77 protein-coding genes (1 of these 77 cut by a window edge) are annotated in these 115,343 nt (G+C 40.0%); 37 read left to right on the plus strand and 40 right to left on the minus strand.

Annotated elements, in window-relative coordinates; all coding sequences use genetic code 11:
* From KO529_RS21160 to KO529_RS21185, 5 genes are all read left to right on the plus strand, one after another.
* On the plus strand, positions 1 to 1,006 hold a 1,006-nt coding region (locus KO529_RS21160), incomplete at its 5' end, for a gliding motility-associated C-terminal domain-containing protein (protein WP_215949855.1).
* Between the two features lie 27 nt (positions 1,007 to 1,033).
* The gene (locus tag KO529_RS21165; protein WP_215949856.1) at positions 1,034 to 1,927 is read left to right on the plus strand and encodes a PorP/SprF family type IX secretion system membrane protein; all 894 of its coding nucleotides are present in this window, start codon (positions 1,034 to 1,036) and stop codon (positions 1,925 to 1,927) included.
* A gap of 737 nt (positions 1,928 to 2,664) precedes the next feature.
* Positions 2,665 to 5,094 carry a phosphoenolpyruvate synthase gene (ppsA, locus tag KO529_RS21170; protein ID WP_215949857.1) on the plus strand — a complete coding sequence of 810 codons (2,430 nt, stop codon included), beginning with the start codon at positions 2,665 to 2,667 and terminating at the stop codon, positions 5,092 to 5,094.
* A gap of 3 nt (positions 5,095 to 5,097) precedes the next feature.
* Positions 5,098 to 5,253, plus strand: coding sequence for a hypothetical protein (locus KO529_RS21175; RefSeq protein WP_215949858.1), 156 nt, complete (start codon positions 5,098 to 5,100; stop codon positions 5,251 to 5,253).
* A 718-nt stretch (positions 5,254 to 5,971) separates the two neighbouring features.
* Positions 5,972 to 18,325, plus strand: coding sequence for a T9SS type B sorting domain-containing protein (locus KO529_RS21185; protein WP_252734503.1), 12,354 nt, complete (start codon positions 5,972 to 5,974; stop codon positions 18,323 to 18,325).
* A gap of 152 nt (positions 18,326 to 18,477) precedes the next feature.
* On the opposite strand, the gene KO529_RS21190 is transcribed toward KO529_RS21185, so the two are convergent.
* A complete protein-coding gene (locus tag KO529_RS21190; RefSeq protein WP_215949951.1) occupies positions 18,478 to 19,437 on the minus strand; it encodes a helix-turn-helix transcriptional regulator in 960 nt (319 codons plus the stop codon).
* 311 nt (positions 19,438 to 19,748) lie between these two features.
* On the opposite strand from KO529_RS21190, the gene KO529_RS21195 reads away from it, so the two are divergent.
* Positions 19,749 to 20,237, plus strand: coding sequence for a DinB family protein (locus tag KO529_RS21195; protein ID WP_215949859.1), 489 nt, complete (start codon positions 19,749 to 19,751; stop codon positions 20,235 to 20,237).
* Positions 20,238 to 20,249: 12 nt separating this feature from the next.
* Positions 20,250 to 20,468, plus strand: a complete 219-nt coding sequence (locus KO529_RS21200; protein ID WP_215949860.1) for a hypothetical protein — start codon at positions 20,250 to 20,252, stop codon at positions 20,466 to 20,468.
* A 134-nt stretch (positions 20,469 to 20,602) separates the two neighbouring features.
* Here KO529_RS21200 and KO529_RS21205 read toward each other — a convergent pair whose 3' ends face one another.
* Entirely contained in the window at positions 20,603 to 22,171 is a 1,569-nt protein-coding gene (locus tag KO529_RS21205) for a sulfatase family protein (RefSeq protein WP_252734511.1), read from the minus strand.
* A 522-nt stretch (positions 22,172 to 22,693) separates the two neighbouring features.
* Between KO529_RS21205 and KO529_RS21210 the strand changes: the two genes are divergently transcribed.
* The 3 genes from KO529_RS21210 (at position 22,694) to KO529_RS21220 (ending at position 26,221) form a co-directional block, all read left to right on the plus strand.
* Entirely contained in the window at positions 22,694 to 24,769 is a 2,076-nt protein-coding gene (locus tag KO529_RS21210) for a PVC-type heme-binding CxxCH protein (RefSeq protein WP_436835206.1), read from the plus strand.
* A 50-nt stretch (positions 24,770 to 24,819) separates the two neighbouring features.
* Positions 24,820 to 25,191: a high-potential iron-sulfur protein gene (locus tag KO529_RS21215; protein WP_215949863.1), complete on the plus strand. Its 372-nt coding sequence runs from the start codon at positions 24,820 to 24,822 to the stop codon at positions 25,189 to 25,191.
* A gap of 64 nt (positions 25,192 to 25,255) precedes the next feature.
* A complete protein-coding gene (locus tag KO529_RS21220; protein WP_215949864.1) occupies positions 25,256 to 26,221 on the plus strand; it encodes an amidohydrolase family protein in 966 nt (321 codons plus the stop codon).
* A 46-nt stretch (positions 26,222 to 26,267) separates the two neighbouring features.
* Here KO529_RS21220 and KO529_RS21225 read toward each other — a convergent pair whose 3' ends face one another.
* Positions 26,268 to 27,266, minus strand: coding sequence for a PorP/SprF family type IX secretion system membrane protein (locus tag KO529_RS21225; RefSeq protein WP_215949865.1), 999 nt, complete (start codon positions 27,264 to 27,266; stop codon positions 26,268 to 26,270).
* A 2-nt stretch (positions 27,267 to 27,268) separates the two neighbouring features.
* A complete protein-coding gene (locus KO529_RS21230) occupies positions 27,269 to 34,801 on the minus strand; it encodes a gliding motility-associated C-terminal domain-containing protein (protein ID WP_215949866.1) in 7,533 nt (2,510 codons plus the stop codon).
* 479 nt (positions 34,802 to 35,280) lie between these two features.
* Between KO529_RS21230 and KO529_RS21235 the strand changes: the two genes are divergently transcribed.
* Positions 35,281 to 36,942 (plus strand): ArnT family glycosyltransferase, encoded by a 1,662-nt coding sequence (locus KO529_RS21235; RefSeq protein WP_252734505.1) that lies wholly within the window; start codon positions 35,281 to 35,283, stop codon positions 36,940 to 36,942.
* A gap of 134 nt (positions 36,943 to 37,076) precedes the next feature.
* Here KO529_RS21235 and KO529_RS21240 read toward each other — a convergent pair whose 3' ends face one another.
* From KO529_RS21240 to cobA, 6 genes are all read right to left on the minus strand, one after another.
* Entirely contained in the window at positions 37,077 to 38,513 is a 1,437-nt protein-coding gene (locus tag KO529_RS21240) for a rubredoxin (RefSeq protein ID WP_215949867.1), read from the minus strand.
* An 11-nt stretch (positions 38,514 to 38,524) separates the two neighbouring features.
* Entirely contained in the window at positions 38,525 to 42,058 is a 3,534-nt protein-coding gene (locus KO529_RS21245) for a nitrate reductase (protein ID WP_215949868.1), read from the minus strand.
* Between the two features lie 210 nt (positions 42,059 to 42,268).
* Positions 42,269 to 42,940 carry a response regulator gene (locus tag KO529_RS21250; RefSeq protein WP_215949869.1) on the minus strand — a complete coding sequence of 224 codons (672 nt, stop codon included), beginning with the start codon at positions 42,938 to 42,940 and terminating at the stop codon, positions 42,269 to 42,271.
* A gap of 225 nt (positions 42,941 to 43,165) precedes the next feature.
* The gene (locus KO529_RS21255) at positions 43,166 to 44,449 is read right to left on the minus strand and encodes an alginate export family protein (protein WP_215949870.1); all 1,284 of its coding nucleotides are present in this window, start codon (positions 44,447 to 44,449) and stop codon (positions 43,166 to 43,168) included.
* A 232-nt stretch (positions 44,450 to 44,681) separates the two neighbouring features.
* Positions 44,682 to 46,100, minus strand: coding sequence for an MFS transporter (locus KO529_RS21260; protein ID WP_215949871.1), 1,419 nt, complete (start codon positions 46,098 to 46,100; stop codon positions 44,682 to 44,684).
* A gap of 206 nt (positions 46,101 to 46,306) precedes the next feature.
* The gene (gene cobA / locus KO529_RS21265) at positions 46,307 to 47,074 is read right to left on the minus strand and encodes a uroporphyrinogen-III C-methyltransferase (RefSeq protein WP_215949872.1); all 768 of its coding nucleotides are present in this window, start codon (positions 47,072 to 47,074) and stop codon (positions 46,307 to 46,309) included.
* A gap of 126 nt (positions 47,075 to 47,200) precedes the next feature.
* Between cobA and nirB the strand changes: the two genes are divergently transcribed.
* The 5 genes from nirB (at position 47,201) to KO529_RS21290 (ending at position 53,156) form a co-directional block, all read left to right on the plus strand.
* Positions 47,201 to 49,717: a nitrite reductase large subunit NirB gene (nirB, locus tag KO529_RS21270; RefSeq protein WP_215949873.1), complete on the plus strand. Its 2,517-nt coding sequence runs from the start codon at positions 47,201 to 47,203 to the stop codon at positions 49,715 to 49,717.
* A gap of 91 nt (positions 49,718 to 49,808) precedes the next feature.
* Positions 49,809 to 50,186: a nitrite reductase small subunit NirD gene (gene nirD / locus KO529_RS21275; protein WP_215949874.1), complete on the plus strand. Its 378-nt coding sequence runs from the start codon at positions 49,809 to 49,811 to the stop codon at positions 50,184 to 50,186.
* 24 nt (positions 50,187 to 50,210) lie between these two features.
* Positions 50,211 to 50,798: a DUF4202 domain-containing protein gene (locus KO529_RS21280; protein WP_215949875.1), complete on the plus strand. Its 588-nt coding sequence runs from the start codon at positions 50,211 to 50,213 to the stop codon at positions 50,796 to 50,798.
* Between the two features lie 30 nt (positions 50,799 to 50,828).
* Positions 50,829 to 52,673: a sensor histidine kinase gene (locus KO529_RS21285; protein WP_215949876.1), complete on the plus strand. Its 1,845-nt coding sequence runs from the start codon at positions 50,829 to 50,831 to the stop codon at positions 52,671 to 52,673.
* A gap of 105 nt (positions 52,674 to 52,778) precedes the next feature.
* The gene (locus KO529_RS21290) at positions 52,779 to 53,156 is read left to right on the plus strand and encodes a DUF7009 family protein (protein ID WP_215949877.1); all 378 of its coding nucleotides are present in this window, start codon (positions 52,779 to 52,781) and stop codon (positions 53,154 to 53,156) included.
* A 135-nt stretch (positions 53,157 to 53,291) separates the two neighbouring features.
* Here the strand turns inward: KO529_RS21290 and KO529_RS21295 are convergent, their stop codons facing one another.
* The 8 genes from KO529_RS21295 to KO529_RS21330 all read right to left on the minus strand — a co-directional run bounded on the left by KO529_RS21295 (position 53,292) and on the right by KO529_RS21330 (position 64,545).
* A complete protein-coding gene (locus tag KO529_RS21295; protein WP_215949878.1) occupies positions 53,292 to 54,410 on the minus strand; it encodes an adenylate/guanylate cyclase domain-containing protein in 1,119 nt (372 codons plus the stop codon).
* A gap of 372 nt (positions 54,411 to 54,782) precedes the next feature.
* On the minus strand, positions 54,783 to 56,246 hold the full coding sequence (locus KO529_RS21300) for a potassium/proton antiporter (protein ID WP_215949879.1): 1,464 nt from the start codon (positions 56,244 to 56,246) through the stop codon (positions 54,783 to 54,785).
* A 174-nt stretch (positions 56,247 to 56,420) separates the two neighbouring features.
* The gene (locus KO529_RS21305; protein WP_215949880.1) at positions 56,421 to 59,762 is read right to left on the minus strand and encodes a PVC-type heme-binding CxxCH protein; all 3,342 of its coding nucleotides are present in this window, start codon (positions 59,760 to 59,762) and stop codon (positions 56,421 to 56,423) included.
* Positions 59,763 to 59,838: 76 nt separating this feature from the next.
* On the minus strand, positions 59,839 to 60,252 hold the full coding sequence (locus KO529_RS21310; RefSeq protein WP_215949881.1) for a cupin domain-containing protein: 414 nt from the start codon (positions 60,250 to 60,252) through the stop codon (positions 59,839 to 59,841).
* A 7-nt stretch (positions 60,253 to 60,259) separates the two neighbouring features.
* Positions 60,260 to 61,120: a phosphoenolpyruvate hydrolase family protein gene (locus tag KO529_RS21315; RefSeq protein ID WP_215949882.1), complete on the minus strand. Its 861-nt coding sequence runs from the start codon at positions 61,118 to 61,120 to the stop codon at positions 60,260 to 60,262.
* An 86-nt stretch (positions 61,121 to 61,206) separates the two neighbouring features.
* The gene (locus KO529_RS21320; RefSeq protein ID WP_252734506.1) at positions 61,207 to 62,445 is read right to left on the minus strand and encodes a Tm-1-like ATP-binding domain-containing protein; all 1,239 of its coding nucleotides are present in this window, start codon (positions 62,443 to 62,445) and stop codon (positions 61,207 to 61,209) included.
* A 30-nt stretch (positions 62,446 to 62,475) separates the two neighbouring features.
* Positions 62,476 to 63,615 carry a glycerate kinase gene (locus KO529_RS21325; protein ID WP_215949883.1) on the minus strand — a complete coding sequence of 380 codons (1,140 nt, stop codon included), beginning with the start codon at positions 63,613 to 63,615 and terminating at the stop codon, positions 62,476 to 62,478.
* A gap of 111 nt (positions 63,616 to 63,726) precedes the next feature.
* A complete protein-coding gene (locus tag KO529_RS21330) occupies positions 63,727 to 64,545 on the minus strand; it encodes an alpha/beta hydrolase (RefSeq protein WP_215949884.1) in 819 nt (272 codons plus the stop codon).
* 673 nt (positions 64,546 to 65,218) lie between these two features.
* On the opposite strand from KO529_RS21330, the gene KO529_RS21335 reads away from it, so the two are divergent.
* The 5 genes from KO529_RS21335 to KO529_RS21355 are packed head-to-tail and all read left to right on the plus strand — an operon-like array spanning position 65,219 to position 71,064.
* Positions 65,219 to 66,184, plus strand: a complete 966-nt coding sequence (locus KO529_RS21335; protein WP_215949885.1) for a D-2-hydroxyacid dehydrogenase — start codon at positions 65,219 to 65,221, stop codon at positions 66,182 to 66,184.
* A 38-nt stretch (positions 66,185 to 66,222) separates the two neighbouring features.
* Positions 66,223 to 67,035: an HpcH/HpaI aldolase family protein gene (locus KO529_RS21340; RefSeq protein WP_215949886.1), complete on the plus strand. Its 813-nt coding sequence runs from the start codon at positions 66,223 to 66,225 to the stop codon at positions 67,033 to 67,035.
* Positions 67,036 to 67,090: 55 nt separating this feature from the next.
* Positions 67,091 to 69,535, plus strand: a complete 2,445-nt coding sequence (locus tag KO529_RS21345) for a hypothetical protein (RefSeq protein ID WP_215949887.1) — start codon at positions 67,091 to 67,093, stop codon at positions 69,533 to 69,535.
* Between the two features lie 3 nt (positions 69,536 to 69,538).
* The gene (locus tag KO529_RS21350; protein ID WP_215949888.1) at positions 69,539 to 70,501 is read left to right on the plus strand and encodes a metallophosphoesterase family protein; all 963 of its coding nucleotides are present in this window, start codon (positions 69,539 to 69,541) and stop codon (positions 70,499 to 70,501) included.
* 50 nt (positions 70,502 to 70,551) lie between these two features.
* Positions 70,552 to 71,064: a MepB family protein gene (locus KO529_RS21355; RefSeq protein WP_215949889.1), complete on the plus strand. Its 513-nt coding sequence runs from the start codon at positions 70,552 to 70,554 to the stop codon at positions 71,062 to 71,064.
* A 95-nt stretch (positions 71,065 to 71,159) separates the two neighbouring features.
* Here KO529_RS21355 and KO529_RS21360 read toward each other — a convergent pair whose 3' ends face one another.
* Positions 71,160 to 73,658, minus strand: a complete 2,499-nt coding sequence (locus KO529_RS21360) for an ABC transporter permease (protein ID WP_215949954.1) — start codon at positions 73,656 to 73,658, stop codon at positions 71,160 to 71,162.
* 47 nt (positions 73,659 to 73,705) lie between these two features.
* Complete coding sequence (locus KO529_RS21365) at positions 73,706 to 74,395, minus strand: ABC transporter ATP-binding protein (RefSeq protein ID WP_215949890.1); 690 nt, start codon at positions 74,393 to 74,395, stop codon at positions 73,706 to 73,708.
* Between the two features lie 131 nt (positions 74,396 to 74,526).
* Between KO529_RS21365 and KO529_RS21370 the strand changes: the two genes are divergently transcribed.
* Both KO529_RS21370 and KO529_RS21375 read left to right on the plus strand, forming a co-directional pair.
* Positions 74,527 to 75,156: an arylesterase gene (locus tag KO529_RS21370; protein ID WP_252734507.1), complete on the plus strand. Its 630-nt coding sequence runs from the start codon at positions 74,527 to 74,529 to the stop codon at positions 75,154 to 75,156.
* A gap of 394 nt (positions 75,157 to 75,550) precedes the next feature.
* On the plus strand, positions 75,551 to 77,401 hold the full coding sequence (locus KO529_RS21375) for a Xaa-Pro dipeptidyl-peptidase (protein WP_215949892.1): 1,851 nt from the start codon (positions 75,551 to 75,553) through the stop codon (positions 77,399 to 77,401).
* 190 nt (positions 77,402 to 77,591) lie between these two features.
* Here the strand turns inward: KO529_RS21375 and carB are convergent, their stop codons facing one another.
* Positions 77,592 to 80,444, minus strand: a complete 2,853-nt coding sequence (gene carB / locus KO529_RS21380; protein WP_215949893.1) for a carbamoyl-phosphate synthase large subunit — start codon at positions 80,442 to 80,444, stop codon at positions 77,592 to 77,594.
* A 101-nt stretch (positions 80,445 to 80,545) separates the two neighbouring features.
* The gene (rpmH, locus tag KO529_RS21385; protein ID WP_026809253.1) at positions 80,546 to 80,707 is read right to left on the minus strand and encodes a 50S ribosomal protein L34; all 162 of its coding nucleotides are present in this window, start codon (positions 80,705 to 80,707) and stop codon (positions 80,546 to 80,548) included.
* Positions 80,708 to 80,914: 207 nt separating this feature from the next.
* Between rpmH and KO529_RS21390 the strand changes: the two genes are divergently transcribed.
* Positions 80,915 to 81,799, plus strand: coding sequence for a DUF6263 family protein (locus KO529_RS21390; protein ID WP_215949894.1), 885 nt, complete (start codon positions 80,915 to 80,917; stop codon positions 81,797 to 81,799).
* A 1-nt stretch (position 81,800) separates the two neighbouring features.
* On the plus strand, positions 81,801 to 82,316 hold the full coding sequence (locus KO529_RS21395) for a DUF2892 domain-containing protein (RefSeq protein ID WP_215949895.1): 516 nt from the start codon (positions 81,801 to 81,803) through the stop codon (positions 82,314 to 82,316).
* A gap of 48 nt (positions 82,317 to 82,364) precedes the next feature.
* Here KO529_RS21395 and cls read toward each other — a convergent pair whose 3' ends face one another.
* The 3 genes from cls to KO529_RS21410 form a co-directional block, all read right to left on the minus strand.
* A complete protein-coding gene (cls, locus tag KO529_RS21400; protein ID WP_215949896.1) occupies positions 82,365 to 83,828 on the minus strand; it encodes a cardiolipin synthase in 1,464 nt (487 codons plus the stop codon).
* The gene (locus KO529_RS21405) at positions 83,828 to 84,784 is read right to left on the minus strand and encodes a lytic transglycosylase domain-containing protein (protein WP_215949897.1); all 957 of its coding nucleotides are present in this window, start codon (positions 84,782 to 84,784) and stop codon (positions 83,828 to 83,830) included. The genes cls and KO529_RS21405 overlap by 1 nt, the downstream gene beginning before the upstream one ends.
* Before the next feature lie 126 nt (positions 84,785 to 84,910).
* Positions 84,911 to 85,588, minus strand: a complete 678-nt coding sequence (locus KO529_RS21410) for an alpha/beta fold hydrolase (protein ID WP_252734508.1) — start codon at positions 85,586 to 85,588, stop codon at positions 84,911 to 84,913.
* 156 nt (positions 85,589 to 85,744) lie between these two features.
* On the opposite strand from KO529_RS21410, the gene KO529_RS21415 reads away from it, so the two are divergent.
* Positions 85,745 to 86,038 (plus strand): GNAT family N-acetyltransferase, encoded by a 294-nt coding sequence (locus tag KO529_RS21415; RefSeq protein ID WP_072861005.1) that lies wholly within the window; start codon positions 85,745 to 85,747, stop codon positions 86,036 to 86,038.
* Positions 86,039 to 86,128: 90 nt separating this feature from the next.
* Here the strand turns inward: KO529_RS21415 and mtaB are convergent, their stop codons facing one another.
* The 3 genes from mtaB to KO529_RS21430 form a co-directional block, all read right to left on the minus strand.
* The gene (gene mtaB, locus KO529_RS21420; protein ID WP_215949956.1) at positions 86,129 to 87,469 is read right to left on the minus strand and encodes a tRNA (N(6)-L-threonylcarbamoyladenosine(37)-C(2))-methylthiotransferase MtaB; all 1,341 of its coding nucleotides are present in this window, start codon (positions 87,467 to 87,469) and stop codon (positions 86,129 to 86,131) included.
* A gap of 126 nt (positions 87,470 to 87,595) precedes the next feature.
* A complete protein-coding gene (locus tag KO529_RS21425) occupies positions 87,596 to 88,771 on the minus strand; it encodes a GlmU family protein (protein ID WP_215949898.1) in 1,176 nt (391 codons plus the stop codon).
* Positions 88,772 to 88,838: 67 nt separating this feature from the next.
* Positions 88,839 to 89,090, minus strand: coding sequence for a type B 50S ribosomal protein L31 (locus KO529_RS21430; RefSeq protein WP_031443897.1), 252 nt, complete (start codon positions 89,088 to 89,090; stop codon positions 88,839 to 88,841).
* A gap of 167 nt (positions 89,091 to 89,257) precedes the next feature.
* Here KO529_RS21430 and KO529_RS21435 point away from each other — a divergent pair, with 167 nt between their 5' ends.
* The 4 genes from KO529_RS21435 to KO529_RS21450 are packed head-to-tail and all read left to right on the plus strand — an operon-like array spanning position 89,258 to position 94,349.
* On the plus strand, positions 89,258 to 89,782 hold the full coding sequence (locus tag KO529_RS21435; RefSeq protein WP_215949899.1) for a DUF4199 domain-containing protein: 525 nt from the start codon (positions 89,258 to 89,260) through the stop codon (positions 89,780 to 89,782).
* A 35-nt stretch (positions 89,783 to 89,817) separates the two neighbouring features.
* A complete protein-coding gene (locus tag KO529_RS21440; protein ID WP_215949900.1) occupies positions 89,818 to 90,774 on the plus strand; it encodes a glycosyltransferase family 2 protein in 957 nt (318 codons plus the stop codon).
* Positions 90,775 to 90,819: 45 nt separating this feature from the next.
* Positions 90,820 to 92,529 (plus strand): phospho-sugar mutase, encoded by a 1,710-nt coding sequence (locus KO529_RS21445; RefSeq protein WP_215949901.1) that lies wholly within the window; start codon positions 90,820 to 90,822, stop codon positions 92,527 to 92,529.
* The gene (locus tag KO529_RS21450) at positions 92,529 to 94,349 is read left to right on the plus strand and encodes an ABC transporter ATP-binding protein (RefSeq protein ID WP_215949902.1); all 1,821 of its coding nucleotides are present in this window, start codon (positions 92,529 to 92,531) and stop codon (positions 94,347 to 94,349) included. The genes KO529_RS21445 and KO529_RS21450 overlap by 1 nt, the downstream gene beginning before the upstream one ends.
* A 71-nt stretch (positions 94,350 to 94,420) precedes the next feature.
* On the opposite strand, the gene KO529_RS21455 is transcribed toward KO529_RS21450, so the two are convergent.
* Together KO529_RS21455 and KO529_RS21460 are read right to left on the minus strand one after the other, a co-directional pair.
* A complete protein-coding gene (locus tag KO529_RS21455; protein WP_215949903.1) occupies positions 94,421 to 95,470 on the minus strand; it encodes a DUF6340 family protein in 1,050 nt (349 codons plus the stop codon).
* Positions 95,471 to 95,779: 309 nt separating this feature from the next.
* Positions 95,780 to 96,829: a DUF6340 family protein gene (locus KO529_RS21460; RefSeq protein WP_215949904.1), complete on the minus strand. Its 1,050-nt coding sequence runs from the start codon at positions 96,827 to 96,829 to the stop codon at positions 95,780 to 95,782.
* A 241-nt stretch (positions 96,830 to 97,070) separates the two neighbouring features.
* On the opposite strand from KO529_RS21460, the gene KO529_RS21465 reads away from it, so the two are divergent.
* The 3 genes from KO529_RS21465 to fumC all read left to right on the plus strand — a co-directional run bounded on the left by KO529_RS21465 (position 97,071) and on the right by fumC (position 101,159).
* Positions 97,071 to 99,242, plus strand: a complete 2,172-nt coding sequence (locus KO529_RS21465; protein WP_215949905.1) for an endonuclease MutS2 — start codon at positions 97,071 to 97,073, stop codon at positions 99,240 to 99,242.
* A 17-nt stretch (positions 99,243 to 99,259) separates the two neighbouring features.
* Entirely contained in the window at positions 99,260 to 99,670 is a 411-nt protein-coding gene (locus tag KO529_RS21470) for a thiol-disulfide oxidoreductase DCC family protein (protein ID WP_215949906.1), read from the plus strand.
* Positions 99,671 to 99,761: 91 nt separating this feature from the next.
* Positions 99,762 to 101,159 carry a class II fumarate hydratase gene (gene fumC / locus KO529_RS21475; RefSeq protein ID WP_215949907.1) on the plus strand — a complete coding sequence of 466 codons (1,398 nt, stop codon included), beginning with the start codon at positions 99,762 to 99,764 and terminating at the stop codon, positions 101,157 to 101,159.
* A gap of 71 nt (positions 101,160 to 101,230) precedes the next feature.
* Here the strand turns inward: fumC and KO529_RS21480 are convergent, their stop codons facing one another.
* Complete coding sequence (locus KO529_RS21480) at positions 101,231 to 102,118, minus strand: hypothetical protein (RefSeq protein ID WP_215949908.1); 888 nt, start codon at positions 102,116 to 102,118, stop codon at positions 101,231 to 101,233.
* Between the two features lie 173 nt (positions 102,119 to 102,291).
* On the opposite strand from KO529_RS21480, the gene KO529_RS21485 reads away from it, so the two are divergent.
* Complete coding sequence (locus KO529_RS21485) at positions 102,292 to 102,756, plus strand: GNAT family N-acetyltransferase (RefSeq protein WP_215949909.1); 465 nt, start codon at positions 102,292 to 102,294, stop codon at positions 102,754 to 102,756.
* 12 nt (positions 102,757 to 102,768) lie between these two features.
* On the plus strand, positions 102,769 to 103,569 hold the full coding sequence (locus KO529_RS21490; protein WP_215949910.1) for an MBL fold metallo-hydrolase: 801 nt from the start codon (positions 102,769 to 102,771) through the stop codon (positions 103,567 to 103,569).
* A 97-nt stretch (positions 103,570 to 103,666) separates the two neighbouring features.
* Here the strand turns inward: KO529_RS21490 and ettA are convergent, their stop codons facing one another.
* The 3 genes from ettA to KO529_RS21505 form a co-directional block, all read right to left on the minus strand.
* The gene (ettA, locus tag KO529_RS21495; protein ID WP_215949911.1) at positions 103,667 to 105,358 is read right to left on the minus strand and encodes an energy-dependent translational throttle protein EttA; all 1,692 of its coding nucleotides are present in this window, start codon (positions 105,356 to 105,358) and stop codon (positions 103,667 to 103,669) included.
* Between the two features lie 137 nt (positions 105,359 to 105,495).
* Positions 105,496 to 105,678: a CAL67264 family membrane protein gene (locus KO529_RS21500; RefSeq protein ID WP_031443882.1), complete on the minus strand. Its 183-nt coding sequence runs from the start codon at positions 105,676 to 105,678 to the stop codon at positions 105,496 to 105,498.
* A gap of 229 nt (positions 105,679 to 105,907) precedes the next feature.
* A complete protein-coding gene (locus KO529_RS21505) occupies positions 105,908 to 106,891 on the minus strand; it encodes a Gfo/Idh/MocA family protein (RefSeq protein ID WP_215949912.1) in 984 nt (327 codons plus the stop codon).
* A 73-nt stretch (positions 106,892 to 106,964) separates the two neighbouring features.
* Here KO529_RS21505 and KO529_RS21510 point away from each other — a divergent pair, with 73 nt between their 5' ends.
* Complete coding sequence (locus tag KO529_RS21510; RefSeq protein ID WP_215949913.1) at positions 106,965 to 108,593, plus strand: acyl-CoA carboxylase subunit beta; 1,629 nt, start codon at positions 106,965 to 106,967, stop codon at positions 108,591 to 108,593.
* 156 nt (positions 108,594 to 108,749) lie between these two features.
* Here KO529_RS21510 and KO529_RS21515 read toward each other — a convergent pair whose 3' ends face one another.
* The 4 genes from KO529_RS21515 to KO529_RS21530 form a co-directional block, all read right to left on the minus strand.
* Positions 108,750 to 110,495 carry a carboxypeptidase-like regulatory domain-containing protein gene (locus KO529_RS21515; protein ID WP_215949914.1) on the minus strand — a complete coding sequence of 582 codons (1,746 nt, stop codon included), beginning with the start codon at positions 110,493 to 110,495 and terminating at the stop codon, positions 108,750 to 108,752.
* A gap of 77 nt (positions 110,496 to 110,572) precedes the next feature.
* A complete protein-coding gene (locus KO529_RS21520; protein WP_215949915.1) occupies positions 110,573 to 111,646 on the minus strand; it encodes an AMP-binding protein in 1,074 nt (357 codons plus the stop codon).
* Positions 111,630 to 112,589, minus strand: coding sequence for a CPBP family intramembrane glutamic endopeptidase (locus tag KO529_RS21525; RefSeq protein WP_215949916.1), 960 nt, complete (start codon positions 112,587 to 112,589; stop codon positions 111,630 to 111,632). Before KO529_RS21525 ends, KO529_RS21520 begins: the two co-directional genes overlap by 17 nt.
* Positions 112,580 to 113,632: an o-succinylbenzoate synthase gene (locus KO529_RS21530; protein WP_215949917.1), complete on the minus strand. Its 1,053-nt coding sequence runs from the start codon at positions 113,630 to 113,632 to the stop codon at positions 112,580 to 112,582. The genes KO529_RS21525 and KO529_RS21530 overlap by 10 nt, the downstream gene beginning before the upstream one ends.
* 48 nt (positions 113,633 to 113,680) lie before the next feature.
* On the opposite strand from KO529_RS21530, the gene KO529_RS21535 reads away from it, so the two are divergent.
* Positions 113,681 to 114,475 carry an SDR family oxidoreductase gene (locus KO529_RS21535; protein WP_215949918.1) on the plus strand — a complete coding sequence of 265 codons (795 nt, stop codon included), beginning with the start codon at positions 113,681 to 113,683 and terminating at the stop codon, positions 114,473 to 114,475.
* Here KO529_RS21535 and KO529_RS21540 read toward each other — a convergent pair whose 3' ends face one another.
* Complete coding sequence (locus KO529_RS21540) at positions 114,476 to 115,156, minus strand: metal-dependent hydrolase (protein WP_215949919.1); 681 nt, start codon at positions 115,154 to 115,156, stop codon at positions 114,476 to 114,478. It lies immediately after the preceding gene.
* Between the two features lie 24 nt (positions 115,157 to 115,180).
* Positions 115,181 to 115,343, minus strand: the 3' end of a protein-coding gene (locus KO529_RS21545; protein WP_252734509.1) for a sensor histidine kinase. The gene runs 1,763 nt beyond the window's last position; the window shows 163 of its 1,926 coding nt (coding positions 1,764-1,926); its start codon lies off the right edge, out of view; its stop codon occupies positions 115,181 to 115,183.

Below are 115,343 nucleotides of genomic sequence, written 5' to 3' on the forward strand. Positions count from 1 at the left end.
GGAAGATGCCTTTCCATTGGATGAGGCTGAGGATACCGATACCGATGGTGATGGTACAGGTAATAATGCGGACACCGATGATGACAATGACGGAACTCCTGATGTGGAAGATGCCTTTCCATTGGATGAAAGCGAGGATACCGATACCGATGGTGACGGAACTGGTAATAATGAGGATACCGATGATGACAATGACGGAACTCCTGATACGGAAGATGCCTTCCCATTGGATGAAAACGAGGATACCGATACCGATGGTGACGGAACAGGCGATAATGCCGATACGGATGACGATGGGGATGGTATTCCGGATACCGAAGAAACTAACAGTGACCAATTGGATACAGATGGCGATGGCACTCCTGATGTGGACGACTTGGACGATGATAATGACGGAACGCCGGATGTAAACGACGCTTTCCCATTGGATGAGGCTGAGGATACCGATACCGATGGTGATGGTACGGGAGATAATGCTGACAGTGATGATGATGGTGATGGACTAATGGACGATGAGGATGTTGATGTAAATGGGGATGGAATTCCGGATAACGGAATAGATACCGATGGCGATGGTATCAACGATGCCAATGATAATGACAGCGATAATGATGGAGTTCCTAATGATGAGGACGCATTCCCTACCGATCCTACCGAAAGCATTGATGCGGATGGAGACGGAATAGGCGCCAATGAAGATTTAAACGATAGGGATTCCAATATTGGAAGGGAGCGGCCAATTGAGGCTGCCCAGGCCTTCACGCCAAATGGAGACAATATTAATGATACTTGGATCGTAAAAGATATTAACAACTATCCAAATTCAATAGTTACTGTTTATAACCGCTATGGGCATGAAGTGTTCAAGGCAATAGGATATAAAAACGATTGGGATGGAAGGTCAAAATCCCGTTCAGAAAAATTACCTCCAGGGTCCTATTACTTTACCATAGACCTTAAAAACGGAAAGGCTCCAAAAGATGGATGGTTATTCATTAACTATTAATTAAATATGAATTTTTTAAAAAACAAAATGAAACTGAGATTTAACAAAATATATATCTTTCTGGCCCTCTTTTTTGTTCTAGGAAATATGACTGCACAACAGGATCCAAATTATACCTTTTATAGGTATACTATGAACATAGTGAATCCGGCCTTTGCCGGTGCCGAGCACAGAACGGAATTTATGGCAAATGTGAGAAGCCAATGGGCAGGAGTCGAAGGTGCACCAGAGACACAAAGTTTTATAGCTAGTACCCATTTGGGGAAGAAAGTAGGATTAGGGGCCAGTGTTGTCAACGACAAGACCTTTATTGAGACCCAGACTTCTATTGCCGTGGATTTCTCGTATTTGGTAAGATGGAACGATTACACCAATATTTACTTAGGAATAAAGGCATCCGGGAATTCTTATAATGCCAATACAGATGGACTTACGACCTTCGGTATTGGTTCGGACCCTTCATTGATGGATATAGACGGAGGAATTACCCCCAATGTGGGTGCGGGTATTTATGTAAAGAGTAGAAAATTTTCGCTAGCCTTTTCCGCCCCCAAAATCCTAAAACCAAAACGATTGGAGGAAGATGAAGGTACGGCCAAATTGGGAAGGAACAAAATGCATATGTACCTTATGGGGGCCTATGATTTTGAAATTGCTAGAAATCTGCTTTTTAAGCCTTCCACGATGATCCGCCATATAGAAAGTGCTCCACTATCTGTTGATTTAACCTTGGCGCTTAAATATAACAATATCTTTGAGTTCGGTCCGTCCTATAGGTTGGATGAGGGTTTTGCCGGCTTTGTTCTTTTTAGCCCAACAGATAGTCTCCATATCGGGTATGCCTATGAAGCCGCATTAAATTCATCCTTGAACAATACCAATAATGGTACACATGAAATTCTATTAAAAGTGAGTCTTTAGTGTGTGAAATAGTTGAAAAGATCAGACTTTAATTAAAAACAAAGGCCGTCCCAAGTTATTTTAGGACGGCCTTTGTTTTTAATGTCCTCATTCTTTATTTGGAGTACAGAATTGAGTGGCTTTTAATGTCCATATTTTCTCCCTTTGGCAAAACACAACTTCTTTGCCTCTACACCACATATGCTTCTCTAAGTTGTATTACTGAGATATTCAGCGAATAATGTACTTTGTCTTTTTCTGTCTAATCGAAATTGTTTGTGGCCTTCGCTGCTATAATTTGAGGATCTGGCAGATTGAAATTCCCCAAACGCGGTTCCTTGGCTTAGGCATTCTTAATCTCTTTCAAATTAAAAAGGTCATATAGTGACGATTATATTTAGTGCTTAAAGATACTTTCCAAAAAATGTTGTTTTAGCCAGAAAGAACTCAAAACCACTTTTGATATAATCATTGATTTTTTAGGTGCATTTCATGACTAATTCAACAAGTTCTGAATCCTGATTATTCTGTTGGAGTATCCATAAGTGCTAAAGTCAAAAAACGCTTACATTAACAACATGTATTAGTACTAAAATTTCAATAATACACTAGAATAGTGCATGTAAGCACAAAAAGTATTATAAATTGAATTAATATTGGTTGTGCACATGCAATAATTGATGAAATTTTGTAGTGTAATAATTTTTTTTTGCAATCTACGAAAACGATTGCGTAAAATCACTAACCAGCCTAGTGCTATGAAAAACAAAAAAGAGTACATCCAAAAATTAAGTGAAGTTGGAATGGACGATTTACCAAGAGTTGGGGGCAAGAACGCTTCCCTAGGTGAAATGATCCAAAACCTTACTGCCCAAAACATTAAAGTTCCTAATGGTTTTGCCGTTACGGTAGATGCGTATGATGCATTTATTGACGAGAACAATCTAAAGGAAAAGATTAGTGCTGCCTTGGAGGGATTGGACACGACCGACATTATTCAACTGCGTAAAACAGGTTCCAATATTCGGAAATTGATTTCCAACGGAAAATTTCCCGTATCCGTGGAAAAAGCGATACTGGAATACTATTATGTCCTATCCGAAGAATACAGTCAGGACGCCACAGATGTTGCGGTACGTTCTTCCGCAACGGCCGAGGATCTGCCGGACGCTTCCTTTGCAGGACAACAATCCACTTATTTGAATATTCGCGGAGGGGAAATGTTGTTGACGGCCATTAGAAGCTGTTTTGCCTCTTTATACACGGACAGGGCCATTTCTTATCGCTCTTCCAGGAATTTTGATCATTTTACCATTAAACTATCGGTTTGTGTGCAAAAAATGGTTCGTTCCGATCTGGGTTCTTCCGGAGTTGCGTTTTCATTGGATACGGAAAGTGGATTTAAGGATGTGGTACTGATCAACGGCGCATATGGGTTGGGCGAACTCGTTGTGGGCGGGGAGATTTCTCCGGATGAGTTTATAGTGTTCAAACCTACATTGGAACAAGGGTTTAATGCCATTATCGATAAAAAATTAGGCAAGAAAACACATAAAATGGTGTATGGGAACAAACCGTTTGAAACGGTAAAACAGGTTCCCGTAGATCAAAAGATCCAAGATTCCTTTTGTTTAAAGGATCCACAAATAATACAACTTGCCCAATGGGTACAAAAAATTGAAAATTATTACAGTTCTGTAAGAGGCTCCTGGTGCCCAATGGATATAGAATGGGCCATTGATGGACTTTCCAATGAATTGTATATTGTTCAGGCCCGTCCAGAGACCATCCATTCCCAGGAACAGACAGAGAGTATAAAGGAATATGAAATTGAAGACGAGGATCAACTGGCGGAAAAACTTCTTCTGGAAGGGGTTGCCGTGGGAGATAAGATCGGAAATGGCAAGGTATACAGAATTTTTACCTTGGATGGAAGGGATGGCAGTGCCGATGAAATAGATTTTAAGGAGGGCGATGTGCTGGTTACCGAAATGACCGATCCGGATTGGGAACCATTAATGAAAAAAGCCTCGGCCATTATTACCGAAAAAGGAGGTAGAACCTGCCATGCCGCTATTGTGGCGCGCGAAATTGGTATCCCTGCCATAGTGGGTGCAGCCAATGCCACTACCCTACTTGAAAATGGACAGGACATTACCGTGTCCTGTGCAGAAGGTAATGTAGGAAAGGTGTACCAAGGAAAAATAAAATACAAGCTCCACGAAACGGCATATACAGAATTTCCAAAGACCAAGACCCCGGTCCTGATGAATATTGGTTCGCCGGAACTGGCCTTTCAGTATAGGAAAATTCCAAATGCCGGAGTTGGATTGGCCAGGGAAGAATTTATCATAAACAATTATATAAAGGTGCACCCCTTAGCTTTGTTGAAGCACAAGACCTTGAACGATCCGGCCCTTTCCGCGTCCATAGCTGAATTGATCAAAGGATATGAATCCGAGGAAGCCTTTTTCATCAATAAATTGGCACAGGGCATCGGCAAGATCGGGGCTGCGTTTTATCCTAATAGAGTGATTACCAGATTATCCGATTTCAAGACCAATGAGTATTTCAACCTATTGGGGGGTAGTTATTTTGAACCCCGGGAAGAAAACCCAATGATCGGTTGGAGGGGAGCTTCACGCTATTATTCCGAGACTTTTAGGGAGGCTTTTGTACTGGAATGTAAAGCCCTAAAAAAAGTAAGGGATGAATTTGGTCTGGAAAACATAACCATAATGATTCCATTTTGTAGGACCCCCCAAGAATTGGTCAAAGTATTGAAGATTATGGAGGAAAACGGACTTAAGAGAGGTGAAAGGGGTCTGGAAATTTATTTGATGGCAGAATTGCCTTCCAATGTAATTTTGGCCGATGAGTTTGCGCCAATGATAGATGGTTTTTCCATCGGATCCAATGATCTTACCCAATTGGTTCTTGGCTTGGATAGGGATTCCAGCTTGGTGGCCCATTTGTACGACGAGCGCAATTGCGCTGTAAAAAGTATGATCAAAACCTTAATATCCTCGGCCAAAAAACACAAAACCAAAGTGGGAATTTGTGGTCAGGGACCATCGGATTTTCCAGATTTCTCGAAATTCCTGATAGAGGAAGGTATAGATACCATTTCAGTTACCCCCGATTCCATGTTAAAAACATTAAAAGTAATTCAAGAAATAGAAAACTAGATTATGAGCAATACTATAGAGGATATCCTTTTTGATGCCCACAAACACAACAAAAGAGAAGAATTATTGGCCTTTTTGGAAAAGATTCGTCTGAAGAATCCGGATAAGGAATTAACAGATCTGTACCAGATGGCCTATGAGAAAATAATTAAGTCCTAACATTGATATATAGTAATTAGCGGATAGGTCTCCGGACCTTCCGCTAATACTATTTTATGAAAATTTGTTAGGTAGTAAACAGCCGATATCGATGCTATTCCAAGGCTTCTAAACCGAACAATATAATATGCTAAATTAGGATCATTGCTTTATAGGTACGAAATTAATTATCGTCGGTATCACAGAACGCAATGGTTATGACATGGCTCCCAAGCATATGGCCACACCATTGGAATCATCCATTTATTTTGGTTTTCAGTGTAAACCACAACATTCCATTTATTACAATACAAAGGAAGAGAAAGAATTTTCTTTAAGTTTTCCTATATCCTATCAAGTCTGGTTGGCAACAATAGGTATTTCCATACAAATTTTAAATGTTTATACGATTAAGCAATTGAAAATAAAATAGTCGAGAGGTAAAATCCGGTTAACTCCCACTATACTTGTATTTTTATTTAATTTCCAAAAAATAAAATGGCTGTACTAAATGTCAAAACAGCTCCATTTTAACTTTTCCAAGTATCTCAAAATCCATAAATATTTCAGAAAAAGCAAGCCATTTAAATCCTTTATTTAGGAGAATCCAAATGTACATAATAACCAATGTTTCCAACATATTCAAGCGGTTTCACAACATTTTGTTGGCTTATAAATAGTGTTGTTGTTGTTTTGATTTCAGGTATAAATTGTCAGAACCAAAATAATAGCACACCGAATGACCAGAAATTTACTTTTATTCATTTTTTTCTTTGGCTTTATAATATCCGTAAAAGGTCAGTTAAGTGATCTTCATTATCTACCTCCCTTAAAACAAGGCAAAAATAACCAGGCAGTTCAGCAACAGGCGGTTTACCTTTCTACACCGGAACCAACCGCATTTACAGTAAATGCCTATAGAGGTACCAATACAACACCTATTGCCACATTTTCTATTTCCAATACAAATTCGGCGGTTTATACTTTATCAAACGGGGACAACAATATTACATTGGTAGATAATTCAAACACTGGTGTGGTCCTGACCAATAGTGGACTCAGGTTTGAATCTCCCAGTGGGAACAAATTTTATGTGAATTACCGTGGTTATTCCACTTCACAGGCAACATCCCTGACTTCCAAAGGAAGGGTTGCAATGGGAACAAGATTTAAATGGGGCGGGGTTCCCAACCTAGGGTCCGAAGTGTCGAAATCAAATACCTTGGGAATCATGGCAACCGAGGACAATACTATCGTAAATCTTTTTGGATACGATCCAGGTTGCGAGTTTCGGGTTGGCAATAATAGGGCCGGGATTACTGCAGATACCTACCAAATTACCCTAGACAAAAATGAATCTTTTGTTTTTGAAACTTATATTGGTACCGCACCAACAGCAGCCCATCGTGATGGATGGATCGGAGCTTCAATAGTTTCCGATAAGGACATTGTAATCAGTAATGGTTCAATGAATTTTGGCAGGGAAGAAAATTCATCCAACCGTGATGCCGGTATTGATCAGCCCGTACCGGAAAACCGATTGGGCAAGGAATATGTATTTGTAAGGGGTAACGGAAATGCGAATGGCTCAACAGAATTTCCCATTATAATAGGTACAGCCGATAATACGCAAATTTTTGTCAATGGTTCTGCTACTCCTGTTGCCACTATAAATAATGGAGAATATTTTGAGATACCGAGCAGCTACTATTCCTCTAACACCGTTGGTGCCAACATGTTGGTGAAAACCTCCAAGGATGCCTATGCCTATCAATGTTTGGCTGGTGCCAGTGCGGTTTACACCCAAGGTCTTAACTTCGTGGCTCCTGTTAACTGTTTGTTACCGGACGTGATGGATAATATTCCGGATATCCGAAATATGGCAGGATCACTGGTCACCGGAGGGGTAACCATTGTTGCAGCTGTAAATACACCGGATTCAAATATAGTAGTCAGTGATAGCAATGGTACCGTTACTTTGCCTCCTTCGGTTCCGGTTGCGGGATCATCGGATTGGAAGACCTTTTTTATACCTAATCTAAATGGTGATGTAAGTGTTCAATCTACGGGGCCCATGGCGATCGGATTTTTTGGATATAATGGTGCTAGAGGTGTTGCCGGTTATTTTTCAGGTTTTGATACTGTTCCGGTTGTAACCTTGGAAATTGTTGGGGGTGATGGATGTTTGCCCAATGCGGATATTCTAGAAGCTACCGGGAATTTTGACGCTTATCAGTGGTTCGAGGATGGTGTTCTGGTAGTTGGTGCCAATGAGTCCACTTTTAGGCCGTCCAAAGCTGGAGATTATTATTGCAGGGGAACAAAAGGGCCCTGTACCTATGATTCCCAGCCCATTACAGCATTCTATTGTGAGGAAGATGTTGCTTTGTCCAAAACAGTGGACAAGGCCGAAATATTGGAGGGCGAGACTGCAACCTTTTCTATTAAAGTTAAGAATAATAGTTCCAATCCCTTAACCAATCTGAAAATCACGGACAATATACCTTCAGGGCTTACATTTGAATCAAGTTATACCACTACAGGAACATGGGCCGGAAATACCTGGGACATTGGTACTCTTAACGGGGGATCAACTGCTGTTCTTGAAATACAGGTTAGAGCGGATGAAATTGTTGGAATAGAACCCTTGATAAACCTGGTCAATACGGCAACAAATACTCAGGACCAAATAGATAATAATATTACAGAGGATATCCCCTCTGCACGTATAACAGTTCATAATGATTTTGACAAGGATGGGGTAAGGGATATTACCGATTTGGATGATGACAATGATGGAATTTACGATGAAGTTGAATGTGCTACCACGATTTGTTTTGAACCCATCCTGAACGAAAGTTTTGAAAATCCCGTAATTCCAAACTCTTCCTATAGACAACTTAATGAAAATAGTGTTGAAGGCTGGTCTACCACCTCAACTGATGGGCGGATAGAAATTTGGTCCAGTGGGTTCCTTGGTGTTCCTGCATTTGACGGCAAACAATTTGTAGAACTCAATGCTACCCAAAATTCTGCCTTGTACCAAAACCTATGTTTAACTCCAGGTACCGTAATGAATTGGTCCATAAGGCATAGGGGGCGTGCAGGGGTTGATGTTATGCAGGTAAGGATCGGAGCAGACCTTGCAACTGCCGCCGTACAACAAACTATGAGTGATGGTACTACTGCATGGGGCTACTATTCGGGCAGCTATACCGTACCCAATAATCAGACCAATACCGTGTTTGTATTTGAGGCGGTTTCTACGGCTAACGGCAATTTATCTGTTGGGAATTTTATAGATGACATACAAATTAATATAGTCTCCGTTCAATCATGTAGTGATAATGACAATGACGGATTCCCTGATAATTTAGATTTGGATAGTGATGGTGATGGTTGTAGTGATGCCAATGAATATTATAGGGACCAAAATGCCGATGGTGGTGATGGTGGAGAATATGGGACGGGAACCCCAGTTGTTGACCCAATAGATGGCACGGTTGACGCTGCTTCCTATATAAAAACTGTGGCCCCTGAAATTCTTTTGGGTAATACCACTGAGAATTTGGGCGGAACGGACATCAATGGACAAGAAATAGCTCTAGGGGAATCCCTGGAATATGTGCTTAGATTTCAAAATACAGGTGATGATAATGCGGTAAACTATACCATTAGGGATGTTTTGCCTAAAAATGTCACTTTCGACAATGTAGATATATCGGATGCTCCCGGAGTAACCTATACCCATGATGCCATAGGTAATATTCTAAACTTTAGCATACCTAATAATTTGGTTGAAGTTGGTGATCCCGAATATAGTATTAGAATTGGCTTCACTACCGATTCAAACTGTTCAGAGTATCTTGATGCTTGTTCTTCCTTACTGGAAAACAGTGCTTATTCAACCTATCAGGGAGCAACAAATACACAGGTTTTTACAGACGAGAACGGCTCCATTTCCATTTCCGGCTGTCCAAGTACCCAAGAAGTTGCCAGTAATTCTATATTTAATGCCCTGGCCAATTGTAGCGAGGCAAGGACTGTACAACTATGTGGAGAGAATGTAGTTTTACGGGCCGGTCAAGGATTTTCCGCCTATAACTGGGTATTGGACAATAACAAGAATGGGCAGGTTGATTCGGGCGACACCGTATTGAACGATAATGATCCTGACAATGATCCGAGCACTCTTCGGGTAACGCTTGTTGGAGAATATATAGTGGAGAAGTCTTCCGGAGGCAGCTGTCCCGATAGGGATGAAAGGATTATTGTAGAACGATTTGGCTCTACACAGACCAATCCTATCGTAAATTATTTTAATCAAGTAAATGCCGATAACAACCCCGATAATGATATGCAGGGGGAAATCGTTACCTGCTCTATTGATGGTAGTATACTACCTAAGATTTTTTTATGTGGGGCTAATGATGAGGCACTTATCCAATTGGGTATAACCGATGCCGAAAGTATTGTTTGGCAGAAATTGGACGAAACCAGCTGTGATGATACCGGTGACGATTGCGCCAACAAGAATGGTACATGTACCTGGAATACATTGGTGGAGCAAGATAATTTTACTCTTACGGAAAGCGGGGAATATAGAGTGGTCATCAATTACCAATACGGTTGTTTTAGCCGCTTCTATTTCAATGTCTTTAAAAACAATATAGATCTGAACTATAATGCTTCCGATATTCTTTGTACTACCCCTGGAAACATTAGAATGACCAATGTAGCTTCCGGTTATGGATTTCAATTGGTGGATAGCGCTACAGATAACATTATTATTCCTTTTTCGGATAACAATGGTCCCAACTTTAACATTGCAACAAGTGGTACCTATAAGGTGCAAATTACACAGTTGGACCCAAGTGACAATACCCCAATAGAAGGCAGTTGTATTTTTGAAACAGAAGATATTGGTATTCAGGAACGTGACTTCAGCGTTAACCTTAGTACCACCCCGGCAGACTGTAATGATTTGGGAACCATTGGGGTCCAAGTCCTAAATGCCTTGCCGAATTACTCTTATGAACTCCGTTTGGACGATGGCAGTAATGGTGGACTGGGCTCTTTAGTGAGTTCCATTCCTAGTGTTAATGATAACACCCATACCTTCTCAAACATAAATCCCGAGGATTATATAGTAGTTACCCGTACCCAGGATGGATGTTATGATTCACAACAAATAACGGTTGGCGAAACCCCTGAATTGAAATTAACCGGTGTTACTTCACAAAATATAAGTTGTACTTCAGGTATGGCTACATTAACACCAAGTGGAGGAAGTCCTAGTCCAGATTACAAAATGGCTATTTGGAGTAAAAATGGGGCAGACTATTATACAAATACGTCAGATGTACCTTCCTCAGCACTTCAATCTACTACAAGTTTTTTATTTCGTACCAGTAGTGAAGCAGGTGAATACGAGTTTATTGTTTTTGATGGTAATGGATGCTATGCTATTTCCAATGTAGTTAAAATTGAAGATTTAGGGACACCATCCTTGTCGGCTTCACATTCTGAAATTGTGTGTGCAGATTCTTCAACCTCAACGCTCAACGTTACCGTTACTGGAGGTACTGCTCCTTACCGCTATAGTTTGGATGGTGGTACCACTTACCAAACTGGAAATTCATTTTATAACCTTTCGGCCGGGTTATATACCATAACCGTTATGGATTCCAGTAACAATGGCGGTATAGGTTGTATTGAGACCTTGGATTATGAAATAGACCAACCCTTTAGGTTAACCGCATCTGCCACAATAGTGGAAGATGCTTCTTGTAATCCTGCAGGTGCTTTGGTTAAAATATTGAATCCAAATGGTGGACAGCTACCGTATACCTTTAGTTTTGATGGTGGTAGCAATTTTAGTGGTGTGGACAACATGAATCTTGCCCCTGGAGACTATCAATTGGTCGTAAAGGATGCGTTGGGCTGTTCATATAATATGAATTTATCCGTACCAGCAGCAACCGCTGATCCAAGTTTTACAAGCGCCGTGGATTATACTTGTGATGGGACTAGGACAATAACTATAAATACATCCAATACTACGGACTTTACATATACCTATAAATTAAACGGTACCGATAATACACCTGCGGACAATAATGTATTTACTGGTGTATCCAATGGTACACAAACAATTACAGTGGGCTATGCGGGCTCTTTGTTGCCGGGCCAAAGTACTCTTTTTGAAGAAAATTTCGGAGCTGGTACAAGTACGCAGATCGGTGAAATTGGACCAGGTTATTGTTATGAACCTCAAGATGGAAGTACAACAAGCTGTAACCTTGGTCCTGCCGGCATTCTTGTGAACGGGGAATATACGGTTACCAATTTCATTACCAATCCAATAATATCAAGAAACCCAAATGATCATAGTGGACTTGTCGATGGAAGATTTTTAGCTATAGATGTTAGTACCACCGCAGGAGACAAAGGCATTCTTTGGGCAAGACGAGGGGTTGAGGTTTTACCAAACCGTGATATAACCATATCGTTATGGGCATTCAATTTGTTGACACCAAGTGGTAGTGGAAATAATCCGGAAATACTAATAGAATTGGTAGATATTTCCGGAACGGTAATCAATAGTATTGCCACTGCAGAAATTCCTAAAAATACCAGTGCAGATGATTGGCACAATCGATTGGTTACTTTTAACCCGGGAGTGAATACTACTGTAGATATTGTTCTGCGCAGTAACCTAAACAGCGATTATGGTAACGATCTTGTAATAGATGATATACAAGCCTTCCAAACACCGGAGTTATGTGAAAAAACAACAGACATAATAGTAGTTTTAGAAGACAACAAGGAATTTAAAGCAAACCTATTGGGGACTGTAGATCCAAGTTGTAATGCCGGTAGTGATGGTGCAATCCGTTTTGAAGTGTCAAATTATGATAGCTTAACAGGTTTTGAATATTCTGTGGATAGTGGGGTAAATTGGACAACCTCCTTAATTTCTCCTGTTACGACTACTGCAACCCTGGCCGATGGTACCTATAACGTTTTGGTCAGAAAGGTTGGCGATACAAGTTGTACATCAAGTTTTGATGCAACATTAAATGAACCATCATCAATTGTTCCTTCTTTAAGCCAGACCGTAGATTATACTTGTATTAATACCGGAGCAACTTTAAAAGCTTCGGCCACAGGTGGCTCTCCAGGCTATACCTATCAGTTGGAAGAAGCAGGTAGTGTGATTGTCAGGGCATATCAGACCAATCCTAGTTTTACAAATGTTACGGAAGGTGATTATTTTGTTCGTGTGAAAGATGCAAAAGGTTGCGAGGTGGTTACTGCTACGGCTCTAACAGTAGATCGCTACCAAGATATAGATTTTGATCTTGACCCAACAGCTTGTTATGACGGTTTAAATAATGCAGCCATAACCGTTTCAGTTACCTCAGGAAATGGTGATTATAAGTTTAGATTGAATAGTGGTGCTTGGATATCCCCTACTCCAACTACATCTTCCACGTATACTTTTTCTGGGTTATCCAATGGAAGTTATGATGTAGAGGTAACAGATGTTTATGGCTGTGTGTCTACCGTAAAAACCATTGACATACAACCCAATTTAACTGCAACTGTAGATGTAGTAAATGTTAGTTCTTGTGCAGATGGCAGTATCACAGTTAATGCAACTGGCGGCGATGGCAATTTGGCATATGCCTTTGTACCTACCGGAACAGGTGTTACAGCAACAGATTTTAGTGGAAGCAATGCATTAACGGTAGCCACGGCTGATGCCGGTACCTACGATGTTTATGTTTGGGATAATGGTGCATTGGACCCTCATTGTGTTTATATGGAAACGGTTACCGTTAATCCTCCTACACCTTTAACGTATACGGCAACCCCGACAGATCCAAATTGTCATGATGGACCTGGGAACATAGCTATTTCGGTTACCTCCGGAATTGCCCCCTACACTTATGAAATTATAGATTTGGACAATGCAGGCGCTTCCAGTGAAACCACTGCCAAGGTTACAAATACTACCAAAACTTTCTATAATTTGGCGGCCGGCAACTATACCATTAATGTTACGGATGCTTCAGGATGTACGGTGGAAACTACACCAATCACTATAGCAAATCCTGATGAACTTACGGCCGATTTGGAATCTTTATTATCCGGTGATTGTAATCCGGCAACTGGATTTAGATTTGTTAATTACCCTTTAACGTTAAACGGAACCTTGGAATTTAGCCATGATGGTGGTGCATCTTGGCAAACCTCGGATACTTTTGATACACCTACTTATACCCTAACTTCCGGTAATGCGGTTGAACCATCAGTAAGAACGGTAGATGGTTCGGGCAATACCTTATGTAGGGTAGATTTACCGAAATATATTATAAGTTACCCTCTGGATGACCTGAACATCACCGTTTCTACGGTAATTAAAAACTGTAATGAACTGGAAGTTTCGGTTCAAGGTAATTTAGGTTCGGCCCCATATCAATATACCTATACCGATGACCCTGCAAACTTTAATGCTTTGGCGCCGGAAAACGGTTGGACAGCAGCTAAAGGATTGGCGGACCCGGAAGTGTTTACCGGATTAATACCGGGAAGAACTTATGTTTTCTACGTAAGGGATGATAACGGATGTATTAGGCAAAGTGATAAAAACGTAGCAACCTTAAAACCTAATCCAATTGATATAACAGTTTCTTACAAACCTTCATGTTCTTCAATGGACAATGGTAAATTAATTTATACGCTAACGGACAACCAGGCACCTACCGAGGATGACATGCGGTGGGAATTGTATAATTTAAGCGGCACTATTGTTCGTTCCAGTGATAATGGAATTAATTCTGGTCTTGCTGGAGAAATTATTGACTATGATTCGGAAATCATTATAGATAATTTACCGGCAGACGAATATTATATTGTTGTAACAGAAGTAAACGGTGTTACAGATACATGTATCTCTGCCTCGGAAAACCTTATTTTGGAAGAGTTGGATCCTATTACGGCAACCTTGAATAAGCTAGAGGATATGTCATGTGCCAACCCAGGCCTAATAGCTATAAACGGTATCAACGGTGGCGGTGGCACCTATACCTTTAGAGTTACAGATGATTCGGCAAATGAAATTGTTACAGGTACAACGGATAACCCAGTAGAAATACCTGCCAACTCACCTTCCGGTGATTATTATGTAGAGATTACTGATCAATATGGTTGTGCTTATCCATTGGGCTCCATAACAATGACCTTACCGGCAAACCCTACATTTTCTACAGTTGTGGATAATTGTAGTACAACTCCAACATTAACCATTAGCGCATCCAGTAGTTCTGCTACCATATTATATTCCATTGATGGCGGTACTACCTATTTGGATAATGCTGGTGTATTTAAAAATGTTACGGCAGGCAATTACTCGGTATTTATTAAAGATGGTAATGGTTGTATCGCTTCAGCTCTTGTGGATGTTTATCCATCGTTGCAAGCTACAGCTACTTTGGAAAAAAGTCTAGGGTGTGGTGTTGGTGAGGAAGCAGAAATATTAATTAAAGCAACCACCGGTTCCGGCAATTATGATTATCAAATAACCAATACATCGGGTACCGTTGTCGCTAGACAGGCATTAACTTCACCCGTAACAGAATTGGTAAATGTAGCAGATACCTATACCATTACTGTATTTGATAACGATACTTCTAGCCCCGAATGTTCTAGGGTATTTACTCTGGAGGTACCTCCTGCTGTTCAGCCCAGTTTTACTGCAACCCCAACGGATGTGAGTTGTAATAATGCGGCAGATGGTACTATAGTTATATCAGAAGTTAATAATGGGAACAATCCGTTAACATATAGTTTAGCGCCTAATAACGGTAGCTATAATCCATTGACCCGTACCTTTGAAAATCTTCCGGCCGATATTTATGAAATAACCGCTACAGCGCCTAACGGTTGTGTTACCACTAGGAGCACTATTGTAGTAGGTGAACCAAACAGTATTACCTTTGATCCACCATTGGTAAATCCATTTGGCTGTACCAGCAATAATACCACCAATAATGCAAGTATAGTAATCAATATGGCCAGCATTACTGGTGGCACCAACAATTTTGTGCGATTTGAGTTTGAGGATGTTGCTACTGGCAACATGCTTCAAAATGGTACGGGAGCTACTTATGCCTTTACGGATTATGCAGGTGGGGATGTTATTGTAAGGGTTTTTGATGATAAAGGCTGTAATGGGGAAGTAACGGTGAACGTTCCCCCTTACGATAAGCTGGTTTCAGCTGCGATAAATGTACTGGACCCTATAAGTTGCGCCAATGCAGGTGAAGACATTAGTATAGATGTTACTGGAAGTTTAACCAATTATGCAACCAACTCTGGTGATTATATGTTTACCCTATTGCCAGCGGGTACTCCACAAGCATCAAACCTATTTCCTGATCTACAGGCTGGGACACATACTATTTTAGTAGAAAATGTGGTGACAGGTTGTGAAATTACGGTTACCCATATCGTAAAAGAACCGAATACTTTTAGCGTTACCGTTGAAAAATTAACCGATGTGGTCTGCTTTGGTGGTGATGGCCAAATTAGACTTACCATGAGCGATGCCAATTATTCCGGCGGTTTCACTTACTATATATATGAGACTAAAGGTACGGTAGATATAGCAGATGATGGTGCGGCTGTTGTAAATGGTACTTCTCCAGACTTTGGACCTACCCCAGCTATCAATGTACCAGCAGGGAACTATAGAGTTGAGGTGGTACAGGATGATTTCCCTAATTGTAGTCAAAATAGAATATTTACTATAGCTACCCCACAGGCAGCCTTGGATCTGGACCCAATTGGTTTGGAAGATGTTGGTTGTAGTAATGATCAAGGCTCAGCAAGTATTAAGCCCACTGGTGGATTTGCACCCTACAACATTACTATTGTCAACAATGCAACAGGAGTGTCCACTACGGCATACAGTGTTAATTCCAATCTTTTCCAAGGATTGACAGCTGGTCAATATACCGTAACGGTGGAAGACGCCTTAGGTTGTTCAAATCCGTTTGTGAACGTATTTGAACTATTATTGCCGGACCCTATTTCAGGAACTACAACCATAACCGGCTTAGTGTGTTCTGGGGATAAGGATGCTTCATTGTCCTTTAGTTTAAACCCTAGAAACGTAACTTCCAACTACAGGTATAAATTAAATACCTATAAGGATGCCGCAGGTACTGCTTTGGTACAAAGTACCGCCACCCAAACGTCTCCTAGCTTTATAAATTTAGGAGCAGGTTATTATAGCATTACTGTATTGGACGCTATGGGCTGTACGTTTGAGTCATCCATTATAGAAATCGTAGAACCCGAGGAAACTAATGGTATGTTGTTGACTACTGCTACTTTAAGTTGTGGCAATGGAGCTGAATTGGAACTAACGGCAAGCGGAGGTACCGGCCCTTATACATGGAGCACGGATGGAATTGTCTTTAACGCCATGAATGAACTCAATGGTTCCAACACACAGGTATTCCAAAATGTTGTTGATGGGAAGTACCAATATTATGTACGGGATCGTTTTAATTGTACTTCTATTATTTCCAATGAGATAACTATTAATCCAATAGAAACCCTGTCGCTTACTGTGGATACATCCGCTGCTGTAATAAACTGTAGTGGAGAAAGTTCAGCCTTGATCGTTGCCAAGGCAGATGGTGGGCTGGGCAATTATCAATATGGTTTATTCTCGGATTCTGGATTGGTCAATGAAATACTACCATACCAGGCAACAGGACTGTTCGACAATCTTCCACAGGGAACTTATTATGTAAGTGTCCTTAGTGAGGACTGTCAGGAAACGTCGGAAGAAATAAGGATTTCGGAACCTGAAGCGCTAATGGTCATTCCAACTATTATGGACGTTCAGTGTGCCGGAGAGGATAATGGTAGCATTGTCCTTGATGTGGAGGGAGGAACGGGTATTTATCAATACGCCATTTCCCCCAATTTAAATCAGTTTGATGATAATAATACCTTTGATGAACTTGCCCCTGGCGATTATAGGGTAATTGTTCAGGATAGCAATGGTTGCTTTGAGTTGATAGAATTCAACATTGTAGAGCCTCCCGTTCTGGAAATGGAACTGACCACCACTCCCGAAGTTTGCGTTAGAGGTATGGACGGAACTATATCGGTGAATATTAATGGAGGAACCGCACCTTACAGCACCGCATTAAACTCTAACAATGACTCTGATTTTACGGATGGAAAAACGGTCTATGGGAATTTGTCTGGCGGCACCTACCTCCTATTTGTTAAGGATGCCAATGGATGTGTTAGTAGCGGGGCCATTACGGTTGAAGGCGGAGCCAATCTTAATGCCGAGGTACAAGTGATTTATGAATGTACAGGGGATACTCCCAACAATTACATAGAACTAAATTTAGAGGATGATGCTGTTGCAGCAGATGTTATGTATGCCTTGGATTCAACAGATCCCAACGATTTAGTGTTGGAGGCCAACTTCAATGATTTGGCACCTGGCAGTCATTATATTACCCTGGCCCATGTTAACGGATGTATCAATACCCTAAGCTTTGAGGTAGAAGGTTTTGAACCTTTGGAACTCGTTTTGGAACAAAGCAACCTAAATGAGATCAGTGCTTTGGCAACTGGTGGCAAGGAAGGCTATACGTACTATTTTGATGGTCAGAACAATGGTGAGGACAATGTCTTTAATATTCGTAGAACGGATACCTATACCGTACGTGTAGTGGATGCCAACGGTTGTGAGACAACGGCATCGATATATATGGAATTCATTGATATTGAAATTCCAAATTTCTTTACCCCTGATGGTGACGGAAAAAATGATTTTTGGATTCCGAGGAATATTGAGCAATTTCCAGACATTTTTATTAAAATCTATGATCGCTACGGTAGGCAGATTTATATCATTAAAGATAATGAACAAGGCTGGAACGGCCTTTACGATCAGGTAGATTTACCAAGCGGGGATTATTGGTACATTATTAAATTGAATGGAGAAGAAGATAAGAGAGAATTTGTAGGGCATTTTACCTTGTACAGATAATATATTTCAAATAGAATATGAGCCCTTCCTTAGCGAAGGGCTTTTTTATTGGACTGCCACACTTAATTAAAACCTGCGAAACCCCCAGTTAGCTTCAATGAAACTAATTAAATAGAGTTTATGTCTTATAGAGTTAGCCATACAATAAAAAACTACTCTAAATTGGAAACCGTTTTTTCCAAGATGGCCCTAACACGATGTTTTAGAACTTCGGGCTCTATGATCTCGGCATAATCCCCGAACATGAGATACCACCTAGGAAATCCATGTTCTACATCCGATGTCATAAATGTCATTTCTACTTTTTTTCCCTTCACCTTTTCAGATATAAAACCGTAATGTTTCCTATTGCTGTTAATAAACCTGGCAATGTTTTTATCCACCAATATTCTTACCCTGGTCTTTTGAACATTAACATCTTTACTCAAATGCTCATCCAAGCTCCCGTGTTCTCCGGTAAAGGAAAGAGAGGTTCTTGCAATGCCCAACATCCTGTCCGTTCTAAATTGTCTATAATCATTTCTATAGTGACAATACCCCAGAACATACCAAAAATTATTTTCATGAAATAGTCCCACAGGTTCTATATGACGATCGGAAGGGTGCTCGCTCTGCATGGAGTGATATTTTAAGAATACCTGCTTTTTTTCAGCTATACTTTCAAAAAGAATTTCAAGCGCGTTCGGCAAATCTTCATTGAACAACTGTTGTGATGGATCTACGGATATTTGGGACTCCAAGGCAGAAATCCAATCTTTTTCACTGCCCCTTAAAACAGACTTTAGCTTGAACATTGCAGATTGATGATAGCTGCCAAGCGACTTGTCCACAAACTTCTGCATTAGTTTTTCGGCAGCCACAAAGCTGCCTACTTCCTCACGCGTAAACATGACCGGGGGTAGCCGATAGCCTTCCATAATGGAATAGCCAACACCCGCTTCACTTATAATGGGGACACCAGAGGCTTCCAGGGTTCTAATATCCCTATAAATAGTACGCAAACTTACCTCAAATCGGTCCGCCAACTCCTGCGCCTTTACAATACGTTTGGACTGTAATTGCACCAAGATCGCTACTATACGATCAAAACGATTTACCGTATCTCTACCCATAATTGCCTGACATATATCCCAAAGATAGGACTTCAAATAAAAGTATAATTCAAAAATCGACTTTGTTTTGTCCATATGGTTACTGGATTAACTATGTTAAAATTTCGCGCACCGATATTTTCAAAATCAGTCTACAAATTAAAGCAGGCCAGGTGACAACCTTATGTCAACATAGTTATTCTTATTTATATCTTCACTTGTAACCAATTGATATTAGGGTTTTTAAATATTTTTTTTACTACTGACATAGGGCTGTCACCAGCCATATTTAATTTTGGTCATGAAATATTAATCACTTAAAAAATTAAACTATGCACACTACATTGAACAAGACCCCGCAAGTTATTTCATCACAAGAATTGCTGGATCATTGGCAAGGACATAGGGCGCTGACACGTAGGACTATTGAAGTTTTTCCTGAAGAGGCCTTTTTTAGCCATACTATTGGGGGTATGCGCACATTTGCCGAAATGGTTATGGAGTTATTGGCAATAGCCGGACCCGGGTTAAAGGAAATTGCTACTGGAAAGTCAGCTCCTTTTAATGAGCATTTGGAACACGGTAATAAAAAAGACCGACTACTGGAGCTTTGGGATAAGGCTACCGCGGAAATCAATACTTATTGGGCACAGATCAAGGAGGAGCAATTTCAACAGAACATTAAAATCTTTGGTCAATATGACGGTACGGTAAGGTCTTCTATCTTTTACTTTATAGACAATGAAATTCACCATAGAGGACAAGCTTACGTTTATCTAAGAACTTTGGGAATAGAACCACCTGCCTTTTACGAACGCTAATTGAATTGCAACATGAAAGAAGTATTGGTATTTAAGACGTCAATTAACAGTAAACGGAAAGTGAAAGTCTTGAAACCAGATTTGAACAGATTGGTTGCCAATAAGGGCTATTGGAATTTTGATCTGGAGGATTGTGATAATATCCTCCGGGTCGAAACCCATATGGTCACGGCAACTTCCATAACCAGTCTTTTGAACAATCATGGTTTTTTTTGTGAGGAATTGTATTAATAAATTATGGCTGCTATAGATGAAAATGTATTGGACTGATCCTAGACTAACTTCTTTAAATGGAAATATCTTTCAGGATAGTTCTTTTGAAACTTTCTGATACGCTGTGCATCTATTTTAGAATAGGTCATTTTTCAATCATTCCAATGCGCATCTATTACCTTTTGGATGTGCGGATATTTTGCATCGGTCTCGTTGAGGTCTTCCCTCAATTTGATTAGTTGTTCCTTCAAATTGGCAATTACCGCTTTATTGGCAGGGTCGTTATAGGCGTTATTCATTTCATTGGGGTCTTTCTTCAAATCATAAAACTCCCAGGCTGGAGGAGTGTGGTTGCTAAAGTCGTTGCCCCAGCTCTCTTTGTTCCAGGTGGCATTTGGGTCATCGGTATCTGCCCAATACTTTCCATATAAAAATATTAATTTATGGTCTTTCGTCCTAATACCAAAGTGCGCGGGGTTTTGGTGGCGGTGCGCCATATGCATCCAATAACGGTAGTATGTGGCCTGTTGCCAGCCATCAGGTTCCTGTCCTGTTTCCAATATGGTTTTAAAACTGTGGCCCTGCATATAATCAGGGGTCTTCCCCCCTGCCAATTCAATCAAGGTGGGGGCAAAATCTGTGTTGTTGATAATAGCATCGGTACGTGTTCCTGCTGCAATGGATTTAGGATATCTCACAAAAAATGGCATGCGCATGGATTCTTCGTACATCCATCTTTTGTCTATGTAATCGTGTTCGCCCAACATAAAACCTTGGTCCCCGGTATAGACAATAATGGTATTGTCCAAAAGATTTTCCGCTTCCAAATAGTCCAACAAACGCTTTACATTATCGTCCACACCCTTAACACATCTCAGGTATTTCTTTAAATAATCCTGGTAGACTTTGCTGGTATAGTCTTTTTCTTCCGCTGTCATTTCCCACTTTACATATTCCGATGGGGCAATATCTCTTGCATTCCTATATTTTTTATAAACAGTGGTATCGTTCCAATATATATTGTTGGCCTGATGGCGAATTAGGTTACGGTGTGAAACGGAGGATCCAATTATCCTGGTAAGGGAATCGTTTTTGCCCCTAGTAGCTATTGATCCATTATTGCCATTATTGTATAGACTTTCCGGTTCGGGAATAAAAGTATCGGCCAAATATTCCTCATATCGGGGTGCATATTCAAAATCGTCATGTGGAGCTTTAAAATGGTGCATCAGGAAAAATGGCTTGTTGGGATCCCTCTTGTTTTTTAAATAATCTAAGGTAATATCCATAATATTATCCGAGGAATGCCCTTTGGTCTTTACCACATTATCGGGCCAAGATTTTTCACCCCTCACTAGAAATTCGGGGTCAAAATAGTCTCCTTGCCCGGGCAAAACCTTATAGTAATCAAAAGCTGCGGGCTCGTCATGAAGGTGCCATTTACCCACAATGGCCGTTTGGTACCCCAATTTCTTCATCTCTTTTGGAAGATACTGCCTATCAACCCCTATAATACCTTCTAGGTCCAAAACTCCATTGGTCTGCGGGTATTGTCCAGAAATAATAGAAGCCCTACTCGGAGTACATATGGAATTGTTTACAAAACAATTGTCAAAAATTATTCCTTCGTTGGCAATCTTGTCCAAGTTTGGGGTCGGATTTAATCCGGCCAGCCTACTCCCATAAATACCAAAGCCCTGGGTAGTATGGTCATCGGACATGATGTATATTATATTGGGTTTTGTTATTTCCTGTTCTGCGGTCTTGTCCCCACACGAGAAAAGTGACAAGGCAACTAATACAAATAATAAGGCGGTTGGAGTATTTGGTTTTTTCAAAATAATAATTTTTGGTTCGGATTATAAAAATAATCCTTTTAAGCTTTAGTAAGTTTACAGATGTTTAAATAAATACCGATTAAGTTTTTTGGACCATTAGGGAGTCTTTTGTATTAATGGAGGCCCAAAACTATATAATAAGGCAATAACATGGCCTTTTTCACTACTTTAGATTTTCCTCGGACAACAATAATTCCGAATGCACTTTTTTTTAGTATTTTAGGATACTGATCACCTAATTTTATGCTATAAGGATAATATTAACCTTTCAAATAATTAATTCTGAAAAAAGTAACAACCATAAATTTCTCTCACAAGAAAATAAGGCAGAACAAAAATAAGTGTAGCAGGTTAATCGGGTACTTGGCTATTAATGTACAATTCTTAATATTAATATTGATCATCTTGGTTTCTTGTGAGGGAAAGCCTCTGTATGAAGGACCGCTTAGTCCGGAAGAGTCCATGAAAACTTTTCAGTTGGCAGAAAACTTTAAGGTAGAAATATTCGCATCGGAACCATTGGTCATAGACCCGGTGTCCATGCAGTATGATGGAGATGGAAATGCTTACGTTGTCGGCATGCTGGATGCCTACAAGGACGATTCTGTAAAAGGAAAAGGAAAAATCGTTATGTTAAAGGACACTAATGGAGATGGAAGGGCCGACACGTCTACCGTTTTTGTAGACAGCCTTAGGGAGGCAACAAGTGTATTGCCTTGGAAGGGTGGCCTTCTGGTATGTGCAGCGCCCAATATCACATATTATAAGGATACTGATGGAGATGGACGTTCAGATTTAAAAGAGATTCTTTTTAGCGGCTTTTTTAATAAGAATGAAGAAGTGCAAATCACCAATCTTCATTTTGGTATTGATAACTGGATCTATGCAAACAATGGTGGGCAGGCAGGTGAAATAAGTTTTAGCCGCCGACCCGATGCACCCCGGCTAAATGTGCAGGGTGCCGATTTTCGCTTCCGGCTAGACCGCAATGAATTTGAACGCAGTACAGGCCCAGGTCAGTTTGGCCTTGCCATTGACGATTGGGGCCATCGGTTTTTTACAGCGAATTCCTTACACATCCGTGAGGTGGTTGTTCCTTTGAGATACCTGGAAAGAAACCCTTATCTGCCAGCTTCAACTAAAAGCACGATTCAAAATATTTCGGACCATGATCCGCTTATGCACCAGTTAAGTGAAACGCCGTACTGGAGACAGGAACGTACCGACCGTCGTAATAAGAATTACCAGGAAAATAACCTTGACAGGGTAGAATATGCAAGGGGTCATTTTACAGGGGCTTCAGGTGGTACGTACTACGATGGCGATAAGTTTTCAAAAGAATATTATGGCAATATATTCACAGGCGATGTTGCAGGCAGCTTGGTGCACAGGGATATTCTTTCTGTTGTTGATAGTTTACCTTATATGGTAGCAAAGCGTGGAGAAAAGGAAAAAGATAAAGAATTTATGGCAACTACGGATTCATGGTTTCGTCCTGCAAATTTTTCAGTAGGCCCTGATGGTTATATGTATATTATGGACATGTACCGGCAGCATATTGAGACTCCAATGTCTATTCCTGAAGACTTACAAGAGACCATGGATTTCGATGCGGGGAATGAATATGGGCGTATTTACAGAATTGTACCTAAGGATGTTGGTCCTTATAAGCCAGTGTACCCCAATCTCACTAAAGTATCTTCTTCCGAGCTGGTTAAAGCGTTGCAGCATGAAAATCGTTGGTGGAATCTTACAGCTCAAAGGCTTCTTTTAGAGCGCCAGGATAAAAGTGTAATACCCGAAGTAAGAGCCTTGTTTGCCCAAAGCGAAAATCCAAGATTCAGATTACATGCCTTATATGTTTTAGAAGGGATGGATGCTCTGGATGCTGTTACTGTGATGACTGCAATGAAAGACCCTTCAGCAGGAGTGAGAGAAAATGCTGCGATACTTTCCGAACGCTTTCCCGATTGTTTATCCCAGTTGGCGGAAATGATCAATGACCCTTCGATCAGGGTCGCTTTCCAAGCTACTTTGAGTTTAGGCCAATTAAAAGATAAAGCGGTGATACCCGCACTGGCAAAAGCCTTGGAGCTACATGGTCAGAGTTCATGGTTCAGGACTGCAGTGTTGAGCTCAGAAGCTGGTTCGGGTATAGACCTTTTAAAAATATTGGAGAGGAATTCTTTTTTTAAGGACGCCTCATCGTGGAAACTGAATTTTATTGAGACTTGTTCCAATGTCATTGGTGCACGTAATAATAAAAACCAGATCTCAGGTTTATTAAGCTTGCTGGCCCAATCCTCACTTTCAAATACAGCAGGCTTGCAGTCGGCAAGTATTAAGGGATTGGTGGAAGGAATTGAAAAATCAGCCGGCTTGGAAAATTCATTAAAAGAAAAATTAAAATCTATTTCATTGGAAGCAGAGGGCAATGTCCCTAAAGCAATCCAGGATTTAATAGAATTGTATGCTAAATGAACAGTAGCTAATAACATCTAAATATATCTATTAAATAAACAGTTTTAAAAATGGGCATAAAGAACAATTCCAGAAGGAATTTTATAAATAAATGTTTTAGTAGCGGTGGTTTATTTATAGGGGGTATGCTACTTATTAACTGTCGCGGTAAAAATGAATCACCCGGCGATGAAAGTGAGACCAAGATACAAGGCAATTTAAAAGACCCGTGTAACGACCTAACAGATGTAAGTGACGGGGAAATTAAAAAGCGCGAAAGCTTGGGGTATGTAAAACAATCTGCCGTTCCTATTAGTTCTTGTGGTAATTGCGCGCTCTATATCCCTCCAAAGTCAAATGAAAAATGTGGGAGGTGCATCCTATTTAAAGGACCCGTTTATGTCGAGGGCCATTGTATTCAATGGGCGGCCATTACTACATAATTAATAAAAATCAAATGGAAAAAGTAAAAAATGTTTTAACCACTCCCCTATTAATTTAGTTCTTATGTCACAGTCAAAAAAAAGTTTTTCCCGTCGAGAATTTATTGCAGGTACTAGTTTGTTTGCACTAGGTACCTCTTTAAAACTAAACGCGTTTAATGGAATTTCAAGCATCAAAAAAGAACCAATAATTGACATTCATCAGCATACTCATTACGTGCAACGCACAGATGAACAGCTGCTGGCACATCAAAGGGCAATGGGCATTACTACTACTATTCTTTTACCATCAGGGCGTCCAGTAAATTCGCCATCAACTCACCAGGGCGTAGCCAATGGATTGCAGGCAGAAGCAGGAGGAAATGCAGAGTGTTACTTATTTGCAAGCCAACATAAGAAGGAATTCCGCTTTGGGGCATGTGCTGTTCCGGATATGAAAGATGGTCTTTATGAGATTGAAAAATATTTAAAATTGGGTGCGGTGGTTATTGGGGAATTGAAATTTGGTGTCACATGTGATTCGACCGAGATGCAAAAAATTTACCAATTGGCAGAAAACTACAATGTACCGGTACTCATGCATTGGCAGCATGAAATGTATAATTATGGCTTCGAACGCTTTTATAAAATGCTGGAGAAATATCCGAAAGTAAATTTCATCGGCCATGCGCAAACCTGGTGGGCCAATATTGACAAAAATCATATGGACCAATCAGTCCTGTATCCTAAAAACCCTGTTACACCAGGAGGAATTACAGACCGATATCTGAGTGATTATCCCAACATGTATGGCGATCTTTCTGCTGGCTCAGGTTTAAATGCGCTTACCCGAGATGAAGACCACGCCAGATTTTTCCTGGAAAGGCACAAAGACAAGTTATTGTACGGTAGTGATTGTGCGGATCCCACAGGATCGGATCCGGATAGTTGTTCCGGCACCCTAGATATTGCAGAAATCCGTAAACTGGTATCTAAGCCAACCGAACGTAAAATATTATATGAAAATGCTAAGAAATTATTCCGTCTTTAATTATACTATTTCATCTTCATTTGACCTACGTTCAAGTAAACCTTAGTTAATAAAACCTGCTGTAATCCGATCTTCTACGCTCCTTAAATCTAGAAATATCAAAAACCAAAAATAATTCCAGCGAATTGGGTATATATTGCTTGGCATCGCCACCAAAGGGCAATCTATAGTTTAACCCAAATTCAAATGTTTCCAAGGCAAGGCTGGTGGCAAAACCTATTTCGGAAAAGGAAGCATTTTCCAAATAACTGAGATGTTCGTTTATGCCAATACTAAAGTTGCCAAGGGTAACATCCTGATAAAAATCCAACCTAGTATTTGGGCCTTGTATAGACACTGCATTAAATAAATATAAATAGGAATGCTCTGGCAATTTGGCCTGTCCATATTTATTGATATCCATTTCATAACCAAACTGCCCGGAAATAAGCATGTTTAAATTCACGTTATTTTCGCTTTGTTTGGAAGATATTCGTGGCTGATTCAAATGCTTAAGGGAAAGCCCAAAAAGAGTATTTATATCGTTATGTATCAATACCGATGCCCCCATATCCAAATAGCCGATATTTTCGGAAGCCGTAATGGGATCAATGGTATTGGCACTAATTTGACCCGTAAATATGTTTATTTGATCCTGAAAGGTAAGATTGTTAAAATCATATCTGTAATTGCTATAGGCGGCAGTTATTCCTGGATATAGTATCCAATCGTTCTTTAAAACCAATTTGTACATATAGCTCAATGCTGCAGAAGTATAATTAAATCCTGAATTGTTCAGGTTATTGTTGAACAGATCTACGCCCAGTTGAAAATTGTATTCTTCAAAGGCCGTTGAGCCAAAGGCATATTTATGCTGGGATTGGTTTCCTTGGCTCTGACTGGCAAATTCGGCCAAGACCCCTATCCTAGTTTTATCCTTAAAAGCATGAAAACTGGGGTTTAAGGAAGCCGGCACCTTGCTTAAGTTGTTCACAAATTTTTCCTGAGCGTTGGCCCCCAACGTAATAAGAATAATTAGTAGGGTTATTAGATTAAGTTTCTTCATCTCTATCTTAATATTGAGGCTTCGCCGGTTTTGGTTATTTGGTTATTATCTCTTGTGGTTCCTACAAACAGATATCTGAAGGAAGTGTTTTTGTAAGGTTTTCCCGAACTGTAGTTTCCGTTCCAACCCCAATTGGCGGGCATGCTCTCATAGTCATAGGCAACGCTGAACACCAATGAGCCCCACATATCATAAATTTGAAAGGTAAACGAGGCTATTCCGGTAAATTCACCTTGGAAGTAATCGTTTATTCCATCCGCATTGGCAGAGAATACATTGGGGAACATTACGTCATAGCCATTACCGACCTGTACGTCCTGTTCAACAGTTTTACTGCAACCTTCTGCGTTAAATAAAGTTAGTGTGGTGGTAAAAATACCAGGGTAACTATATTTATGGGTGGTCATAATACCGTCCACCTCCGGATCCACATTAATTATGGGACTTCCATCTCCAAAATCCCATGAGGCATTGCCATATCCTGCTTCACTGGTTATGCTGAATCGAATATCTTCCTTGGCCATCAAAAGACCTGTAATTTCATATTCGTCCGAGCTATAGGTAAATGAAGGGTCTGTTACCCCAGAACTTATCGGCATGGTTAATCCACACCCTTGGTCATTTACAACATTAAGGGTGGCATTATCCAACGGATTCCCAATTTGAACAGAATAAGTATTGGTACCCGTTTTTACGGATGGCACTAGCGCGCCTTCATAGTAAAAACTTAGGTTGCCTGGTTGACTGTTGAAAACCGATACAGAAATGCTACCGGGATTGCCTAAACAAAGTGACTCATCCAGATATGGTCCGTCTATCAGCTGAAGCGATTCTGCCTTATTAATGGTAATGATTTCCTGGTAATAATAGGCTGGATCGGAATTGGTACAACCATTTATGTTACTTGTAATGGTAAGCCTTAACCTTCCTTCTTCCAATCCGCTCAATTGAGTTATGTTTTGACCGAAAGGAGTAAACACAGGGTCAGGATTATTTGCTGTACCGGCTGTTTCTTTTTCCCATCTAATACTGTACGGTCTTAGACCACCGCTTACTGTAATGGAAATGGCCCCGTCGTTGGTAGCACCACAGCTTACCGGAGTTATTGTCCTGTTTACAACAATTGGTGAATAGGTAGTATTAAAGGTAAACTCAATTTCTTCTGAAGAACAGTCATTACTATCGGTTATGGTCAACCAATATGAGCCTGGCACCGCATCAAAGCTAGTAATGTCCTGGGCAACAAAATTATTGGGACCTCTCCAATCATAAAAGTAGTATGGGTTGTTACTTCCGTCTACAAAAGGTTTTCCACCAGTAATTAAATTGGTATTCAGACTAAATGCATAATCAGCTTCACAAGGTGGAATAGTGTAAGATTTCGAGCCGGTATAATCCATGGCCTCATAACTATCCATGGTAAACGTTTGTACAACACATTGGTTGGCATCGGTTACCTCTATAACATGACTGTCATTGGAAAGTGCGCTAATTGTGGTTTGGGTATTACTGAAGATTACAGGAGTTCCACCGTCCAAAGTATATTGAAAAGGTGAAGTACCCCCCTGCACCCTAAAAGTAAAATCACGTCCGGTATTGGCATCCACACAACTGGTATTTCCATTGGTTACCTCAGTAGCACTAAATATGGTCGGAGCAGTAATAACAAAAGTCTGTCTAACCGTACATGGGGTATTGGCATCACTGTTGGTATCAATTATTACTACTTCGTAGCTGCCTCCACCCAAATTGGTAAGACTAGTATTGTTGGTAGAATAACTTGTTCCATTTTTGTACCAGTTTATTTGTAATTGGCTGCTGGGATCAGAACTTATCTGTATGCTTATTTCAGCATTGGCATCACCGGCACATTGTAATTGCTGGTTGATAACCTGAACACTACTGATTTCCAATTGGGCTTTTGAAGCCACGTTGGCTGTATAGGTTGCTGAACAACCAAGCTGGTCCGTTACAGATAGTACATATACCCCTGGCGCCAAGTTGCTAATATTTTCAGTGTTAAAGTTGGCATTATTGGGGCCTGTCCAACTAAAGTTATAAGGAGCTTTCCCCCCGGTTACTGTTGTAGCTCCAATATTTAAGCTAATGCTACCATCATTTTGACCATAACAAGTGGCGTTTTCTACCACCACGGAAGCTTGGTCAAATTGTAGCCCCATTGGCAAGCTCACGGGTTGCGATTCCTGTATTCCACAAGAGGCATCCTGTACACTTATGTTGTAAGTAGCGCCACCGGTTAAATTGGTATAGGTAATATTTGGATTGTTCGATGTCTGAACCAAGGTTGTACCGTTAGGCCTTGTAAGCGTAAAGGTAAAAGGTGCTATACCTCCTGTACTATAGGCAGTAATGGCCGTATTACAGGTATCCCCAATATTCAATGTCAATACCTCGGGTTCAGATACTATAAATGGAGTCGACGTGGTTCCGCAGAATTCATTGTAAACCGTTAATTGGTAGGCTCCGGCGGTAAGATTGCTTATACTTAAGGTAGAGGCTGTAAAGCTGTTATCCCCTATTTTGGACCATACATAGGTATTGGCAACCGAATTTGGTTGGGTGATTACATTGGAAGCACTTACATTGGAGTCGGTTCCCGTACTAACATATGCAGTAAATCCAATTCCTGCAACCTTGGCGGTCAAGGTAATTTCATTGAAATTGCTTGTTGCTACGGCCGGACTTAGGTTTGCGCCGGTTGCAGCAGTTATTTTCTGTACAAGTGCGGCAGCTACCTCATTGTTATCCTGCGGCTGATTAAGACCGTTCAGGGTAACTTGGTGATCATAGACCTTGCTATCGATAATTATACTATAGGTATTGCCAAAAGTTGGAGTGCCAAAAAGGGAAATGGTATTGATTTGCTTCTGGGCGGTATTACCTCCAGTGATTCTGGAGTTGGGGATTACAATACTACCATCATTTCCTCCATTACAGCTGACATTAGTAATGTCATTGGCAATAATGGCATCATTATTTATGATGGCGTATGGAATTACGGTTACAATTTTTGGCGAAGTTTCATCCGCACAGGCCACACCGTTCACCGTACTGGTAACCACTCTTTTAAAGTAGGTAGAGGTAGTAAGGGTACTTGGAGGGGTATAATTTGGCTGCGTGGCACCAGCTACGGCAGTGTAGGTTTGATTGTCAGGGGAAGACCACCACTGGTAGGTCAGTACACCTGCACCCGTTGCGGATTCCTGTTCCACAATAGCCAAAGGCTGACTTCCCTCACAAACCGATTGATTGTCCGTTATTTTACCGGCATAAACATCATTAAGGGTAACTTTTATAGGGTTGGTCTCCACAACACAGGTTTTGTCCACCAAACTGGTTCTGGTAATAGTCCTCTTGTAATACATGGTAGAGGTTGGGACTGGCGGTGTATAAGAAGCAGAATGCACGGCAAGATCTGTCCATACGCTACCATTGGTGGAAGCATACCAGTCATAGGTCTGATCTACATAGGTGCTGCCACCGGTTACCGTCAAGGCGCCAGGTACAACCCCTTCGCATATGGTTTGGTCGTTTGTCAATGTTCCTGGCAATAGTGGATCCGTAACCTGCACTACTATAGTATTGCTATCTTCCGTACAAACTACACCGTAAAGTGTGGAAGAAGCAGTCCTTTTAAAATAGGTTGTTGGGTAGCTACCGGCAATGGGGTCATAGGTACTGTTTACAGCCCCGTTTATTATTCCCCAATTTGTGTTATCCGTTGAGGAATACCATTGATACTTCAATACTCCTTCGGCAGTTCCGTCTACGGTATTCCCTAAAACGGAAGGATCATCCCCGTAACATATTTTTTGATCTCCGGAAATGGTACCACCGTCCACATCATTGACAAAAATCCTAATCACATTACTTGGAGTATAGGAAGGTTCACAGGCTATACTTTCCACTGTGGCCAAGTAATCCCTACGGTAATATCTATCAGCCGTCAATGGAGTTGCAGGAGTATAGGTTTCACTAGTTGCTCCATTAATTTTATTAAAGGTACTTCCATCAGTGGATTCATACCATTCAAAAGTTAAATAAGGAAGTCCTTCTATGGCGCTAGGGTTGCCCAAGGTTGGGGCCATGGTATTATAACAGATGGTGATATTGTTTCCAAGATTATCCGCTTGGGGTACCAAAACCGTTACAGGGTTACTGTCCACTACACATTCCACCCCGGAAATATCCGTACTGGTAGTGGTTCTTATATAAGTTTTTGTAAACGTTTGGTTGGCCGGTGGGTCATAACTTATTCCGGTTGCTCCTGGGATCAAGGCTCCATTGGCATACCATTGGTAGGTCAATGTTTGACCTGTAGACGGTGCTAATTCCTCTATTAGGCTAGGATCGTCCCCCTTACAAATTACTTCTTCATTGGTAGTGGGAGTTACGCCATTAGGATTGGTAGTGCCGATAGTACCGCCAGTGGCATTCCCTCCATTTATGATGGTCAGTACATTACTGGTTACACTGCAGGAGAGGCCATTTAAGGTAGAAGTGGTAATTCTTCTATAGTAATTGTCCTGTGTTACGGCAGGTGGATCGTAGCTAACCGTGGTAGCTCCTGCAATATCAGAATATGATATATTATCACTGGAAATCTGCCATTGGTAGGTTACGGTTCCAGAAGCAATCAACGGAAAATTAGTGCTAAAAGCCTGTGGATCTCCACCATTACATACCTCCGTAGTTCCGGTTGCCCCGGAAGAAAAAGTGATTCTATGGCTGGATGCATTGTCAAATTTGTTTACGTAAACTATAACCGGAGTGGTTATGGCCTCGCAAGTAATGCTTTGCAATGTTGAACTGGCCTTTCTTCTATAGTAAGTTTGTAAATCTCCATTGTTTACAGGAGTGTAGGTAGCTTGATTGGTGTTGGCAATATCGGACCAAGTGTTTCCGTCCGGAGAACTCTGCCAAGTATAGCTTATGGTTCCATTGGAAGTAGCATTGGCTGTACTTGTAATTGGAGCCACAAGACCAGAGCCACAAACGGTCTGGGTTTGTGAAATAGACCCTTCAGTTAAGGTTATTAGGGTAACCAAGGTAGGAAGGCTGGAAGCCTCACAAGTATTGCCATTGTTGGTGTTGGTAACATTTCGCCTAAAATAGGTCGATGTTGTCAATCCTGTAGAAAAATTTAATTCTTCACCAGTTTCCCCGCTCATTAAAGTGTAATTGACATTATCGGTGGACGAATACCACTGGAAATTAATCCCTACACCTGCAGGTGTACCGTTGGAAACTGTAATGGTTGTTGGGGTATCGCCTTCACAAATGGCTTGGTCCGCTGACCCTTCCCCTCCTGAAATAGCTCCAGCTACAATTATGGAGACTTCATTGGTGTAGCCCGTACACAGCTTTCCGTTTAAGGTGGTGGTATCCAATCTTCTATATTTGGTAGATGTTGCTAGTACGCCAGGGGTATAAGTAGAACCTGTGGCAGAAGCTATTGGGCTCCAGCTTGCTCCATTGTCGGTCGAGGCTTCCCATGCATATGTTAGGTTACCGGCCGCGGTAGTATTTCCTACGTTAATAATGGTGCTGGGTGCTTGTCCTGCACAAACATTTTGATCATTGCCAATTGTCCCCAAATTAAGACTGTTTACAAAAACAGTGCTTACAGTAGAGTTTTGGAAACATACTTTGGCGTTATTGGAAACTATGGTTTGTCTTCTATATCTTGTTGTAACAGCAGGTGCTCCAGAGAAATTATAAACTGCATTGGTCTCACCGCTAATATTTGTAAAACTACCAATGGTAGCCGATTGCCATTGGTAGCTAATGTTGGGACCTGCTGCTGTGGCATTGTTAATAGTTATTGCATTGGGTGTTTCCCCTGCACAGATAGTTTGGTCTGCGCTGGCAGTTCCTCCACTGATTTGACCGAGTACGGTAATCTCTATTTCATTGGTGTAGTCCGAGCAGTTATACCCGTTTAGGAGTATGTTATCCTGTCTTCTAAAGCTAGTTGTCTGGGTTAGGGCGCTTGGCTGGTAGTCTGCATTATTGGCTCCCGAAATTGCTGCCCATGAACTTCCGTCAAATCGCTCCCATTGGTATGAAATAGTACCTGTTCCCGAAGCATTCGTATCCGATGTTATGGCACTTGGAGCTTCATTATAACAAACAGTTTCAGCGCCTGTAATACTACCTACGGCAAGATTGGTATAGGTAATGGTGGCCATTGTACTAATACCTTGACAACTTGCCCCTGAAACCGTGGTAACCCTTCTAAATTGCTCTGTTCCAGGATTCAGGTTGGCACTGGCGTTATAGTTGCTTTGTGTGGCACCACTTATGTTTACCCAGTTACTGCCGTCGTATTTCTGCCATTGATAGGTACCATTGTTTTCGCCATTATTTATAGTTAACAATTGTAGTTCGCTTAAGGAACATATATTCTGATTGGTGGCTGTACCTCCCAATACCGCAGAATTTACAATTATGGAAACCGCGGGTGTTTCTTTATAACAACTAAATCCGTTTAAAACATTGGTGACCCTTCTTTTGAAAGAGGTGGTTTTGGATAAAGCGCTTGGTTGATAGAAATTGTCCGTTGCTCCAGAGATTAGTTCCCAAGGGCCGGAATCATTTTTGTACCATTGATAAGTTGTGGTCCCGGCAGGAGTCACCGCCACGTCGCCAGAGGTACTCAATTGTGCCGGTATCTGGGTGGCACATACATTTTGACCGGTTCCATCAGTAATAGTTCCTGCGTATATTTCGTTAACGGTAATGGTTGCAGTGGTACTGACCTGGGTACATGACTCCCCGTTGACCATAAAGGTGGTCAATCTGCGATATCTACTTATTCCATTTGGGAAAGAAGGCTTGTCCACTACCAGAATCTCCGTGTTGGAATTGGCAATGGCTGTCCAAGTTCCGCTAACATCCTTTTCCCATTCAAAGGTTCTGCTTTGGGTTATATTGGAGCCTGTAATACTAATATTCTGTACGTCGTTGATGGCACAGACCTGTTGGTTAACCCCTGTTCCTCCTGTGAGAGCGGTGAAAGAAACGTTGGCAAGGGTCTGATTGTCGGCAAGTGCGTTTATCTTATTGGCGTTACCGGCCAAAACATATCTTAGTGTACCGTTAGTGGTAGTTGAACCGGGTATAAGTTGAATCCTTACATTTTCTATGGTAAATACATCCAAGGAACCTTGGGCGTTGGTAGTTATGGTTACGGCCAATCTGGAGGCATTGCCTGGGTCTTGGGCAACGGAAGCGCTGGTAATATCGGTTCCCGTTTCAGAATAGGTAGTTGCCCTAATTTCGAAATTAGAGGGAGCCTGAATATAGAAGGTAAAGGTACCCGAGCCGAAATCCGTGGCCAGAGTTTCCGACAGCACCAAATTTCCAAGATTTAGTTCCGTTTGTGGAAGGTTACTACCACAGGAATTGAAATTGGTATATTGTACACTGGTAGCAACCTGAGCGTTGCCATACCAGGCATTAAAACTAAACAACAAAATTAGCAGCAGTAGTTTTTTGGTCGATTTTATCATGATTTTGCCCCTTAATATTATAATCCCAGTGAATTTATCCACTTTGTAGGAAAGACCCTATAACGAGAGAGAGGATGTATATATTGCGATTACTTATTACCATTAAAGTCCTGAATTATGGTTTTGTTGTGAAACTACATTTTATTGTGGTGTACGGCAGGTTTGGACAATGAATGGTGTAGAATTTCAGCAGGGAAAAAGGGACTTAAAAATAGGTTTTAAATACCGCTTTTAAGCGTGTAAAAAACCATGTCCAGGTAGGTGTTTTTTTGTGATAGATTGTGAATATTATTAGGGAGAAAAATAGATTGGATGTATTCCTAAACATTGGTTAAATGTTATTTTCAGAATAACTTGAAACCCTTTTGAGCACCTGGGTACATTACTCTATTAGGTATGTTTCATCGATTTAATTTATTATTATGATAACATAACAATTTGCCTTTTTAAAATTTGAGATCCGTATTTTTACTACTTAAATGGGAACAATGTTATCCGGAGTGGCCACGAATAGGTATTATCTGTTTTTCTTGACCGTTGTATTGGCTATATTGCTGGCGGGCTTGGGTTCCTATGGACTGGCGGAGACCAGTGAGGCCAGATATGCTGTGATCAGCAAGGAAATGCTTAACTCCAAGGACTATCTCAATCCAAAACTTCTGGGCATTTTTCACTTTCATAAACCTCCAATAACCTACTATATAACCACCGTGGGCTATCGTATTTTTGGGGTTAATGAGTTTGGTGCTAGGTTCTTTCTTCAAATTGCTATTGTGCTTCAAATGGCTTTGGTATATGGAATGGCCCAATTGCTTTATAATGACAGAAGAATAGCCATTACTTCCGGTCTTGTATATTTTGCTATGCCCCTAGTACTTATTTCTAGTCGTAACTTAACAACGGATGCCTATCTCACCACTTTTATTCTTGGGGCTCTCTATTGTTGGCAGTACTATACCAGCAAGGGCAAAATAGTTGCACTTTATTTGTTTTATGTATTGGTAGCATTGGCCTTGCTCACCAAGGGACCTGTAGCACTTTTGTTTATTCTGACCTATATTATCGTTTATAAGATAATATTCAAACGCAGTTCAAAAATTAGCATTCATCATATCTTGGGATTTGGCCTTTGTCTTCTTCTTGGTTCTAGCTGGTATATTATGGTGGTTATGAACAATCCAGGATTGTGGCATTATTTTGTGGAAAAGCAACTTTTGTCCCGGATTGCATCCCACTCCTTTAATCGATCCAAGCCATTTTGGTTTTACATTCCCTTAATAATTGGGCTAACGCTACCATGGTGGTGGATCATTCCTCAGAATTTTAAAAGGAGTACCAATAAAATCTTGAATATAGGAAGGGAAGATAGGTTATTGTTGATTTCAAGTGTTTGCCTGTTCTTGATTTTTTCGGTCTTCAAGACTAAATTAGTACTGTATATCCTTCCAATTTTTTGGATGTTGGCCATTTTAGTTGCAGTACAACTGTTCAAGGTTACAAATGCTACCCGAAATATCTTGAATCTGGCATATGCTTTCCTGATTGGTTGTTTGTTCTTGGGGATTCTAGGGCTTTGGCTTTTGAAGCCCGAATTTATTCAGATTTCTACAGCAACATTGGTCATCAGTATTATTTTGGTAATCGTCTTTGTTGCCCTATTTCTTTATGTAGATAAGGGTATCCCGGAAAAGCCGGCGATATTGGGGGCAAGTTTTGGGGTTGCCTTAATTTTATTATCAACCTCGATAATGTCTCACAACGGGTCAACCTTCAACTCCACCAAGGAAATGATTGGGTTCATTAATAAAATCACCCCAAAAGAAAATAAGACTATTGTTGTGTATGATTACCTGCTATCTTCCATACCTGTTTATTCAGGGGACAATCCAATCACTTTAAAATTAAGGAATAACACCACAAATCGGGAAGTTCAGTTTCAGAAGAACCAAGAATGGAAAGATGACCTTTGGGATATAAATGATGCTGTAATGGTCTCCCGCTTGGATTCGCTTACTCGAAGTCCAAATACATACTTAATTATTAATAAAAAAAGGGGTTTTAAGGATGAATTGAAATATTTGGAACCTCACTTCAAGAACCGACAGGAATTTGTAAAATGGCTGGTGTTATATAATAAATAATTGGCTGTAAATCTACTCCTAACTACCCTGCTTCAGCAGATAACCATAACAGGAGGGTCAGAACTCATAATATTTCCTATATCTACAAGCCAATCTTTAATTTTGCCGACCCAAATATTATGGCTTTGGAGGTATTACAATATTTGTAGTTTCATTTTTTCAAATCCCGATTTGGGGCCGGAACAAACCGGACAACAATAATCCGCAGTGAGGTCTGTAAATGGTGTTCCAGCAGCTACCTGCGCTTTTGCATCACCGTAAGTTTGGTCGTAAACGGTGAAACAAGAGCTGCATTGATAAACTTCTTTCAAAATATCCACATTGCTATTCTTAGGGGATTCTTTTTTAGATACCGCCCTTCCCAATTGATCAAAATAATGTTTGCTCAGTTCCATTAATAGACCTGGCAACTCTATCTTATCCACGTCTTGGGCGTAGACTTTATATTCTTGGGTATTGGGATCAAAATTTTTAAAATGTAAAACGTTGTAGGTAGGCCTTACTGCAAAATCCTTGACTATGGTAGGTTGGGTATTTTTTTCAATTACTACAGATGAAAAATGTGTCCTCTTCCCCGTTTCATTACTTATTCCAAAGGTAAGTCCGTAGGTGCTGATGTCGTTCTGGTCAAAACTCAGCACCAAGAATTTTTTCAATTCCAATGCCTCCATATCGTCTACCGGAAGGTGCCAGTTCATTTCCAATTGGGAGTGGCGAATATTGATTCCTTTCTGTCCTAGAAAGCGTTCCAGTTCGGGTCTACTGGAGCTTTTAATTCCCTTTATGATAAAGGACTTCCATGGTGTTATACATATTTTTCCAATGCTGTTGTCCAGACAAAAGCCACATAATTTTTTTAAAAAATCAAGATCGTATCTATTATTTCGCCAGTAAAGCCCCAGCCAATATTGATCCAGCCCCATCCTGTTCATTCCTTCGTAATACGGAAATTTAATGTAAGGAACCACCAGCTCCCGTTCTATAGTTCTGTTATTCGTATCCAATTTTTTATTGAGAATAAAAAAAAGTTCCTCTATATCCGCGATGTCCTGGTATATTTCCTCAATAGCCTTGGCTACGGTATGGATGTCCCAACTATAAATTAAGACAGGGTAATAAACGGATTTGGTCCAGTGTGGAAGTTTAATGTTAAGGTACCAATAATCCTCACTATCCGAAGCAATAAAATTAAGGTTGCCATTAAAAATAGGTACCAAGCGTTGCTTGGGGTCGGTAATGTTTATTTTTAATTTAGGTAGATAATCAAAACCCTCTAAAATGTACAGATAAGTGGACCCCTTCAGCCAGTTGGTCATATCAAAAATATCGGCCGACACATAGGAAGTTACAATATTTTGGTAACTTCTATCGCTAACGATATCGGTGTTGAATTTTGAAATTTGTTCCAATTGCTCCTCCTTGGCATTTTGTAAAGGGAACAACAAATCTTGCCGTGATCCAAAAAATACCTCTTTCAGCCCCCCTGCCTCCAACATGGCAATGATATCCTTTAATTCTCCGGGAGAGGTTACCCCTCCCTTGATCAATATTCGGTGTAAATCATCATTCATAGCGATATATTTTATGAGGTAACTGTTTGTAATTGCTTGCGCAAAATATCCTGTATTTCCGGTTTACAACTTCCACAACCAAGCCCAGCTCCAGTTTCAGAGCACAGTTTTGAGAAGTCTTCACATCCCCCATTAATTGTTTCAATTAGATTGCCCTCTCCCACCTGACTGCACGAGCATACCAATTTTCCTTTCAAAGGGACAGAATTTGATTGCCCTCTAAGTAACTCGTTCCGTTTTTCCGATAGTTCAATTTCTTCTTCAATTAATCTTTTAAATTCGGCAAACTCGTTTTTGTCACCCATGAGGATAGCACCTTTTAGGGTATCATCCTTTACGATACATTTTTTGTAGTATTTCTTGCTGACGTCCATTAGAATAATTTCCTCATAACTATTATCATCCAAGGGAGCATTCACCATCCCCAGACTACAGAGGTCCAGATTTTCGAACTTTAAAATGTTCATGAGGATAGAACCATTGTAGATACTGCTAAAATCGCCCAAAATATATTTTGCGGCGGTATCGGCCTGTTGCTCTGCGGCCGACGTTATGCCAAAAAGGGCATTTTTAAATTCGGCAATCTCCCCAAGTGCAAAAATATTGGGATCACTGGTTTGTAAATATTCATTGACTACCACTCCCCTCCCTGTCTTAAGATCGGAATGCTTTGCCAACTCAATATTGGGACGGGTGCCAATGGCATAAACGATGGCATTACATTTTATAGTCCTTCCTGTTTTTAAGGTAATGGAAAGAGTGTTTTTGTCATCTCTTTCCTCAAATACGGTACTTACCTCATTATCAAAATAGACTTTAATTCCACGATCACTGACATCCTCGGCCAACAGTCGGCTCGCAATTCTATCCAACTGTCTTTCCATTAATCTCGGGGCACGTTGAATGATACTGATATTGACATTTCTGTTCTTAAGCGCTGCCGCCAGCTCCAGTCCCAAAAGCCCACCTCCAACAATAACGACATGTTGTTCTTCTGAGGGAAGGCCGGTATCCTCTAAATATTTACGTAATTTATCTGCATCCCCACGTTCTCTCATAGTAAAACGGCCCGGCATATTTATTTGCACCTCACTTGGAACAAAGGCCCTACTACCTGTTGCCATTACAAGGATATTATAAGCATGTTCAAAACCATTGTCGTCCATGATGGTTTTATTTTTCCTATCTATTTTGGTTACCCCTAAACCTTGGTGAAGGGTAATATCCAATTTTTCAAGTTCTCCTTTTTTTAATTTTTCTAGAGCTTCCCATGAGAGCTCCTCGCTCACATATTCTGGGAGCAATACCCTATTGTAAAACGGATCCTTTTCCTTGGAGAAAACATGGAGCTCATCGGTTTCATTTTTTTCTCTATAGGTTTGAATAAATCTATAGGCTGCAGCTCCGGCCCCTATAATCACAATCTTCTGTTTGGGTTTAACATACTTTGCCACTTCTACGGCACAATACTTGAAATCTGGTTCCTTGGAAACGGGATCGACCAGATCATTGGTCAAATTATTGGCCCTCCCAAAATCATTATTGAGTACTTTTCCCCAATGCATAGGCAGGAATACCACTTTTTCGCGTATGTCAAAATTCACCTTAACTTTAACCTGGACCTCTCCCCTCCTACTTTTTACTACCGCAATATCCCCTTCCTTTAATTTTCTCAAATAGGCATCCACTTTGTTCATTTCCAAATATGGATCTGGAATATGGGTAAGCAGACGTTTTACCTTTCCGGTTTTGGTACGGGTATGCCATTGGTCCCTTACCCTGCCTGTGTTGAGTATTAAGGGATATTCTGGTGTTGTTAATTCGGACTTATTGTAAAGTGAAGCGGGCGCATTGAAGTGCGATTTCTTGTCATTAGTGAAGAATTGAAAGTCAGTAAACAATCTAGGGGTACCCATATGAGTGTCGTGGGGAACTGGCCATTGAAAACTACCTTCCTTCTTTAATCTTTCATGGGAAAGGCCCGTTATATCTATTTCGGTGCCTTTTGTTAAAAGACAATGTTCGTCATATACTTCACTGGCATTTTTATAATCAAAACCATGATACCCCATTTTTTGGGCGAACTTCCATAAAATTTCAGCATCCGGTAAAGCTTCCCCTGGGGCATCTATCACTTTGGGAAGATAACTTATGCGCCTTTCGGAATTGGTCATAGTCCCTTCCTTTTCCAACCAGCCGGCAGCAGGTAAAAGCAGATCTGCAAACTTGGTAGTCTCGGAATTATGGGAAATATCCTGAACCACTACAAAATTGGCATTTTTTAAAGCCTTCTCTGCCTTGTGTACATTGGGCATACTTACAATGGGATTGGTACAAATAATCCAAACTGCTTTCATTTTACCACTTTCCAGAGCATCGAACATTTCGGTTGCGGTATAACCAGGCTCGGATTTTATTTCTTTTCCTCCCCAGAAATCCGTCACCTCTTTACGGTGCTTTGGATTGCCCAATTCCCTGTGCGCAGCCAATAAACTTGCCATTCCACCTACTTCCCTACCCCCCATTGCGTTGGGTTGTCCCGTAAGTGAAAAAGGTCCGGCCCCTGGTTTTCCGATCTGCCCGGTAAGTAAGGACAGGTTCATTAAAGAAACATTTTTAGAGACTCCAATAACACTCTGGTTTAGACCCATGGTCCACATGCTTATAAAAGCCTTGGCATTGCCAATATACATTGCAGCCTTTTTAATATCCTCTACGGAAACACCACACAGTTCGGCTGCCTTTTTTAAAGAAAGCTGAAAGGCACTATCCCTTACGGCATCAAAATTTACGGTATGTTTTTTAATGAAGTTTCTGTCTATTTTTTTCTTTTCTATCAACCAACGGGCCATGGCGTTGAACAGAATAACATCCGTCCCAGGTAATATTTGTAAATGTAGGTCTGCTGCAGCGCAGGTTTGCGTCTTACGCGGATCTACGACTATAATTTTTACATCGGGATTTTTCTCTTTATGATTTTCTATCCTTCTAAAAAGAATGGGGTGACACCAGGCTGGATTTGCCCCGGCGATAAGAAAACAATCGGAAAGTTCTATATCCTCATATGAAATGGGCACTGAATCCTCTCCCAACATTTTTTTATAACCCACTACGGCTGAACTCATACAGAGCCTGGAATTGGTATCAATATTATTGGTGCCTATAAAACCTTTGGTGAGTTTATTTACCAAATAATATTCTTCAGTAAGACACTGACCCGAAACATAAAAGCCTACACTATCCGGACCATGTTTTTCAATAATGCTCTTAAATACGGCTGCGGCCCTGTCAAAAGCAGTATCCCAAGAAACTCTTTGCAAGGGGTGATTCCTGCTCCATCTCATTTCCGGATACAAAATACGATCACTGGTATCCTGTGCCACATAATTGAGGTTCTTTCCCTTGGAACAAAGCATGCCCTTGTTCACCGGGTAATCTGGATCTCCTTCAACGCTAATATTGCCCTTGGAGTCCTGTTCCACCACAATGCCGCACCCAACCCCACAATAGGAGCAAATAGTTTTATGTTCGTTCTTTTTCTGCATAAAATCCTAGTATTAAAAGAGGCCGATTAATAATGATCTAAAATTACCAAATTAAGTATAAATACGTAGTATTTTATTGATAATAGTTAAGCAGAATATTGATGAAAAGACAATAAAAACGGACTTTCATTGGCTATTACAGAATATAGCATGGATCAAAAACATGATAAACTGCTGTAAATCAACAAAAAAACCAGTTAATATAGATTTTTAAATCAGTTTATATTCCTGTGCCTTTCTGGCTAGGTCCATAAGATTATTAACGCCCATTTTTCGCATTAGATTAAAGCGATGTGTTTCAATGGTCCGTTTGCTTTTTTGAAGTTTTTCAGAAATTTGTTTGTTGGTAAGCCCTGAAAGGACGAGTTCCAGGATTTGTAATTCCTTACTTGTAATCCCAAAGGAGTTGTTTCCATTTTTTGTCTGGGGCTTGCTTTCCTGCTTTGTCTGTCCCTGACTCAACAGATTATTTACCAAAACATTGGAAATATCACCACTGAAATATTTTCCGCCTTGTTCTACTGTGGAAATGGCCTTAAGAAATTCCATTTTTCCGGTATCTTTTAAGAGATAACCACTGGCTCCGGCATTTACCGATTTTAGGATGTATTCCTCGGAATCGTGCATGGAAAGTATAATACATTTGGTTGCCGAAGAATTTCTTTTGAGTTCCTCCACCGCCTCTATACCATTCATTTCGGGCATTCGGATATCAATAATCAACAGATCCGGTTTTTTATCCAATACCATTTGAACGGCTTCCTTGCCATTGGAGACCTCACCGATCACCACATAATTATCATCTTCTTCCAATAACGCTCTAATGCCATCCCTTACCAAGGAATGGTCGTCGGCCAATACAATACGTGTCGTTTTATTCACAATAGTCTATTCTTTCAAAACAAATATAGGATAAAATTAAAACTAAGTATTCATACGGTGAAAATAGATACTGAAATTTTGATTATAAACCCTAATGGTAATGGCATTTGACCTATGGTTTTATTATGGTGCCACGTTTTAATAAAAAAGCTTTTAATGATAATTTTTAGGTCGGGTTTTAAAACAAAAGCCCCGCCAATTGGCGGGGCTTTGATAATAATTTACTTATTTGGAAGTATTCAAAAATTTGGGTTTAATGACCAACATGGCCCATGCCCAATTTTGGCTACTGGCCGAGGCATCCTCCGTGATGCCTTTTAGTTCGTACATACCGTCATTGGCAAACATCTGGGAATAACCCAATTGTAAGGAATAACCGTTGAATGCCTGCGAAAATACAAGATCCAATTCTGTGCCCAACGATTTTTCCCCACTTGGTAATGCTTGCTCACCACTAAAGTTAAGTGCCTTGACCATTAAACTTGATTTTTCCCCAAGTTTGAAATTGGCACTCACATGAATATCGAACAGTCCAACGGAATTAGCATGATTGCCTACGTAGAAATAATCCATAAATCCATTGAATTTATGATTGGTACCATAAAGGGGGAAAAAAGCCTCTGTTTTATCACTTGTACTGGCGTCATTACCACTAATGATTTCCATACCTGCTCCAAGGCCTACTTTGGCAGATGCCTTGTAGTTAATATCCAGTCCCAACAAATAGGCGCCTCCTACATCAATGGTGCCCTGTCTTTCCCCGGTTTGAAGATAGGCGTTCAATGCAGCCCCGAAACTTCCTTTTTTAAAGTCGATATGTGTTCCTAGGGTTTGCAGATTACTTATCCCATCTGGTGTGGTCCCATCGGTTTCAAAATTCTGGAAGCCATTGTTCAAAAACAATAGGCTTCCGCTTAAGTTTTTCCAATTTTCTTTTAAATAAAGATATTGCATGGTTTTATAGGAAAAGAATCCAGTTGTATTATAGGCGGTACCTACCGATTGAAAACCACTGGGGTTATCATAATCCTGGCTATAGGCCAATCCTAGATCCAATTGAAACTTCTCCTTGGCGTATTGTAAAATAGCGGCATCGTGATTACGTGCCTGTTGTGTCCACCCAACACTGCCCAATATGCGCTGATCGTCGTAATCCAAGGTCTGTCGTCCCAATTTGGTAGAAAAACCACTTCCCAGATTTATATCGGCCCAGGCTTCAAATACGGCAAAGGAATTATTTTCATCATCCGGTAGAAGTTGCCTATTTTCTCCCCAAACCATAACATCTTGAAGGCTTACATAAAATTTATAGGCATCTATAGCGTAGCCTGCATTTAAACGCAAACGGGTTGAAACACCAAAACCGGCATCGGCATCATCTGCTATTAGACTGCCAAAACCGTGACGTAATTCGGTACGAGGTCTAAATTCTCCATCCAATGTAAACTGTGCATTGGAAATTGGTCCATAGAGGGCCATTAGGGTAAATAAAAGATATATTCTTTTCATCTGTTGTTTATATGTATTTATTTTTTAGGAGTCGAACCAGTGAATATTGGGAGTGATTTGCCATTGATCCACCTAGCTCATGTGAAGAATTATTATGGCATATTTTATATTTTCATCAGAACTACGGAATGAAATAATTCCAATTATCCATTCCGTATTCCGATATAAATTTTATTAGTGTGATTTGTTTTGGGTAAAATGTCACAACAGGAACATTAGTTCATTTCTCTTTCTATTTATCGACTCCTGATAATAAAAGTTCGGCCTTGGTTTCATCAATAACAGCCTTTTCATCGGCGGTTGCAAACCTAATGGCCAGGGATAGTAGGGCTGCGATTACTATAAATCCTCCAATGACAAAAAATCCACTGGATACAGCTGAAGCGGCAGCAGTAGTTTGGGCAGCCTTTACAGCCTGCTCTCCCAGTTCACTGTTAGCGGCTATGGCAGCACTTTCGGCCACGGCCGATTTGGATTTCAATAACATGGCGGCCAAAAAGGCCCCTACGTTTCCTCCTGCCCCTACAATACCGGAAATGGATCCTATGGCTTTTTTATTAATAAATGGCACAACAGAGAAAGTGGCGCCTTCCGCCATTTGAACGGTGAGGCTAAAAGCGATTAAAAATATCATACCAAATACCAAACTAGTAGTCACTGAAAAGATAGAAAGCATTAGTCCTTCCGTAGCCAAGATCAGGGCAAGAAAAACTACCCTACCACGCAAGCCACGGAACTTGCCGAACAAGTCTCCGAAATAGCCCCCTAAAGTCCTGGCAAAAATATTCATTAGGGCAAACGACAATACCAAATTTCCTGCGGTGGATCTATCCAGGCCAAATCTATTCTGAAGATAATCGTCCATGGTACCATACACGGTAAGCTCAATTCCAAAACAAGCAGCATAAACTAAAAACAAGATCCAGACCCTGTAATCCTTCAACGTACTCAAAAAGGATACTTCATCTTTCTTTAAATTCGGCATTTTGCCTGCTAACTTTAATTCTTCAAAATTGCCTTCTGGGGTATCCTTGGTAAAGAAATAATATATAAGTCCCATAGAGAAGCAAATGACCCCTGCAATTACCATAGAATATCTCCAAGCTAATTCATCGGCAATTCCAAAACTAACAACTCCTGCTGCGATCAATGGCATTCCCAAACGGTTGGCCCCTCCGCCCAGATTACCCCAGCCAGCGGAAGTAGCATTTGCAGTGCCCACTATATTGGGAGCAAACATTATGGAAGTATGGAATTGGGTTATAACGAAGGAAGCGCCTATAAAACCAATAAACAACCTGCAAATTAGAAACTGAAGCGGTGTTTGTACAAAACCTAGAAGTATAACAGGGATGGAACCCAGAATCAATAAATAGGTATAACATAATCTGGGACCATATTTATCACATAACTTACCAATTAGCAATCTGGCAAATACTGTTCCGGAAACCGCCAATATTATGGAGTTCCACTTTTGTGTAGGTGTCAATCCCAAGTCTTTAACCACGTCGGGCATAAAAGGTACAATACCGAACCAGGCAAAGAAACAAATGAAAAAGGCAATGGAGGTAATCCAAAATGTACGTATTGGTAGACTCCTCAAGTTTAAAAGTTCTAATTTCGTGGCTTTAGCAGAGACAAATTCTTTCATAACTGAATTGTTTATAGGATTAGTTATTTCAATTAACAATTCAAAAATACGTATTTCTACGTATTATTACTTATAACGATTACGTAATAATGGAAATAAGTAGTGTTTTTATGAAGGTGAGAATATATTAAGCTTCTGATTGTGAAATTGCAATTAATTAGGTAAGCTTATTGCAGTATTGTAAATGAGCGGCTTTAGGTTGTTGTTTAATAGTGGAGAGCCCGTTGGATTTCCTCTTCAAAAAAGGACGGATGTTCGGTTACTACCTCCCCAACCACTATTATTCCAGGCTGTGTAATATCTATTTGGTTGACTAGTGAGCCTGCATCTTTTAGAAGTCCTGTTATGCAAGTTTCATTCTCAACAGTTCCATTTTGTATAACAGCAAAAGGGGTTAGTCCATTTCTATGTTCTTCAATTTTACCAGCTATTTCCAAAAATCTACGTACACCCATTAATATGATCATTGTGGCAGATGACTTAGCTGCTAGTTCTAGATCTTCGGAAAAGGAACCATCACGTTTTGTGGCGGTCATCACCCAAAAACTACTGCTAATTCCCCGTCTGGTTACCGGAATACCCTGACTGGCCGGAACGGCTATTGCACTGGTTACCCCCGGTACCACGGTAACGGGTATTCCAAAGGATTCCACGTATTCCAATTCTTCACTGGCTCTGCCAAAAACAAATGGATCACCTCCTTTTAAACGAACAACATGTCCATAGTTAAAGGCCTTTTCCACTATTAATTTATTAATGTCTTCTTGGGTTAGGGAATGCTCGCCACATCTTTTCCCTACATAAATTTTTGGAATATCGGGATTTAGATCCTTGAGCAAATCCGTGCTTATCAAAGCATCATATAAAATGATATCTGCATCTTCCAAGGTTCTGTATCCTCTTATTGTAATAAGGTCGCTACTTCCTGGACCAGCACCGACTAAACTAACTTTTGGGTCTTTTGATGTACTCATAATTTCTACTTTTTTTGGTGTGCAATTAAGAATTCCGCAACAAACCTACGTATTTATTTTCATAAAAACATATAATAATTACGTAATTATACGTAATATTGCTACGTAACATTTAAACGTATACGTATGAAGACCGTAATTGTAGTTGGAAATGGAATGGTTGGATACAAATTCTGTGAGAAATTTGTCGCCAAAGTAGACCAAGACTCCTTTAAACTAATTGTTTTCGGAGAAGAACCAAGAGTTGCCTATGACAGGGTACATTTAAGTGAGTATTTTGAAAATGGTGATGCGGAACGTTTAACCATGGCTCCAAGGGAATGGTACCAGGAAAATAACATTGAACTTTATACCAATGAGAGAGTAACGGATATTCATAGAAATTCCAAAACAATAACCACACTAAGCGAAAAGACCTATAAATATGATTATTTGGTATTGGCAACCGGTTCTAGTCCATTTGTACCACAAATAAATGGCGTGGATAAGGACGGAGTGTTTGTGTATAGGACAATAGAAGATTTGGAGGATACTTTGGCTTATGCGGACAAAATAAAGAAAACCGTAAAAAAACCAAAGGCCGCCATTTTAGGAGGTGGACTATTGGGGCTGGAAGCGGCCAAGGCTGTTATGGACATGGGTATGGAACCCCATGTGGTAGAATTTGCCCCTAAATTAATGCCCAGACAGTTGGACACCAGAAGTAGCAAGGTGCTTCAGGTAAAACTGGAATCCATGGGAATCAATATCCACTTGAGCAAAGCTACCAATCAAATTTTGGGCAACGGTCATGTAATAGGAATGGAATTTGGGGAGGACGATGTCCTAAACGTTGATATGTTGGTTATTTCAGCAGGGATACGACCTAGGGATGAACTGGGAAAAAGTTGCGGTCTTAAAATGGGTACCCGAGGAGGAATAGTCGTGGACAATAAAATGAGAACTTCGGACCCCAGTATTTTTGCCATTGGAGAAATTGCCCTTTACAACCAAATGATCTATGGTCTTGTTGCCCCTGGATATGAAATGGCTGGTGTTGCCGTGGATCAAATTCTTGGCGTGGAGCAGACTGTGATGGCAGCAGAAATAGATATGTCTACCAAGCTTAAATTGATAGGTGTGGATGTGGCCAGTTTTGGAACTCCGTTTATGCCGGCCGAAAAAGGTCACTCTATCATTTTTGAAAACAAAACGGAAAGTCTTTATAAAAGAATTAATGTAAGTCATGACGGCAAAAGGCTTCTGGGCGGAATCTTGGTAGGTGATGCCAAAGATTACAACATGCTCTTGCAGATGTATCTCAATGAAATGCCCTTGCCCAAAAATCCTGAAAATCTTATTTTGGGAAGTCGCGGTGGTGAGGATATGTCATTTGGCAGCGCCATGGACCTACCGGATACAGCGGTAGTATGCTCCTGTGAAGCGGTTACCAAAGGACAAATATGCTGCTCGGTAAAAGATGATGGTAACGAAAGTGTAAAAGCAATTTCCAAAGCCACTAAGGCTACCACTGGTTGTGGCGGGTGCAAACCAATGGTAGACGATTTGGTAAAGGAAACCCTTAAATCCCTTGGAAAAGTGGTTAAGGAGTCCATTTGCGAGCATTTTGAATATTCCAGACAGGAACTTTACGATCTTGTAAAACTTAGGAAAATTGAGGACTACGATTCGCTTTTGGACGAGGTTGGAAAAGGACATGGATGTGAAGTTTGTAAACCTGCTGTGGCCTCCATATTCGCTAGTATTTATAATGAAAGGGCCAATAGGCAGGCAACTATACAGGATACTAATGACCGCTATTTGGCCAATATTCAAAGGAACGGAACCTATTCGGTGGTTCCTAGGGTTGCGGCCGGTGAAATTACCCCAAAACAGCTTTTGGCCATAGGTAGAATAGCACAGAAATACGATCTGTATACCAAAATTACAGGCGGACAGCGTATAGACATGTTTGGTGCCCAATTGCATGAACTACCCCTTATCTGGGAGGAATTGATTGCGGAGGGCTTTGAAACGGGCCAAGCTTACGGCAAATCGCTACGAACAGTTAAAAGTTGTGTAGGTTCTACTTGGTGTAGATATGGGATGGACGAAAGTGTAACTTTTGCCATTGATATCGAAAACCGATATAAAGGAATTCGTTCCCCACATAAAATTAAAGGAGGTGTTTCCGGGTGTATCAGGGAATGCGCGGAAGCCAGGAACAAGGATTTCGGTTTTATAGCCGTTGAAGGTGGATGGAATGTTTATATATGTGGTAATGGGGGAGCCAATCCACAGCATGCACAATTGCTAGCCGAAAAGGTAGACAAGATTACGGCCACCAAGTATGTAGACCGATTTTTAATGTACTATATACAAACCGCTCCTCCCCTAACCCGCACAGCTGCTTGGCTGGATAAACTTGATGGCGGTATAGATTATGTGAAAGATGTGGTTATAAATGATTGTCTAGGTATTGCAGATCAGTTGGACAGCGAAATGCAGTATTTGGTGGATACCTACAAATGTGAATGGAAAGAGGCCGTTGAAAATCCAGAAATAAGGTCAAGATACACTCATTTTGTAAATACCGAAGAAACCGATGACAACATTGAATTTGTTTCCTTGAGAGAGCAAAAAATGCCCAAAGCGTGGGTTTAGCTATATGGTTGGATCCCAATGTACCTAACCAATTTAAAAATATGTTCAATAACAGGTCAACCAGCAATACGACCTTTAAAAAAATAGACAGATGATTTCAATTTTAAACACTTACGAAGCAGTGGAGTCTGAAAAAGTGAGTCTTTGGTTTAAGGCCGCCCCTGTAGAAAAATTTCCAAAAAATGGTGGCGCCTGTGTAAAATATAAGGGAATGCAAATTGCAGTTTTTAATTTTACACGGGAAGGCACATGGTATGCCTGCCAGAATTTATGTCCCCATAAAATGGAAATGGTACTTTCACGCGGAATGATAGGAGAAGACCAAGGCGAACCCAAGGTAGCCTGTCCGCTGCATAAAAATTCTTTTTCCTTAAAAACGGGAAAGCATCTCAATGGGGATTTGAACCGCATAGCAACATATCCGGTTAAAATAGAGGGCGACTTTGTTTATATTGGTTTTTCTGAATAGCTTTGGGAAAAACCAACGATAATTATGGCCTCAGAAAAATTAAAAAAAGCCTTCCAGTTATTTGACGAAGCAAATGCGAATGATCCCAATGTGGAAGTTTGGAAGGGCAAAGAGTATCCCAAGGAGTTGTTGTACGCCATGAGAATGACAGAGAAGTTAAATACATTCGATCCTGAGGCCCCGGAATCCCTGCAGCTTACGGCTCGATGTCAACATATCTGTAGGTGGGAAATTCCTAGGGAATCCTATGAAATGAACAGGACGGGCTATTTAAAATGGAGGCAGGATCTTAAAAATTTTCATGCAAAGAAGGCCGGTGCCATTCTTAAGGAGGTGGGCTATGATCAAGAAATGATAGATATGGTAGCCTTTTTGCTCGAAAAGAAACAACTTAAAAAGAAGGCAGAGACACAGACCTTGGAAGATGTAATTTGTCTAGTATTCCTCGAATTCTATTTTGAGCCATTTTCGCATAAATACCCCGAGGAAAAATTGATTGATATCCTTCAAAAAACATGGCGAAAAATGTCCAAAAAAGGTCATGATGCAGCATTGAAACTACCCTTGTCCAAGGAATCCCTGGATTTAATAGGCAAAGCCCTCAAGGAATAGGGTCTAATTTTGAGCAACACCATTTAGGAAATGAACGACGATAAATACCTAGCTCCCCTGGATACTGCCATCTTTCAAAGGATCCGGAAGTGGTATTTATTGGCATTGGCCGCTATTGCCTTGAGTATCATTGTTGCCCAAATTCTTATCCAAAATCATTTAAATTCGCAATTGGATGATTCCAAAGTAATCAACATTGCGGGGAGACAAAGGGCCTACAGTCAAAAATTGACAAAAGAAGTACTTCTGTTAAAGGAAAGCTCGGAGGCTTCACAGCGGGCACAGGTTATTACTGAACTGGGTGAAACCCTATCGGTATGGAAGAACGCCCATCAGACATTGCAATTTGGTGATATGGCCATGGGTATTTCACAGGCAGAAAAAGAGGAGGTAAAAGTCCTTTTTGAAAATATAGACCCGCACTACAATGCTATGGTTAGTGCAGTAGAGCATATTTTGAGTGATTATAAGGAAAATGGAAATTCCATTCCAAATCAGTCGAATATTGATGCCGTCCTAAAAAACGAAAGTGCCTTTTTGGCGATGATGGATACCATTGTCAATAAATATGATGCCCTTAGCAAAACACATCTACAAAATTTAAAATTCAAGGAGTATCTCTTATTGGCATTTTCACTATTGATATTGTTGTTGGAGATATTTTTCATCTTTAAACCTCTTTCCGTACAAATTAGAAATACCATCAAAAATTTGATGATCACCCAAAAGAAATCTGAGGAAAGTGCGCAGGAAATAAAAAAACTTTTCAATGAAAAGGAAAAATCACTTCAGGAATTACAAGAACTAAATTTCGTGATAGACAATGCCGCCCTTTTCGCAAGCGCCAAGCAAGATGGCCATGTTGTCTTTATAAGTAAAAAGTTCAATGAACTCCTTGGGCGTAACGATCAGGATGTAAATAAGCCATTGTACGAAATGTTGACCACGGATGAAGGGCAACAACAATATTTGATGGAAGTATTGAAAAGCAATAGAAAGAATATAAGGACCGAGGAAATAAAGATAAAAACAACCAAAGGTGAGTCGTTATGGTTGGATATGTCCATTATTCCAATGCACCAATCTGCCCAACAGTCTATTTTAATTTTGTGTTCCGATATTACTGAAAGGAAAAAGAATCAATTGAAAGTTGCCCAATTGACGAAAGAAAATTATGAGGAGACCATGAGGCAAAAGCAGTTGCAGGCTAGCCAGATTGTAGAAGGTCAGGAAGAAGAGCGTAAAAGAATTGCCAAAGATATCCACGATGGCATTGGACAAATGCTTACGGCCTTGAAGTTTAATATAGAATCGATCAATCTATCCAATAAAGAAAAAACGGCCGAAAAGATAGAATACATAAAAAGTCTTGCCAGTGATTTGATCAAAGGGGTTCGCACGGCCACCTTTAACCTCACCCCTCCTGAGCTGAGTGATCATGGTATATTTCCCGCTTTGCACAAAATGACCCATGAACTCTCCAAGCTTACCGGTAAAAATATACTTTTCGAAAACAAGACAGAGGAGAACATTCGTTTTAATTCCTTGGCAGAAACCAATATTTATCGGGTAGTACAGGAAGCGGTGAATAATGCCATAAAGTACGCCGAGGCCAATTATATTTTGGTTACCATTAATTATAATGACAATGTTTTAAGTGTAGTCATCGACGATGATGGCAAAGGCTTTGACGATTCCATATTGGGAAAGGTACCCAAAAATACAAGCGAAGGAGGAATGGGACTTTTCTTTATGAAGGAGAGAATGAACTATATCAACGGGCGTCTTTTTATTAATTCCATTCCGGGTAAAGGTACCAGAGTAACCATTAATTATAAAACTGATAGTGGGGAATTAATGGCCGCAGAGGAATAATTTTTGCCCAAATCCAGACTTTTCTTTAGGTTGTATCGACTTCGCAACAAAGGCAAAGTAATGGAACCTATAGCAAGGGAAGAAGTTATTTAAACCAAATTTAGTATGAAAATAAGGATAAAAGGAAACTCAATACGCTATAGACTAACCAAGTCAGAGGTAGCAACATTTTGTGCCGTTGGATTCTATGAGGAGCAGACAGAGTTTAAGGACCACATCTTTAAATATGTATTGCGGAGCAAGGAGAATATTTCCCATCTGGAAGCCGATTTTAAAAACGACACCATCATTATGTACCTTCCCGAAAAGGATAAATTGGTTTGGAAAAAAAGTGATCGTGTTGGATTTCAACATACCATGGCCTTGGAAAAGGGCAAGGAGCTATTTCTACTTTTGGAAAAGGATTTTGTCTGTTTGGATGAAACCATAGAAGATCAATCCGATAATTACCCTAATCCTTTGATGGACAAAAAAGAGGTGTAATAACTTATACGGACCAAATTATAGGATCGCTGTACGCCATAATGTTGGACAGGGGAAATATTAATTCTTGTTGGTAAGCGAATATGGTTTTATACACCTAAAATTGATTATTCCATCTTTAATTTCTACCAATATTTAAACTTGTGCAATTGTGCTTAGTACGATTTTATTTTCCTTGCCCCTTAAGCTTATTTCCCCTATGGGGATATTGATATATTTTCCACTAAGTTGTAACAACTGCAACAAGGTGTTTGAAATTAAAATTTTAACATTGAAATAATTGCATAGGTCTTGCACTCGGGAAGTGGTGTTAAGGACATCTCCAGAGTAAACAATTTCTTTTTTGATTACGCCAATTTCGCCTACCGTGGCCTTACCTATATGCATTCCTGCCTTAAAACTTGGTACTACGCCATACTTATTAAGATATTTTAGCTGTTTTTCTTGAATCTTGTTTTCTATTCTAAAAAAGCTCATCAAACAGTTGTTGTTTTTTAATCCTTTTTCCATTGGCCATGTAATTACCACTTCATCCCCAACATATTGATAAATTTCACCATCACTTTCTACAATGGGCGTAGAAATGTCGTAATATACTTCTTTGAGCATTTCAAAAAACAACTTGCTTTCCATTTTCTCTGCTATGGTGGTAGCCCCTTTTAAATCCAGGAACATAAATATGCGTTCCTCTTCCTTGGGACTATTAAAGTGTCCTAAAATAAATCTCCATAGAATTCCTTTCCCTAGTATTTCATTTATATTGGACATAAACTGTGTTATAGACACAAGTATTCCCCATAGCACTATTGAAACAAAAAACGACATCGCCTTTATTTTAGGGCTCAAGGTATTTAGGGTATGGAAGAAGGCTATGTCAACATCCCATAAAAATAAATTATAGGCATAAAGTATTACAAAAATGCAGGAAAACAAGGTGAGGTAGGAAATAACAAATAGTAGTCCGTATCCCAATACCCCATACTTTAAAAGTCGCTGCTTATTTTTATACGGCATATCCGCTACAAGGATAAACCCACCAATTATACCACTAAGGGTATGAATGTGCAGAGAATTAAAAAATCCGGGCCAAAACTCATAGGTGCCGGAAAGTTTTTTTAATTCTATTAAATTACTGACATTGGAGTATTCGTTTACGTAAAGGAGAAATTGAATAAGTATCCAGCAAACCGCAATAGTAATAATCTTATGCATATTTATTGCACCGGGTTTGTAGGAGTTAAGTTGCTTATTCATTTTTTGCCCACTTTAATTATCGTTCCATACCAAATTATTTGCCCAGACTCTGGCTACGTCTATTAAGTACTGGAGTTATCCAATTAAACCTTTCCAGACATTTAAAGTTTCAACATATTGTGGGACATTTTTTATCTATGTCTCCCAGAGTATTCATGAGCACATGATTAAATAAAAAACTTTAGGATTTCTGAATAGTACCAGGAACCTATATAAATTAGATGTTCCCATGTCACAATATTTTGGTGCAAATTTCGTGGAGATATAGGTATGCTGCAATCACATAAGTATGTGGTAATTACCTTATAATTCTAGTATAGGAAACAAAACGGGTTATGAAGGAGATAGCATGGAAGAATTTGAAAAATTGTACTAATTTATCCTAAGGGTTTTGTATACTTCGTCTATGATTCTTTGTTGATCGGCAAGAACAATTAAGGTGTCGTCGCTTTTAATTTCGGTGGATCCGTTTGGGGTAATATACTTGTCCCCTCTTTTGATCATGGCAATTATGGCATTCTTGGGGAAACCCAATTCAACAATTTTTTTGTTTGCCGCATAGCAATCAGTGCCTACAGCAATTTCTCTCATAATTGTCTTGGGGTTTTCGGAAAACAAGAGATCTGTTGTTGTTAATCTTTTTGCTTTTTCCGGTATGGCAACTCCCAGCCATTTAGCTACAATGGAGAGTGTAGTTCCTTGAATTAAAATAGAGGTTACCGAGATAAAGAACACAATATTAAAAATCATATTTGCCTTGTCTATTCCAGCTAAAAGAGGGTAAGTAGCAAATACGATGGGTACTGCTCCACGTAAACCGACCCATGAAATGTAAAATCGTCTTTTCATCCGCATTTTGAAAAAGATCAGACTAAGAAATACACTAAGAGGCCTGGCTACAATAATGAGGAATAACGAAATAAGTAAGCCTATTCCTATATACGGAATAATTTGTGAAGGAAATACCAGTAAGCCCAAGGTTAAGAAGAGTACAATTTGCATTAACCAAGCCAGCCCATCGAACATTTTTAGAATAGTTTTCTTATGTATCAAATCCTGATTGCCAAGATATACAGCACATATGTAGATGGCCAGAAATCCATTTCCACCAACAAAGTCGGTTGCAGAAAATGTAATAAACATGAGTGCTATTGCCAATACGGGATAGAGCCCTTCAAAGTCGAGTTTAATACTGTTGATTATATATTTACTCAGTTTTCCAAAACCGAAACCTGCTGCTCCGCCTAAAATCATTTGTTGTAAAAATAAAGGTATAATGGAAAATATGCTTTGGTCCTGATGAATTACCAGTGTCAAGAAAGCAAGGGTCAATACATAGGCCATAGGGTCGTTACTACCACTTTCCAATTCCAAGGTAGGTCTAAGATTGGTTTTTAAGGCGAGACTTTTGGATCGCAAAATGGAAAATACCGCAGCCGCGTCCGTGGAGGATACAATAGAACCCAGCAGCATACTTTCGTATATGGTGAAGTCGGTTATCAACCAAACAAAGGTGCCCAAGGACAGTGCAGTAAGTAAAACGCCCAAGGTTGAAAGGACCAGACCTTCCTTAAGAATGGGCTTAACTGCTTCCCAGTTGGTGTCCAGTCCCCCGGAAAACAAAATAAAATTAAGGGATACAATTCCAATAAATTGGGCAATTTTGGGGTCGTCAAAACGTATTCCCCCAATGCCATCGGAACCAGCCAACATTCCAATAGCCAAAAAGAGCAACAGGGTGGGGACCCCAAATTTGTAGGAAGTCTTACCAACAACTATACTTATAAAAAGAAGTATTGAACCGACTAAGACTATATTTTCTATGGTTAAATTCATTATGCCGAACTAAATTGTATTTCCGTAAAAATAAGGGTTCTTATTAAAGATTGTAATAAAAATCGAATATTGATTTAAATCCACAGTATTATAGATTTCACCTATAATATTCTTCCGTGCTCTTGAACCCCACTTTAGTCACCGATAATGTCTGAATTACGATTTTTTTCTATACTAGTTTTCTACCCAATCCGCGCTATTTTTTAAAATAGTTTGATAGGCCTTGTGCCCGTGGGCCCTTTCATCATGCCCTAAAGTATTCCCGACAATTTTCGCCTTTGGATGTTTTACGATCCATACCGTGGGATATTCTTCTCCGGATTTTAAGCCTCTACTTACCGCTAGAACCTCTATTTCAGCTTCGGGATCCTTTTCCCATCGGTACAATTCGTCCACGATCCTGAATTTGGAGGGCACGCCTTTCATTATAGGATGATCAGGCTTTAGGACCCTTACTTCAAATTCCTGTAGATCTTCATGGGACCTGGATCCCCCGCCAACCAAGGTTTTGTTGTATTCCGGCCAGTCCTCCCAATTATACCAGGTACTTGGATGGTAGATGAGCATATTCATTTTCCCCGCGTTTACACGGGACATAATGGTATTTCCGGTATTTTTGTCCAAAGGTTTGTTGTTGCTAAGTAATAGCACATCTGTAGTTGGAAGCAAGGTTCCCAATTCCATTGAATTCTCGGTATAGATTACTGTGTTTTTCCCACCTTCACTAAGGATTTCCCCATCTGCTATACCAAAAAACTTAAGGAAGTCATGGGAACCACCACCGCCCATTGCGGAAATTTTATGGGCATCCTTATTTTCGGAAATGTAGGACCCTGGGGCTGTTACTACGATTACGCCCTGCATCATTCGCCAATGCCCTGGAAAAGTACAGACATAGGGATATATTCCCGGAGTGTCCGGAAGTTTAAAAATTACGGACCCCGTAACCCCTGGTGTCAACATATCCGTTGCACCCAGCACATATCTTGATTTTGGCACATAGCCCATTTTTTCAGCATCGGGGTTCTTCAAAAACCCATCTACCATGGCCCCAAAAGTATCCAGACTACCGGGTTGGATGACTACCAAATTATGGGACATCTGATCTTTGTTGTTCAAGACTATCTCTATTGTTTGTCCGGCAGTGGCGTGAAGTGTCTTTTTATCATAAGCCATTTCCTGATTTACCGTATTGAGTACAAAGGTTACATCGGCCTTAATTTTGCCCACCTTGCCTATACCTAAGTCAATATGTTGATTTCCACCAGTATTAACACAGTGAACGGCAATTAAATTCTTGCCTTTCTTGAATAATTCACCTTTCTCCTTGTCCAGTTTTATGTATTTATAAGATTCACTGGAACCGGTTTCCGATATCATAAGTTGACCATTGACATAAATTTCATAATCGTCGTCATGGGCTATTTTAATAACAGGTTCCGTAATTTCATCATTAATGATCAATTCTTGCCGCATCCAAATATCAGAGCTGCTCCAAGGAGTGCTCACCTGTTTCATATTGTCGCCTCCAAATTTGGCAGCGCCCTTTTTCCAATCGGAATCATCGAATTCCAATTTCGTCCAGTTATCGGCAGGCTCGACAGTAGTATAATTCCATGTAGATTTTTTTTCTTCCGCCGAGGGTATTACCATAACTACTGTTGAAGGATCTACCTCTTGGAAGTTCAATTCCCTGAAATAAATTTTTATAACAGCATTGAGCCATTTGTCAGAAGTACTGGCCGTATCTTGGGATAACCTTTCTATTTCGGCATATAAGGCGTTGGATTCTGGCAATTCCCCCGCACGAAGTACCGCAGCAAGCTTGATCTGTGCGTCAGTACTACTTAAAAGGCCTGATTGCGCAAGGATTTCACTACTTTCTTTGGTTGAAGGCAATAAGGTCAGTGCGGCCCTTTTAACCCCATAGGGACTACTGGTCAATGCTTTTTCGACCACTTCGTTGGCGGCGGCATTGGAGCCGTTGAGTGCGCCTAGGCCTTTTAAAGTCCATAGGGCATGTAAGGCACCGGTATTGAGACCACTTTTATCAATATTGTTATGGTCTGCTGCCAATTTGATCAAATCCGGAATAAGGGATACTTTTTTATTTTCTACTATAATACGCTGAGCAGTAGTTCTCCAGAACATATTGTCGCTTTTTAGGGCCTTCAGAAGTTCCCTATAATCCTCGGGATTCAAAGAAGTGATATCCGGATCATCAGCATCTTCATGGGTAATTTTGTAGATCCTACCATGGCCATAATCGCGCAAAGGATTTTTATGGGCGTTGCCCTCTCCCTTATCCGCGTTCCAGATCTGGTTGTCCATTCCACGCTTATCGGGGTTATGCTGGATTACGGGGTTATACCAGTCCGCTACCCATAAATTCCCATCTGGCCCGGTCTCTGTGAAAACTGGTGCTGTCCAAGCATCGGTACTGGCAAAAATATTGCCGCCATCGACCTCTTTGTACCCTGCCCCATCCTTGACTATTTTTGCAATATGCACCAAATGACCGGTAGGTTCGCAAACATACATTTGATTTTGATAGGCCTCCGGGTAGTTTCGCGCGGTATAGAAATTGGCCCCAGCAGCTGCTGTATAACCTCCACGGACATCTACTTGTTGTAGCGGAATGGTACCTACAGGGGTAATTTCATAGTGCCCTTGGATAAAATCGGCATTGACCGCCCAAGCCGGTAGTTTATTTAAATAATTGTAGTGTTTTAGGGGAATCCCAACATAACAACAATGGTTATTGTTGGCGGTAGAACCAAATATCTCAAAATTCTCGTTAAAACCAAGTCCCCAGGTGTTGTTGTTAAATTGCCCTACAGGTTCAAAATAGGAACCGTCCTTGGCAAATTTGTAAACGCCCATTTTAAATTCTACAGGCTTGCCCTGAAACTGATTTTCGAAACCGGAATAACCTACGGAACCCCATATCATGTTATCAACCCCATAACGCAGATTGGATGGCCCTGCATGAGTGTCCCAAGTTCCAAAACCTTCGAACAGAACAGTACTCTTATCCATTTTGTCGTCCCCATCGGTATCTTCCAAAAAAACCATATTGGGAGCTTGCGACACAATTGCCCCACCTTTTACCAAGGTTATTCCCGTTGTTAGATTTTGCTCGGTAGCATAATCGGTAAATTTATCGGCCTTGCCATCCCCATTGGTATCTTCGCAGATGGTAATTCTATCACCACCAACATCATTGGCCAGTCCATGTGGATAATCCTTGGACTGTACCACCCACAGTCTGCCCCTTTCGTCCCAAGTAAAGGCAATAGGGTTAATAATATTGGGCTCTGCGGCATATAACTCTGCTTTGAATCCTTCCGGAAGCTGAATATGCTTTTGGGAATCCTCAGGACTTAATGGATCCTGAACCCTTGGATTCTCCCCAGTGTAGGTCAACGGAGGGGGCGGTTCCTTTTCCCCGGAGCAGCTGGATAAAAGGACCATTCCACACAATAACATTGAAAGGTAAGCGGTTACATTTTTCATTTTCAAAATTTTATATTATAAATTACTACAGCCAAATGCAAATGAGATAGCTTCAAGAAAAAGATTAAATTTTAGATCATTCGATCCGTGGACGATATTCTGAATAAGGTGCATTTTCACTTACATCCACAGTACCCGCTTCCCATCCTTCCGGAGGGGATAGGATAGCCAAAAACTCCAATTCCCCTTGTCCGGCATTAAAAGTACCGTGTGCAACATTGGCACCGATGTAAACGGAGTCACCTGCCTCCAATAATTGCATTTCATCCTCTATCCATTGTTCAGCCGTACCTTTAAGTACATATAGAATTTCATGCATTTCGGGGTGAACGTGAAAGTTGTGTCCCCCTCCTTCCGGCATCACCACCTTTACCATATAGGAGTCGGCCTGTTTTATAATTTCGGGATGATAATGCCAATGATGATCCCGCCCGAAGGCCCTTTCGAACATCTGATCTTTTCCTTTGACAAATTTCCAATTCCTTTCCATAAACAAACTATAGGGTCAGTGCTTTGAACTCTTTGGTCAAGTTGGTCAATGACTGTTCTATCCCCATTCTCTCCAAGGACGATGCGCCAACAAAGCCGTGAAGACCGTTGCAATGTTCCAAAACGTATTTTACATCGGCAGGGGTATTTATTGGTCCGCCGTGCGCCAATAAAAATGCGTTGGGATTTGCTTTCTTTACAGCATCGACAATTTTTTGGGTGCGCTCCAGGGCATCGTCCATAGATGCGGAGGCATTGGTGACTCCTATAGATCCTCCAACTGTAGTCCCTACATGTGCAATTATGGCATCGGCACCCACATCGGCCATTTGTACGGCCTCTTCCGGTTTACCAACATAAACTATAGAAAATAGGTCCATTTTAGTGGCCAAATCTACCATATCCACTTCTTTTTGAAAACTCATTCCGGTTTCTTCAAGAACATTTCTAAAATGACCATCAATGATGGAATGTGTTGGGAAGTTATTTACCCCGGAGAATCCCATATCCTTTACTTTTCCCAAGAAATGCCACATCCTTCTTCGGGGATCACTTCCATGCACACCGCAGATAACAGGAATTTCCTCCACCACGGGCAAAACCTCAAATTCCCCTATTTCCATGGCCACGGCGTTGGCATCCCCATAGGCCATCATACCTGCCGTTGAACCATGTCCGGACATTCTAAACCTGCCCGAGTTGTAGATAATGATTAAATCCGCGCCTCCTTTTTCTATGAATTTGGCACTGATCCCGGTACCGGCACCGGCCGCAATAATGGCTTTTTTTTGATTTACTACTGCTTGTAATCTATCTCTAACTTCTTGTTTTGTGTAGGGGTTTCCTTTCCCTGTCCATGGATTTGGCATAATTTCCTTTTTTGTTTTGATTAGTTGATTTTGGTTAATATTCCTATTCGATTGTCCTTCGACTGAATCGATTTGTTATCGACATTCTAATCTTTCATTATTTCTAATAAGGATTTTACGGCCTGCACCGCAAATTCCTCAGTATTTATATTCGACTGAACTTCAATTATCTTAATATTTTTATTGGTATTGCTTTTAATGGAATTAAATAATTCCCGGTCTATTTCCGGATTGTGAAATACTTCTCCAACCCTTCCAATTTTGGATATCCCTCCCATTGGGAATAGTACTGTGACTGGGGCCAAGGATTTGTTGAGTTTTTCGGCCATTATTTTTCCTAGAATTCTGTTTTCTTCCTCATTGGTTCTCATAAGGGTTACATCGGGAGCCCAGCTGAATAATTGTCGGTCCTTATATTTTTTTGGTACGGTATCCATGGGGCCAAAGTTTACCATATCCAAACATCCGGGTACTACAACTTGGGGAATTCCTATTTTGGAAGCAGCGGTTAAACGGTCCGGTCCTGCACTACATATTCCACCGCAAAGTTCATCTGCCAATTCGGTGGTGGTAATGTCCAATATGGCGTCAAAGTAACCATCCAATGTTAATCCCTCCATGGTCTTGCCTCCAACACCAACGGAATGGAATGCCAGCACCTCAAATCTTTTGGATTTCAATAATTCAGAACATTTGTCCACACATAGGGAAGTGTTTCCAAAAACACTAATGGCTATGGATTTCTTCCGCTTATCGTTATTTGAAACCGAGGTCTTCATCATCCCGGTAATCGCCGCCGCCGCCTGACGAATTACTACTTTACTAACGCTATTTAGTCCGGCGACATCTACAATGGAAGGCATAAGTGTAATGTCCTTACTCCCAATATGTGCGGACAAGTCTTTCGTAGCCAATGTGCTAATACATAATTTTGGATAACCAAATGGTAAAACCTGCATAGCTTTTAGAGCTATAAAAGTACCGCCGCCGCCGCCCATGCCAATTACGGCATTCACTTTATTCTGGGAAAAAAGATCTTCAATTATACTTGCTGCACCAATTCCCATAACTTCAATAGCCCTACCACGGTCTTTTTGGGCACGTAACCCGAATAATGTAATTCCACCTCTTTTGGCTACCTCTTCAGCCTCAAAATGTACAGGGAATAAGTCAGTAGAGCCCATTACACCTGTATTTATGGTAACTACATTTACCCCGTGCTGTATTAAGCAAGTATATAGATATCCAAAATCCTCACCTTTGGTATCGAAGCAACCAACCATAATAATACTTCTTTCCAATGAAGATTGTTTATAGTGTTCCAAAGTCTTTGTTGTTATATAAATCCGTTGATCTTAATCCTTATTAAAACACATAATGGCGGACATTACATTTTTGGTACAGTCCTGAATTAACACAGGGGCTTGGTTTATAGCCTCCTTTAAATCCATAGGTTGATTTACTATGGAAAATACGGCACTGACACCTATGTTATATATTTCTTCAATTCCCTCCCCTATTTTTCCAGTAAGCACAATTACAGGTACCTCATGTTTTTTTGCCATTGCAGCAATCCCTGAAATAGTTTTGCCATGCAGGGTTTGTCCATCTATTTTACCTTCGCCGGTAAAGACCAGGTCGGCTTGTTTTATAAATTCTTTAATTTTTATGGTCTGTAGAATTAATTCTATTCCATTTACCAGTTTGCCGTTCAAAAATGCCATTAATCCGGCACCGGTGCCACCAGCAGCTCCTGCTCCGGGAATCTCGGAAACATCTATATTAAGGGTGGCCTTAATTTTATTGGCATAATGGGCAAGGTTACTATCCAAGAACTCCAAATCTTGCTTACTACCGCCTTTTTGGCCACCATAAACCATGGAGGCACCATTTGCACCGGTAAGGGGATTGGATACATCACAGGCAACGATTACCTCGCAATTTTGAATTCTTTTATCAAAATTGGACAAGTCAATGCTCTTCAACCTTTCTAAACTTCCACCTCCCTCAGGAATCTCTTCACCATTATCATCCAAGAAGGTGGCTCCCAGTGCCCTGACCATTCCAGCTCCCCCATCATTGGTGGCGCTTCCACCGATACCGATAATTATCTTATTACACCCCTTATTTAACGCATCCTTTATCAATTGTCCCGTACCAAAGGTTGTAGTTATAAGAGGGTTCTTTTCATGTTCTTTAAGCAATTCCAATCCAGATGCCTTGGCCATCTCAATAACGGCTGTTTTTCCATCCTTCAAAATACCGTATTCAGCTTTTAATTGACGCATAAGGGGATCCATTGCGGAAACTGATATTCTACGGCCACCAACCCCATTTATAAGCGCTTCAAGTACGCCTTCACCCCCATCTGATATCGGGATTTCAAAGATTTCTGCATTAGGTGTTATCTTTCGGATTCCTATGGCTATATGGGTGGCCACGTCCTGCGCCGATAAACATTCCTTAAAAGAATCAGGGGCTATTACGATTTTCATTATATGCTGATTGGCTCCAGGTTATTTTTTTGACTCATAAATACAAGGGAATAATGTACAAAATATTGGCACGTGAAAAATTATATCCATTTTTTTAAATATCAAGGCTTTCTAGTCCACATTCGATTTGGATTTTATAAAATCAACCAATAAAGGAAATGCCGGTCCCGTCATATTATGTCCGTAACCGTCCATTTCGTAAAGGGTAATGTCCTGATGGCCGGCAACTCTCATCATCCTATAGAAATAGGCATTCTCCTCATAACGCCCCAGCATCTCTTTTTCCCTATCTCCGGTAATTAATAAGGTAGGTGGTGCATTTTTTCTTACATGGTATAGGGGCGCTAGTTTGTCAATTATAGGTTGTTCTCCCGGAATACCTTGTTCCTTTCTTATCGTAAAATGGGTAATGGTATGACCACTAAAGGGCACTAGTCCTGCGACCAGATCGGAATCTAAATTGTATTTCTTAAGCCAGCTTTTATCCATAACGGCCATTAAGGCCAAGTAACCTCCTGCTGAATGTCCGGAGACAAATATCTGACTGGGATCGCCATTATAACGATCAATATTTTTAAATACCCAAGCAATGGCTGCAGTAGCATCGGCAATACAGGTTTCGGCCTTTATATTTGGGGAAAGCCTATACCCTACTCCGACCACACAAAATCCTTTATCCTTTAAAGCAGATGGTATTTCCTTTTGACCAGCAGTTAAACCTCCTCCATGAAACCAGATAACCACCGGGACTTTGTGATCCCCTTCAGGATAATAGACATCCAACAGACTTTTTTCTTTCATATACGAAGTTTGATCTGCCGTTTGGGAATCGTAGTAATATACGTTTTCTACAGTCTTATAACTAAGGGCCTGAGCATTGGCATACAGTGGCAATACTGCCACAAACATGTAAATTACTAGATTTCTCATGGCTTAACTTCAGTTTAGGTTGGTTATTGGTTATGAATATTCCTCTAATATCATAAAAACAGATTAAAAAAATTATCCTTTTCTCTGTAAATAACAATAATAGATTCAGAATTGATACTTTTTGGACCGGAAATGAATCATTTTGAAGTAATTCAAGATTGTAAGGTGTTATACCTATAGGAATAAACGAATTGATTAAACCTTGTGGCGTGCAAGCCCATCATCGATTATATAGCGGGAAAGTCAATATTTAATCTGAATTGGATAAAATATAGGCTAGTATACCCTCACTATATATTTTATATTTGTAGGAAACACAGGGTGTTCTTTGATAGGTTCGTTGTATTGATTAGGCTTAAATAAGACTAAAAAAAGTGTAATTAGTGCAGGCAACAATTTAATCATCCTTGACCTTTGGCTGTATATTTTATTGGACAATTGGTGGGCGTTTCGGTAAATACGCTTGTATCGTACAAAAAATAATATTATTTAATAAAATAATTAATAACCAGTTATTTGGTTCTATTTACCTAAAGGTATAGTTTATATCAAAATTGGTTGTTGGGCGGAAATAAAAAGTAATTTCTCTCCTAACTTTAGGTGCAATAAAAAGCTTTGGGACCATTTTTGTGAAGTAATAATTATCGATAATAAATTAATTAGTGAATAAGATATGAAAATTGTTATTCTAGACGGATACACTTTAAACCCAGGAGATCTTAGTTGGGAGAAGCTTAAAAAATATGGAGAACTTACTATCTATGACCGAACGGAATACGAAAACGGTAAAATTATTGAAGCCATAGGAAATGCAGAGATTATTTTTACCAACAAAACACCTTTGCCCAAAGAGGTTTTGGATAAAGTACCTTCGTTAAAATATATTGGGGTGTTGGCCACAGGCTACAATGTCGTTGATGTGGATGCCGCCAAAGAATTAGGTATTGTGGTCACTAATGTACCCAGTTATGGAACAACGGCAGTGGCGCAGATGACCATGGCCCTCCTCTTGGAAATGTGCCATCATGTAGGAGATCATAATCGTGCCGTTAAGGAAGGAGAATGGTCCAAGAGCAAGGACTTTTGTTTCTGGAACTATCCGCTTATAGAATTGGATGGCAAAACAATGGGCATTATCGGTTTTGGGAGAATAGGACAAGCTTCGGCCAAATTGGCCCAGGCATTTGGAATGAATATTTTGACTTCTGGGAGTAGAAAGAAACCTGAACTGGAGAGCAACACGTGTAAACAGGTCGATATGGATGAACTCTTGGCTAAATCGGATGTAATAAGTTTACATTGTCCACTTACCCCGGAAACCGAAGGTATTATAAACACTTCCAATATTTCTAAAATGAAGGACGGAGCCATGATTGTAAATACCTCTCGCGGACAATTGATCGTTGAGCAAGATTTAAAAGAAGCTTTGGACAATGGAAAATTGGCCGGTGCGGCCCTAGATGTAGTTTCTAAAGAGCCTATTGATAGGGACAATCCATTACTAAAAGCCAGTAACTGTATCATAACCCCGCACATTGCTTGGGCCCCAAAAGAGTCGAGGAATAGATTGTTGAATACGGCCCTTGAAAATTTAGAAGCTTTTATAAAGGGGAACCCGATAAATGTGGTAAATAATTAATCATATATCACTGTACAAGGAACACTAAATACTAACCAATGCCATTTAACCTCAAACAAAAACTAAGCAACAACCAAAATATCTACGGGACCTGTATTCTGTCTACTTCCCCTATTTGGTCCAAGGTAGTAAAGGGCACTGGCTTGGATTTTGTTTTTCTGGATACCGAACATGTTCCCTTGGACAGAACGGAGCTTACCTTTCTATGTCAGGTGTATAGCGCTCATGGTATGGATCCAATTGTTCGTATACCAAGTCCTGACCCCTATGCGGCATGTATGGCCAAAGATGCAGGGGCTGTTGGGGTCCTGGCCCCATATATCGAAAATATAGGTCAAGTACAACAAATAGTAGGTGCTACCAAATATAGACCCTTGAAGGGTGAGCGACTTCAAAATGTGCTTACCGGAAAGGAAGAATTATCAACAGTATTAAAATCTTATTTGCAGAACTTCAATCAGGACAGTTTGTGTTTGATAAACATAGAGAGTACCATAGCGGTTCAGAGATTGGACGAGCTTCTTAGTGTACCTGGTTTGGACGGCATCGTTATAGGTCCTCATGATCTTTCCATAAATATGGGTCTACCGGAACAATATGATCACCCCGATTTTGAAAAGGCGGTGAAAGAAATAATACACAAGGCAAGGGGAAAAGGGCTTGCTGCAGGAATACATTTTCCCGCCCATCCGGAGTATCAGATAAAATATGTCAAGGAAGGTGCCAATATTGTTTTGCACAGTTCGGATATGCGACTTTTTAGTCAAAAACTTTCTGAGGATCTTAATAACATTAAAAAGGCAGTAGGCGATAGCCACAATTTGTCAGCCGGCAGCGAGTTGGCCATATAACAATACAGTTAACATGTGTTAAATGTCTTATAATTAGATAATTAAATTAATTTATATGAACAGAATTTTTAAACTATCCGCATTCTTAATTCTGTTTGTTTTCATTAATCCATCTGTCCTTTTTGGACAAATGATCGATTTGGGCAAGGCTAAAATAATCAGCTTGGAAAAGAAGGATCCCCTGGTCCTAAATGCCATCACTATTTTACAGGAGGAAATAAGCAAAAGGAGTAGCATTGCATTGTCTAAGGGAAATAAAATACCGAAACAAGCCCAAAGTGCTATTGTTATTGGACTTGAAAAGGAACTTGATAAATTACCATTAGGATACAGGCAGTACCTGGCCACTATGCCAGAAATAAAGGCGGAAGGTTATAAAATAGTAGTAGTTCCCAAAAGAAATGTAGTCCTCGTGGTAGGGAAGGATTCCAGAGGTGTGCTATATGGGGTCGGAAAGCTTTTAAGAAAATTGGAGATATCCCAGGGACAAATTTTTCTGCCTTCTGGTCTGAATATAGCTTCCAGTCCGGCCTTTCCAATACGGGGTCACCAATTGGGATATAGACCAAAGACCAATTCCTATGACGCATTTTCTGTGGAACAATTCGATAATTATATAAGGGATCTGGCAATATTTGGAGCAAATAGTATTGAAATAATGCCTCCCCGCACCGATGATGACTTCACTAGTGTACATATGAAGATCCCGGCAATTGAAATGATAGCGGAACAATCTAAAATCTGTGATAAATATGGCATGGATGTTTGGATGTGGTATCCCAATTTAGGGTCGGACTATACAAGTCCCGATTCCTTGAGGTTGGAAATTGAGGAGCGCCGCCAGGTATTCAAAGCCGTGCCCAGATTGGATGCCCTATTTGTCCCGGGTGGGGATCCCGGGGATCTGGAGCCGGATGAATTGTTCAATTGGCTGGAAAAGGAAGCCCAAGTGCTGCACGAATACCATCCAAATGCCAAAATATGGGTTTCTCCTCAGGTTTTTAGGCCCACCAATGCCTGGTTCGAAAGCTTTTATGAGCATGTAAACAAAGAGTACCCTTGGTTTGGTGGTATTGTATTTGGACCGTGGATAAAAACGCCGTTCAAAGAAATTAGGGAGCGCCTAAATCCGGGAATTCCTATAAGAAGATACCCGGATATAACCCATAGTCTGAGCAGTCAATATCCTATACCACATTGGGATTTGGCCTATGCCATTACCCTAGGGAGGGAGTGTATTAATCCTAGGCCTAATGACCAAAAAATAATCCATAATGCCTTTGACCAATATGCACAGGGAAGTATAAGTTATTCCGAAGGTACCAATGATGATGTAAATAAAATGATATGGAGCGACCAGGATTGGGACCCCGAAACACCTGTTATGGAAACTTTACGGGATTATGCGCGCTATTTTATTGGTCCTAAATATACTGAGACTGTGTCCCAAGGATTAAAGGCCTTGGAAAGAAACCTTCAAGGTCCCCTACTTACCAACGATGGTGTAATTAGAACCTTGCAGCAGTGGCAGGATCTGGAAAAAAATGCAACAAAGGAAGTTTTGGGTAATTTTCGTTTCCAAATGGGACTCATAAGAGCTTATTTCGACGCTTATCAATACAGAAGGTTGATTTATGAGACAGAATTGGAAATGAAGGCGAGGGAAATATTGTCTGCTGCTAAATCTTTGGGGCCAGTTAAAGCAATGGAGGAAGCCAAGGCGACCTTATATATGGCGAAGTTGCAACCTGTTATGCCCGAATGGAAAAATAGATGCCATACCTTGGCCGATGATCTATTTGAAAGTATAGGCGCCCAATTAACGGTAGAAAAACACTTTGCCGCTGCTGGGCGAGGAAATTTTATAGATAATATTGATGTTCCCTTGAACGATGGTATGTGGCTGTTGGACCAGCTTTCCATAATCGAAAAGCACGGGGATGAAGCCGATAAATTACAAGCAATAGCCAATTTATTGGAGCGGAATAACCCGGGTCCCGGTGGATATTATGATAATTTTGGGACAGCAGGAAGTTGGAACAGGGTAGTTTCCAATTATAGCTATGAAGAAGACCCAGGTGGGTTGAAATCGCCAAGGGTCGGTTTTGGGGTTGGCCTGAGAGGTGAAGAATGGGTACACGAGATAACGGCGGTAGGCTTTGACGGCCATACTACTCCCCTATCTTGGATGAACCAAGTTACGGCCCTATATGACGAACCTTTAAAAATGGTGTACCCCGATTTGGATCCCAATGGCTCCTATTTAATTAAGGTAGGTTATACAGGGCGATTTCGTTCAAAAATTAAATTGATGGCAGAGAACATAATGATACACGACTACATCACCACCGGAGACCAGCCCATATACGAGTTTAAAGTTCCTGCCAATGCTTTAGAGGACGGAATTCTGGAACTGGAATGGAGCTGTGGAGAGGGGGAACGGGGATCCCAAGTTTCCGAAGTTTGGATTATAAACCAAGATGAATTAAAGAAAAAGTAAGTCATGGAGGACAAAAAGAAAAACATGGATGGCAGAAGAAAGTTCTTGCTTCAATCGGGCTTGGCTGCTGTAGCCATACCCTTTACACAGATGTCCTGTGAAAGTTCAAAGGAAAAGCAAGTAATAAAAGAAAATGAGGATGCGTTTGAATTTGCTTTTCTAACGGATATACACATAAAACCGGAAATGAATGCACCCAAAGGGTTTCAAATGGCCATAGACAAGGTAAATGAATTGAATCCAGATTTTGTAATTACAGGAGGGGATCTTGTATATGACACCATGCGCGGTAACTATGAACAAAGTGAATCATTGTTCACCCTCTATAAAGAGATGAGCAAGGGCTTTAATATGCCAGTTTATAACTGTATCGGCAATCACGATCTTTTTGCTATCTATGAGGAAAGTCCGGAATCTGAAGATCATCCCGATTATAAATACGGAATGTGGGAAAGACATTTTGGGGATACTTACTACTCGTTTGATCATAAAGGCTGGCATTTTATAACCTTGAACTCCTTGGATGTAACCGAAAAAAAAAGATATCAGGGTATCTTTCATGAAGAACAGTTGGCATGGTTAAAGGCGGATATAGCAAAAGTGGATAAAAACATCCCCATTATCATTACTACCCATATACCTATGATATGCACCTATTCCCAACTAAACGGCAGCGATGGTAGTAGAACGGTCAACAATGCTTCCGATGTATTTAAGATATTGGAAGGCCATAATTTAAAACTGGTTCTACAAGGTCATATTCATTGGAAGGAATACGGATTCATTAATGACCGATTTCATTTTTTAACGGGAGGCTCCATTGCAGGGAACGGTTGGAAAGGAAGAAGGCACAATACCAAGGAAGGCTTTGTTAAAATTAAGATAAGTGGAAACGATTTTTCATGGGAATATGTGGATCATGGTTGGGAAGCCGAAAGACTTAAATTAGCGGAAAACAATATTTAATATTTAAAAATGTTTGCTAAATTGGTTGCATTTTGAGGCAAAATATCAAAATGAAGATTAGAACAAATACGGATTTTATTACTATTATTGAAGAGGTCTATACACCTTGCGGCCTAACGGTATCAAACTATGTACTGGATAAGGAAAGTAAAGAATATGAAGCCTCCTCATTTCAATTGAATGGGTTACGGGTTATATCAAGAAAGGCTAAAATCACTCCAAAAAAAATAGGACAATTCGTAACCTTGTGGAAAAGAAATGCAATTGGCGAAACCACGCCATATGATGAATCCGATAAGGTAGATTTATTCGTAATAAATATTCAAGAAGGACCACATACAGGTCAATTTATATTTCCTAAAGCCGCCCTAATACAAAAAGGAATAGTATCCCATTATAAAAAAGAAGGGAAACGAGGTTTTCGGGTTTACCCCCCTTGGTCCCGACCTACCAATAAAACAGCACAATCTACCCAAAAATGGCAATTGGAATATTTTTTGGAGTTAAGGCAACACTCAAAAACGGACCTCGACAAAGCTAAAGTCCTTTATCTACTTAAGTAAAAATAATTAAGGGATAAACTGGCTGTTGTTTTCTTTGGTCATCTCCCTCTTAATTATTTAATTTAAACAGAATACATAGATCGTAAAGATTTTCGCTATCTGGCCTCCTTCCGTAAAACTTCCAATGGTGGACTTTTTATAACACTTCTGCTATTTGTTAAACCTATCAATAAGACCAACAAAGTAATTCCTGGGAACAGTACCAGAAATGGAAATAGGGATGGCGTAAAAGCTGATTCAAATACGAAAAAAGCTAGTAACTGACTACTTACCAAGGATAGCAAAATTCCGGATAAACCTCCCAAAATACCCAAATAAAGGTACTCCAAGGCGACTATTTTAAGTATTTGGTTACTCTTGGCACCAATGGTCCTTAGCAGCACGCTTTCACGTATTCGCTGATATTTACTGGTCCTTACGGCACCCATTAGCACTATTATTCCAGTAAGGATGCTAAAAAATGCCATAAAATTAATAATCCATGAAATTTTGTTCAACAAGCCCTCAATTACCACCAAGATTTGCCTTATATCCAGAATGGATACATTGGGAAATACGCTAACCAATTCCTTCTGCAACTTTGCCGATGCATTTTCATCGGGTACATTGGTGGTAAGCACTGTAAATTGCGGAGCCTCTTCCAAAATACCCAAAGGAAATACAATGGAAAAGTTTAGTTGCATCCTGCCCCAATCCACCGTTCTTATACTGGCCACAACAGTATTCATAATTACCCCCTGTACATTAAAGCTTAGCTCGTCCCCCACTTCCACCTTGGCATCCCTAGCAAAATTATCGCTCACGGAGATAGGTATTTTCTCCCTAGAAGTTACTTTTGGAACCCATTCCCCAAATTCCAATTTTTCGGAGGCGATAAGGCTATCCCTATAGGTTACCCTAAACTCATGGTTCAATATCCAGGAGTTTATTGTGGAAGTTGTATCCTTTCTTATCTCGTTTACCGACTTGCCATCTATGCTGTTGACCCTCATCGTGACAATCGGGATATCCGTCAATACAGGATGACCGTCGCTCCGTATGGTATTGGCTACGGCTTCTTTCTGTTCGGTTTGAATATCCAGAAGAATTATATTGGGGCTATTGGCATCTGTTCCCATGGAAGATTTTGCCAACAAAAAGTCTTTGGTAAAATATAGGGTACTGATCAAAAAGGTGCCTATACCAATTGCCAAGACCAAGGTCAAGGTTTGGTTCTGCGGTCTAAAAAGGTTCGATAAACTGTGACGTGCAGTAAAACCCCAAGAAGTTGGAAAATATTTTTTTATTGCCTTCATGGCCAATGCGGACCAACCGGCCATTATGGCAAAGGTAACTACTATGCCGGCAACAAAAGACAAGGAATATTTCCAATCCTTTAATAACCAATATGAAAAAAGAAACAAGAAGCTTAAAATAGCCAAAGAGACCAAAATTAGACCCCGCCTAGACCTTGACCTATCCACTTCCTGTACCCTTAAAGCTTGAAGGGGCGAGACATACAAGGTTCCCATTAGAGGGTAGAGTGCGAAAAGGACGGACATGAAGAGACCTAATAGAAGTCCCATGGCTATTGCCTTCGGTGCCAAGGACAATTGTACATCTACCGGTAACAGGTCCCCTAGAAGTAGTGGGAATATTTGCTGTAGAATTATACCAAATACGGTGCCTATAGCTCCTCCCAACAATCCAAGCACTGCAATTTGCAGTAGATAAATTAAGAAAGTTTGTTTTTTTGTTGCTCCCAAGCATTTAAGAACAGCCACCGATCTCAATTTTTCCTTTATATAAATATTGATGGCACTTGCGATTCCAATACAACCGAGAAGGAGGGCAATAAAAGCGACCAGATTAAGAAATTTTCCAAAATTCCCATATCTGCGACCCAAATTGGCACTCGTAGAGGTATGGGTATCCAAATCGGCACCTTCGGCATCCAAAATGGGATCCAATTTTTTATCCAGTATATCTAGATCTGTATGTGGCTGGAAGAAATAGAATTCGTAATCTAACCTACTGCCCTTTTGTATCAATCCTGTTTCTTTAATAAACCTGTAGGGAATCACCACGGGAGGCGCCACAGAACTGAACAGCCCAGAGCTACCCGGTATCGATTTTAGTGACCCGGCAATTGGAAAGGTAACTTCCCCTATTTTAATACTATCTCCGGCTTGTAGGTTATACTGCAGCATAACTGTGGCATCTACCAAAGCTCCACCATTTTGTTGGTAGTTATCTGCTGCTGCTAAGGGTATGGTCTCCGGTATACCATAAAAAGGAAAACCGCCTTCAATTCCACGAACTTGTACCAATTTGGAAGCTCCTGTTTTTGGGAAAGCAGCCATGGAAGGAAAATTTATTTCTTTGGCATTGGCCCCGCCAAGGGAATCCATTATTCCCAGAACCTTTTCATTTGGTGGATTCCTACTATCGATTATAAAATCGGCCCCCATTAAGGATTTGGACTGTAGGGAGATATTTTTTTTAAGATTATCGCCAAAAGATTGGATAGAGACTACCGCTGCAATCCCCATAATAATTGAAGCCATAAAAAGAAAAAGTTTCCTTTTACTTGCTTTTCCATCGCGCCAAGCCATTTTTAGCAGCCATTGAAACCCGGACTTTGAATTGAAATTATGTTCGTTCACAATGCCGTTGTTTCTTGGTTGGCAATAATTCTACCACCTTTTAACCTTAATATGTGTTTTGTTTTGGCTGCCAATTCCAAATCGTGGGTAACTATTACCAAGGTGGTGCCTGCATCAGCATTAAGTTGAAAAAGTAATTGTATCACCTTTTCCCCTGTTTCAGCATCTAAATTACCGGTAGGCTCATCGGCAAATAATATGGAAGGATTGTTGGAGAATGCCCTGGCCAAGGCAACGCGCTGTTGTTCCCCACCCGAGAGTTGGGATGGATAATGATGGAATCGATTTTGAAGACCTACCTTGTCCAATAGTTCCATTCCATTCGTCATAGCGTTTTTATCTCCCCTTAATTCCAGCGGAATGGCCACATTCTCCAAAGCGGTAAGTGTTGGTAGTAGTTGAAAATCCTGAAAAACAAATCCTATATTCCTATTGCGTAGTATGGCCCTCTCATCTTCGTTTAAACTTCCTAATTCAGTTCCGCACAAGGTCACCGTACCCGAATCCGGTTGATCCAGACCTGCACATATACCAAGCAATGTAGTTTTTCCGCTTCCAGAAGGGCCTACAATGGAAAAAGTATCCCCTTCCTCCACATCAAAAGTAATATCTTGCAATACCGTAAGTTTTTTAGAGCCACTCGTATAGATTTTCCCTAAATTGTTTACGTTTAATATCTTTGGCATATAATTTATATTTCAAGGTTTTCCTAAGTAGGCAAAATACTGAAATGATTTTGATTTTAATCCAATATCCCATGCGAACCTTGTTAAGATTTTCTTATTTATTATTTATTTTTTTTACTTCTTGCGGAAATATGGCAACCAAGAAGGCCGATGCTGGAGAAAAAGAGGAAAATGCTATTGAAAACAAGATTGAGGAAAAGAACCAAAGTAAGGTAATTTTGTTTTTTGGAAATAGTCTTACTGCAGGTATGGGCCTTGATCCCAATGAAGCTTTTCCCGCTTTGATACAAGATAAGATAGATTCCCTGCAACTGTCCTATAAAGTAGTTAATGCCGGTTTAAGTGGGGAAACAACGGCCAGTGGAAAAAATAGGCTTGGCTGGGTACTTAATGCCGATATAGAGGTTTTTGTTCTGGAACTTGGGGCCAATGATGGTCTACGTGGCATATCACTGGAAGAAACCCGTGGGAACTTACAGGAAATTATAGATGTGGTGCAACAAAAAAATCCCAATACGACCATTATTCTGGCTGGAATGCAAATTCCCCCCAATATGGGCCAGGATTATACTAGCGGATTCAAGGATATATTTCCAGACCTTGCCAAAAAGAACAATATTGGTCTAATTCCATTCCTTTTGGAGGATGTGGCAGGAGATCCAGAACTAAATCAACCTGACGGTATACATCCCACAGCCGAAGGACAAAAGATTATAGCCAATAACATATGGCCTATAATTGCTAAAATTATTACTGAGTGATGTCGATATAGCCTTTTTAAGAAGACCCTATCTGCCTTTTATTGAATTTTCTGTCTACATATTGAATCGCTGGGAAGTAATAAATCATATAGATTGGCTAACTTATTGGAAACCTTGTACCACAATTTTTGGGTATATTCGTGCCATATAATTGCTATACAGTGCGAGTCTACATGTGGGTTGAAAATTCCTTTCCAAGCAAAATATCGATTACTTTTGGGGCAAATGTAACCAGTCCATTAATCGGTGTGAGGATTGAAGCCTCCAGTAAATTGCCTAACCAAAAATATTTGTCGCAACCTATTTTATTTCGAACCATAATTGGTCTTGAATCAACAACCTACTCTCCCATATAATATAAACCTAAATTCTATATATTAATTTAAAGTCGATTATGATTAAAAACAAAATTGCATTTGTATTCACATTTTTATTGGGAGTACTAACCATAGTTAGCGCCCAGAAAAGTGAAACTTTATTGGAGAAGAAATCTGTTCCAATTTTTGAGAACGGAGAAGCTCAGGTCGTACCTGGTTTTAGTGATGAATCTAAATGGATAACACATGACCTATGGGTTGAAACAGGATTTGATACTGATGGGGATGGTAAGAAAGATAGAATGCATGTCTCGGTCACTAGACCTGGCCAAACTGAAACGGAAGGACTTAAATTACCGGTCATTTACATTAGTAGTCCTTATTTTGCCGGTGTGGCTTCCAATTTGAATGAGATTTTTTGGGATGTACGGCATGAATTGGGTGATACTCCTAAAGAGCGTTTGCACCCCGAGGTAGTCAGGACCGGGAAAAGACCTTATATTTCCAAGTCACATATTCAAACCTGGGTTCCCCGTGGTTATATCGTGGTTCACTCCTCCTCCCCTGGTACAGGGTTGTCCCAAGGTTCCCCAACAGTGGGTGGGGACAATGAGTCCTTGGCCCCAAAAGCCGTTATAGATTGGTTATGTGGTAGGGCTAAAGGTTATACGGAACCTTATGGTAAAGAAAAGGTAAAAGCCTATTGGTCTACGGGAAAAGTTGGTATGACCGGTACTTCCTATAATGGCACCATACCCTTGGCCGCCGCTACAACCGGAGTTAAGGGATTGGAGGCAATTATTCCCATCGCTCCAAATACTTCTTATTATCACTACTATAGATCCAATGGCCTTGTGCGTTCTCCAGGGGGGTATTTAGGAGAGGACATAGATGTGCTTTACGACTTTATACACAGCGGGGACGAGTCCAAACGTGCGCATAACAATAAGGTTGTTAGGGATACCGAAATGAAAAACGGTATGGATAGGATCACTGGAGATTACAACGAATTTTGGGCTGGCCGTGATTACTTGAATGATATGGAACCCATGAAGGCCGCTTTATTGATGGCGCACGGATTTAACGATTGGAATGTAATGCCGGAGCATAGCTATAGAATTTATAAGGCAGCAAAGGATAAAGGTTTGCCCACCCAAATTTATTATCACCAGAACGGACATGGAGGTGAGCCTCCGCTAACCCTTATGAACAGGTGGTTTACCCGCTATTTGCATGGTATTGAAAATGGTGTGGAAGAAGATGCCAAAGCTTGGATTGTTCGTGAGAATGATGATAAGCTAAATCCAACACCTTATAAAGATTATCCAAATCCGGAAGCGGCACCTGTAACTTTATATCTTGAAGGAGGTGCTCCGGAGAAAGGTGTATTAAGTACTAAAAAGAAACCGGCTCAAGGTGTGGAAACCCTAGTGGACAATTTTTCTTTTTCTGGAGAAACCTTGGCAAAGGCAGAGAATACCAATCATCGCCTGCTTTATATTACGCCAATACTGAAGAAGGATATTCACCTATCTGGAACTCCAAAAATCAGTATTTCTGTGGCGAGCAACAAAGTTGCCGCCAATTTATCGGTTTGGTTGGTTTCCTTGCCTTGGAATGAAGGAAAGAATGTGAAAATAACGGATAACATTATAACCCGTGGTTGGGCAGACCCACAAAACCACAGTTCCCTTACCCATAGTGAACCTTTGGTGCCTGGACAGTTCTACAATCTAACTTTTGATTTGATACCGGATGATCAGATTATACCCAAAGGCCAACAAATTGCACTTATGATCTTCTCAAGTGACAGGGAATTTACGCTTTTGCCAAATCCTGGAACAGAATTATCGGTGGATTTGGATGAAACAACTTTTACCTTGCCTGTTGTAGGTGGAGAGGAAGCTTTCGAAAGTGCGACCGAATAATTGATTCATAAGGAATATTCTCTGGACTAGTTTGGTCTTCCCAAATAGATTTTTGAGTTGTATAACTTAATGGTTTAACTCGGACCTTTATCTACCATAACAAAAAAAACTCCTTTTTCTAAATTAATAGAAAAAGGAGTTTTTTATTTTCATGGAAGTGAATCCCTTCCAGTATCCATATATCTTGAAACTATTTGCTCAAGTACATCTTACGCCTAGAATACAGGTTGTAGAATTCGTCGTCCTTAAGACTGTCTATAAACAAAATGCTCTCCCCGGTACTCTTCATTTCGGGTCCTAAATTCTTATTTACGTTAGGGAATTTATTAAAGGAAAATACCGGTTGCTTAATAGCATAGCCATCCAATTGCGGATTAAAATTAAAGTCCTTTACTTTTTTCTCCCCCAACATCACCTTGGTTGCATAATTTACATAAGGCTCTTTGTAGGCCTTTGCAATAAATGGTACCGTTCTGGATGCCCTAGGGTTGGCCTCTATGATGTATACAATATCATCCTTGATGGCAAACTGAATATTTATTAGTCCAACCGTATTTAGCGCTAAGGCAATCTTCTTGGTATGGTCCTTTATTTGTTGCATCACAAATTCGCCCAAATTAAATGGTGGCAAAGTGGCGTTGGAATCCCCTGAGTGAATTCCACATGGCTCAATATGCTCCATAATTCCGATGATGTAAACATCTTCCCCATCGCAAATGGCATCGGCCTCGGCCTCTATGGCGCCATCCAAATAATGATCCAACAACAATTTGTTATTTGGTATTTTCCTAAGAAGATCTACAACATGTTCCTCCAATTCTTCCTTGTTGATCACAATCTTCATTCCCTGTCCCCCCAAAACATATGAAGGTCTAACCAACAATGGGAAGTCTAACTCGTCTGAAAGGGCCAAAGCTTCATCGGCAGTTTCTGCCACGCCAAACTGAGGGAATGGAATATTGTTTTCGGCCAATAAGTTGGAGAAACTTCCTCTGTCTTCTGCCAAATCCAAGGCTTTGAAACTGGTACCTATTATTTTAATGCCGTATTTGTCCAGCTTTTCCGCCAACTTAAGGGCTGTTTGGCCCCCTAGTTGAACAATGACACCCTCTGGTTTTTCATGTCTAATGATATCATAGATGTGTTCCCAAAATACGGGCTCAAAATATAGCTTGTCCGAAATATCGAAATCCGTGGAAACCGTTTCGGGATTACAGTTGATCATGATGGTCTCATAGCCACATTCCGAAGCGGCCAATACACCGTGTACACAGCAGTAATCAAATTCTATACCTTGTCCTATTCGGTTGGGCCCTGAGCCCAAGACCACAATTTTTTTCTTGTCGGTTACAATACTGTCGTTCTCAACATATTTCTTACCGTCCGGGGTTTCTATTTCCGCCTCAAAAGTAGAGTAATAATAAGGGGTCATGGCCTTGAACTCCGCAGCACAGGTATCGACCAGTTTGTAAACCCTGTTAATGTTAAGGGCAACACGTTTATTATAAACTTCACTCTCGTAACAATCCAGCATATGGGCAATCTGCCTGTCGGCAAACCCTTTTTGCTTGGCTTCCAAAAGCAGGTCCTTGGAAAGTGTTTCAATGCTGAAATTGGTAATTTCCTTTTCCAGTTGATAAAGTTCTTCGTACTGCTTTAAAAACCACATGTCTATTTTAGTGATCTCATGGATCCTGCTCAGCGGAATCCCTAACTGAATAGCATCATAAATTACAAAGACACGGTCCCAACTTGGGATGGTGAGTTTGCTAATAATCTCATCATAATTGGTATATCCTTTACCATCTGCTCCAAGTCCGTTCCTCTTAATTTCCAAAGACTGGGTGGCTTTGTGCAGGGCTTCCTGGAAAGATCGGCCAATGCCCATTACCTCTCCTACCGATTTCATCTGGAGACCCAAAGTTCTATCCGAACCTTCAAATTTATCAAAATTCCAACGTGGTATTTTTACGATTACATAATCCAGGGTAGGTTCAAATAAGGCAGAGGTAGATTTTGTAATCTGATTGCTCAGCTCATTTAAGTTATACCCTATAGCCAATTTAGCGGCTATCTTGGCAATGGGATATCCAGTAGCTTTTGATGCCAATGCTGATGATCTGGAAACCCTAGGATTGATTTCAATAGCGATAATGTCTTCCTTTTCATCTGGACTAACTGCAAACTGAACGTTACATCCCCCTGCAAAATCCCCTATACTGCGCATCATTTTAATGGCCATATCCCTCATCCTCTGGAAGGTAGTGTCAGACAGCGTCATAGCTGGTGCTACCGTAATGGAATCTCCTGTATGGATTCCCATAGGGTCCATATTTTCAATGGTACAAATAATAACTACGTTATCATTTTTATCCCTTAACAACTCCAGTTCGTATTCCTTCCACCCCATTAGGGCTTTATCTATCATGACCTCGTGTATTGGGGAAACTTCCAAACCAAGACTAAGAAGTTCGTCAAAATCCTCTGGTTTGTAAACTATGGAAGCTCCGGCACCACCAAGGGTATAGGAAGCCCTGATAACCAATGGAAATCCAAATTCTTGAGCAATTTCCTTACCTTTTAGAAAGGATGTAGCAGTGGCCTGAGGTGCCATTCCAATGCCAATTTTAAGCATTAGCTCACGGAATTTCTCCCTGTCTTCCGTAATATTGATGGCGTCAATATCTACACCTATGATCTTTACTCCGTAATCTTCCCAAATTCCTTTAGTATCCGCTTCAATACAAAGATTCAATGCTGTTTGCCCCCCCATAGTAGGTAAGACTGCATCTATATTGGGATGTTTTTCCAAAATCTCCCTAATAGATTTTGTAGTCAATGGCTTTAAGTATACATGATCGGCCATGGTTGGGTCCGTCATGATCGTTGCTGGGTTACTGTTGATGAGGATTGTTTCTATGCCATCTTCTCTTAAAGATCTCAACGCCTGTGTACCTGAATAATCAAATTCACACGCTTGACCAATAACGATGGGTCCAGAACCAATAATTAAAATAGAGTTTAAATCTTTTCTTTTGGGCATTTTACTAGTTATTTATATATATGAAAAAGGGAATTGGACAAAAAAAAGGTGCTACTTCGGAAAAAGTAACACCTTGTTATTTTAAAAAAACAATTCTATCATTATTTTTTGTGCTTCAGCTCCGAGGATACAGACAATTTCTTTCTTCCTTTAGCTCTTCTTCTAGCAAGAACTTTTCTACCATTGGCAGTAGCCATACGTTCCCTAAAACCATGTTTGTTTTTTCTCTTTCTTTTTGATGGTTGAAATGTTCTTTTGCTCATCGTAGCGTATTTTTTATAGTATGCTTAAATTTCTTTTTTGACAATCTTTAATTTTGCTTCATCGACAGCAAAATCCGGCTGCAAATATACAAAGAGTTTTTGCATTGGCAAATCTAATTAAAAAAATATTTTTTTTAGGATTGCCCACTATAAGGCCCACAGGTTTTTACTACTTTTGCAACGGCTTAACCAGTATGACAATTTAACATGAAGCGCTTTATTTTTTTAACGGTTTGCATCCTATGCAATATGGGTGTTTATGCACAAACCACATTGCAATATCACTTAAAAAAGGGAGATGTTTTTAAGATCAAGCAGGATGCCGAGCAGATTATAACCCAGGAATTGGATGGTGCAACCCATGAAATAACGAACCACATAGATGGTATATTGGAATTTAAAGTGCTGGGGGAGCTGAATAATGGCTATGAGGTAGCATTGACATTTAAGGATTTAAATTTAAAAATGACCTCTAGTATCCAAGGGGAATTAATGAATGTCAAGGCCAAAGAGGTTAATGATGAGGATATGCAATCCAAAGTATTCAATACCATATTGAACAACCCGGTGAAAATGGTTTTAGCAAAGACCGGAAATATATTGAAGGTTCAAGGTGGTGATAGTCTGGTTTCCAAAATGGCAAGGGCTTCTGGTCTTGAGGACGAATTCTCGATCAATATGATGAAAAAATCTTTGGAAAATGAGTTTGGATCTGAGGCTTTGTCCAATAGTTACAAGCAAATGACCTTTATTTACCCCGACAAGAAAGTCAATATAAACGATAAATGGGAGAATGTCTACAATGGCAAATTAAAGACAACCAATGTGTGGACCCTTAAGAGTATCGTTGACAACAAGGTCAAGATTAGCGGCAAAGCTGCGGTGTTGATGGACGTAACGGATGCCAATACCATTATGAAACTTAGCGGTACACAAACCACAACCTTAACAGCAGATTCTAATACCGGTTTTATTATGCATATGCTGGTAGAGGGTACATCTACTGGGATATCCACAATGACACAAATGGGCGGACAAGAAATACCGACCACTATTAAATCTAAAATAACGTACCAATTAATTAATAAGTAATATGTTCAATAAAAATTTAAAACTAGTTATAGCTGCACTAATAATAGTTTATGCAGTATACCAATTTGTAGAAGGTAATATTGGTAATGGGATTTCTTTGCTTCTCCTTTCTTCTATTTTTATATTTCTATATTATAGGAATGAAATAATTTTATTGGCATTCCTAAGAATGCGGAAGCAGGATTTGGCAGGCACAAAAAAATGGCTCGATAAAATTAAAAATCCTGATGCCGCCCTTACCAAAAAGCAAAATGGTTATTATAATTACCTAAATGGTATTATTTTCTCCCAGACCAACCTTACCCAGGCCGAAAAATACTTTAAAAAAGCATTAAAATTTGGACTAAACATGGATTATGATGTGGCAATGGCCAAATTGAGCCTGGCTGGTATTGCCATGCAAAAACGTAGAAAAAGGGAGGCTACTACCCTATTGAATGAAGCTAAGAAACTGGACAAACAAAATATGCTTGCCGAACAGATCAAGATGATGCAGCAGCAATTGAAAAAAATCTAGTTTCAGTGGGGTTAAACGGTTTTGGTGTCCTACCCATACTAATGATATCTAAAGCAAGGGGGCAAAAAGTCGGCTAAAGGATTCCTTTAGTCGTCTAATTATATTTCTGTTCTGCCAACGTTCCAAGGTAACTTCGTCACAGTCCTCAAGGTCTAAATGGAATTGCTTTCGCATTTGTTGATTGATGTCCTTGTTATATAACAAGGCGTTTATTTCAAAATTCATGGAGAAACTTCGGTAATCCATATTGGCTGTACCAATACTGGAGAACATATCATCTATAACTAAGGTCTTGGCATGTATGAACCCTTTTTTATAGCGATGTATGGAGATGCCGGAAAATAAACATTCCTCAATATAGGAATCAGTGGCATATTGAGCCACCACTGAATCCGATTCGTACGGCACTATAATTTTTACTTCTACCCCACTTCTTGCTGCTGTGGTCAGAGCCGTTAGTATTGCTGAATTGGGCATAAAATAAGGCGTTGTGATCAATATACTTTCATGTGCCGAATTAATGGCGCAAAACATGGCTTCCATTATATTGGCCCAATCACTGTCAGGACCGCTTGCCGCAACTTGTACTGCTACAGGTTTTTGTGGAGCGGACTTTTGTTTCGGGAGTAGAATTTTCTCGATTTCCATCGCATCCTTGGCAGCAAAATTCCAACTTAAAACAAAAGAGGATTGAAGGGCACCTACTGCTCCTCCCCTAATGCGTAAATGAGTATCTCTCCAGTATCTTTCGTTATTAAAGGAGTTGTCGTATTTCTGATCTAAATTAATGCCACCAACGTATCCGATATTACCGTCAATGACCACTATCTTTCTATGGTCCCTATAATTCAGTTTGCTGGTAGAGTTGGAGAACAACACAGGCATAAACGCAAAATGCTTCACGCCGCTGTCTGAAAGTTTCTTTTTGTAGGCATTGGAAATATTGCTTCCTACGTCATCATAAATAAGTCTAACACTTATTCCTTCCTGGGCCTTTTTACATAGAAGTTCAATAATCTCACTTCCCAATCCTTTGTCGAACAACACAAAGTACTCCAGGTGTATGTGGTGTTTGGCATTTTCTAGATCCTCCCTCAGATATTTAAACTTTTCCTCTCCATTTATCAGGATATCAACCTCGTTATCAAAGGTGAGCACGGCCCTTTCGTTATTCCGCATTAATCGGTATATCTTAAAAATACCTTCTCCAAGAAATTCCTTTAAATCCTCTCTTTCCGAATTATTGAGGCTGAAGCTGCTGCGCCATTTTTTTAGTCGGTCATTATCCTCGACATATTTTTTTTCGAAAATCTTGTCCTTTCTATAATCTTGACCAAAAAAATAATAGACCAGCAGCCCAATAAAGGGTAATGTTGCCAAAACAAATATATAAGACAAGGTCTTAACCGGATTCCTATTTTTAAGAACGATTAAGACCGAAAAAATGATAACCAACAAATAATTAATCCCTAAAAGAAATGGCCAAATGTTATCCTTTAGGAAAGAGACCATTATTTGGAAATCTTGTAGTATCCTTTATTTGGGATTTCTATAGTATATTTCTTCCTGGAAGAATTATTTAAATGTGGCTCCCTCAACCAAGGGTTATGTCGCTTTAAAATTTTGTAGTTGATCTCGTAAAGGTTTGCAAAATCGGCAAAATTGCTCACAGGTTCATTAATTTCAACATTAAAAGTTGGAACTGCCGTATACATATCCTCTTTTTCAAGATGAAAACCGTATTTCTCTGGATTGGATAGTATTTCCTTAATGGCCAATATTCTAAACACGTAGCGACCTGTTTCTTCGCCCAACAGAAGATCATAGTAGCCGTCCGCTTTCTGTATACCCATATATTTTTGGATTCCTCCTGCCCCGGCGTTGTATGCTGCCGCAGCCAAGGTCCAGCTGCCAAATTTCTCCTTCGACCTTTTCAGGTATTTACAGGCTACTTCAGTCGATTTTTCAACGTGGTACCTTTCGTCTACATTGCTGTTAATTTCCAGGCCGTATTCTCTTCCTGTGGCACTCATTATCTGCCAAAAGCCTGTGGCCCCTGCAGGAGAAACCACGTTTTGAAGCCCGCTTTCTGCCAATGCCAAGTATTTAAAGTCGTCCGGAATTCCATTTTTTGCCAAGATAGGCTCAATTATAGGGAAGAATTTATTGGCTCTTTTCATAAGCAAAAGGGCATTTGACTGCCAATAGGTATTCACCAAAAACTCGCGATCAACACGTTCCATAATCTCTGGATCATCAAAAGGCACCGCTTCACCTGCGAAATTCAAATCTTCAGGAATCTCAATGGCTGTTATACGATAGCCCACTTCCTCCCCATCATTTGTTTTGGGCTCCGACTTCTCGACCAGCATGGCAGTTTCCTTGTACTGATTTTGTACAGCAAAAATTAAGGTGCTTCCTACGAAAAAAACTCCCAAAATCATTAAAATATTCTTTATAACCTTCATCTGTTCAATTGTTTTAAATTTCTAAATTTTCTTAAGTGCCTTACTACATTGGATTGGCAGATTTCCTACCTGGGTAGCTCATGCCATGTACCTATTTCTACTTCAAAGATATTAAATAGAACTGCCTTATTGCAAAATAATTGTAGGTAAGTGTTCATTAAACCATTTTGACCGGTGAATAATCATCGTATGGGTCCCATTTTTGACTGTAATGCAATTTTTTATATATCCTATGGGAAAGACAGGGTCATTTTCACCATGAATATGAATTATATCTTCCATGTAATGGGTTTGTTTCCAATTTACTATAGCATCTATGGACCAATCCAGATAATATTTGTCACGGATGGACAAATACTGCTCATAAAGTGCTAGACGTTTGGGGACAGTTTCGCCAAAGGCATATTTTGCCAATAATTCCATATTGTTTACTAACCCGGTAGGCAATAGCTTATGTACTTTGGTATACTTGGCAAAAATCATTCTTTTGGGCAATTCCGAATTACTTTTGACGCTCGAAATAATAATGACCTTTCCTACTTTAATGTGTTTTGCCATCTCCTGGACCAGAATACCACCGAAGGAAACCCCGATCAGGACTGCATCCTCATGTTTAATGAGACTGGACATTTTTAAGGCATAATCCTCCAGGCTAATATTCTTATCGGGAACTGACCAATCCAGGAAATGTTTTTCGAAAGTTTCCGATGGTAAGTTTATGTTGTCAAAAATGGAGGGGTTGGCTGCCATGCCGGGCATGAAATAAACATGTTTTTTATTTTGGACCGTTTGGTTTTCTAGCATACTATTTTAATAGGATAATAACTATTTTTTCACTAACTTTGTTTTCTTGGCTTTTTCGTCCCTGCTTATGTGCTTATTTAGTTTATGAGCCTAGATTGTAATTTGAGAACGTTATGATCATAATTCAAAATTAGTCATTATTTAAAATCAAACTATATGAATGAAGTAGAAATTAAGGACAATGGCTTCTTGAGACAATTTGAAGCCAGGGTTGACGGCCACTTGGCTAAAATTGAGTATTCTTCCCAAGAGCGTAAAGTTTTTTTAACAAAACTTGTAATTCCTGAGGAAATAACAAAGGAAGGTTTTAAAGAAGAGTTCATTAAAAGTGTCTTGAGCCATATCCAAGAACAAAATTTAAGAGTGGTGCCTACTAGCCCTCAAATTGCTGGTTTCTTGAGAAAGAATCGACAATACAAAGAAATGCTTCCCGTAGGAATTAGAATATAACGATAAAAAAACCTCTCATAATCGAGAGGTTTTTTTTTGTTTTAGTGTTTGATTCCTACTGAAAATAGTTGACCATATCAATGGAGGTAATTAATTGTAGGACTGGGCAGATACCATACTGCCAACTTCTACACCTCTTACCATACCATCATCATCAATTTCCGTAAGTTTTATTTCGTGCAAGGTATTCACCAAGCTTGGATTCCATGGTGTTTTTATTTTTACGTAATTCTCGGTAAATCCGTGGATATAGCCCTCCTTGTTTTCGGCTTCGTATAATACCGTTCTAGTAGCGCCCAACTGTCCTTCATAAAAAGCCCTTCTTTTTTTAACAGAGAGCCCCCTCAGCATTTTACTTCTCTTATTCCTTACTTTTTTGGGAACTACTCCGGTTAATTCCGTTGCCTTGGTGTTGTCCCTTTCAGAATATGTAAATACATGCAGATAGGAAATATCCAGTTCATTAAGGAAATTATAGGTTTCCAAAAAATGTTCTTCGGTTTCCCCAGGAAATCCAACAATGACATCGACTCCAATACAGGCGTCTGGCATAACTTCCCTAATTTTTTTAACCCGATCCACATACAAGTTGGTGAGGTATCTTCTGCTCATCAATTTTAAAATGGCATCACTACCGCTCTGAAGCGGAATATGGAAATGGGGAACAAAGGAATTGCTTTGCGCCACAAAATCTATAGTTTCATTTTTTAATAAATTGGGTTCAATGGAAGAAATTCGTAAGCGATGTATGCCTTCTACCTTATCCAACGCTTTTACCAAATCTAAAAAAGTATGCTCATGTTTTTTATTGCCAAACTCTCCTTTTCCATAATCGCCAATATTGACGCCGGTAAGTACAATTTCCTTGATGCCCTTTGATGAGATTTCGGCGGCATTGTTTAATACATTCTGAAGGGTATCACTTCTTGAAATCCCCCTGGCCAAAGGAATGGTGCAATAGGTGCATTTATAATCGCAGCCATCCTGTACCTTTAAAAATGCCCTGGTTCGATCGCCAATGGCATAACTGCCCACATAAAAGTCGGCCTCTTCTATTTCGCAGGAATGTACCTGGCCAAAATCGTTTTTGGAAAGATCATTGACATAATCTGCTATCTTAAATTTTTCGGTGGCTCCCAAAACCAGATCAACACCGTCTACCGCTGCCAATTCTTCTGGTTTAAGCTGTGCATAGCAGCCTATGGCTGCAACAAATGCATTTGGATTGCTTTTCTGTGCTTGCTTGACAATCGACTTAAATCGCTTATCGGCATTTTCCGTAACGGAACAGGTATTGATGACATACATATCCGCATTTTCGGAAAAATCAACACGCTCAAAGCCCTCCTCTACCAAATCCCTAGCTATGGTTGAAGTTTCTGAGAAATTGAGCTTGCAGCCCAAAGTATAGAAAGCGACCTTTTTCTTCATCATTGTTCTTCTTTGACCGAATTCATTTCGGTTTCTTATACATTGATCCAAATCGTTTGCAAATATACCAATAATTGGGAACCCATATGGTATTGCCAAGGGTTTGGTTAATTCATTGCGTTGAAGTTAATCTTTACGCCACCTCCTGGTTTCTTCGAAAACGTGGTCCAATATCTTGGCGTCCATTTCATTGAATTCCACTCCCCTACGTGCCATCATTACCTTTGCGGCTTCATAAGCCTTTTGTGGTTGGTATGTAGTGAAACCAGAGGCACCTCCCCAACTAAAACTGGGAACAAAATTTCTAGGGAATCCGGGCACATAAATATTACAGTTTACACCTATTACCGTTCCGGTATTGAACATGGTATTTATGGCCGTTTTGCTATGGTCGCCCATCATGAGGCCACAGAACTGAAGTCCGGTCTGTTCAAATTTCTCCGTATCGTAATTCCATAGGCGAACCTTTGCGTAATTATTCTTTAAATTGGAATTATTGGAATCGGCACCTATGTTGCACCATTCCCCCAGTACCGAATTGCCAAGATAGCCTTCATGGCCCTTACTGGAATATCCTATAAGCACGGAATTGGAAATTTCGCCACATACTTTGCTATAGGGGCCCACGGTAGTAGGGCCATAGATTCTGGCACCCATTTTCACCACCGCCTTTTCGCATAGGGCAAAACCACCTCGAATAAGGTTGCCTTCCCATACTTCAGAATTCTTGCCTAAGTAAATAGGTCCTTCGGAAGCATTTAATATACTGTATTCAACGCTGGCACCTTCCTCCAAGAAAATGTTTTCCGGGTTCACCAAACTATTGGTCTTGGAGATGGGAGCACTTTTTCTGCCCTTGGTCAACAGGTCAAAATCTGCCTGCATCGCCTCTCCATTTTTTGAAAAGATATCCCAGGTATTTTCAATCCGTAGTACGGGACCTTCAAATTCAATATGGGTGTAGGTTGAAAAATCAACTTCTTCCTGAGTCTCCTTGGTATAAAAGGCTATAACCTCCTCACCTAAGAACACAGCTTCCTTTTCATTTAAATTGGTTACCAGGTCCACCAATTCGGTATTGGGCAAAAAGGAAGCATTTATAAGTACGTTCTCGTCCATTTCCACCATAGGAAATCTTTCCGAAAGATAATCCTCGGTTATAGTGGTGATAGTATTACCTAGGTGTTTTTCCCACTTTTCCCTGATGGTGAGAATTCCTATCCTAATATCTGCAACCGGTCTGGTAAAGGTGAACGGCAACAAGGCCCTTCTTACCGTACCGTCAAAAAGAATATAGTTCATACAACTAAATTATAACAAAAAAAGTCACGCAACTGCGTGACTTAATAACTCTTTTGTAAAGAAAATATTATTTTTTGAACTTCTCGTACTTGCTTTTAAATTTATCGATACGTCCTGCAGTATCCAAAAATTTGGCCTTACCAGTGTAGAATGGATGTGAAGTTCTTGAAATTTCCAATTTAACCAATGGATATTCAACTCCATCAACATCTAAAGTTTCTTTGGTATCGGCTGTGGATTTAGTGATAAAAACCTCTTCATTGGACATGTCCTTAAAGGCTACCAATCTATAATTCCCTGGATGTATATCTTTTTTCATTGTAAAAACGTTTGTTCCTGCTTAATTTCGAGGTGCAAATTTAAATATTTTTCTGAAAAGAACAACTTAAAACCTCAAAAAAGAAAAATAAAAATTAGCTACCTTTAAATGTAACAAATTTAGCTCTGTTACCACTAACCATAAAAACTATAAAATATTTAATCAACATGGAAGAAACCAAACTAAAAACTGGAAAGTATGCTTTAACCTATGGACTTATCCTAGGCGCCATAAGTGTAGCGTTTTTATTGATGTTATATTCGTTGGATATGCATTATCAGGGTGGCCCTATGGTAATGGGTGTTAGCCTTCTGATAACCATTGCGGTTATCGCTATTGGCATGGTGCAATTTAAAAAGGACAATGGAGGTTTTATGTCCTTTGGGCAAGGATTAAAAGTTGGTGTGGGAATTGGTTTGATAGCTGGTATCATTGGGATTATATTCAATCAGATCCTCGCAGGGGTAATTGACCCTGAAATGATGAACAAGGCCATGGAATACCAAAAGGGCTTGCTTATGGAAAATCCTAAAATGACTCCAGCGCAAATTGATGCCCAAATGGAAATGGCCAAAAAATTCTCAACACCATCAATGCAAATCGTTTTTGGATTGGTTTATATAGTAGTGTCAAGTTTTATATTATCACTTATTCCTGCTTTAATTTTAAAAAAGAAAGAAACTATTCAGTAATTTGTACTTTTGAAAAGATTTTCCATAAGTACCGAATGAATATATCTATAATAATTCCCTTACTTAACGAAGAAGAATCGTTGACAGAACTGCATGATTGGATTGTACGCGTAATGCAATCCAATCATTTTTTATATGAAATACTTTTTATTGATGATGGAAGTACCGATGGTTCTTGGGACATTATCACCAAATTGGGTCAGTCCAATCCCAATGTTAAGGGTATACGCTTCTTAAAGAATTTTGGAAAATCACAGGCCCTTCATGCCGGATTTAAAGCAGCTCAAGGCGATGTAGTGATCACTATGGATGCGGATCTACAGGATAACCCTGAGGAAATCCCAGAATTATACCACATGATCAAACAAGAGGGCTTTGATCTTATTTCGGGATGGAAGAAAAAAAGATACGACTCCATACTCAGTAAAAACCTTCCCTCCAAGTTATTTAATTGGGCCGCACGCAAAACTTCCGGGGTAAGGCTGCACGATTTTAATTGTGGACTAAAAGCCTATAAGAAAGAGGTTGTAAAAACCATTGAGGTCTCTGGGGAAATGCACCGCTATATTCCCGTTTTGGCCAAAAGTGCTGGATTTCATAAAATAGATGAAAAGGTAGTACAGCACCAAGCCAGGAAATACGGCAAGACCAAATTTGGTATGGACCGCTTTATAAATGGCTTTTTGGATCTGATTACCATCTGGTTCGTTTCCAAGTTTGGAAAACGGCCTATGCACCTTTTTGGTGCTTTGGGAGTCCTAATGTTTACCATTGGTTTTGGATTTGCCCTTTATTTAGGTATAGATAAAGTATTTATCAACCCTTTTGGGCGACTCATTACGGAGCGACCACAATTTTATATTGCACTGATAGCCATGGTTATAGGAACACAACTTTTCCTTGCAGGCTTTTTAGGCGAAATAATGGTAAGATCTCGCAAGAATGAAACCCGTTACAATATCACCGAAGAAATAAATCTGACCGAAAAATAAATGAATATTCTTTGTATTTTTAAGAACATATAACACCAAATGACTATGGAAGCCATACTGAAAAACGCCAAAAATTGGTTGACCGATTTTTTCGACGACAAGACCAAAAACGAGATTCAAAAGTTAATTGACAACAATACCGAAGAGTTAAAAGACCGCTTTTATAAGAACCTTGAATTTGGGACTGGTGGGATGCGCGGAATTATGGGTGCCGGTACCAATAGAATAAATAAGTACACTTTGGGAAAAAGTACCCAAGGCCTTAGTAACTACTTAAAGCAAGTTTATAATAAGGAACAGGTAAAAGTAGTCATTGCCTATGACTGTAGACATAATAGTGACACTTTGGCCAGGACCGTTGCCCAAGTTTTTGCTGCCAATGGTATTAAAGTCTTCCTTTTTTCGGAACTGCGAACTACCCCTGAACTATCTTTCGCTGTAAAATACCTTAACTGCCACGCCGGTATTGTTTTAACGGCTTCGCATAACCCACCGGAATACAACGGTTACAAAGTGTATTGGACAGATGGGGGACAAATAGTACCACCTCAGGACGGTGCCATAGTTAGCGAAATAAATAGCCTTGCTTTTGAGGACATCAAATTCAATGCGGATGAAAGTTTAATAGAATTAATAGACAAAAAGGTAGATGAAGCCTTTATTGAAGCATCGGTTAAAAATGGGAACTTCAATGCCAAGGGCAAAGACGATTTTAAAATTGTCTTTACCTCCCTTCATGGAACTTCTATTACCGTAATCCCTGAGGTACTTAAAAGGGCCGGGTATAAAAATGTTACCGTTATTGAGGAACAGGCCAAACCAGATGGTGATTTTCCAACTGTAGTATCGCCAAACCCTGAAGAGCCCGAGGCCCTATTCATGGCCATTAAAAAGGCAGAGGAAATTGGTGCGGATATGGTTATTGGTACCGATCCGGATAGTGACCGTCTAGGAGTGGCGGTGCGCAACTTGGAGGGCGAAATGAAGATTTTGAACGGCAACCAGACCATGATCATGATGACCAAGTTTTTGTTGGATCAAAGGAAGAAAAAAGGAATTACAGGAAAGGAATTTATTGCCTCCACCATTGTTTCTACGCCAATGATGGACTCTTTGGCCAAGGGCTATGGGGTGGAATGCAAGACCGCCCTTACAGGTTTTAAATGGATAGCCAAAATGATCAAGGATTTCCCGGACCAGCCTTTTATTGGTGGTGGCGAGGAAAGTTTTGGTTTTATGGTAGGGGATTTTGTACGCGATAAGGATGCGGTAACCTCTACCCTATTGGCTTGTGAAATAGGCGCCAACGCCAAAGCAAACGGCAGTTCGTTCTACAAGGACCTTATAGATTGCTATGTGGACTACGGGTTCTTTAAGGAAAAATTGATTTCCTTGACCAAGAAAGGAATGTCGGGAGCGGAAGAAATTAAACAAATGATGATCGATTTCAAGGACAATCCCGTTGAAGCTATCGATGGTTCCAAAGTGGTAACCGTTGAAGATTACAATACGGCGACTTCTAAAAACGTAATAACAGGTAAGGTAACCCCAATAGATATTCCAAAATCCAATGTATTGATATACATTACCGAAGATGGCACCAAAATGGCTGCCAGGCCCAGCGGTACGGAGCCTAAGATCAAATTTTATTTTAGTATCAACACCAAATTGAAGAACGCGGCCGATTACAAAAAAGTAGATGCCGAGTTGGATGCTAAAATTGAAAGAATCCTTAAAGAACTGAATATAGGTTAATGGAGTATTTTAAAAAGATTCTTCGCTTTGCGAAACCCTACCGTAAATACGGTTTTTTAAACATTTTTTTCAATATTCTATATGCCCTTTTCAGTGCCCTTTCCTTTGCGGCCCTAATTCCCATGTTGGACGTGCTTTTTAAGCCGGAGAAAAAGATTTTGGTAGAACCGGTCTATGAAGGGATGGGGCAATTAAAGGATTATTTGCAGGACTATATAAACTATAGGGTCAATGCATATTCCGGTGATGATGAAATGAAAGGCTTGGTCTTGGTCATTGGATTGGTATTGATTCTTTTCCTACTAAAAAACTTCTTCAATTACCTGGCCATGTATTTTATTACCTTTCTAAGAAACGGGGTACTAAAAGATATCAGGAACAAGATGTACGCCAAAATAGTGGATTTGCCCATTTCCTATTATTCCGAAAAGCGAAAGGGCGATGTAATTGCACGTATTACTTCCGACGTTTTGGAAATTCAACATTCTTTCCTGTCCATTTTGGAGCTCATTGTTAGAGAGCCATTGACCATACTGTTTACCATAGTGATCATGTTCGGGATAAGTACAAAACTTACCCTCTTCGTGTTTATTTTTATTCCTATTGCAGGTATGATCATTTCGAGGATTGGAAAATCCCTGAAAAAGAAATCGGATCGGGTACAAAGGGAACAAGGGGAGTTTTTATCAATAGTAGAAGAAACCTTGGGTGGCCTAAGAGTTATAAAAGCCTTTAATTCCGAATCCCGGTTTTATAAAACCTTTACCACTTCCACCAACAGATTTTTTCACTTTTCAAACAAGTTATTGAACAGACAAAACCTGGCTTCTCCCACAGGCGAATTTTTGGGAATAATGGTCATTGGGGTCTTACTTTGGTTCGGAGGAAAAATGGTACTGATAGATAAAACCTTGGATGCATCCTCGTTTATTGCTTATATGGGACTTGCTTACAACATACTTACTCCTGCAAAAGCTATTAGTAAGGCCTCCTTCGGCGTGAAAAAGGGAAACTCTGCTGCAGAGCGGGTATTGGAAATTTTGGAAACCGAAAATCCAATTGTTGAAAAGAAGGATGCTGTTGTAAAACCCAATTTTGAACAAGGAATAGACATTAAAAATGTTTCCTTTAAATATGAGGATGAGTATGTGCTGAAAAAATTTAACCTAAAGGTTCCCAAAGGCCAGACCGTAGCACTGGTAGGCCAATCCGGAAGCGGAAAAAGTACAATTGCCAACCTAATGACACGCTTTTATGATGTTAATGAGGGTGAGATAAAAATTGATGGTATCGATATTCGGGATTTTAGCAAAAAATCACTTCGCAATTTAATGGGACTTGTTACCCAAGATTCTATTTTATTCAACGATACCGTTAAAAATAATATTGGACTCGGAAAAGAGGATGCCACGGAGGAAGAAATAATTGAAGCCGCTAAAATAGCCAATGCCCACGATTTCATTAGTGAGCTGCCCCAAGGATATAATACCAATATTGGGGATAGCGGAAATAAATTAAGCGGCGGACAAAAACAAAGGCTGTCCATTGCCAGGGCCGTTCTTAAAAACCCGCCTATTATGATTCTGGATGAGGCTACCTCTGCCTTGGATACGGAAAGCGAAAGATTGGTTCAGGATGCTTTGGAAAAAATGATGCAGAATAGAACCTCCATTGTCATAGCGCACAGGCTTTCCACCATACAAAATGCCAATACTATAGTAGTTTTGCAAAAGGGTGAGATTGTGGAACAAGGTTCCCATACACAACTAATGGAAAAAGATGGAGTTTACAAAAAGTTGGTCACCATGCAGTCTTTTTAAGGCTTGTACAAGCCTTAAAACATTGTGGTGGTCCACTTGATAATTGTACTTTGGACTATTTGATTGTATAATTATCTAGAAACCTGTTGTTCCAAAATTTGGTTTTGGAAAGACCTATATTTAAGTATATCCAAATATTCCATGGCATTCTTGTTTTTATGGTCCTTATAGGATTTTGATGCCCAATCCATAGCTGCAGTCAAGTCGCCATTAATTTCGTGCATAACTGCCATATTGTAACAGGCGCGGCCGGCAATTTTGGAATTGGAATTATCCAATTCCTTTTCCCAAAGTTGTGATGCTCCCTGCCAGTCCCCATTTTCCACTAACACACAAGCCTGTTCGAAATTGGTGGTGCCACGAACAAAATATGATCTCTCAACACTGTTTTCGAACGGTAATAGTCGCTGTCCATAGTTGCTGCCCGTGGCCTTGCTCTGTTCCACAAGGGTTTCCTTTCTGCCCTCTATGGCCTTATAAGCCTCTAAAGGATTGGTGCCTTTCCCCTTGGATATAATTTGATCGTTAAATACTATCTCATCAATAATTTCCTTTGATTTTGGATAGTATATTTTCCATCCATTTTCAATAAGGGTTTCCAAGGTAAGCTCTTGGGCCGGTACCTTTACCTTCACCCTCATGAGGTTTGGTTGCATCATAGATGTTTTCTTTATGGATACTGTGGTTTCCGTATCAAAAAAGGCCATAGAAAATATGGCATCCACATCGTACGCATTACAAATGTTTTCGACAGAGGTCCATGAAATAGAATCGTTTACCATCTCAAAATGCAAAATTTCTTGAGGTACCGAATCCAGGATTTTAATAGTTTCAAAACGATTGTCCTTTAGCAATTCGTTGAACAATCCTGTAAGGGCAGCATTCCTCCCCTGCTCCAAAAGCCATTGCTCTTCGGCGGCCACCATTCTGTTAAGGCCTGTTTCATCCTCTTCTACCTCTGGTCGTATGCTCCTATTAACGATGCCTATCCTTTTAATTTTTTGAGAAATATGTACAGGTGAAGGTTCCATGGTTTGAAGTACAATTTCTTTAGTGGAACCGCAACCTACAGTTAAAGCTATAAGGCTAAATAAAAAAAACTGGAAACAAAACTTGCTCATGCTTTGTAAAATAAATTCGATCTTAAAAAAAATTAGACGTAATATCATAACCTTTGTAAAACTCATTTTATAGGGGAAATATTGTCCATTCTCCCCTAAACCATTGAATTTTAGGGCTATTTTGCCTTTTTTTCAGGAAAATTGCCTTTGTAACAGCGTTTTTGATTTAGTTTTAGAAACATTGCCGAAACTGTAGTTTTGTTAAAAGAATATGTATTTAATTAAAAAAGTCCGTTTCCAATTTTATGGATAACGGACTTTTAAGTTGTTATATTCCAATGAAATATTCCTTATAGAGGACAGTTAAGTTTATCGCGATGCTTGTTGCTCCAAGACTTCATTTTGTGATAATCGGTATTTAAGAATATTTAAATATCTAAGCGCATCCTTATTATCATAATCCGCGTAAGACTTTGAAGCCCAATCCATGGCGGCATTCAAATCCCCGTTGATCTCATTTATTATCGCCATATTGTAGCAGGCCCTTCCTGCAATTTTCGACTTGGAATTACCCAATTCTTTTTCCCAAAGTTGGGCAGCACCTTGCCAATCCCCGGTTTGTGCCCTTCTTTTGGCCACTACGAAATTGTCGGTTCCACGTACAAAGTAGTCCCTAGTGATCCTATGTCTATATGGGGATATCCTGGACCCATAGGCATAACCAATATTTTTGCTTAACTCTTCAACAGCTTCGTTCCTGCGAGCTACGGCTTCTATTGCCTTTACCGGGTTAATACCTCTTCCTGAGGATACCAAATGGTCTGTGTACATAAATTCGTCCACGATTTGTCTGGTACGGGGGTTATAGATACGCCATCCATTTTTTATAAGTGTGTTCAGAGTGACTTCATGGGCCGGTACCGACACTTTAACTCCCAAACTATTGGGAAGTTGCATTACGGATGGTTTATAGGAAACCTGTGTATCCGTATCATAAAATGCCAAGGAAAAAATAGCATCAACACCGTTGGCCGCACAAATCTCTTCTATTGTCTCCCAGGACAAGCTGGCCGGAAAGACATCCAGTCCTTTTCTTATTTCAGTTTCGTTATCCAAAATAAGTATTTCTTCGAACCTTCCTGTGCCTGCCAATTCATCGGACAAAGCGTTAATGGCAACTTCGGCCCCTTTTTTATCGAGATTAAGTCCTTCGGCGGACAATATCTGGTCTATTTTGTCAATTTGCTTATTGCCTTCAGAAGGCAAACTTCTATTAATAATACCTATTCTCTGTATATCATTGGGAAGATGCACTATGGCTGGTTCTGTGGCTCCCATCGTTAAATTATTGGTGGCACTACAGGACATTAATAAAATTCCTATACCAATATATCCGAGTATTAATTTATGGTTTTTCATGTGGTGGTTTTAATGGTTACTAAACAAAACTATTGTAATAGCCTAGCTATAAAACATATACTGTGCCAAAAATATTGTTCTAGGAACCAACATTCCTCTACTTTTCTATAGTTTGGTCAGGTCTTTAGACTAAAAAAAGGTGGACCATGGCAACAAATACATGCATTTACAGTCTTCCCATATTGCACCTATTCCTTACCTTTGAAGGTTATAAATCCTTATGGAAAGGAAAATTGAATAAATGAATAAAATAAGTTCAAAAACGCTTCAAGATCTCGAGTTTAATACCGTTCTACTGCAATTGGCTGCCCGATGCACCACAGAGCTCGGAAAGGAACAGGTAACTAATTTGGAACCAATATCCGAGAAAACCGAATTATTGGACGTTTTGGGACAGACTTCCGAGTATTTGGCCTCCTACTCCAACGACAATAGGATTCCCAATCATAACTTTGATGCCATTAATTCGGAGTTGAAACTCCTTAAAATTGAGAATACCACTTTGGAAGTAGGTGGATTCAAGAAAATAGGTTCCATTTGTACCACAGTTGCAACCCATATTAAGTTCTTTTTAAAATTTAAGGAGTACTATCCCCTGCTTTATGCCGTTTCCGATAGTGTTACCCTGAATACTGAAATTCCTCGAAATATTGAGGCTGTCATAGATAAATTTGGGGAAATAAAGGATAATGCCTCCAACAACCTACAAAATATCCGTTCTCAAATGGTTGTGGTTAAGGGCAAAATAAATCAAAGTTTTGCCACTGCGCTCAATACCTATCACGCCTCGGAACTTTTGGACGAGATCAGGGAATCCGTTGTAGATAATAGACGGGTACTTGCCGTAAAGAGCATGTATCGAAAAAAAGTAAAGGGAGCCGTTATGGGAACCTCCAAAACTGGAAGTATTGTCTACATTGAACCGGAGGCTACCCTTAGGTACAGTAGGGAACTCGGGAACCTGGAATTCGAGGAACGGGAGGAGATACAAAAAATACTGAACGATCTAACCAACCGTATACGGCCTTTTGCGCCTGAATTATATGCTTATCAAGATTTTCTGGTTCATATCGACATTACGGCGTCCAAAGCAAAATATGCTCTGGAAATGGATGCTCTCTTGCCAGAAATTAGTGAAAATAGGGAGCTTTATTTAAGGGATGCCTATCATCCCTTGTTGTTTTTGAGCAATAAATACAAAAAAGAAAAAACATATCCACAAACCATTGCCCTGCATCCCGAGAACAGAATTATCGTTATATCGGGACCTAATGCCGGGGGAAAAAGTATTACCCTGAAAACCATTGGTCTTTTACAGGTAATGCTGCAGAGCGGTTTGTTGATCCCAGTACATGAGCGGTCCAAGGTCTGTTTATTCGATAATGTACTGACCGATATTGGGGACAACCAATCCATAGAAAACCATCTCAGCACCTATAGTTACCGATTGAAGAACATGAATTATTTCTTGCGTAGATGCAACGACAAGACCCTTTTTCTGATCGATGAATTTGGAACCGGGAGTGATCCGGAATTGGGTGGTGCCCTGGCCGAGACTTTCTTGGAGGTGTTCTATGAAAGAGGTGCCTACGGGGTTATTACCACCCATTATGCCAATCTGAAACTATTGGCCAATGAATTGCCCCATGTTACCAATGCCAATATGCTTTTTGATGGAAAATCGTTGGAACCCACTTATCAATTGGTATTGGGACAGGCCGGTAGTTCCTTTACTTTTGAAGTGGCACAAAAGAATGGCATTCCCTATAGCCTCATAAACAAGGCTAAAAAGAAAATAGAGCGCGGTAAGGTCCGTTTTGATGCCACCATTGCCAAACTTCAAAAGGAGCGTAGTAAAATGGAGAAAACCGGTTCCAGGCTTCAAGAAGAGGAATCCAAGGCCAGGACGGAAGCCCAAAAATTGGAGGACCTTAATTCCAAGATCAAATCCAAATTGGAAAACTATCAGGAACTGTACGACCATAACCAACGGATGATCTATTTGGGAAATAAGGTAAATACGGCTGCGGAAAAATATTTTCAGGATAAAAAGAAGCGTAATTTGGTTTCTGAATTGATACGTATTGTGGAAACCGAGAATAGTAAGCGCAAAAAACAAACTGTAAAAGAAGTAAAGGCCCAAAAGGAAAAGAAGGCCAAGGTAGAACAAGAGGTGATAAAAAAGGTGGAGGTAATCCGCGAAAAGAAAAAAGTTGAGAAAAAGAAAGCCGAAGTAAAGGAAAAAAATAAGCCACGTCCGGTATTTAAAGTAGGCGACCGTGTACGCCTTATGGATGGAAAGGCCGTAGGTAGTATAGATAGTTTGGAAAAGAACAAAGCTATTGTCAACTATGGTATTTTTACCACTAATGTTGCGGTAGACCAACTGGAATTGGTAGAAAGAAAAATGTAAAAAGTGGTTGGACCACTATGGAAATGATTGAAAATAATAAAATAATTCTCTTTGACGGAGTTTGCAACCTTTGCAATAGTTCTGTCCAGTACGTTATTAAACACGATAAAAGCAATGCGTATAAGTTTGCAGCACTGCAAAGCGAAATTGGAAAGAATTTAGTTAAAGAACGCGGGATAGATACCTCCCAGATCGATTCCATTATTCTAATAGAGCCAGGTGTGGCCTATTACACCAAATCTACCGCAGCCCTTAAAATTGCCCAGTCTTTTGGAGGAGTCTGGCAGTTGACAAGCGTGTTCGAATGGATACCCGAAAAAATAAGAAACTGGGTGTATGACTATATTGCCAAGAACAGGTATAAATGGTATGGTAAAAAGGATGCCTGTATGATTCCCACTCCGGAACTAAAATCTAAGTTTTTATAACAGGAAAAGTACCTTCTTAGCCCATTTGGAAATTTTATTACTTAACGAGATAAATGTAAATTTGTAATTATCAATAAACTCAATTTAAATTATGGAATACCGTATAGAAAAGGATACCATGGGCGAGGTTAAAGTGCCGTCCAACAGATATTGGGGAGCTCAAACCGAACGCTCGAGAAATAATTTTAAAATTGGTCCGGCGGCATCAATGCCCTTGGATGTAGTTTATGGATTTGCCTATTTAAAAAAAGCGGCGGCCTACGCTAATTTTGAGTTGGGGGTACTTTCTGAGGAGAAAAGAGATCGAATTGCCCAAGTATGCGATGAAATTTTAGATGGTAAGCACGATGATCAATTTCCTTTGGTAATATGGCAAACCGGCTCGGGGACCCAAAGCAACATGAACGTTAACGAGGTTATCGCCAATAGGGCCCATGAATTGGCTGGGAAAAAGATAGGGGAAGGTGAAAAAACGATTCAACCCAATGATGATGTAAATAAATCGCAGTCTTCCAACGATACTTTTCCTACCGGAATGCATATCGCGGCCTATAAAAAGATTGTTGAAGTTACCATACCGGGAATTACGCAACTTAGGAATACGTTGGATAAAAAATCCAAGGAATTTGCCAAGGTGGTAAAAATAGGGCGAACGCATTTAATGGATGCCACTCCCCTAACCTTGGGCCAAGAAATTTCCGGTTATGTTTCCCAACTGGATCATGGACTAAAAGCTTTGGACAATACCTTGGATCATTTGAGTGAATTGGCGCTTGGAGGTACTGCCGTAGGAACCGGTTTAAATGCTCCCAAAGGTTATGATGTATTGGTTTCACAATATATAGCCAGATTTACCGGACTACCCTTTAAAACTGCTGACAACAAGTTTGAGGCCTTGGCATCCCATGATGCCATAGTAGAAACACATGGTGCCTTAAAGCAATTGGCGGTAAGTCTAAATAAAATAGCCAATGATATAAGAATGATGGCTTCCGGACCAAGATCAGGAATCGGTGAAATTATTATTCCCGCGAACGAACCAGGTAGTTCTATTATGCCCGGAAAAGTAAATCCAACACAATGTGAGGCGCTGACCATGGTTTGTGCCCAAGTGATGGGGAACGATGTAGCCATAACCGTAGGTGGAACCCAAGGGCATTATGAACTAAATGTTTTTAAACCTATGATGGCAGCGAACATATTGCAATCTGCCCAACTTATAGGGGATGCCTGTGTTAGTTTCGACGAGAATTGTGCCGTAGGTATAGAACCTAACCACGATGTAATTAAGCAACTTTTGAACAATTCCTTAATGTTGGTTACGGCCCTGAACACTAAAATAGGTTATTACAAGGCTGCGGAAATTGCCAATACTGCCCATAAAAATGGTACTACTTTAAAGGAAGAGGCTATTAATTTAGGATATGTAACCGCTGAAGAATATGATGAGTGGGTAAAACCTGAAGATATGGTAGGTACCTTGGATTAATACTTGAAGTCAATAATTAAAAAAGGCCAATCCCGAAAGATTGGCCTTTTTATTTAAATGGATAGTGTTCCTTATTTTAATTGAAACTTGGAAGTCCCCAATAATTTTAAATTGTTATCATAAACATTTACCATATAATTCCCTTTTTGAAATTCACTTGCTGGCTTGTTAATGAAATCACATACGTCCAAAGAGCGGTTCTCATAGTAGAATTCCGTTCCTTTACTGTAAGTTACAGAAGCGCCGGAATCACTTGTTTTAGAGAAACTTTCTCCCAATACATTTCCTTGTGGATCCAAAACCTCAATAAAGAATTGTCTGTCACCAGCTTGAGCAATTACGTTGTCTGCAACAGTGAAACAAACTTTTAATTTGTCGGTAGCCTTAGCTCTAGAAGTAGAAACCAATTTTCCGCTTGTTCTTTCCTTAACTGCATCTACAGAAAATTTGGATAAATTTAAAGCTGAACCTTTGGAAACAACATCTGCCAACTGAGTGTTCTGTACTACTAAGGAATCATTGAAAACTGTTTGTTTTTCCAATTCAACATAGGTACTGTCCCTTTGCATGGCCAAGAAAGTATTGGATCTGGTTAAAGAATCTACTTTTCTTATTAATTGCTCTCTTTCTTTGGTCAAGATACCTACTTGCTTTCTGTAACGATAAAGACTGGCAATATCGGCTTTCATGGTCTTAACGGAATCAATGTATTTTGCAATGTTATCCCTAGCAGAAACCAATTCTTCATTGGTAGCGTTGCTTTCCAAGATAGCTTTGTCATACTCTGATTTTAAACTGGTCAAATCTTCAACAACCAATTCTTTTTCTTTTGTAAGTAATGCAGTGTTCTTTTGTTTATCCTGATATAAACTTACTGTGTAAATGATTACCCCAAGTAAAATTACACCTAATAAACCTGCAATAACCTTCAATCCATTATTACTTTTTGTTTCAGTCATAATTGTAATTATTAATTATTTAATTTTTTTTTAACCTTAAAATTATTTGTTTGTAACACTCTATATACGATCAGGTTTGGATTTTAGATTTTTTTAGTTAAAAAAAATTAACATATCTTCCAAATAATACAAAATGCTTACCTTAACTTTATGGGTATATTGATTTAATACAGATGGATTTAAACATAATTCCCTTTGAATCCCAATATGCCAAGAGGTTTAAGGAGCTTAATGTAGCTTGGTTGGAGAAGTACTTTTATGTGGAACCAAAGGACACCTTTCTTTTGGAAAATTGTGAATCCAGCATTATTGATAAGGGTGGATATATTTATTTTGCAAAGTACAAGGACAAAATAGTTGGATGTTTTGCATTGATAGAATTGGGAACCGACGAATATGAATTGGGTAAAATGGCTGTAGACCCAAATTATCAGGGATTAAAAATTGGTCAAGCCCTTCTTCGTTTTGCTATTGATCTAGCGAAACAAAACACCTGGAAGAAATTAATTTTATACTCCAGCACCAAATTGGAAAACGCCCTTTATATTTATAGAAAGTATGGTTTTAAAGAAATTGAAATCGAAAAAAATCTCCCTTATGCCAGGAGCGACATTAAAATGGAATTATTAATAATTTAAAATACGCTAATTATGCGCCATTCAAAACACCTTATTATAACAGCTTTATTTATGGGTCTATTGACTATGGGATGTAAGGAGAAATCCAAGTCCAGTCAAGAAAAAGCGGAAGCAATAGGCCTAAAGACGGAAAATACGTTTTCTAGTATTGATATCACGCCAATAGAACACGCTACTGCGGTTTTGGATTGGGATGGTACCATAATATATGTAGATCCCGTTGGAGGCAAGGATGCCTTTGCCAGTGTCGAGGAGCCAGACCTTATATTGATTACCGACATTCATGGTGACCATTTTAGCTTGGAAACACTGCAGGCTTTAAATACCGGTAAGGCCAAAATAATTGTCCCACAAGCAGTAGCCGATAAGATTCCAGCCGAATTTACTCCACAACTGGATATTTTAAATAATGGGGAAGCTAAAGAACGTTATGGTATCAACATTGAAGCGATACCTATGTACAACCTACGTGAAGAAGCTAAGGATTTTCACACTAAAGGAAGAGGTAATGGGTATGTGCTCAGTAAAAATAATGAACGCATATATTTTTCCGGGGATACCGAGGATATTCCTGAAATGCGGGCCTTACAGAATATAGATAAGGCCTTTGTATGCATGAACCTTCCCTATACTATGACTGTAGAAAGTGCTGCGGATGCCGTACTGGAATTTAAACCTAAGCAGGTCTATCCCTATCATTATAGAGGAAAGCCCGATGTTGGGGATGTGGCCAAATTTAAGGCGTTGGTAAATGATAAGAATCCCAATATTGAGGTAGTACAATTGGATTGGTATCCCAAGGAAGATTATTAAGGGTCTTACAGTACCAGGGGTCTCTATTTGTTAAAAATAATACGCTGTTGTCACAATTTCTTGTGGCAACAGCGTATTATTAAATAGGTCAATTGAATTAGCGTACCAACTTTTTATATTTTAGTCGCTTAGGTATTAAATCTCCTCCCAGACGTTTCTTCTTATTTTCTTCGTATTCAGAGAACGATCCTTCAAAGAAATATACTTGGGAATCACCTTCAAACGATAGGATATGGGTACAAATCCTATCCAAGAACCACCTGTCGTGGGAAATGACCACGGCACAACCGGCAAAATTTTCCAAACCTTCCTCCAAGGCTCTTAGGGTGTTAACATCCAAATCGTTGGTAGGCTCATCCAATAGAAGTACGTTGCCCTCTTCTTTAAGGGTCATGGCCAAATGCAGTCGGTTACGCTCCCCACCGGAAAGCATTTCCACCTTTTTGTTCTGCTCACTTCCCGAAAAATTGAATCGACTTAAATAGGCCCTGGAATTTACCTGTCTACCGCCCATCATGATCAATTCCTGCTCATCGCTGAAATTCTGCCAAATGGTTTTATTGGGATCTATATTGGAATGACTCTGGTCCACGTAGGCAATTTTTGCCGTTTCCCCAACTACAAACTCCCCTTTGTCAGGTTTTTCCTCACCCATGATCATGCGGAAAATAGTGGTTTTACCAGCCCCGTTAGGACCAATAATACCTACAATGCCCGCCTGTGGTAATTTAAAATTAAGGTCCTCATAAAGCAATTTATCCCCGTAGGCCTTACTTACACCCTTGGCTTCTATTACATTGGTCCCCAATCGAGGTCCGTTAGGGATATAGATCTCCAGTTTTTCATCCAATTGTTTTTGGTCCTGGCTCATCAATTTGTCATAGTTCTGTAAACGCGCCTTTTGTTTTGTCTGTCTACCTTTGGCCCCTTGTCTTACCCAATCCAACTCCCTTTCCAGTATTTTCTGTCTTTTGGAGGCTGTTTTACTTTCTTGGGCCATACGCTTGGATTTTTGGTCCAGCCAGCTAGAGTAGTTTCCTTTCCAAGGAATGCCTTCCCCCCTATCCAATTCCAAGATCCATCCGGCTACATTATCCAAGAAATACCTATCGTGGGTAACTGCAATAACGGTTCCTTTGTACTCTGCCAAATGGTGCTCCAACCAATGTACAGACTCCGCATCCAAATGATTTGTAGGCTCATCCAGCAATAGAATTTCAGGTTCTTGCAACAACAATCGGCACAGCGCTACACGTCTTCTTTCACCTCCGGAAAGTATTCCGATTTTCTTATCGGAGTCCGGGGTACGCAAGGCATCCATGGCAACTTCCAATTTGTTGTCAAGTTCCCAAGCATTGGTAGCATCTATCTTATCCTGAAGTTCGGCCTGCTTATCCATGAGTTTTTGCATTTTATCAGCATCCTCATATACTTCGGGAAGTCCGAACATATCATTGATCTTATTGTATTCATCCAGGATGGCCACAGTATCTGCCACACCTTCCTTCACCACTTCCAAAACGGTTTTATTCTCGTCCAATAGAGGTTCCTGTTCCAAATAACCTACCTTATAACCTGGGGAAAAAACCACATCCCCCTGAAAGTTCTTGTCCACACCTGCAATTATTTTTAACAGGGTAGATTTACCAGAACCGTTAAGACCCAAAATTCCGATCTTAGCTCCGTAAAAGAAACTTAAATAAATATTCTTTAATACTGGGGTATTGGCAGTTTTGTACGTTTTAGTAACCCCAGACATCGAGAAAATTACTTTCTTATCGTCCGACATATTTTAAATGTATTATTAATTGTGATTATTCTAATTATAAGTGGCAGGCCGGTTACTAGTAGTATTTAGCTGTTAATTTTCCAATATGGTGCTAAGTTAGCCTTCAATTTTCAAATCGCTAAATCCGCAGTGGCCGTTTATACCCTGCCCTTTAGTGCATTAAATACCCATGCAATTGCAAAGAAACCTATACCAACCGAGGCAAACCCCCATCCGGCTACATCATCGTATCTAAAAGCACCCAACGCTATAAGCGAAAGACCTACAATTATCATTATAAAGGTTGCCCATGCAAGCACTGTATTCTTATTCATTCCCATTTTTTAACTGGTTTGGTTTGTAGAGCCTCAAATATCGTAAATTTTACAAGAATTTATGACCTTACAAAAAAACTTTATTAGTGAAACACTTATTTCAGAAGCCACAGGCGCATTGAAATACGATAGTCGAACGAATCCCGCTTGTTTAGCGGGGTTACTGGTTTAAAACCACTACCCTTGGATTGTCTCCTATTAGGAGTTCAGGTCTTGCCTAGGGGCTTAATACCCTTTATTCCTCAAATGGAAATGCAATTCCATTTTGTTTTCTAACGGTGTCCATTAAGGTTATTAAATCAAGACTGTTCCTATGACTCCAAAGACTGCTTTCCAACTTCCCTTGGTCGAGACAGGCATGAACTTCCTTTATTTCGTAAAAATACCCCCTACCGGTAGTTGGCATGCTGAACTCCTCCTTTTCTCCATTTATTTCAACCGTATATCCCTGTGCTTCATGCCATCTGGGTGGTATATATATAGTTCCCTTTTCTCCGGATATTTCCGCTTTCATTTCGGATCTACTCGTAAAACCTGAATATAAAATTGCCTGGGCGTTGGGGTATTTAAAGATCATTGAAGTCTGGACCTCGGCACCATTGTCATGAAAGTTAGAGGTGGATAAGATCTGGTCCGGTTTACCAAGAAGTAAATAAGAAAGGAAAATAGGGTAAATGCCAATATCCAATAATGAACCTCCAGCAAGTTTAGGATTTAGCACCCTTCCTTCAAAGTCCCTATCCAAGGCGTAAAAGGCAAAATCTGCATGTAGATATGCTAATGGACCAATATCTCCAGAGTCTACCATTTGTTTAACCTTCCTAATGGAAGGATTAAATCTACTCCATAGGGCTTCCATTAAAAAAACCTTGTTTTCTTGGGCTGCCGCAATCATTTTTTCGACCTCTGCCCTATTTATGCCCATTGGCTTTTCACATAGCACATGTTTGCCATGTTCCATGGCCATTATGGAAAGCTCGCAATGCGAAGTATGCGGCGTAGCAATGTAGACCACATCAACTTCCTTGCACTCCAACAGTTCCTTATAGCTTCCAAAGGCATTAGGAATATTATATTCCTCCGTAAACCCCTTGGCCTTTTCCAAATTTCTTGAAGCCGCTGCGTAAATTTGAGCTTCCTTGACCAGGGCAAGGTCCTTAACAAAATTACGGGCAATATTACCCAATCCAATAATTCCCCATCTTACGTTTTCACTCATTTAGAATATAATTTAGTTAAAGTTAATAAATATAACTCCTTATCTTTATTGCGCAAAAGAAAGGCGTCTCAACATGGATATCAACTTCAACAAGAACGAAGACCACAATAAATTACTATTATCAGCATTAAAACATAAACTGGCCAAGGTAAAACTTGGAGGTGGGAAAAGCAGATTGGAAAAACAACATGTCCAAGGTAAATTAAGTGCCAGGGAGCGTATTGAGTATCTTTTGGACCAGGGTAGGGAGTCGATTGAAATTGGGGCCTTTGTAGGTGATGGTATGTACGAGGCTCATGGTGGATGTCCCTCCGGAGGCGTTGTAGTAAAAATTGGCTATGTACAGGGCAAACAATGTATTGTGGTGGCCAATGATGCCACAGTAAAAGCAGGAGCTTGGTTTCCTATCACCGCAAAAAAGAACCTAAGGGCCCAAGAAATTTCCATTGAAAATCGCTTGCCCATTATTTACCTGGTCGATAGCGCCGGGGTATACCTTCCCATGCAGGACGAAATATTTCCGGACAAGGAACACTTTGGTAGAATTTTTAGAAATAATGCTGTAATGAGCAGTATGGGAATTACTCAAATTTCAGCTGTCATGGGTAGTTGTGTTGCAGGTGGAGCCTATCTTCCCATTATGAGCGATGAGGCATTGATAGTGGATAAAACGGGGAGTATTTTTTTGGCCGGAAGCTATTTGGTAAAAGCAGCTATCGGGGAAGTTATAGACAATGAAACCTTGGGGGGAGCCACAACCCACTGTGAAATTAGTGGAGTAACGGATTACAAGGCGAAGGACGACAAAGATGCTTTGGATACCATAAAGAACATTATGGGCAAAATTGGGGATTATGACAAGGCGGGATATAACAGGATCCCAGCGGTAAAACCCAAGGAAAAGGAAGATGATATTTATGGCATCATTCCAAAATCCAGGGCCGAACAATACGATATGCTGGAAATTATTAATCGTCTGGTAGATAATTCAGATTTTGAACAATACAAGGAAGGTTACGGAAAAACTATACTTACGGGATATGCCCGCATAGATGGATGGGCTGTGGGTATCGTTGCCAATCAGCGTAAAGTTGTAAAGACCAAAAATGGGGAAATGCAATTTGGAGGGGTCATCTATTCCGATTCTGCGGATAAGGCCACGCGTTTTATAGCCAACTGCAACCAAAAGAAAATTCCCCTGGTTTTTTTACAAGATGTTACCGGATTTATGGTGGGTAGTAAAAGTGAGCACGGGGGAATTATAAAGGATGGGGCAAAAATGGTGAACGCGGTCAGTAATTCTGTTGTTCCTAAATTTACCATTATTATAGGCAATAGTTACGGAGCAGGAAATTACGCCATGTGCGGAAAGGCTTACGATCCTAGATTGATTGTGGCTTGGCCAAGCGCCGAGTTGGCGGTAATGAGCGGTAATTCGGCGGCCAAAGTGTTACTTCAGATAGAAACAGCTTCGCTAAAGAAGAAGGGCGAGAAAATAACGGAGGCCCAAGAAAACGAACTTTTTAATAGAATAAAAGAGCGATATGACAACCAAATATCGCCCTATTACGCGGCATCACGCTTATGGACAGATGGCGTAATAGATCCTTTGGATACTCGTAAATGGATTTCGATGGGCATTGAGGCAGCCAACCATGCCCCTATTGAAAAGCCATTTAATATGGGGGTGGTACAGGTTTAGGATTTGATGATGTGGAAATGTACCAATAAGCAAATGTACTAATGTAACAATATGTTTATTTGGGGATTTGAAGATTTGGAAATGAAAAAATTTGGAAATGTAACAATGTGTAGAAGTAACAATAGGCGGATTTGCACTCCTGCGAAGGAACGAGGTTTATTCAATAAATAATTTCGAATCCGTATTTATTCTACATAAATAAGAATCTTCCTTAATCCCAGCGAGTTTGAAAACCTTGGTAGCCTTCCTTTGCTCCAAAGTACCGTAATCAAAAAATGTAGTTACTTTCAGGTAAGTTGGGTCTTGGGAACCATTTCCGAAGTAAGAAACATTGACCACCCATTCCCCTTTTAGGTCGTCGTCCAAAAAGAATTGTTTACTGGAGTATCCTTTTAAAATTGCTGCGGACAATTCGGCTTCTTTGGTTTCAACAGTATATTCCCAACTGTCGTAATACTTTTCTGGATCTACAAATTGTAATTCAAATTCGGCTGCACTGTTATTCCATTCAAATAATACCCTACTCTCAGGATTTGAAGTACTTTCTTCCATGGACCCACTTTCCAAAAAAAACTTCCCTGCGTTGAGTTTAATAATATTCATCCGTTCCGTAGTAATAAGCGCGTCCGTACCGTATTTGTCAAATGGAACAGAATCTAGATCGTTGACGGCCAGCTCATAACGGGAATAAATATGAATCGCCTTTTGGTAATTCCCTATTTCATCATAAGCATTGGCTAAATCCCTGTGCGACTGGGCATCCCTTGGTTTCAATTTCAGAATCGCCAAGTATTGCTGTAAGGCATTCTCCGAAAATCCAAGTTTTTCATACCTATAGGCCAATGCTTTTAGCGCTATGGCGTCATGGGCGAATTGGTGGGACATGGTATCCAGAAGTGCTTGGGATTTTTTGTTGTCTCCCCAGGTGTCCTTAAAATATTGGGAAAGGTCAAGTAAATAATAGGGAGAGTCGGTAAACCTTGTTTTTTGATTTTCAAATATTTGATTAGCCCTTTCTTCCGTATCGGCCAAAGAATATTCTTTAATATAGTCAGGAATTTCTGGAACATATGCCGGCTTTATAGCTAACTGATCATAAATACTATCCCTCAACCCTGAATTGTTGTAGATTCTCTTTACCCCTAGTTCATCTATGCGGGTCTGCTCCTTGGTATTTATAATAATGACTCCGCCAGCACCTCTAGAACCATATCTGGCAAATGCACCGTTACGGGTAAGTACCGCAACACGTTCAACGTCTTGAACTGAAATAAATGTCGGTGCCTGTTCATATACAAAGCCGTCAACATCATAAATTACAGGGACTTTTGTACTGGCATATTGTGGCAGATAAACAAGTGGATCCAAGGGGTTGGTTACCCTATCAATTAGCATGTTGGGAACCCATACAAGTAGCGCATCCAAAAAATCTGTCCCTGCTGGCATTAGATTTTTGCCATCAATGACCCGTATTGAATATGAAGTGCGGTCCTTGTCCATAATTCCCCACGAGGACTTAATTAGGTTAGTGTTGGTGGGGTAATCTGCCAGAAGTTCTTTTTGGCTTTTACGTTTTCTTTTTTTTACCACAACTTCATCCAATTCATCTACATTCTCAGATAGTTTTATATCCAATACGTTGTTCACGCCATCAACAGCTACTTCAATGGTTTGCATTCCCAAATAGGTAAAAGCCAATAAATTTCCAGGATACACTTCGATATTATATTTTCCTTTGGCATCCGTTTTTGTACCAACCGTAGTACCTTTGATGACCACATTGGCATTGGGCAAAGCTTGGCCCAAATGTGTGACCTTGCCTCTAATGGTAATCTTAGTTTCCTGAGAGGTCCCAAAAAAGAAAACACAGAGAAAAGTAATACTGATAACAATCCGGACCATTCGGTAAACTTTAGAATTTGAAAGGAATATTCAATTCTTCAATTTAAGTAATTATTTTAATATAAACCCCTGAGCCTCTATATCTTATATTTTGACAATGTTTTGGTTCTATCTACCTTTCCGCTCCCTGTCTCTACAAATTGGGGTACGACTAATATTTCTTTGGGAATTTCAAATTTGGAAATTGATTTAAGGGATTTGATATCCATATGTAATTGCTCCCTATCAATATTTCCTTCTACCACCAATATCAATTTTTGGCCCAAGATAGCATCAGGGATGCCCGCCACAAAAAATCTAGATTCGATCAATACAGATAACTTGGTTTCCAGTTGTTCGGGAATTAATTTTACTCCCCCGGAATTAATTATGTTGTCATACCTTCCCAACCACTGGAATTCAGCGGGTGATATAAGTTTTACCAAATCATTGGTTACTATAACTGTGTCCGAAACTTTTGGTGCTTCGATCACTAGGCAACCCCTAGGGTCTATGGAAAGAACAACATCCGGAAGGGTCTTAAAATTATAGTCCTCAGGGCCTTTCGCAAGCTCCTTTACGGCAATATGGGTTATGGTCTCGGTCATTCCATAGGTTTCGAAAATCCGCGTATCTACCTTGTTAAGATCTGATTTTAATTCAGGGGAAATGGGTGCTCCCCCAATAATTAAAGTGCCAATTTGGTTTAAATGTGATATGGACCCCTGTACCTGCAAAGGCACCATGGCAACAAAGTCGTAATGCTTGGTAGTGAATTGTAAAGGATGGGAAGAGGGCTCCACCATGTCTATTTCCCAACCCAGTACCATGGCTCGGACCAACATCATTTTCCCGGCTATATGGTCGGCGGACAGACATTGAAGGGCTTTAGTTCCAGGTCCCATTTTATAGAATGCCCCTGTGGCCAAGGCAGAATTAACCATATGTTCCTTCTTCAGGGCAATTGCTTTAGGGACACCAGTAGATCCAGAGGTATGGACTATAAGAGAATCTGAATCATCCAGCCAATCCAAAAGAAAATTTCCTATACCCTTCTCGTACTCTTGACCTTCCTTAACAAGACTGTAGGCCAACTCTTTTAAAACTCCAAAATCGTAATGGATTCCGTTGTATTTAAATTTAGGATGGATATTTTTAAAGGTTGGAATCACTTTCTTTATTTAGTTGTACAGTTTCTAGACTTTGCACATCACCTGTAAGTTGTTCTTTCCAATTGGTCCAGCCGTATTTTTTGGAGAATACATACAAGAGTATGGGGTAGATTACCAAAACGGGCAAAAATACATCCCAGCCCAATTCCGGTTCCGATATATCCCTATAGAGCGATTCGGTCTGGAAGGCAGTCCAATCTGCGGTCACCAAAAGGGCGGTCAATAAATTATTGGCAGCATGAAAACCAATGGCCAATTCCAATCCCTCATCCATTAGGGTCAAAATCCCTAGGAAAAATCCGGTACCTATATAATAAACCATTATTCCGTAGCCCAATTTTTCAACCTCAGGATTAAAAAGGTGCAACCACCCAAAAATCATGGAGGTGATCACCAAAGGAACCCATCTTTTGCCGGACATCAATCCAATACCCTGCATAAGGTATCCCCGCATAAAATACTCCTCAAAACTGGTTTGGAGCGGGATTAAGAATACGGAAATAAGGCATAATATGACAAAAGGTATTAGTTCAAAATTAAAAACATAGTCCTCTGGGGATAGATATATATCCAAACCTGTAATCAAAATGGTTATAAAACCCCAAAGTCCAAAAGCAAAAAACACTCGTTTCCAATCTATTTTGTTTCTGTTTGTGGTAAGGGAAACTATGGTTTGCCGATGAACATATTTAGCGGTAAGAAATGTTGCCAAAAGGCCAAATACAAAAGAAATAAGCATTAAGAATAAAAATAAATTGCTTCCCACCATTTGGGACATTCCGGTAACATCCGTAGGAAAAGTCTCCCCACCAATAGACTTAACAATTATGACCCCTAGTAGTGGAATGGACCCCAAAAGTTGCCAGCCAATAAATATGATCAAAATTCCTATAAGGTATCGCCAAGATTCATGATTTCCTTTATATCCCTGTTCTATATACATATATTCTCTATTAAATTATTTTCCCAACTCCCAGTTTTTTCATAGGATATTGTTCCATTTTTCACTTTTAACGGGCACTCAAAATTATTGGTGTATAGACCACCGGTACCCAATCCCTGAGGTAAAGGGTTATTTAATGTATAAGTCCATTGGGCTATGGCATTGAGGCCAATATTGCTTTCCAGCGCACTGGTAACCCACCATTTTATATTTAACTTCTCCGCAACTTTTATCCATTCCATACTTCCTCTAAACCCACCTACCAAACTTGGTTTTAGGATTATATACTGCGGCCTTATGGTTTGTAGAAGTTTCTCCTTTTCCGTTACATCCTTAATACCGATTAGTTCCTCGTCCAAGGCTATGGGGATTGGAGAATTAAAGCATAATTCCTTCATTTCATTGGCGTTGCCCGCCTTGATTGGTTGTTCTATGGAGTGTAGTTCATAAAGGGAAAGGCGCTCCAGTTTGCGCATGGCCTCCGAAGGGATAAATGCACCATTGGCATCAACTCTTAATTCGATTTTATTTTCACTGTATTTATTTCGAATGGATTTTAATAACGCTATTTCCTTCTCAAAATCGATGGCTCCAATTTTTAATTTTATGCATTTGAAACCTTCCACCAGCTTTTGCTGGATCTGTTGGTGCATGAAGTGTTCATCTCCCATCCAAATCAGGCCATTGATTGCTATAGGGCTATTGTTTTGCGTGAATTCTGAAGGATAAAGCAAAAAGGGATCCTTGGAATTTAGGGATAAAAAGGCTTGTTCCACCCCGAACTGGATACTTGGATAATGCATCAAAGCTTCCCACAGTTGCTCTTTGCCCAAATGGATATTGTCACAGGTCCATTTTAGCCTGTCCTCATAATCGGGAACATCATCAACACTTAACCCCCTTAATATACCGCATTCCCCAATTCCATATTTATTATCCTGTTCTAAAATAATAAAGAAGGTTTCTTTATGGGTCATAATACCCCTGGAAGTACCACTGGGACGTTTAAATTCTAAAATGTATTTTTTGTAGGTCGCTTTCATGAAATATAAAATCAAATTTAACTATCTTTTTTTCCAATTATGAAAAAAATGAAAACAAAAGTAGATAAGGTAGTTTGGATAACGGGGGCTTCATCAGGTATAGGCGAGGCACTGACCTATGCACTTAATCGCAAAGGCTATAAACTAATTATATCTTCCAGGAAATTAATAGATCTAAAACAAGTAAAGGCCCGTTGCCCAAATAGCGATCTTATCTCCCTACTCCCATTAGATTTGATGGATAGGGATAAAATGTCTGAAAAAGTTACGGAAGCTTTGTCTTTTTATGGATCAATAGACCTTTTGATTAATAATGCAGGCATAAGCCAACGCTCCTTGATTATGGAAACCGATTTGCAAGTTTATCAGAAATTAATGGACGTAAATTACATGGGTACCATTGCACTTACCAAAGCAATCCTTCCTTATTTTGTGTCCCAAAAAAATGGTCATTTTGTTACCGTAACCAGCCTAATGGGAAAATTTGGCTCGCCTTATCGCTCTGGATATTGCGGGGCCAAGCACGCTCTCCATGGTTTTTTTGATGTTTTGCGCATGGAACATGAAAAGGAGAACATAAAGGTAACTATGGTATGTCCAGGTTTTGTAAATACCAATGTAGCCATAAATGCCCTAACAGCAGATGGGACTCCCCAAGTTGACAATGATATGGCTACTAAAAATGGGCTATCTCCCTATGTTTTTGCCAAAAAAATGGTCAATGCCATAGAAAAAGAGAAATTCGAAGTTTACATTGGCCGGAAAGAAGTAATGGGTATCTATATGAAAAGATTCTTCCCTAAACTGCTCCACAGGCTAGTACTTCGAAGTAAAGTGAGATAGCTAAACCGTTAAAGATCCCCCTATTTCCAAAAGAATAAGCTCCTTGCCATGCTTGGAAAATTTTTGAATGGATTCCTTATGATCAATTATAATATACCCGAAAGTATCGTAATGATAACCCAATATCCTTGGGCATTCCACAAAATCGGATGCCAAAAGGGCATCATCGACCCCCATCGTAAAATTATCGCCAATAGGCAAGACAGCAAGATCCAACTGAAATGACATAGGAATTAGTTTCATATCCATTGTCAAGGCCGTATCACCTGCTATATAAATGTGCTTTCCTTCGGATGATAGAATAAATCCCCCTGGTTGACCACCATAAGTCCCATCGGCAAAGGAAGAGGTGTGAATGGCATTTACATATTTCAGGGTGCCAAAATCGAACTTCCAGTTCCCACCGTGATTCATAGGGTGAGCCTTTAGTCCTTTGTTTTCAAAGTAAGTGGCAATCTCATAATTACTTACCACTGTGGCATTGCTCATTTTTCCAATTTCCTCAACATCCAAGGTATGGTCTTGATGGGCGTGGGTAACCAAGATATAATCGGGTTTTAAATCTTCAATGTCGATTTTACCTTTGACTTTATCATTTCCTGAAATAAATGGATCTACCAGTAACCTTTTTCCACCTGTTATAATGAGTAAAGAGGAATGGCCTAGAAAAGTAATTTGCATAAGTTGAACTGTTTTTATTCAAATTTATTTAAAATTGAACCAAAAACGAACTCCTTCAGATGTTTTATCGATATTTAAAGTAGATTGAAGCTGATTTACCAAACGATTCATTAACCTTATCCCCATGGAGGAATTGGCCCTATCATCAGTATCTTCTGGCAGTCCTACACCATTATCCGTGTACTCA

The organism is Arenibacter algicola (assembly GCF_018860365.1).
GTDB classification, from domain to species: domain Bacteria; phylum Bacteroidota; class Bacteroidia; order Flavobacteriales; family Flavobacteriaceae; genus Arenibacter; species Arenibacter algicola_B.

Excerpts from the sequence above, each read along its gene's own strand:
- KO529_RS21410 (WP_252734508.1), bottom strand. The coding sequence starts at position 85,588 with ATGCTAGAAAACCAAACGGTCCAAAATAAAAAACATGTTTATTTCATG.
- KO529_RS21500 (WP_031443882.1), bottom strand. The coding sequence starts at position 105,678 with ATGGGAATGAATAAGAATACAGTGCTTGCATGGGCAACCTTTATAATG.
- KO529_RS21455 (WP_215949903.1), bottom strand. The coding sequence starts at position 95,470 with ATGAGCAAGTTTTGTTTCCAGTTTTTTTTATTTAGCCTTATAGCTTTA.
- fumC (WP_215949907.1), top strand. The coding sequence starts at position 99,762 with ATGGAATACCGTATAGAAAAGGATACCATGGGCGAGGTTAAAGTGCCG.
- KO529_RS21530 (WP_215949917.1), bottom strand. The coding sequence starts at position 113,632 with ATGAAAGCGACCTACAAAAAATACATTTTAGAATTTAAACGTCCCAGT.
- ettA (WP_215949911.1), bottom strand. The coding sequence starts at position 105,358 with ATGTCGGACGATAAGAAAGTAATTTTCTCGATGTCTGGGGTTACTAAA.
- KO529_RS21440 (WP_215949900.1), top strand. The coding sequence starts at position 89,818 with ATGAATATATCTATAATAATTCCCTTACTTAACGAAGAAGAATCGTTG.
- cls (WP_215949896.1), bottom strand. The coding sequence starts at position 83,828 with ATGGTCTCTTTCCTAAAGGATAACATTTGGCCATTTCTTTTAGGGATT.
- KO529_RS21260 (WP_215949871.1), bottom strand. The coding sequence starts at position 46,100 with ATGAAAGAATTTGTCTCTGCTAAAGCCACGAAATTAGAACTTTTAAAC.
- KO529_RS21325 (WP_215949883.1), bottom strand. The coding sequence starts at position 63,615 with ATGAAAATCGTAATAGCCCCTGATTCTTTTAAGGAATGTTTATCGGCG.
- KO529_RS21255 (WP_215949870.1), bottom strand. The coding sequence starts at position 44,449 with ATGAAAAGAATATATCTTTTATTTACCCTAATGGCCCTCTATGGACCA.
- KO529_RS21515 (WP_215949914.1), bottom strand. The coding sequence starts at position 110,495 with ATGGTCCGGATTGTTATCAGTATTACTTTTCTCTGTGTTTTCTTTTTT.
- KO529_RS21390 (WP_215949894.1), top strand. The coding sequence starts at position 80,915 with ATGAAGCGCTTTATTTTTTTAACGGTTTGCATCCTATGCAATATGGGT.
- KO529_RS21415 (WP_072861005.1), top strand. The coding sequence starts at position 85,745 with ATGAATGAAGTAGAAATTAAGGACAATGGCTTCTTGAGACAATTTGAA.
- KO529_RS21235 (WP_252734505.1), top strand. The coding sequence starts at position 35,281 with ATGGGAACAATGTTATCCGGAGTGGCCACGAATAGGTATTATCTGTTT.
- KO529_RS21490 (WP_215949910.1), top strand. The coding sequence starts at position 102,769 with ATGCGCCATTCAAAACACCTTATTATAACAGCTTTATTTATGGGTCTA.
- KO529_RS21245 (WP_215949868.1), bottom strand. The coding sequence starts at position 42,058 with ATGCAGAAAAAGAACGAACATAAAACTATTTGCTCCTATTGTGGGGTT.
- KO529_RS21465 (WP_215949905.1), top strand. The coding sequence starts at position 97,071 with ATGAATAAAATAAGTTCAAAAACGCTTCAAGATCTCGAGTTTAATACC.
- KO529_RS21330 (WP_215949884.1), bottom strand. The coding sequence starts at position 64,545 with ATGAGAAATCTAGTAATTTACATGTTTGTGGCAGTATTGCCACTGTAT.
- cobA (WP_215949872.1), bottom strand. The coding sequence starts at position 47,074 with ATGAGTACATCAAAAGACCCAAAAGTTAGTTTAGTCGGTGCTGGTCCA.
- KO529_RS21190 (WP_215949951.1), bottom strand. The coding sequence starts at position 19,437 with ATGGGTAGAGATACGGTAAATCGTTTTGATCGTATAGTAGCGATCTTG.
- KO529_RS21525 (WP_215949916.1), bottom strand. The coding sequence starts at position 112,589 with ATGTATATAGAACAGGGATATAAAGGAAATCATGAATCTTGGCGATAC.
- KO529_RS21425 (WP_215949898.1), bottom strand. The coding sequence starts at position 88,771 with ATGAACTATATTCTTTTTGACGGTACGGTAAGAAGGGCCTTGTTGCCG.
- KO529_RS21200 (WP_215949860.1), top strand. The coding sequence starts at position 20,250 with ATGAAAGAAGTATTGGTATTTAAGACGTCAATTAACAGTAAACGGAAA.
- rpmH (WP_026809253.1), bottom strand. The coding sequence starts at position 80,707 with ATGAGCAAAAGAACATTTCAACCATCAAAAAGAAAGAGAAAAAACAAA.
- KO529_RS21165 (WP_215949856.1), top strand. The coding sequence starts at position 1,034 with ATGAAACTGAGATTTAACAAAATATATATCTTTCTGGCCCTCTTTTTT.
- KO529_RS21195 (WP_215949859.1), top strand. The coding sequence starts at position 19,749 with ATGCACACTACATTGAACAAGACCCCGCAAGTTATTTCATCACAAGAA.
- KO529_RS21290 (WP_215949877.1), top strand. The coding sequence starts at position 52,779 with ATGAAAATAAGGATAAAAGGAAACTCAATACGCTATAGACTAACCAAG.
- KO529_RS21430 (WP_031443897.1), bottom strand. The coding sequence starts at position 89,090 with ATGAAAAAAGATATACATCCAGGGAATTATAGATTGGTAGCCTTTAAG.
- KO529_RS21540 (WP_215949919.1), bottom strand. The coding sequence starts at position 115,156 with ATGCAAATTACTTTTCTAGGCCATTCCTCTTTACTCATTATAACAGGT.
- KO529_RS21370 (WP_252734507.1), top strand. The coding sequence starts at position 74,527 with ATGGCAACCAAGAAGGCCGATGCTGGAGAAAAAGAGGAAAATGCTATT.
- KO529_RS21300 (WP_215949879.1), bottom strand. The coding sequence starts at position 56,246 with ATGAATTTAACCATAGAAAATATAGTCTTAGTCGGTTCAATACTTCTT.
- KO529_RS21220 (WP_215949864.1), top strand. The coding sequence starts at position 25,256 with ATGTCACAGTCAAAAAAAAGTTTTTCCCGTCGAGAATTTATTGCAGGT.
- KO529_RS21305 (WP_215949880.1), bottom strand. The coding sequence starts at position 59,762 with ATGAAAAATGTAACCGCTTACCTTTCAATGTTATTGTGTGGAATGGTC.
- KO529_RS21405 (WP_215949897.1), bottom strand. The coding sequence starts at position 84,784 with ATGAAGGTTATAAAGAATATTTTAATGATTTTGGGAGTTTTTTTCGTA.
- KO529_RS21470 (WP_215949906.1), top strand. The coding sequence starts at position 99,260 with ATGGAAATGATTGAAAATAATAAAATAATTCTCTTTGACGGAGTTTGC.
- KO529_RS21445 (WP_215949901.1), top strand. The coding sequence starts at position 90,820 with ATGGAAGCCATACTGAAAAACGCCAAAAATTGGTTGACCGATTTTTTC.
- KO529_RS21350 (WP_215949888.1), top strand. The coding sequence starts at position 69,539 with ATGGAGGACAAAAAGAAAAACATGGATGGCAGAAGAAAGTTCTTGCTT.
- KO529_RS21505 (WP_215949912.1), bottom strand. The coding sequence starts at position 106,891 with ATGAGTGAAAACGTAAGATGGGGAATTATTGGATTGGGTAATATTGCC.
- carB (WP_215949893.1), bottom strand. The coding sequence starts at position 80,444 with ATGCCCAAAAGAAAAGATTTAAACTCTATTTTAATTATTGGTTCTGGA.
- KO529_RS21485 (WP_215949909.1), top strand. The coding sequence starts at position 102,292 with ATGGATTTAAACATAATTCCCTTTGAATCCCAATATGCCAAGAGGTTT.
- KO529_RS21185 (WP_252734503.1), top strand. The coding sequence starts at position 5,972 with ATGACCAGAAATTTACTTTTATTCATTTTTTTCTTTGGCTTTATAATA.
- KO529_RS21345 (WP_215949887.1), top strand. The coding sequence starts at position 67,091 with ATGAACAGAATTTTTAAACTATCCGCATTCTTAATTCTGTTTGTTTTC.
- KO529_RS21535 (WP_215949918.1), top strand. The coding sequence starts at position 113,681 with ATGAAAACAAAAGTAGATAAGGTAGTTTGGATAACGGGGGCTTCATCA.
- KO529_RS21395 (WP_215949895.1), top strand. The coding sequence starts at position 81,801 with ATGTTCAATAAAAATTTAAAACTAGTTATAGCTGCACTAATAATAGTT.
- KO529_RS21510 (WP_215949913.1), top strand. The coding sequence starts at position 106,965 with ATGGATATCAACTTCAACAAGAACGAAGACCACAATAAATTACTATTA.
- KO529_RS21355 (WP_215949889.1), top strand. The coding sequence starts at position 70,552 with ATGAAGATTAGAACAAATACGGATTTTATTACTATTATTGAAGAGGTC.
- KO529_RS21450 (WP_215949902.1), top strand. The coding sequence starts at position 92,529 with ATGGAGTATTTTAAAAAGATTCTTCGCTTTGCGAAACCCTACCGTAAA.
- mtaB (WP_215949956.1), bottom strand. The coding sequence starts at position 87,469 with ATGAAGAAAAAGGTCGCTTTCTATACTTTGGGCTGCAAGCTCAATTTC.
- KO529_RS21295 (WP_215949878.1), bottom strand. The coding sequence starts at position 54,410 with ATGAATAAGCAACTTAACTCCTACAAACCCGGTGCAATAAATATGCAT.
- KO529_RS21230 (WP_215949866.1), bottom strand. The coding sequence starts at position 34,801 with ATGATAAAATCGACCAAAAAACTACTGCTGCTAATTTTGTTGTTTAGT.
- KO529_RS21215 (WP_215949863.1), top strand. The coding sequence starts at position 24,820 with ATGGGCATAAAGAACAATTCCAGAAGGAATTTTATAAATAAATGTTTT.
- nirB (WP_215949873.1), top strand. The coding sequence starts at position 47,201 with ATGAAGACCGTAATTGTAGTTGGAAATGGAATGGTTGGATACAAATTC.
- KO529_RS21335 (WP_215949885.1), top strand. The coding sequence starts at position 65,219 with ATGAAAATTGTTATTCTAGACGGATACACTTTAAACCCAGGAGATCTT.
- KO529_RS21375 (WP_215949892.1), top strand. The coding sequence starts at position 75,551 with ATGATTAAAAACAAAATTGCATTTGTATTCACATTTTTATTGGGAGTA.
- KO529_RS21315 (WP_215949882.1), bottom strand. The coding sequence starts at position 61,120 with ATGCCAAATCCATGGACAGGGAAAGGAAACCCCTACACAAAACAAGAA.
- KO529_RS21310 (WP_215949881.1), bottom strand. The coding sequence starts at position 60,252 with ATGGAAAGGAATTGGAAATTTGTCAAAGGAAAAGATCAGATGTTCGAA.
- KO529_RS21240 (WP_215949867.1), bottom strand. The coding sequence starts at position 38,513 with ATGAATGATGATTTACACCGAATATTGATCAAGGGAGGGGTAACCTCT.
- KO529_RS21225 (WP_215949865.1), bottom strand. The coding sequence starts at position 27,266 with ATGAAGAAACTTAATCTAATAACCCTACTAATTATTCTTATTACGTTG.
- KO529_RS21365 (WP_215949890.1), bottom strand. The coding sequence starts at position 74,395 with ATGCCAAAGATATTAAACGTAAACAATTTAGGGAAAATCTATACGAGT.
- ppsA (WP_215949857.1), top strand. The coding sequence starts at position 2,665 with ATGAAAAACAAAAAAGAGTACATCCAAAAATTAAGTGAAGTTGGAATG.
- KO529_RS21360 (WP_215949954.1), bottom strand. The coding sequence starts at position 73,658 with ATGGCTTGGCGCGATGGAAAAGCAAGTAAAAGGAAACTTTTTCTTTTT.
- KO529_RS21480 (WP_215949908.1), bottom strand. The coding sequence starts at position 102,118 with ATGACTGAAACAAAAAGTAATAATGGATTGAAGGTTATTGCAGGTTTA.
- KO529_RS21340 (WP_215949886.1), top strand. The coding sequence starts at position 66,223 with ATGCCATTTAACCTCAAACAAAAACTAAGCAACAACCAAAATATCTAC.
- nirD (WP_215949874.1), top strand. The coding sequence starts at position 49,809 with ATGATTTCAATTTTAAACACTTACGAAGCAGTGGAGTCTGAAAAAGTG.
- KO529_RS21460 (WP_215949904.1), bottom strand. The coding sequence starts at position 96,829 with ATGAAAAACCATAAATTAATACTCGGATATATTGGTATAGGAATTTTA.
- KO529_RS21205 (WP_252734511.1), bottom strand. The coding sequence starts at position 22,171 with ATGTCCGATGACCATACTACCCAGGGCTTTGGTATTTATGGGAGTAGG.
- KO529_RS21435 (WP_215949899.1), top strand. The coding sequence starts at position 89,258 with ATGGAAGAAACCAAACTAAAAACTGGAAAGTATGCTTTAACCTATGGA.
- KO529_RS21280 (WP_215949875.1), top strand. The coding sequence starts at position 50,211 with ATGGCCTCAGAAAAATTAAAAAAAGCCTTCCAGTTATTTGACGAAGCA.
- KO529_RS21285 (WP_215949876.1), top strand. The coding sequence starts at position 50,829 with ATGAACGACGATAAATACCTAGCTCCCCTGGATACTGCCATCTTTCAA.
- KO529_RS21175 (WP_215949858.1), top strand. The coding sequence starts at position 5,098 with ATGAGCAATACTATAGAGGATATCCTTTTTGATGCCCACAAACACAAC.